The organism is Arthrobacter sp. P1_D12 (genome assembly GCF_056406175.1).
In genome coordinates this window covers 1-115,343 of record NZ_JBFUAR010000002.1, presented here as the reverse complement: position 1 = coordinate 115,343, position 115,343 = coordinate 1, and the positions used below count along the sequence as shown (strand labels likewise).

Annotated in this window: 91 protein-coding genes and 5 pseudogenes (1 of these 96 running past the window's edge); 50 read left to right on the top strand and 46 right to left on the bottom strand. The window is 63.9% G+C overall.

Annotation, left to right across the window (positions count from 1 at the left end; all coding sequences use genetic code 11):
- The 3 genes from AC1DZV_RS02870 to AC1DZV_RS02860 all read right to left on the bottom strand — a co-directional run.
- Positions 1-302: the 5' portion of an RNA-directed DNA polymerase gene (locus AC1DZV_RS02870; RefSeq protein ID WP_476952910.1), read on the bottom strand. 1,609 nt of this gene lie to the left of the window's left edge; 302 of the gene's 1,911 nt are visible here — the first part of the coding sequence; it begins with the start codon at positions 300-302; its stop codon lies beyond the left edge, outside the window.
- A gap of 157 nt (positions 303-459) precedes the next feature.
- The gene (locus tag AC1DZV_RS02865; RefSeq protein ID WP_476952909.1) at positions 460-1,758 is read right to left on the bottom strand and encodes a DUF3427 domain-containing protein; all 1,299 of its coding nucleotides are present in this window, start codon (positions 1,756-1,758) and stop codon (positions 460-462) included.
- Complete coding sequence (locus tag AC1DZV_RS02860; RefSeq protein ID WP_476952908.1) at positions 1,659-2,204, bottom strand: DEAD/DEAH box helicase; 546 nt, start codon at positions 2,202-2,204, stop codon at positions 1,659-1,661. Before AC1DZV_RS02860 ends, AC1DZV_RS02865 begins: the two co-directional genes overlap by 100 nt.
- 257 nt (positions 2,205-2,461) lie before the next feature.
- Between AC1DZV_RS02860 and AC1DZV_RS02855 the strand changes: the two genes are divergently transcribed.
- From AC1DZV_RS02855 to AC1DZV_RS02845, 3 genes are read left to right on the top strand one after another with little or no spacing between them, the layout of a single operon-like run.
- Positions 2,462-3,670 (top strand): DUF6361 family protein, encoded by a 1,209-nt coding sequence (locus AC1DZV_RS02855; RefSeq protein WP_476952907.1) that lies wholly within the window; start codon positions 2,462-2,464, stop codon positions 3,668-3,670.
- Positions 3,663-5,543 carry a phospholipase D family protein gene (locus tag AC1DZV_RS02850; RefSeq protein WP_476952906.1) on the top strand — a complete coding sequence of 627 codons (1,881 nt, stop codon included), beginning with the start codon at positions 3,663-3,665 and terminating at the stop codon, positions 5,541-5,543. Before AC1DZV_RS02855 ends, AC1DZV_RS02850 begins: the two co-directional genes overlap by 8 nt.
- Positions 5,533-8,685: a DEAD/DEAH box helicase gene (locus tag AC1DZV_RS02845; protein ID WP_476952905.1), complete on the top strand. Its 3,153-nt coding sequence runs from the start codon at positions 5,533-5,535 to the stop codon at positions 8,683-8,685. The genes AC1DZV_RS02850 and AC1DZV_RS02845 overlap by 11 nt, the downstream gene beginning before the upstream one ends.
- Positions 8,686-8,773: 88 nt before the next feature.
- On the opposite strand, the gene AC1DZV_RS02840 is transcribed toward AC1DZV_RS02845, so the two are convergent.
- Positions 8,774-9,151 (bottom strand): BRCT domain-containing protein, encoded by a 378-nt coding sequence (locus AC1DZV_RS02840; RefSeq protein WP_476952904.1) that lies wholly within the window; start codon positions 9,149-9,151, stop codon positions 8,774-8,776.
- Between the two features lie 24 nt (positions 9,152-9,175).
- Positions 9,176-9,772: an NYN domain-containing protein gene (locus tag AC1DZV_RS02835; protein WP_476952903.1), complete on the bottom strand. Its 597-nt coding sequence runs from the start codon at positions 9,770-9,772 to the stop codon at positions 9,176-9,178.
- A gap of 578 nt (positions 9,773-10,350) precedes the next feature.
- Between AC1DZV_RS02835 and AC1DZV_RS02830 the strand changes: the two genes are divergently transcribed.
- Positions 10,351-12,105, top strand: a complete 1,755-nt coding sequence (locus AC1DZV_RS02830; protein ID WP_476952902.1) for a hypothetical protein — start codon at positions 10,351-10,353, stop codon at positions 12,103-12,105.
- Between the two features lie 80 nt (positions 12,106-12,185).
- Here AC1DZV_RS02830 and AC1DZV_RS02825 read toward each other — a convergent pair whose 3' ends face one another.
- On the bottom strand, positions 12,186-14,027 hold the full coding sequence (locus tag AC1DZV_RS02825; RefSeq protein ID WP_476952901.1) for a DUF3427 domain-containing protein: 1,842 nt from the start codon (positions 14,025-14,027) through the stop codon (positions 12,186-12,188).
- 350 nt (positions 14,028-14,377) lie between these two features.
- On the opposite strand from AC1DZV_RS02825, the gene AC1DZV_RS02820 reads away from it, so the two are divergent.
- From AC1DZV_RS02820 to AC1DZV_RS02805, 4 genes are read left to right on the top strand one after another with little or no spacing between them, the layout of a single operon-like run.
- Positions 14,378-16,267: a hypothetical protein gene (locus AC1DZV_RS02820; protein WP_476952900.1), complete on the top strand. Its 1,890-nt coding sequence runs from the start codon at positions 14,378-14,380 to the stop codon at positions 16,265-16,267.
- Positions 16,264-17,133 carry a hypothetical protein gene (locus AC1DZV_RS02815; protein WP_476952899.1) on the top strand — a complete coding sequence of 290 codons (870 nt, stop codon included), beginning with the start codon at positions 16,264-16,266 and terminating at the stop codon, positions 17,131-17,133. Before AC1DZV_RS02820 ends, AC1DZV_RS02815 begins: the two co-directional genes overlap by 4 nt.
- Positions 17,130-17,894 (top strand): DUF6339 family protein, encoded by a 765-nt coding sequence (locus AC1DZV_RS02810; RefSeq protein WP_364747816.1) that lies wholly within the window; start codon positions 17,130-17,132, stop codon positions 17,892-17,894. The genes AC1DZV_RS02815 and AC1DZV_RS02810 overlap by 4 nt, the downstream gene beginning before the upstream one ends.
- A gap of 31 nt (positions 17,895-17,925) precedes the next feature.
- Positions 17,926-19,437 (top strand): DNA cytosine methyltransferase, encoded by a 1,512-nt coding sequence (locus tag AC1DZV_RS02805; RefSeq protein WP_476952898.1) that lies wholly within the window; start codon positions 17,926-17,928, stop codon positions 19,435-19,437.
- On the opposite strand, the gene AC1DZV_RS02800 is transcribed toward AC1DZV_RS02805, so the two are convergent.
- The 4 genes from AC1DZV_RS02800 to AC1DZV_RS02785 are packed head-to-tail and all read right to left on the bottom strand — an operon-like array spanning position 19,427 to position 26,772.
- Entirely contained in the window at positions 19,427-21,505 is a 2,079-nt protein-coding gene (locus AC1DZV_RS02800) for an AIPR family protein (RefSeq protein ID WP_364747813.1), read from the bottom strand. The two genes, AC1DZV_RS02805 and AC1DZV_RS02800, sit on opposite strands and share 11 nt — an antisense overlap.
- A 1-nt stretch (position 21,506) precedes the next feature.
- Entirely contained in the window at positions 21,507-22,490 is a 984-nt protein-coding gene (locus tag AC1DZV_RS02795; RefSeq protein WP_476952897.1) for a PD-(D/E)XK motif protein, read from the bottom strand.
- Positions 22,487-25,372 (bottom strand): Z1 domain-containing protein, encoded by a 2,886-nt coding sequence (locus tag AC1DZV_RS02790; RefSeq protein WP_364747809.1) that lies wholly within the window; start codon positions 25,370-25,372, stop codon positions 22,487-22,489. The genes AC1DZV_RS02795 and AC1DZV_RS02790 overlap by 4 nt, the downstream gene beginning before the upstream one ends.
- Positions 25,372-26,772 (bottom strand): ATP-binding protein, encoded by a 1,401-nt coding sequence (locus AC1DZV_RS02785; RefSeq protein ID WP_476952896.1) that lies wholly within the window; start codon positions 26,770-26,772, stop codon positions 25,372-25,374. The genes AC1DZV_RS02790 and AC1DZV_RS02785 overlap by 1 nt, the downstream gene beginning before the upstream one ends.
- 280 nt (positions 26,773-27,052) lie before the next feature.
- On the opposite strand from AC1DZV_RS02785, the gene AC1DZV_RS02780 reads away from it, so the two are divergent.
- Positions 27,053-28,627, top strand: a complete 1,575-nt coding sequence (locus AC1DZV_RS02780; RefSeq protein ID WP_364747805.1) for an SIR2 family protein — start codon at positions 27,053-27,055, stop codon at positions 28,625-28,627.
- A 234-nt stretch (positions 28,628-28,861) separates the two neighbouring features.
- Here the strand turns inward: AC1DZV_RS02780 and AC1DZV_RS02775 are convergent, their stop codons facing one another.
- From AC1DZV_RS02775 to AC1DZV_RS02760, 4 genes are all read right to left on the bottom strand, one after another.
- Positions 28,862-29,236, bottom strand: a complete 375-nt coding sequence (locus AC1DZV_RS02775; RefSeq protein WP_476952895.1) for a hypothetical protein — start codon at positions 29,234-29,236, stop codon at positions 28,862-28,864.
- A complete protein-coding gene (locus tag AC1DZV_RS02770) occupies positions 29,166-30,437 on the bottom strand; it encodes a PD-(D/E)XK nuclease family protein (protein WP_364747803.1) in 1,272 nt (423 codons plus the stop codon). The genes AC1DZV_RS02775 and AC1DZV_RS02770 overlap by 71 nt, the downstream gene beginning before the upstream one ends.
- A 107-nt stretch (positions 30,438-30,544) precedes the next feature.
- Positions 30,545-31,195, bottom strand: coding sequence for a TY-Chap2 family putative peptide chaperone (locus AC1DZV_RS02765; RefSeq protein WP_476952894.1), 651 nt, complete (start codon positions 31,193-31,195; stop codon positions 30,545-30,547).
- 94 nt (positions 31,196-31,289) lie between these two features.
- On the bottom strand, positions 31,290-31,961 hold the full coding sequence (locus AC1DZV_RS02760) for an NUDIX hydrolase (protein WP_364747800.1): 672 nt from the start codon (positions 31,959-31,961) through the stop codon (positions 31,290-31,292).
- Between the two features lie 93 nt (positions 31,962-32,054).
- On the opposite strand from AC1DZV_RS02760, the gene AC1DZV_RS02755 reads away from it, so the two are divergent.
- The 8 genes and pseudogenes from AC1DZV_RS02755 to AC1DZV_RS02720 all read left to right on the top strand — a co-directional run.
- Positions 32,055-33,014 carry an ARPP-1 family domain-containing protein gene (locus AC1DZV_RS02755; protein WP_476952893.1) on the top strand — a complete coding sequence of 320 codons (960 nt, stop codon included), beginning with the start codon at positions 32,055-32,057 and terminating at the stop codon, positions 33,012-33,014.
- Positions 33,011-34,543: an ADP-ribosylglycohydrolase family protein gene (locus AC1DZV_RS02750; protein WP_476952892.1), complete on the top strand. Its 1,533-nt coding sequence runs from the start codon at positions 33,011-33,013 to the stop codon at positions 34,541-34,543. Before AC1DZV_RS02755 ends, AC1DZV_RS02750 begins: the two co-directional genes overlap by 4 nt.
- Positions 34,544-34,572: 29 nt before the next feature.
- The gene (locus AC1DZV_RS02745; protein WP_476952891.1) at positions 34,573-35,574 is read left to right on the top strand and encodes a sigma factor-like helix-turn-helix DNA-binding protein; all 1,002 of its coding nucleotides are present in this window, start codon (positions 34,573-34,575) and stop codon (positions 35,572-35,574) included.
- A 25-nt stretch (positions 35,575-35,599) separates the two neighbouring features.
- Positions 35,600-37,141, top strand: coding sequence for a TY-Chap domain-containing protein (locus tag AC1DZV_RS02740; RefSeq protein WP_476952890.1), 1,542 nt, complete (start codon positions 35,600-35,602; stop codon positions 37,139-37,141).
- Between the two features lie 83 nt (positions 37,142-37,224).
- Positions 37,225-38,201, top strand: a pseudogene (locus tag AC1DZV_RS02735) (transposase).
- Between the two features lie 104 nt (positions 38,202-38,305).
- Positions 38,306-38,779: a DUF6416 domain-containing protein gene (locus AC1DZV_RS02730; RefSeq protein WP_476952889.1), complete on the top strand. Its 474-nt coding sequence runs from the start codon at positions 38,306-38,308 to the stop codon at positions 38,777-38,779.
- A gap of 154 nt (positions 38,780-38,933) precedes the next feature.
- Positions 38,934-39,116 (top strand): hypothetical protein, encoded by a 183-nt coding sequence (locus AC1DZV_RS02725; protein WP_476952888.1) that lies wholly within the window; start codon positions 38,934-38,936, stop codon positions 39,114-39,116.
- 194 nt (positions 39,117-39,310) lie between these two features.
- Positions 39,311-39,465 (top strand): annotated as a pseudogene (locus AC1DZV_RS02720) (transposase); the annotation flags it as partial.
- A 9-nt stretch (positions 39,466-39,474) separates the two neighbouring features.
- On the opposite strand, the gene AC1DZV_RS02715 reads toward AC1DZV_RS02720, so the two are convergent.
- On the bottom strand, positions 39,475-40,722 hold the full coding sequence (locus tag AC1DZV_RS02715) for a P-loop NTPase family protein (protein WP_476952887.1): 1,248 nt from the start codon (positions 40,720-40,722) through the stop codon (positions 39,475-39,477).
- Between the two features lie 435 nt (positions 40,723-41,157).
- Between AC1DZV_RS02715 and AC1DZV_RS02710 the strand changes: the two genes are divergently transcribed.
- The 3 genes from AC1DZV_RS02710 (at position 41,158) to AC1DZV_RS02700 (ending at position 49,081) form a co-directional block, all read left to right on the top strand.
- Positions 41,158-42,843: an NERD domain-containing protein gene (locus AC1DZV_RS02710; protein WP_476952886.1), complete on the top strand. Its 1,686-nt coding sequence runs from the start codon at positions 41,158-41,160 to the stop codon at positions 42,841-42,843.
- Between the two features lie 149 nt (positions 42,844-42,992).
- Positions 42,993-45,797 (top strand): PD-(D/E)XK nuclease family protein, encoded by a 2,805-nt coding sequence (locus AC1DZV_RS02705; RefSeq protein WP_476952885.1) that lies wholly within the window; start codon positions 42,993-42,995, stop codon positions 45,795-45,797.
- Positions 45,731-49,081, top strand: coding sequence for a UvrD-helicase domain-containing protein (locus AC1DZV_RS02700; RefSeq protein ID WP_476952884.1), 3,351 nt, complete (start codon positions 45,731-45,733; stop codon positions 49,079-49,081). The genes AC1DZV_RS02705 and AC1DZV_RS02700 overlap by 67 nt, the downstream gene beginning before the upstream one ends.
- Before the next feature lie 466 nt (positions 49,082-49,547).
- Here AC1DZV_RS02700 and AC1DZV_RS02695 read toward each other — a convergent pair whose 3' ends face one another.
- The 3 genes from AC1DZV_RS02695 to AC1DZV_RS02685 form a co-directional block, all read right to left on the bottom strand.
- Positions 49,548-51,347 carry an alpha/beta hydrolase family protein gene (locus AC1DZV_RS02695; protein WP_476952883.1) on the bottom strand — a complete coding sequence of 600 codons (1,800 nt, stop codon included), beginning with the start codon at positions 51,345-51,347 and terminating at the stop codon, positions 49,548-49,550.
- A 373-nt stretch (positions 51,348-51,720) separates the two neighbouring features.
- Positions 51,721-52,845 carry an SPFH domain-containing protein gene (locus tag AC1DZV_RS02690; RefSeq protein WP_476952882.1) on the bottom strand — a complete coding sequence of 375 codons (1,125 nt, stop codon included), beginning with the start codon at positions 52,843-52,845 and terminating at the stop codon, positions 51,721-51,723.
- An 18-nt stretch (positions 52,846-52,863) separates the two neighbouring features.
- Positions 52,864-53,442 (bottom strand): hypothetical protein, encoded by a 579-nt coding sequence (locus tag AC1DZV_RS02685; RefSeq protein WP_476952881.1) that lies wholly within the window; start codon positions 53,440-53,442, stop codon positions 52,864-52,866.
- Positions 53,443-54,168: 726 nt separating this feature from the next.
- Between AC1DZV_RS02685 and AC1DZV_RS02680 the strand changes: the two genes are divergently transcribed.
- From AC1DZV_RS02680 to AC1DZV_RS02670, 3 genes are all read left to right on the top strand, one after another.
- Complete coding sequence (locus AC1DZV_RS02680; RefSeq protein WP_476952880.1) at positions 54,169-54,882, top strand: DUF6994 family protein; 714 nt, start codon at positions 54,169-54,171, stop codon at positions 54,880-54,882.
- 118 nt (positions 54,883-55,000) lie between these two features.
- Positions 55,001-55,660 carry a carbohydrate ABC transporter permease gene (locus tag AC1DZV_RS02675; protein ID WP_476932116.1) on the top strand — a complete coding sequence of 220 codons (660 nt, stop codon included), beginning with the start codon at positions 55,001-55,003 and terminating at the stop codon, positions 55,658-55,660.
- Complete coding sequence (locus tag AC1DZV_RS02670; protein ID WP_476952879.1) at positions 55,657-57,348, top strand: alpha-amylase family glycosyl hydrolase; 1,692 nt, start codon at positions 55,657-55,659, stop codon at positions 57,346-57,348. The genes AC1DZV_RS02675 and AC1DZV_RS02670 overlap by 4 nt, the downstream gene beginning before the upstream one ends.
- Before the next feature lie 437 nt (positions 57,349-57,785).
- Here AC1DZV_RS02670 and AC1DZV_RS02665 read toward each other — a convergent pair whose 3' ends face one another.
- The gene (locus AC1DZV_RS02665; protein WP_476952878.1) at positions 57,786-58,883 is read right to left on the bottom strand and encodes an LPO_1073/Vpar_1526 family protein; all 1,098 of its coding nucleotides are present in this window, start codon (positions 58,881-58,883) and stop codon (positions 57,786-57,788) included.
- 313 nt (positions 58,884-59,196) lie between these two features.
- On the opposite strand from AC1DZV_RS02665, the pseudogene AC1DZV_RS02660 reads away from it, so the two are divergent.
- From AC1DZV_RS02660 to AC1DZV_RS02645, 4 genes and pseudogenes are all read left to right on the top strand, one after another.
- Positions 59,197-59,478, top strand: a pseudogene (locus tag AC1DZV_RS02660) (helix-turn-helix domain-containing protein); the annotation flags it as partial.
- Between the two features lie 281 nt (positions 59,479-59,759).
- Positions 59,760-60,260: a hypothetical protein gene (locus tag AC1DZV_RS02655; protein WP_476952877.1), complete on the top strand. Its 501-nt coding sequence runs from the start codon at positions 59,760-59,762 to the stop codon at positions 60,258-60,260.
- Entirely contained in the window at positions 60,214-60,897 is a 684-nt protein-coding gene (locus AC1DZV_RS02650) for a transposase (RefSeq protein ID WP_476952876.1), read from the top strand. The genes AC1DZV_RS02655 and AC1DZV_RS02650 overlap by 47 nt, the downstream gene beginning before the upstream one ends.
- Positions 60,898-60,944: 47 nt before the next feature.
- On the top strand, positions 60,945-62,609 hold the full coding sequence (locus AC1DZV_RS02645; RefSeq protein ID WP_476952875.1) for a hypothetical protein: 1,665 nt from the start codon (positions 60,945-60,947) through the stop codon (positions 62,607-62,609).
- A 450-nt stretch (positions 62,610-63,059) separates the two neighbouring features.
- On the opposite strand, the gene AC1DZV_RS02640 is transcribed toward AC1DZV_RS02645, so the two are convergent.
- From AC1DZV_RS02640 to hisC, 3 genes are all read right to left on the bottom strand, one after another.
- Positions 63,060-63,374, bottom strand: coding sequence for a nitrilase-related carbon-nitrogen hydrolase (locus tag AC1DZV_RS02640; protein WP_476952874.1), 315 nt, complete (start codon positions 63,372-63,374; stop codon positions 63,060-63,062).
- 193 nt (positions 63,375-63,567) lie between these two features.
- Positions 63,568-64,980, bottom strand: coding sequence for an amino acid permease (locus AC1DZV_RS02635; protein WP_476952873.1), 1,413 nt, complete (start codon positions 64,978-64,980; stop codon positions 63,568-63,570).
- 43 nt (positions 64,981-65,023) lie between these two features.
- Positions 65,024-66,133 carry a histidinol-phosphate transaminase gene (gene hisC / locus AC1DZV_RS02630; RefSeq protein ID WP_476952872.1) on the bottom strand — a complete coding sequence of 370 codons (1,110 nt, stop codon included), beginning with the start codon at positions 66,131-66,133 and terminating at the stop codon, positions 65,024-65,026.
- Positions 66,134-66,226: 93 nt separating this feature from the next.
- Here hisC and AC1DZV_RS02625 point away from each other — a divergent pair, with 93 nt between their 5' ends.
- The 4 genes from AC1DZV_RS02625 (at position 66,227) to AC1DZV_RS02610 (ending at position 71,033) form a co-directional block, all read left to right on the top strand.
- The gene (locus AC1DZV_RS02625; RefSeq protein WP_476952871.1) at positions 66,227-66,730 is read left to right on the top strand and encodes an Lrp/AsnC family transcriptional regulator; all 504 of its coding nucleotides are present in this window, start codon (positions 66,227-66,229) and stop codon (positions 66,728-66,730) included.
- Positions 66,731-66,850: 120 nt separating this feature from the next.
- Entirely contained in the window at positions 66,851-68,524 is a 1,674-nt protein-coding gene (locus AC1DZV_RS02620; RefSeq protein WP_476952870.1) for a thiamine pyrophosphate-binding protein, read from the top strand.
- Positions 68,525-68,660: 136 nt separating this feature from the next.
- Positions 68,661-69,416 (top strand): hypothetical protein, encoded by a 756-nt coding sequence (locus AC1DZV_RS02615; RefSeq protein WP_476952869.1) that lies wholly within the window; start codon positions 68,661-68,663, stop codon positions 69,414-69,416.
- Between the two features lie 54 nt (positions 69,417-69,470).
- Positions 69,471-71,033, top strand: a complete 1,563-nt coding sequence (locus AC1DZV_RS02610) for an HD domain-containing phosphohydrolase (RefSeq protein WP_476952868.1) — start codon at positions 69,471-69,473, stop codon at positions 71,031-71,033.
- 45 nt (positions 71,034-71,078) lie between these two features.
- On the opposite strand, the gene AC1DZV_RS02605 is transcribed toward AC1DZV_RS02610, so the two are convergent.
- Together AC1DZV_RS02605 and AC1DZV_RS02600 are read right to left on the bottom strand one after the other, a co-directional pair.
- Positions 71,079-72,155 carry a methyltransferase gene (locus AC1DZV_RS02605; protein ID WP_476952931.1) on the bottom strand — a complete coding sequence of 359 codons (1,077 nt, stop codon included), beginning with the start codon at positions 72,153-72,155 and terminating at the stop codon, positions 71,079-71,081.
- Positions 72,156-72,511: 356 nt separating this feature from the next.
- The gene (locus AC1DZV_RS02600; protein ID WP_476952867.1) at positions 72,512-73,114 is read right to left on the bottom strand and encodes a nitrilase-related carbon-nitrogen hydrolase; all 603 of its coding nucleotides are present in this window, start codon (positions 73,112-73,114) and stop codon (positions 72,512-72,514) included.
- Between AC1DZV_RS02600 and AC1DZV_RS02595 the strand changes: the two genes are divergently transcribed.
- From AC1DZV_RS02595 to AC1DZV_RS02585, 3 genes are all read left to right on the top strand, one after another.
- Positions 73,113-73,430: an FCD domain-containing protein gene (locus AC1DZV_RS02595; protein WP_476952866.1), complete on the top strand. Its 318-nt coding sequence runs from the start codon at positions 73,113-73,115 to the stop codon at positions 73,428-73,430. The two genes, AC1DZV_RS02600 and AC1DZV_RS02595, sit on opposite strands and share 2 nt — an antisense overlap.
- Before the next feature lie 197 nt (positions 73,431-73,627).
- On the top strand, positions 73,628-75,370 hold the full coding sequence (locus tag AC1DZV_RS02590; protein ID WP_476952865.1) for a helix-turn-helix transcriptional regulator: 1,743 nt from the start codon (positions 73,628-73,630) through the stop codon (positions 75,368-75,370).
- 193 nt (positions 75,371-75,563) lie between these two features.
- The gene (locus tag AC1DZV_RS02585; RefSeq protein WP_476952864.1) at positions 75,564-76,709 is read left to right on the top strand and encodes a flavin-containing monooxygenase; all 1,146 of its coding nucleotides are present in this window, start codon (positions 75,564-75,566) and stop codon (positions 76,707-76,709) included.
- Positions 76,710-76,764: 55 nt separating this feature from the next.
- Here AC1DZV_RS02585 and AC1DZV_RS02580 read toward each other — a convergent pair whose 3' ends face one another.
- Together AC1DZV_RS02580 and AC1DZV_RS02575 are read right to left on the bottom strand one after the other, a co-directional pair.
- Positions 76,765-77,283 (bottom strand): cupin domain-containing protein, encoded by a 519-nt coding sequence (locus tag AC1DZV_RS02580; protein WP_476951797.1) that lies wholly within the window; start codon positions 77,281-77,283, stop codon positions 76,765-76,767.
- A gap of 290 nt (positions 77,284-77,573) precedes the next feature.
- Positions 77,574-78,269, bottom strand: coding sequence for a hypothetical protein (locus AC1DZV_RS02575; protein WP_476952863.1), 696 nt, complete (start codon positions 78,267-78,269; stop codon positions 77,574-77,576).
- A gap of 237 nt (positions 78,270-78,506) precedes the next feature.
- Between AC1DZV_RS02575 and AC1DZV_RS02570 the strand changes: the two genes are divergently transcribed.
- Entirely contained in the window at positions 78,507-79,400 is an 894-nt protein-coding gene (locus AC1DZV_RS02570; protein ID WP_476871899.1) for a potassium channel family protein, read from the top strand.
- 174 nt (positions 79,401-79,574) lie between these two features.
- On the opposite strand, the gene AC1DZV_RS02565 is transcribed toward AC1DZV_RS02570, so the two are convergent.
- Entirely contained in the window at positions 79,575-79,955 is a 381-nt protein-coding gene (locus AC1DZV_RS02565) for a VOC family protein (protein ID WP_476944207.1), read from the bottom strand.
- A 303-nt stretch (positions 79,956-80,258) separates the two neighbouring features.
- Here AC1DZV_RS02565 and AC1DZV_RS02560 point away from each other — a divergent pair, with 303 nt between their 5' ends.
- Together AC1DZV_RS02560 and AC1DZV_RS02555 are read left to right on the top strand one after the other, a co-directional pair.
- Positions 80,259-80,741 carry an SRPBCC family protein gene (locus AC1DZV_RS02560; RefSeq protein ID WP_476952862.1) on the top strand — a complete coding sequence of 161 codons (483 nt, stop codon included), beginning with the start codon at positions 80,259-80,261 and terminating at the stop codon, positions 80,739-80,741.
- A gap of 209 nt (positions 80,742-80,950) precedes the next feature.
- Entirely contained in the window at positions 80,951-82,030 is a 1,080-nt protein-coding gene (locus AC1DZV_RS02555) for a glycerophosphodiester phosphodiesterase family protein (protein WP_476952861.1), read from the top strand.
- A gap of 134 nt (positions 82,031-82,164) precedes the next feature.
- Here the strand turns inward: AC1DZV_RS02555 and AC1DZV_RS02550 are convergent.
- The 9 genes and pseudogenes from AC1DZV_RS02550 to AC1DZV_RS02510 all read right to left on the bottom strand — a co-directional run.
- Positions 82,165-82,263, bottom strand: a pseudogene (locus tag AC1DZV_RS02550) (VOC family protein); the annotation flags it as partial.
- Between the two features lie 174 nt (positions 82,264-82,437).
- Positions 82,438-82,863 carry an ester cyclase gene (locus AC1DZV_RS02545; protein ID WP_476946764.1) on the bottom strand — a complete coding sequence of 142 codons (426 nt, stop codon included), beginning with the start codon at positions 82,861-82,863 and terminating at the stop codon, positions 82,438-82,440.
- A gap of 189 nt (positions 82,864-83,052) precedes the next feature.
- Positions 83,053-83,466 carry an ester cyclase gene (locus AC1DZV_RS02540; RefSeq protein WP_028277458.1) on the bottom strand — a complete coding sequence of 138 codons (414 nt, stop codon included), beginning with the start codon at positions 83,464-83,466 and terminating at the stop codon, positions 83,053-83,055.
- 91 nt (positions 83,467-83,557) lie between these two features.
- The gene (locus AC1DZV_RS02535) at positions 83,558-84,919 is read right to left on the bottom strand and encodes an MFS transporter (protein ID WP_476952860.1); all 1,362 of its coding nucleotides are present in this window, start codon (positions 84,917-84,919) and stop codon (positions 83,558-83,560) included.
- Between the two features lie 220 nt (positions 84,920-85,139).
- Positions 85,140-85,742, bottom strand: a complete 603-nt coding sequence (locus AC1DZV_RS02530; protein ID WP_476952859.1) for a class I SAM-dependent methyltransferase — start codon at positions 85,740-85,742, stop codon at positions 85,140-85,142.
- Between the two features lie 84 nt (positions 85,743-85,826).
- Positions 85,827-86,594 carry an amino acid ABC transporter ATP-binding protein gene (locus tag AC1DZV_RS02525; protein WP_279294495.1) on the bottom strand — a complete coding sequence of 256 codons (768 nt, stop codon included), beginning with the start codon at positions 86,592-86,594 and terminating at the stop codon, positions 85,827-85,829.
- Complete coding sequence (locus tag AC1DZV_RS02520) at positions 86,591-87,610, bottom strand: amino acid ABC transporter permease (RefSeq protein WP_476952858.1); 1,020 nt, start codon at positions 87,608-87,610, stop codon at positions 86,591-86,593. Before AC1DZV_RS02520 ends, AC1DZV_RS02525 begins: the two co-directional genes overlap by 4 nt.
- Before the next feature lie 6 nt (positions 87,611-87,616).
- Positions 87,617-88,519 carry an ABC transporter substrate-binding protein gene (locus AC1DZV_RS02515; RefSeq protein ID WP_476952857.1) on the bottom strand — a complete coding sequence of 301 codons (903 nt, stop codon included), beginning with the start codon at positions 88,517-88,519 and terminating at the stop codon, positions 87,617-87,619.
- A gap of 78 nt (positions 88,520-88,597) precedes the next feature.
- Positions 88,598-89,872, bottom strand: coding sequence for an alpha-hydroxy acid oxidase (locus tag AC1DZV_RS02510; RefSeq protein WP_476952856.1), 1,275 nt, complete (start codon positions 89,870-89,872; stop codon positions 88,598-88,600).
- A gap of 149 nt (positions 89,873-90,021) precedes the next feature.
- Between AC1DZV_RS02510 and AC1DZV_RS02505 the strand changes: the two genes are divergently transcribed.
- Positions 90,022-91,635 carry a PucR family transcriptional regulator gene (locus tag AC1DZV_RS02505; protein ID WP_476952855.1) on the top strand — a complete coding sequence of 538 codons (1,614 nt, stop codon included), beginning with the start codon at positions 90,022-90,024 and terminating at the stop codon, positions 91,633-91,635.
- 37 nt (positions 91,636-91,672) lie between these two features.
- On the opposite strand, the gene AC1DZV_RS02500 is transcribed toward AC1DZV_RS02505, so the two are convergent.
- From AC1DZV_RS02500 to AC1DZV_RS02490, 3 genes are all read right to left on the bottom strand, one after another.
- Complete coding sequence (locus AC1DZV_RS02500; RefSeq protein ID WP_476952854.1) at positions 91,673-93,049, bottom strand: diacylglycerol/lipid kinase family protein; 1,377 nt, start codon at positions 93,047-93,049, stop codon at positions 91,673-91,675.
- A gap of 69 nt (positions 93,050-93,118) precedes the next feature.
- The gene (locus tag AC1DZV_RS02495) at positions 93,119-93,454 is read right to left on the bottom strand and encodes a cupin domain-containing protein (RefSeq protein WP_079554128.1); all 336 of its coding nucleotides are present in this window, start codon (positions 93,452-93,454) and stop codon (positions 93,119-93,121) included.
- A gap of 87 nt (positions 93,455-93,541) precedes the next feature.
- Positions 93,542-93,859 (bottom strand): acylphosphatase, encoded by a 318-nt coding sequence (locus tag AC1DZV_RS02490; protein ID WP_476952853.1) that lies wholly within the window; start codon positions 93,857-93,859, stop codon positions 93,542-93,544.
- Positions 93,860-94,089: 230 nt separating this feature from the next.
- Here AC1DZV_RS02490 and AC1DZV_RS02485 point away from each other — a divergent pair, with 230 nt between their 5' ends.
- Positions 94,090-94,365 (top strand): YegP family protein, encoded by a 276-nt coding sequence (locus tag AC1DZV_RS02485; RefSeq protein ID WP_476952852.1) that lies wholly within the window; start codon positions 94,090-94,092, stop codon positions 94,363-94,365.
- Between the two features lie 20 nt (positions 94,366-94,385).
- Here the strand turns inward: AC1DZV_RS02485 and AC1DZV_RS02480 are convergent, their stop codons facing one another.
- The gene (locus tag AC1DZV_RS02480; RefSeq protein ID WP_476952851.1) at positions 94,386-95,294 is read right to left on the bottom strand and encodes a hypothetical protein; all 909 of its coding nucleotides are present in this window, start codon (positions 95,292-95,294) and stop codon (positions 94,386-94,388) included.
- A 15-nt stretch (positions 95,295-95,309) separates the two neighbouring features.
- The gene (locus AC1DZV_RS02475) at positions 95,310-96,101 is read right to left on the bottom strand and encodes a hypothetical protein (protein ID WP_476943829.1); all 792 of its coding nucleotides are present in this window, start codon (positions 96,099-96,101) and stop codon (positions 95,310-95,312) included.
- A gap of 228 nt (positions 96,102-96,329) precedes the next feature.
- Between AC1DZV_RS02475 and AC1DZV_RS02470 the strand changes: the two genes are divergently transcribed.
- On the top strand, positions 96,330-97,577 hold the full coding sequence (locus tag AC1DZV_RS02470) for a mechanosensitive ion channel family protein (RefSeq protein WP_476952850.1): 1,248 nt from the start codon (positions 96,330-96,332) through the stop codon (positions 97,575-97,577).
- 148 nt (positions 97,578-97,725) lie between these two features.
- Positions 97,726-99,597: an alpha-glucosidase gene (locus AC1DZV_RS02465; protein WP_476952849.1), complete on the top strand. Its 1,872-nt coding sequence runs from the start codon at positions 97,726-97,728 to the stop codon at positions 99,595-99,597.
- Between the two features lie 304 nt (positions 99,598-99,901).
- Here the strand turns inward: AC1DZV_RS02465 and AC1DZV_RS02460 are convergent, their stop codons facing one another.
- From AC1DZV_RS02460 to AC1DZV_RS02450, 3 genes are all read right to left on the bottom strand, one after another.
- Positions 99,902-100,699 (bottom strand): alpha/beta fold hydrolase, encoded by a 798-nt coding sequence (locus tag AC1DZV_RS02460; RefSeq protein WP_476952848.1) that lies wholly within the window; start codon positions 100,697-100,699, stop codon positions 99,902-99,904.
- A 170-nt stretch (positions 100,700-100,869) separates the two neighbouring features.
- Positions 100,870-101,763 (bottom strand): pullulanase X25 domain-containing protein, encoded by an 894-nt coding sequence (locus tag AC1DZV_RS02455; RefSeq protein WP_476952847.1) that lies wholly within the window; start codon positions 101,761-101,763, stop codon positions 100,870-100,872.
- A gap of 163 nt (positions 101,764-101,926) precedes the next feature.
- Entirely contained in the window at positions 101,927-103,657 is a 1,731-nt protein-coding gene (locus AC1DZV_RS02450) for a SulP family inorganic anion transporter (protein ID WP_476952846.1), read from the bottom strand.
- Positions 103,658-103,903: 246 nt separating this feature from the next.
- Here AC1DZV_RS02450 and AC1DZV_RS02445 point away from each other — a divergent pair, with 246 nt between their 5' ends.
- Complete coding sequence (locus AC1DZV_RS02445) at positions 103,904-104,878, top strand: aldo/keto reductase (RefSeq protein WP_476952845.1); 975 nt, start codon at positions 103,904-103,906, stop codon at positions 104,876-104,878.
- An 89-nt stretch (positions 104,879-104,967) separates the two neighbouring features.
- On the opposite strand, the gene AC1DZV_RS02440 is transcribed toward AC1DZV_RS02445, so the two are convergent.
- On the bottom strand, positions 104,968-106,029 hold the full coding sequence (locus AC1DZV_RS02440; protein ID WP_476952844.1) for an adenosine deaminase: 1,062 nt from the start codon (positions 106,027-106,029) through the stop codon (positions 104,968-104,970).
- A 48-nt stretch (positions 106,030-106,077) separates the two neighbouring features.
- Between AC1DZV_RS02440 and AC1DZV_RS02435 the strand changes: the two genes are divergently transcribed.
- Together AC1DZV_RS02435 and AC1DZV_RS02430 are read left to right on the top strand one after the other, a co-directional pair.
- Positions 106,078-108,693: an excinuclease ABC subunit UvrA gene (locus tag AC1DZV_RS02435; RefSeq protein WP_476952843.1), complete on the top strand. Its 2,616-nt coding sequence runs from the start codon at positions 106,078-106,080 to the stop codon at positions 108,691-108,693.
- A gap of 277 nt (positions 108,694-108,970) precedes the next feature.
- Positions 108,971-109,621: a transglycosylase family protein gene (locus AC1DZV_RS02430; RefSeq protein WP_476952842.1), complete on the top strand. Its 651-nt coding sequence runs from the start codon at positions 108,971-108,973 to the stop codon at positions 109,619-109,621.
- Positions 109,622-109,768: 147 nt separating this feature from the next.
- Here the strand turns inward: AC1DZV_RS02430 and AC1DZV_RS02425 are convergent, their stop codons facing one another.
- Positions 109,769-110,296: a hypothetical protein gene (locus AC1DZV_RS02425; RefSeq protein WP_084476203.1), complete on the bottom strand. Its 528-nt coding sequence runs from the start codon at positions 110,294-110,296 to the stop codon at positions 109,769-109,771.
- Between the two features lie 305 nt (positions 110,297-110,601).
- On the opposite strand from AC1DZV_RS02425, the gene AC1DZV_RS02420 reads away from it, so the two are divergent.
- From AC1DZV_RS02420 to AC1DZV_RS02395, 6 genes and pseudogenes are all read left to right on the top strand, one after another.
- Complete coding sequence (locus AC1DZV_RS02420) at positions 110,602-111,498, top strand: MSMEG_6728 family protein (protein ID WP_028277479.1); 897 nt, start codon at positions 110,602-110,604, stop codon at positions 111,496-111,498.
- Between the two features lie 127 nt (positions 111,499-111,625).
- On the top strand, positions 111,626-112,534 hold the full coding sequence (locus tag AC1DZV_RS02415; protein ID WP_476952841.1) for an SDR family oxidoreductase: 909 nt from the start codon (positions 111,626-111,628) through the stop codon (positions 112,532-112,534).
- A 38-nt stretch (positions 112,535-112,572) separates the two neighbouring features.
- A complete protein-coding gene (locus AC1DZV_RS02410) occupies positions 112,573-112,962 on the top strand; it encodes a DUF1622 domain-containing protein (RefSeq protein WP_028277481.1) in 390 nt (129 codons plus the stop codon).
- Between the two features lie 40 nt (positions 112,963-113,002).
- Positions 113,003-113,791, top strand: coding sequence for an isocitrate lyase/PEP mutase family protein (locus AC1DZV_RS02405; RefSeq protein WP_476952840.1), 789 nt, complete (start codon positions 113,003-113,005; stop codon positions 113,789-113,791).
- 203 nt (positions 113,792-113,994) lie between these two features.
- Positions 113,995-114,684 (top strand): YqjF family protein, encoded by a 690-nt coding sequence (locus AC1DZV_RS02400; RefSeq protein WP_476952839.1) that lies wholly within the window; start codon positions 113,995-113,997, stop codon positions 114,682-114,684.
- A 107-nt stretch (positions 114,685-114,791) separates the two neighbouring features.
- Positions 114,792-115,343 (top strand): annotated as a pseudogene (locus AC1DZV_RS02395) (hypothetical protein); the annotation flags it as partial.

The window sequence follows — 115,343 nt, the reverse complement described above, 5'->3', positions numbered from 1 at the left end:
CGTGTCAGCCCTGAACCTTTGGCAGCACGAATGACTTCCCCTCGCTCGGGAGTGAACTGATGAAGCTCTAGATCTCGTACGATTCCGTCAACAAACGCGTCAAGATTCCATTCATATGCGGCGTAGTGCAGGGGATCTATCGCATATCGGGAATTACTGAATTTGGCCTGCCGCAATAGTGGGCGAATGTCGGATTTCCACACAGATTTCAAATATTCAGCATCAGCCAGCTGCTCCAGCGAGAAACCGTCCAACTCAGCTGCTGCGGAGGATCCCTGATCTGTGTCCGTATCGCTTGTCATTATCGCCTTTCCGCGAATCTTGTTACCTCGCCTAAGTACAGAACAACGCTGCGAGGTTCAAGAAGTTTAGTCCCAACCTTGGTTTCCGGAGGCGGTGGCGGGGCCCACGATGTGCAGACAAAACCCGGGCTTGGGAAGCTCGTACTCGTGTTTCCAATCACTGCGCGACCGCAGCTGCCGTCGCAAACACGTCAGCCGACATCGGCCGCTGCAGTTTCCAGGTAATGGCAATCGGCTTTTCCCCCGAGTGCTGCACGTAGTCAACCTGCCCGAGGCATGTGTACGGAACGGTCAGCCCGGTTTCATCTTCGGCGGTATCGCGGGTGAAGATCAGGATCTTCGACCCGTGCGCAGCCCGGTCCAGATACCGCTTACCCGTCGAACTCCCGGGCGACGTTGCGTTCTGTGACTCCCAGTGGAACAGGTCCGGGCTGATCGCATAATCCTTATACATCGTCGTCGCCGAGTGCTTCTTGTCGTCCTTGTTGAGCGTGACGAAGAAAGCATCAGTGGACGTCGCTGGGCACCAGGCCACGCCCTCGCGGTGCTGCACATTCTTGCCAAGCTCCAGTGAACCGTACTGCAGGGCCGCCAGGATCTCTTCGCGACGGTAAGTCGCGTGCGACAAGAGCGGAATGTGCTGCAGCCCGGCGCCAAGGCCCTTGGCTGCATGCTTGGACGTGGCCACTCCCAGCTTCACGATCTGCCGGATCTCGCTGCAGACAAACTGGTATCCGCGCAGGTAGTCCAGCCCGGCATCATACGACGGGAAGCTGCCGCCGTCGTCCCAGAGCGTGTAGAAGAGCATGCGGGCGTACGTCTGATCCCGCATGCCGAGGTCCGCGTAGCGGGGTGCGTCGGCGCCGACGAGCATCGAGTACGCCTCTGCCCGTTCCGGATCGTCCACATGGATCAGCGCTGCCATGCGGCCTTGGAGCTTCCTCTCGTCGGCGTCCGACAAGTCCTGAATCCGCCCGCTTAGGGCAGCCTCCACCGGCGAGAACCCCTCTATCAATTCAGCCTGGCGGAGGTAACCGGTCCACGAATCCTTGGTCGAACGGTAAATCGACTTCACGTCGTTCCCGGACCGCTCCAGATACGCCTCCAGCCCGGTCTCCGCGAACGAGGCGATATCCCGGACCAACTGCGCCCGGTTGAACCGCAGCTGCGCCCTGATGTTGTCCAGCACCACCTGCTGCGCCACCCGGTCCAGCACGATCTGCGAGCCCGACGGCAGGTAGGGAAATTCGTCCTCGACAGCCTTTTCCAGCTCTTTGCGCCCGTAGCCCGTGAGTGCTCGGTACCGCAGATCGAAGCGGAACTCCCTCCGCTGCTGGCCGATGAAGTCCATGACGGTCAGCACCGCTTTGCCCTCGGCACGACGCAGTCCGCGTCCCAGCTGCTGGAGAAAGATCGTGGCGCTCTGCGTGGGCCTGAGCAGCAGGATGGTGTCCACCTGCGGCAGATCCAGGCCCTCGTTGAAGAGGCCGACGGCAAAATGCAGTTGATCTCCCGGGCGCGGAGCCGCTCCAGCGCCGCCGCGCGCTCGGCGTCGTCGTTGCTCCCGTCGACGGCAACAGAGGCGATGCCGGCCCGGTTGAGCACCTCAGCCATGTCGTGGGCGTGCTGGACCGAGACGCAGAATCCGATGGCCCGCATCTGCTCCGTGCTGGTGACCTTGTCGCGGAGTTCGCGGATCACTTTGGCGGCGCGGGCGTCGTTGCCGGTGTAGAGGTTGTTCAGCTGCGCGGTGTCGTAGTTGCCGCGCTTCCATTCCAGCTGGCTCAGGTCAACGTCGTCCGAGACGCCGAAGTAGTGGAACGGCACCAGCAGATCGGCGTCCAGGGCGTCCCAAAGGCGCAGTTCGCTGGCGGTCCGCCCGTCGAAGATGCCACGTTCCAACTGCTGAATACCAGTGGTTTGTGGCGACTAGGCCGAGGTTTGTGCGGGGCGAAACTGCTCGTTCACGACCGCAAGGTCTTCTACCCAACGGAGAGTCGGTCGTCGTGTGCGCGGGATGACAGATTGCTCAATAATGTCTGTGGTCCAAGGCAAGATCGTCACGATGCCTTATTGTGCACACTGGGGAGAACTCGCAGCCACGAAGACACCTCAAAGACGAGATCCTCCCGGCAAGCGAAACGAGTGCACACACCGATATGACCTCCCTCATCTCCTGGCTCGATGCGTCCACTGAAGAAAACTCGAAGATGCGCGAGCTCGTGAAGCTCTTTGGCACGCCGGAAACCACCGATGACCTCGGCATGGGCCAGCTCCGCGACGCCATCAGCAACAGCTTGTTCCCGGGCACATCCGTACTGCACCTGGGCGCGCGGTACATGCTCCTCGTCCCGTGGGTCTACCAAACCGCCCAGAAGGGCACCAGGAACCCGGATGACCTCCGGAAGCGGGCCGAGGAATCCGAGCGGCAGCTGATCGGGCGGTTCAAGGAGCTCGGCGAGGAAAGCTACATCGGCCGCGATGCCGGGCGGAACGTCCAGCAGCTGCCCTCGGCCGCCTACTGGACTGCGCTGCGCGCTTACGGCATCGTCAACCCGGACACCGACCGTTCCGCCGTTGCCCAGCTCATGTGTGCAGACGCCCCCGCTCCCGAGGACGGCGAAAGCAGCTACTTGGTTTGGAACCAGACCCTCCCCAAGCCGCCGGCGGGCTTTCCGCAGACCGAGGACCGTGGGCTGAACCTGTCCCACGCCGAAGCCCGCTGGCTCCTGGAACGCATCCTGACCACCTGCCCCGGCACCATGCTGGCCCACGTCGTCGCATCCGAGGTCAGCCCCACCCCGGGACTTTGGGCACCCTGGCTGGACCCGGCGTGCCGCAGCGCGGAGGGTGAGCCCGGGCAGTGGCTCAAGGACGCAGAGGCGTTCTCCTTTATCCACAACGGCGCCACCATCCTCTACCAGCACCTGCTCGCGGAACTTTCCGCAAAGGTCTTCTCCGCCGGAGAGGACACCCTGGAGCCCACACACGTGCTCCTCGCAGCGTGGGAGGACCAGAGGGACAGTAAACGCGAGCTCCTCACCAGCTGGGACGTCGACGACTACATTGACCGCGCCAAGGCACTGAACCGCGGCATCAACAGCAACACCGCGGACTTTGCACGGCAGATGGCCAACGCTGCCACGAGCCCCGGCAATCTGATCGACAACCAGGGCTTCCGTGCCGCCGTCGAAACCCGAGAGAAGCTCATGAAGAAGTCCAACTCGCGGTTCCGCAACGAACGCCGTCTCCGCGCCTGGCAGCCACCGGCCAGAGTGGGAGCCCTTACCTTCCGCTGGACGCAAGTACGCCGGAATGTCCTGGACATCCACGCGGGGCTCGCATTGGAAGGGCAGTCGAATGCTTGAGGCAGCAAACAGGCAGGCACTCACGCAGCAGCTGCGCCCGCCGGCAGGGTTCCGGCTCTCCCACGCCGTGGGCACCACCTTCACCCTGGACATGACCAGCGCCCTGTCGGTACCGCTGAGCTTCGTCGCGGGCTCCGGAGAGGAATTCACCAATCCGGTGGCGGTGCTCAGCGCCCTGCGCAAAGTCTCCGACCGTGTAGACATCTTCTGCCAGGCAGGCCACATCAAGGCGCCCTCGGACGCCTCGGACCTTCTCGCGCTGCTGGAGCCGATTGTCCATCAGGTCAGCATCAAGCGCGGACTGTTCCACCCCAAAATCTGGCTCCTCGCATTCGAGAACGACACGGAGCGCCGCTACCGTTTCCTGTGCAGCAGCCGCAACCTCACCACCGACGCCAGCTGGGACCTCCTTGTTCGTCTGGACGGCGAGCCCATGCAGGGCACCGAGGATGCTGGCCCGGACAGCGGGCCCCTGGCACGTTTCATCGCCGGGCTCCCCGACCTCTGCACAGTGACGCCCGACGCCGGGCGGCTGGCCAGGGTGCGCGGTCTCGCCGCACGCCTGACGGACGTCCGCTGGGAGTTGCCGGAGGACATCCACCGACTAGCGTTCCGGCCGATGGGCATGGGCGAAGACTTTGAACAGGGCTCCATCACTGCCCACCTCGGCGATCCGGGAAACTTTAAGGCCCTCAACGGCAAGACCGGGAATGGGGCCCATTTTGGCCGGGAGAAGCTGTTAATCTCGCCCTTCCTCGACGACACGATGCTCGGCCGGCTTCGGGACCCGTGGACGGACAACCTCTACGTCTACTCACGCGGGGACCAGCTGGATCTCCTCAACGAACAAACGGTGGATGATACCCACACCTCGTTCAAGGCTTTTGACGAACTCGGCATCCCCGAATCGTCGGAGTCAGGGCAAAGCGATGTCGACGAGTCCGGGATCCAGCACGTCGCCGACGATCTCACCGGACTGCACGCAAAGGCCTACTTCTGCGACTTCGACCACCACACCTACGTGCTTCTCGGGTCGGCCAACGCCACCGAAGCGGGCTTCACCAGGAACGTGGAGTTTCTGCTGGAAATGCGGGGGGCCAAAAAGCGGTTGGGTGTGCAGCGCATCCGGGAGAGCCTCAAGGACGTGCCCTTCGCCGATTACCTGGGCATCGGCGGCGCGGCCCGCTCCGAAGAAGACGTGGCAGCCTTCCGGCTGGAGAACGCCCTGCGCGACGCTGCCGCGCAACGGTTCCTCCTCGATGCCGCCCCCGACGGCGATACAAAAAACACGTTCACGGTGACCGTCTCGCATGGCTGGTCGCCGAAGCCTGAGTTGACCTCGAAGTTGCGCCTCCTTTCGCTCCCCCAGCCGAGCGCCGTCGTCGAGCCGTCCGGAGGTCAGCACGAACATGTCTTCCGCGCCATCCCGCTGGCTGATGTGACGCCGTACCTGGTGCTCACGCTGGAGGACCCGGCGGCAGGGCTGTCAAAGAGCACGGTGGTCCAGGGCAGTCTGCGCACCGATCCTGCGGGACGGCTGGATGAGATCATCGCCCGGCAGCTGGACGACCCCCGGAAGCTTCGCCAGTTCCTGCTGTTGTTCCTTACCCCGGAAGACGCCCTGCCTGGGTCGGGGACGGGCACAGGGTGGTTCGCCGGTTCCGGGTTCGGCGACGGCTCCGCCGCCGGGCTCTTCGAAGCGATGGTGGGCGCAATGGCGGGCCCGGACGCCGGTTCGGTCTTCCCGGATCTGAAAGTAGTCATGGACCGGCTGCTCGCCCTTCGCGGCGATGACCCGGAGATTCAGCAGCTGCACGCGCTCTGGACGGCAGCCACCGAAGCATTGGACATAGGGGAACTTCATGGGGTTTGATGCAACGCCCGCGCTGGACGGACTGAGGGGCTTTCAGCGCCGGACCGTGGAACATGTCTTCAAGCGTCTCTACCTGGATGACCAGCCGGCGGACCGCTTCCTCGTCGCGGACGAGACCGGGCTGGGCAAGAGCATGGTGGCCCGCGGCGTCATTGCCAAGGCCATTGAGCTGCTCGACCGTCCCGACTCCGGGGTGAACCGCATCGACGTCGTCTACGTCTGCTCCAACGCGGACCTGGCCAAGCAGAACCTCAGCCGGCTGAACGTCACCGGGCAAAAGGACATCATCGAGTCCGGCCGGCTCACACTGCTGCCCACCGAGCTGGCCAAGCTGAACGCTCCGGCAGCGCCGGGAACACGGAAGCGCGTCAACTTCATCTCGCTGACTCCGGGCACGTCGTTCAACGTCGGCGGGGCAACGGGCCAGGCCAAGGAACGCGCTGTGCTCTTCCGCATCATCACCCAGCTCGGCGTGATCGGCGAGGAACAGCACGACGACGCTGTCGAGCTCCTGCGCGCAGGCGCCTCCACCGAGCGCTTCGCGCGCCGTGTCCAGTACATGCACGAGCAGTTCCCGGACGGCTTCGCCGTCGCCGTGCGGAACCGTTTCCGCACGCTGGCGCACCAAAGCGGCAACCTGCCCGCCTTCCGCAAGGCGCTGCGCGAAGCAACGCGCGATGGGGCGGAGACGGTCCGGCCCCGCATGAGTGCCATCATCGGAGGGCTCCGGGGTGACCTTGCCCAGGCCGGGCTTGATTGCCTGGAGCCTGACCTGATCATCCTGGATGAGTTCCAGCGCTTCCGCGATCTGCTCTACTCCCCCGGCACCGCGCCCGACGACGAGGATTCCGCGGCAGAGCTGGCGCGGCAGTTCCTGAACTACAAGGGCGCCAAACTGATCCTGCTCTCGGCCACGCCGTACAAGGCGCACACCGGAGCGAACGAGGCCGACGGCGACGACCACGCCGCCGACTTCCGGCAATTGCTGCGTTTCCTGAGCAGCGAACGGCCGGGGTACATGGAAGGCCTTGAGGCAGACCTGGACGGCCGCCGGACTCAGCTGCTGAAGCAGGTCCCTGACGATGCTCTGACGCATCGCATCGAGGACGGCCTGAAGCTGTTCATGAGCCGTACGGAGCGGCCCCAGCTGGGCAAAGACGACATGCTGTCCGTGATCGAGATGGCACCGACGGATGTCCGCGCTGGGGACCTCACCAGCTACAAGTCCCTGTCCGCTTTGTTCCGGGCCACGCGCACCGGCAGTCCGATGGAGTACTGGAAATCCGTGCCGATGTTCGCCCACTTCCTCACCGACTACAAGGTCGGCAGGATGCTGGACGGCAGGATCCACTGTGACCGGGAGGCCATTGACCCGGTGCTGCCGGCCCTGGCCACGATCGACCCCGATGCGTACCGCAGCTACGGCGCTGTCGAGACTGACAACGCCAAATTCCGGGCCGTGCGCGAACATACCGTCGGGCAGGGCTGGTGGAAGCTGTTGTGGATGCCGCCGTCGCTCCCCTACGTGGCTCCTTCCGGCGCGTTCGCCGAGGTGGGACCCGACGTCACCAAGCAGCTGGTCTTCTCGGCGTGGAATGCCGCCCCGACGGCGATCACCACGATGCTCTCCTACGAGGCCGAGCGGCAGATCCTGGAAGGTTCGCCGCTACACGGTGAAAACTCGGCCGAAGCTCGCAAGCGTTTCCGTGGCCGGCTCAGGTTCCGCGTCCGCGACGGTGAGCCACAGGCCATGTCCACGCTGGCTCTGTTCATCCCCCATGCTGCTCTGGCACTGGCGGGTGATCCGCTGGAGAGTGCCTCATTGAGTGGTTCCATGGTTCCCGGCGATGTTGTTCGGGATGCCGCGGCGGCGGCCGGAACCGCGATGGTGGAAAGCGCCGTCGTCGACCCGGCCAGCCGGCTCGGTGCTTGGGCGTCCTACTTCGCGGTGCCGGGCGCCCTGCCGGCAGAGTGGAAGAACAATGCCAAACTGGCCACTCGGGAGCTGCGTCAGTTGGACGAGTACACCCAGCAGCAGGGCAAAGCCTCGGACGGCGGGGACACCGAGCAGGAAGGGGGCTCCGAGGCCGGGCTCTATCTCGCACACGTTGATCGAATGCTTCAGGCGTCTGCCGGCGAACCGGCGGGATGGGAGGACGGGCTTGAAGACCTGGCCGTTAACTCCCCCGCCAACTGCCTCTACCGTGCCCTGGGGCGTGTGGTGCCGGACGACTTCGACGGCACCGAGCTGTGGAAGGCCGCCGTGTTTGCGGCAAGCGGCCTGCGCACGCTCTTTAACCGGCTCGACGCCACCGAGCTGCTGGACAAGCTCTATCCGGAAGGCGACTACTGGCAGAAGGTCTTGCGCTACTGCGAAGCCGGTAACCTCCAGGCTGTGCTGGACGAGTACGTCTTCCAGCTCCGCAGCCAGCAGGCTCCCGGGGAGATCATCACCGAGCAGCTGTGGGCGCTGGCCGATGACATCCGGCGCTCCTTGTCCCTCAAACCAGCCCAGATGCTCGCCAAGTATCCCGACGGTTCGCACGAGGACCTCCGAATGGGCGTCCGCTTCGCCGTGCGGTACAGCAACGCCAAGACCGACGACGGCGACAGCAACCGTATGCCTGACGTCCGCCGGGCGTTCAACAGCCCCTTCTGGCCGTTTGTGCTTGCGTCCACGTCGGTGGGCCAGGAGGGCATCGACTTCCACTGGTGGGCGCACTCCGTCATCCACTGGAACGTGCCCGGCAATCCGGTCGACTTCGAACAGCGGGAAGGCCGCGTGCACCGGTACCTGGGACATGCGGTCCGCAAGAATGTGGCCGAAGCGCATGGTGCTGAAGTCCTCAAGCCCGGGGTCACGGATCCGTGGGAGACCCTGTTCTCCGTAGCTTCTGCCGACGTTGCGGCGCACCCGGAAGATTCCAGCACCGAGTTTGCTCCGCACTGGATCCACCCGGGAGAGCACAAGATCCAGCGAAGGCTCCTAGACCACCCACTAAGCCGTGACGTGCCTCGAACCAAGCACATGCTGGCCGGCCTGGCGAAGTACCGGCTGACGCTGGGCCAGGCTCGGCAAGACGATTTGTTGGGCCTGATCAAGGATGGGGCGGAGATAAAACCACTGGATTTGCGGCCTTAGTTCGGTATGCCGAGCCCGGCGGCAACGATGTCTCCACGCTTCGCAGCCCGCGAAGCGTGGAGACAAAGCAAGCACTGAGACTGCGAGCTCAAACCGCAGACGCACGGTCGGCGACAGCGTCATGGAGGCACTTGGTAGTTCCGCCGTTCAGCAACTCGGAGAACCCCGCCGAGGAGACGACGCACACGTGGTGTTTGCGGCGATCTTGGTTGATGACGTCGAGTAGTTTGTCGCTGAACTGAATTCGCATATCTGCAACAACCTGGCCGCTTAAGTCGCCATGAACGAGGAGAGATATCTGGCCAGTCAGATCATTCTTGAACCTCGCTCCCTTGGTTTCGATGATCTTTGCCAGGGTGTCTCGTTTGATGTGCTCTCCGCGCACAACAACCCTTCCTGTCATCGTCACTGTCTGTCCGCGAAGGGCGGTCACGAAGCCGCTGCACGGTCCTGAGTACTTGTACATTTCTGTCCTCCTGCCCGATTGGGTCTAGGCCGCGATGAAGTCTTGGTTGTCTTGGCAGTCCCAGAAGTCTTCCTCTGAAAGGCGATGCGTCCACAGGCGAAAGTGCTTTGCCGCCTGCTGGGCGATGCGATTTCCCGGGCATCCCCTGCCGTCGGACCACGCTGCCAGTTCCAGATGAGTCGTGGTCTTGACGACGTCCTGCACAGCCGGGAAACAATCGCTGTCCCCTGAGAAGAGGATGAGCGTGTCGAATCGATGGGACTCGGCCGTCTTCACAAGATCCAGGCTGAGACGAACATCGACACCTGATTCCTTGGGCTGAACGCGATACTTCGCGTAATGGAGGGGCAAGTACGTGGCATGGACCAAGGGGTCGGCGCCCCATCGGCGTTGCTCGTCCCGAAAAATCTTCGTGGCTTCCGGATCCGAGAATCGCTCTGGGCTGCCTCGAAAGAGGAAGACCCCTGCCAGTTCGCCTTCCTTCGTGCGTTTCGACATGATTGATTCAGCAACGCGGCGAGGCGAAACGTGTGTGGTCCACTTCTCGAAATCTCTGGCGAAGAGATCGTGACCCACAAGGTGGACGTTCGAATAATCGAGAAAAACTGCAATTCTGTCCATAGTATTTATCTCCTTTAACAGGTGAAGCCGCCACGGTTTACGTGACGGCATTTAGATCTATGATTTTTTGCTGCGACAAGATTCAAATCGTTCTTCGAACTACAGCATGCCTTTCGGTGCCATTCGGAGGATATCCCGAATAAGTAAATCGGCCAGATACAAAAGAAGCCCCACACCTTGAAGGTGCAGGGAGTTCCGTTGATATGAGTGTGGGTCAAAACGTGCGAATTGTCAAATTTTCGTCGGTGCACGCCTGAATTATCCCTGGACCGGCGACAGCGGACAGGGGCTTCCAACGCTTCCCCGTCTTAGCGACCGACGCACTAGCGAGCCTTTCCGCGCCACCGCTGCCGTAGTCGCGCACCCCGCCCCCGGACTCCAATGTGGTCCCGCTGCCTCGAAATGGCGATGGCTACTGCTCCAGTGCCGCACGTAGTCCATGCGCCCCTTACCCGCGGTTAAAACAATCAGCCGCCGGCCGTCGGCGCTTTCTTTTCGCTGGCGAGTCGCTGACTTCGGCAATTGTCTGGGGAGGCAGATATTCTTACGCCGTTACTGCAAAGATACTTGGGGGAATCATGGCCCGGCTCGACGACGAACAGCAAGCCGCACTGCGGAAGTTCAAACAAGATGCATTGGGTGTTCTGCCGCCCGAAGCGGGCCTCTCGCTACAAACAACACAGTCCCCCATGTTTGCAGACCGTGGACACCTCCCGGTTCCTGAAGTCGCCCGAGTCGTAGGATGTCAGGTCGCGGATGTCCTAAAGATCCGACGAGGGTTGGGACACACGAAGACGACGCCTGCTTCGCGCCTGACCGTAGCCGAAGCCGAGGCCGTACGTGAGCAATGGAACGCCCCGGATTCGGCTGTCTCACGGCCGACCGTGTCTCTGGCACTCTTGGCGACCGAACTCGACGTGGACGTGCAGCTGTTAGCCCTGGAAGCTAGGCGATCTGGAATTCCGGTTAGGGGTAATCGCGAAGCGTTCATGCTGTTCGAGTTCGAAGCTGATCGTCTCAGGCAACTCGCCGCCTCCCGGCCGGATAAGCTGGTGTGGAGGACGCGGCCACCGGTTGGTTCAATCCAAACTCCAGCTTTGGCTACAAAGGCAGCACATCAGGCCACGGCTCTCGCTGACCATACTCGGCAGCAGCCGGCCTATAAGATCGATTCCAAAGCCGGAAACCGCATTCCGTTGGCGCCTCAAAGAACCAGCTTTGCCGCGCCGCGACTCGCCCGTCTGGCGAGCACTACTATTCCCTCTGCTGGTGCTCTAACGCCGCCGAAGCCAGCCGCCGTCGTTGACATCCAGCGCGCTCTAGTCGCGCGTTCGAAGGCTGTGGAGCTGGACCCAGAGAGCAAACCGACCGTCGGGGGCGTGAAAGTATTGTTCGACGTACCGCCTATGACCTCGGCTATCGGCAAAGGATCCTCCGAAGTCGATGCGCTGCGGCAAACTCTCGGTGGATTCGCGCCAAAGGACCACGCCGTTCTATTCCGCGAACTGAGCGCAGTGCTTGATTTGGATGAGAAAATTGTCCGCTCTTTTCCGGCAATCACCTCAAGTAGCCGCCTTACCGACCGTGCCCTCCGAAGTTTGATGCGTCTCGTATGCCACGGAAAGTTCGGGCTATTCGCGTACCACGAGGTCAGTAATAACGTCCGAGCATCCGCGCGGAAGAACGGCCAAGCCTCCACGCCGGCCGTGATGGCGAACGCGCTTACAAATCTCCGTCCCATGCATACGGGGGTCCTGACGGACTTGGGCAAGAGTCGATTCATCTTCTGGCACGTGGAGCAAAACGGTACCACTCTGGCTATTATCACCTTCAGTGCCGTCACTGACTGGGTTTTCGGTATTGACCGTGGACAATATGTCCCTCTGCGTGGGCGCCTCATCGCGGTGGCTCGCGGGACCAGGCTGGGAGTAGAAGACCGTGAAGATGCGCAGTTCATGGTCGAGGCTGCTATCAAGCTCCGAAAAGGGGCGCACGTTCAAAGAAGCTCGCCGACTGCAGACCAACCACGGGCACGAAACTATCTCGACAGCCCAGGCTCACATACTCAGCGCAACCTCACGTACAAGCCGCACAGCGATTGGCTGATCCCCGTTGTCATCGAAGATGGGTTTGTCACTGGAGGCCTCCGCGAAGGTTTCTTCTCCAATTATGGCGGTAGAACAGCCCACGGCGTCCGAAGCTTTGTGCGCCGTGCACCGGGAAGCTCCGCAAACGATCCGAAGACAGTGCACGTAAGCGCCCACACGCGCGGGGGCTACGACGTCGGGGACATTAGCTTCATGCCGACGGTGACGATCCTGCGTGACAAATAGCGGCGAAGGCTGGGCGTGCGGCAGCATCCGGCATCGAACCCAACGGCATCCGAAAATGGTCCTCACGGAGCCGAGGCGCTTTATTGAGCCACCGCAGCAGCCGTGGCAAACACATCCGCTGGCATCGGCCGGTGCAGCTTCCAGGTGATCGCGATCGGCTTCTCCCCCGCATGCTGCACATAGTCCACCTGACCAAGGCACGTGTAGGGGACAGTCAGCCCGATCTCGTCCTCTGAGGTGTCTCTCGTAAAGATCAGGATCTTCGAACCGTGCGCTGCCCGGTCCAGGTACCGCCTGCCAGTCGGGCTCCGCGGCGATGTCGCGTTCTGCGATTCCCAGTGGAACAGCTCGGGGCTGATCGCATAGTCCTTGTACATCGTGGTTGCCGAGTGCTTCTTGTCGTCCTTGTTGAGCGTGACAAAGAAGGCGTCCGTGGACGTCGCCGGGCACCAGGCTACCCCCTCGCGGTGCTGCACGTTCTTACCAAGCTCCAGTGAACCGTACTGCAGGGCCGCAAGGATCTCCTCGCGCCGATAGGTGGCGTGCGAGAGCAGCGGGACGTGTTGCAGGCCCGCTCCGAGGCCCTTGGCGGCATGCTTGGAGGCCGCCACGCCGAGCTTCACGAGCTGGCGGATCTCGTTCCAGACAAACTGGTAGCCGCGCAGATAGTCGAGGCCGGCGTCGTACGACCGAAAATCGCCGCCGTCGTCCCAGAGCGTGTAGAAGAGCATGCGGGCGAACGTCTGCTCGCGCATGCCGAGCTCCGCGTAGCGGGGCGCGTCGGCATCAACGAGCATCGAGTACGCCGCGGCGCGTTCCGGATCATCCACGTGCATCAGCGCGGCCATCCGGCCGAGGAGCCTTTTCTCGTCAGCGTCAGAGAGTTCCTGGATCCTTCCGCTCAGGACCGACTCCAACGGCGAGAATCCCTCGATGAGCCCGGCGTGGCGCAGGTAGCCGGTCCACGAATCCTTGGTGGAACGGTAGATTGACTTCACGTCGCTCCCGGACCGCTCCAGGTAGGCCTCCAGCTCCGTCTCGGCATAGGAAGCGATGTCCCGGACCAGCTGCGCCCGATTGGACCGCAGCTGCGCCTTGATGTTGTCCAGCACCACCTTTTGCGCCACCCGGTCCAGCACAATCTGCGAGCCCGACGGCAGGAACGGGAATTCGTCCTCGACAGCCTTCTCCAGCTCCTTGCGCCCGTAGCCGGTCAGCGCCCTGTAGCGCAGATCGAAGCGGAACTCTCGCCGTTGCTGGCCGATGAAGTCCATGACCGTCAGCACCGCCTTGCCCTCGGCACGGCCGAGCCCGCGCCCCAACTGCTGGAGGAAGATCGTGGCGCTCTGCGTGGGCCGGAGCAGCAGGATGGTGTCCACCTGCGGCAGGTCCAGGCCTTCGTTGAAGAGGTCGACGGCGAAGATGCAGTTGATCTCCTGAGTGCGGAGCCGCTCCAGCGCGGCCGCGCGGGCGGCGTCGTCGGTGCTCCCGTCGACGGCAACGGAGGCGATGCCGGCGCGGTTGAACACCAGCGCCATGTAGTGGGCGTGCTGGACCGAGACGCAGAAGCCGATGGCCCGCATCTGGTCCGTGCTGGTGACCTTCTCGCGCAGTTCGCGGATCACCTTGGCGGAGCGGGCGTCGTTGCCGGTGTAGAGGTTGCTCAGCTGGGCGGTGTCGTAGTTGCCGCGCTTCCATTCCAGCTGGCTCAGGTCGACGTCGTCCGAGACGCCGAAATAGTGGAACGGCACGAGCAGATCGGCGTCCAGGGCATCCCAGAGACGCAGTTCGCTGGCGGTGCGGCCGTCGAAGAACTGCTTGGCGACGTCGACGCCGTCGCCGCGTTCCGGCGTCGCGGTGAGCCCGAGGAGTTGCTGCGGCCGCAGGTGGTCCAGCAATGCCGGACGGTCAGAAGCTGACATGGAAAATCTCCGCACGCCATGCTGTCGGTTCCACATGTCCTAACGTCCCGCCGGTGGAAGAAAATGCTTGACTTACTACATTTCGGATATATAGTCGATATATGTTCGACAAATTGCCAGGAAATGATGTCTAGCGAATCGCGCAACGAAAGGTTCAGGCGCCTCGGGGCGACACGGGGCGACAGACTGATTCGCGAAATTTCCTTGTTAGGGAACTTAGCGAACCGAAAGAACTACGAGTACACCCCCGAAGAGGTGGACGCACTTTTTCGCCCCATCGAGGCCGAACTCAAAGAGGTGAGGGCGCTCTTCGATCCGGCCAGTCCCTCCAGTAGAAAGGTGTCGTTTGAATGAATAATGCAAATTTTGGATTCTACTTTGAGAGGTCCGGAAGAAGCGCATCGCAGGGCGCAGTCTCCCCTGCCGAGCAGTTCTTCGAAGGTTCCCTCGCGGAGTCCTCGCTCGTGCGGGAGACAGCGCAGAACTCAATCGATGCCCGCGTCGGTCTAGGTCCCGTCACTATGGTGTTCGAGCTGGCGGAGATGGCGACTGAGCTCATTCCGGGGATAACCCGACTGCGTACGCACCTGGAGCAGGTTGAGCGTCAGACAAGGGGGACCCAGGGCCACGAGGCCATGGCCACGGCGCTCCGGACCTCACAGCAGGAGATGATTTCAGTATTAAGGATCAGCGACTACGGAACCAAGGGGTTGACGGGCTCCGAATCAATGCACGATCCGACTTCACCCCTGAGCGCCCTGACGAGGGGGGCGGGAATCTCCGCGGACGACGGCTCCCGTGGCGGGTCCTTCGGTATCGGATCCGCCGTCGGCCCAATGGCCTCGAACATGAGCACCGTCCTTTACACGTCGTTGCCGATAGACGAAAAAGAGACGGTTCTCGCCGGCTACAGCTGCCTTGCCAGCCACCGCGACGCGAACGATGTATGGCGTGGCGGAGATGGCTTTTACACCGACCTCACCGATGAGAAGGATTTCCGCTACCTGCGCAACCCGGAAGCCCTGGGACCTTTCCCCATGCGCACCGAGCCGGGCACGGACGTCTTCATCCTCGGATACCGGAAATCGGGAGCGGACCCCGATCTGCAGCACATCAAGGTCGCGTTCATGCGTAACTTTCTGATGGCGATTGACCGCGGAGGACTGATCGTCAAGGGCATCACGCCCACGCATACCTGGGAGCTGGATCAGGTCAGCTTGGAAAAGCACGTTGTCGAGGACGCGGAGGCTCAGGCCTTCTACCGCGCCATTAGGGACCCCGAACCGATCCGGCATACGAGCAAGCGGCTCGGCAAGTTGGCTCTCTACATCAACATCGACGACGACAGCCTTGAAAAGACCCTGCACACCATAACCGTGCGGAAACCGTTGATGAGAATCGACGTCTTTCGCCACACCTCCATTCCGGTCAAGTATGCGGCCGTCTTGGAGTGCTCGGATGACCACGGAAACAAGCTGCTGCGCACCTTGGAGCCTCCGCAGCATCACAAGTGGGATCCCGGCCGAGCTGCTTACGGCGAGTCGTTGCTGCGTGAACTCAAGAACTTCGTCCGAGACGGTCTCAAGAGCAGAGTCAAACAGCAAATCGGCGACCAGGTCGTCATCAAGGGTCTGGCGCGGTATTTGCCCACTGAGTTGTTCGAGGAAAAGTCCGGGACTCTGCGCAGCGCCGGAACACCGGAGGACGGTCCCGGCACTGACCAAGAGTCAAGCACCGTGCAGGGCTCGGACGGCGAACTGACACAGGTCGCGACGCGAGAGCGTCCGACAGTCCGCGTCGGTGTACGGACTTCGGCCGGCGCCGAAGGCACCTCCCCCACGGATAAGGGCAAGGATCAGGGCGGTGAAGGCACCCGGAATAAGAAAGGCGGCACTCTGCCTGGGGACGGCGAGCAGGGAAAAGGCGCCGGAAGGATCACGGCGGGAGAGGTGCGCTTCCGCAGCTGGTCAGATGCCACGACCGGCGACTTGTGCTTGGCTATAACCCCTCTGGAGGACGTCTCCGGCGATCTCGAACTTGTGCCCCTTGGGCCTGGAGGCAGCATGGAGGACGACTACATGCTGCCCATTTCCGAAGGCGTGCTGACCGTTGGAGGCGCCAGCGAGCCCTTGAAGCATCAGGGCAACGTCCTATCGCAGCTGCAGCTGAAGGCAGGCATTACTTCTCACGTCCGGCTCAAGCTCTCATCAAATCACCGTTACCGTCTGGGGGTTAAGTGAATACATTCACGAAGAGGGGTTCCTACCCGCATCCGGTGCTCGACGCATCGGACGACGTGGGTTCCTCCATTGAAGTTGTCAATGTCACCATCGCGCCGAGCGTGGATGACGTGGAGATCAAGTTTCAAGTTCGGATGAGCGATCCGGACATCCAGTCGCTCATGGATGACGGCACTGCCCGGTATAGTTTCCGCTGGACCTGCAGCTCCACCATCGCCAGCGGTGAGGTCAGCGCCTCGGTCCACCAGCAGCATGTCGACGGCAGCACATACATCGGATGGATTGATCAACAGGACATCCGCGGCACAGTCAAGGTTGAAATCAGGATCATTGCGACCAGCCCAGTCGATCCATACAGCCTCCAAAACCAACACAGTGACTATGCGGGCGCATCCTTCAGCATCCTCCCGGGAGATGTTCTCGCCGACGGTGGCTTTTTCGAATTCGAGCCGGAGAAGCGCTACGATCCGCTCTCGCCACCAGTAGGGTCATGCTTCCGATTTATCGCGGACCCGAAGCTCAAGAAGGGCCTGAAGGTTAAATTCTTTGACGACGAACATGTGCTCGTGGCCTTCCCCGAAAAGACGCTTCCCGGGTTTGGCCTGCTACAGGAGCGGCCGGACCTGCAGATCAGTCTCGTAGTCCTGCCTGCGCTCATGCAGACGATTTCCTTCATCAAGGAGAACTTAGCGGCTGAGAGCGAGGGGGAAGACCTCTCCGGCAAGAAATGGTACACGGCGGTGAACCGGCTTGTGCAAGAGGCAGGATCCTATGAGGACCATTCTTTTGAACTGGCACAAAAAATTCTGGGCCATCCGCTGGATGCCTCACTGATGAAACCATTCGACGGCTTGGGGGACGAATGATGGAAAACAATCACGCCCGCGCACTGACCAACCAGGCGGTGTTCGAGCTCAAGTCCGCTCTCGACGTCGCTCAGACGCCGGACGATTTTCTGGCTGATGCTGACATCATCATCGGCCGGCCAGAGAACCAGCTGGAACTTCACCTGAACCTGGGAGTTCCGGACTCTTTAGATGCCGGATCGAAAGGAAGCACCGGACGTGATGTTGAAAACGCCCCTGTAGTTTACGACTACCTTGGCGTCCTCGATCGGGCCAACGCATCCGACCGGCGGCTCTGGACGTATCTTGCGTTCGCCACATACCGAGACTATATGGAGAAACGATGGCCCCTTGCCGAGGTGAGGAACTGGAAGGGCCGCGTTCAAGACCGCTGGCTGATGCTGAATTCCTCTCGTGACCCGCTCGTCCGGCATGGCATTTCCCGTCTGTGGTGGGTGGCGGCCATGACATATGACCCAAAACTGCAATATCCCCTCTCCAAAGCCACCGGGGATCGCTTCGCCTACACGCGAGAGGCCTTTCGGAACGAGGATCGCATCAATTCCCTGTTCCACAGAGAAGCCGGGGCCTTTTCAGACGTGGTCAGATGCGTTCTCGAACATGCCTCTCAAGGCGGCGGTTACGCGACGGACAAACACGTCGCCGCGCTGATGATGGAGCTGACGCTGGTCTACGGGTACCGTGACCTTGGTTTCTTGGACCGCAGCGCCCTCAGCGCTCTCGTCATCGAATCAGCTCCCGCTGTGAAGGATGCAGGATGAAATAGCCGTCGTGCGCCTCCACTCCGAGCTGATGAGCAAATTGTCAGCCGGGCCTGGTATCCTGGAGTTCGGATATCAAGGGGTGCATGTGTTTCCAGTTATTGATCTCTTCGCCGGGCCCGGAGGCCTGAATGAAGGATTTTCAAGCGTCAGAGACGAGCAGGGCGGCTTCGTCTTCAATACGTTGGCATCTTTTGAGATGGATACCCTTGCGTGCCAAACGCTCAGGTTACGAGCGGCGTACAGGGAGCTCGTCCGATCCGGCGGAGATCTGCAACCGTACTTCGACTACATCCAGGGCAAGAAGTCGTGGCACTCCGTTCTCACAGGTGATTTTAGAGAGGCGTATCTAGCTGCGAAGGCTCACGTCTACCAGGTGGAGCTTGGAGAGGTCAACCGCCCCGAGGTGGACAGCTTCATAGAAAAGCAGCTCGGTCCGGAGAATGAGCGAGGACATTGGGCACTCATCGGCGGGCCCCCGTGCCAGGCGTATTCCCTCGCCGGGCGGTCCCGCAGGACTGGAGACGAGTCGTTCGCCTCAGACCACAAGCACTTTCTATACCGTGAGTATCTCCACATCCTGGGCAAGTTCAAGCCGACGATTTTTGTCATGGAGAATGTCAAGGGGCTTCTCTCGTCGAAAAATGGCGACAGCAGCATGTTCCAAACGATCTTGGGTGACCTTAAACGTCTCCCCAGCGGTGTGAGCTACGAAATCCGTTCACTAGTAGTGGACGCTGAACCACGCGACTTGAACCCGTCCGACTTCATCATCCGCTCAGAAGAATACGGCGTGCCACAGAAGAGGCACCGCGTGATTCTGCTCGGGGTTCGAAGTGATGTCGCCGCCAATATTCCTCGTCGGATTATCGAGAAGGCTGACGGGGCAGTCACGGTCCGAGCAGCTGTCCAGACGATGCCCAGCATCCGAGCCCAGACCTCCGGCAGGAAGCCGAAGATCGATCAAGACTGGGTCTCGGTCCAAGCTGAGGCACTAAGCCAGATACGCGCCATAGACGTAATGTCGAAGCCGGAACCGGTAAAGGCCGGCGTGCTGGCAGTAGATGCGTACGAATCCTGGGTGCTGGATGACAGGCTAACGATACCGGTACAGCACGAGCCCCGCGCACACATGGTTTCGGATCTTGCGCGGTATCGCGTGATGGCGGAGCTGGCAGAACGCCTGGGAAAGAGCCCGAAGTACACCGACCTGCCGGCGGCTCTCCATCCCGAACACAGGAACGTCGGCAAAGCGGGGACTCCTTTCACGGACCGCTTTAGAGTTCAGGTTTGGGACGCACCTGCCACGACGGTGGTTTCACACATTTCCAAAGACGGGCACTACTACATTCACCCGGATCCTGAGCAGACGCGCAGTTTCACGGTACGCGAAGCCGCACGCCTTCAGTCCTTCCCCGACAATTACTTCTTCGAAGGTGCCAGGACGCAGCAATTTCACCAAGTGGGGAACGCCGTTCCGCCACTGCTTTCTAAGCAGATCGGCGACGTTGTCGCCGACATGCTGGCAGCTCTCAGGGACTAAACGTTCGGAATCCCTTTGCATTTGCGGAGGAGACAAGGTTGAGCAGCCTGGCGGATTGCCGCTCGGTCGGCAGTCCTGACTTCCTGCCCGTCACCAGGTCGAGAATACTTAGGTCCGTGGGGCTGGCGACGCCGTTTCCCAACGAGAATTCGCGCAACTCCAGCCAGTGCTCCTTGGGTATTTCAAAGACACGAGTCTGTTGGTTGATTCCGTTGTCGATCTTCTGCGTTTCCTTCCCAGTCCGGCCCCTTTGCGCCACAGTGGCGGGGTCAGCAAGCCTAGCGAGGAAAGCCTCAGGAAGCCGGATCGGTACCGCGCGGACCAGGTCCCAGCAGGCTGCCTTTTTGGCCCATTCAGTAACGTTTTGTGTCGGCCGATGTTCACTCGTCAGTGCTGCCTGCACGGACTGAGCAATTTCAACCGCCACGTCCAAGACGTTTTGTGGAGCCGCTTGAGAACGCCAAATTAGGTCGAAGTCCATCAAACGGCCACGCCCTTGAGTCTCAACAAGGCTTGCCATTTTTGCCACCGTGTAGGTGACGATATTGGCAAGGTAGGCGCGGTCCCGCTGATACCACTCGGTATTCCTCACGGCCGAGTGGATACTCGAAAACAGGATTGCCTTGCCAATAGCGTCCTTGAAATAGATCTCGTTGATCGAGGATTCATCCTTATCCCATGCTCTTGCCACCATTTCCGCAAAGGCTACAAAGTTCTTCTGGGCACCTGCGCTGACGATGTGAGGACGCTGCTCCCACGACATTATGAATTTGGCCAAAGCCGGTTTGTCGAACTTCTGGTGCTTTGGATAGAGCTTGTCGAATCGTGAAGCCTCAGCTCTAGGCAGCTTATTCTTCTCATTCTCGTACTGGCCGCGTGTTCGCTCGTAGTACCACTTTGTGTTGTACGTGGCGCCCGCGACCGCCGGCGCGAGCACCCGTCGTGACAGCTCTTCGATGCGGACGTGATAAGGGCTGTTCGAAAAGAAGTCCGCTGCGCTTACGGCGTTTTGGCTGTTGGCGAACCTTGAGATGCTGGGCACGAGTTCGCTGGCCACGGCGGGCGCTACCACAACCAGTTTCATGGGGACGAAGACGTTCTGCAGTACGGCCTTATCTTTGGCCTCCTTGTCAACGAAGAACAACGACGCCGTCGTCTGGCCGCCGTTGACGATTTGGAGGTCCTCAATAGTCAGGATGGTTGACTTCTCACCATCCGTTTGCACCGAGGTGGCCGTCGCGGTGACTCCGTTGTTGAACGCCATAAAATTTTGGGGAGCAGAGTAGATAGTCTCGCGGATTCCCTTATTGACCTTGCCCCTGTTGGTCAAATAAGAGCGCACGTTGCTCTCCAGGAGCCGGCTGCCGTAGCGTCCGTAGAGTCCCGCTAGGACGTTTCCAGGCACGGACGCAAGGTAGGTCGCAAACTCCGGAGTTGACTCAACCTTTAGCGCAGGGAGGCCCTCTTCCTGCCACTCTCGTAGGTCAATTCGCAGCGCTTCCCGGCCGCTCTGCGATTCATGGAGTTGATGCAGGCGGTCAACGTCCCAGAGCTGGTAATCGACGGGAATTCCGTTCAATGCTTCGCTCGGAAGCTCACGCAGCCGGTTGCTCAGTTGCCCATCCGTCAGCAGGTAAAGACGGTACCGTGAGACGTTGCCCCCGCGGTTGCGGAGGTCGTAAGCAAGCTGGTAAGCCGGCGAGCTTTCCTCCCGGCCCTCCAAGAAGCTTCCATCGAGCGAATCGGCTAGAAAGTACTGAAGCGCTTTCAGAGCGGCTTTGGCGTCTGTGGAGGAAACGACTTGAATTTCAGGCGAGCCGACATAGATCGTCGCCACTAGCGCAACACTGTTGTCGGCGTTGTCGAGGTCGTAGCCGTTTACCTTCAGCCTGCGCCGCCGCGTCCCCGTCCCGTCAAAGTCAAGGGTGACGACATCGTCAAACTCTCCTGCTTCTGTAAGCAACTCCGCGCAATGTCGCGCGAACGCCGTAGCCGTAAACTCACCGTCGGCGTCGGCCAAGGACCCGACCGAAGCTAGCAAGTTCTCGTGGTAGCTCTGAACGTTCACTTTAGATGACCCCGTAATTCTTCATTCGGTTGAGTGCCATATCTGCATCGATTGCGAATTGATCGAGCGCTGTTAGCTCCAGGCGGTACTTCACCCCGGCCACTCCTGTCGCTAGGTCTCGAGGAGTGATGCGGGGGAAATCGTCGGAAACGATGTAGTAGTCATAACTGCGGCTGCTGAAGTACATCCGGCCGTATATCTCATCGTTTGGGTCAAACCCCAGCTCATCCAGTGCACTGTCAAACGCTTCAAGATCTCCGTCGTCAAGAGCGACGGAGTCCTTCGCGAGGACGACCTTGTCCGCGAGCGACGTGAACCCAGGAAGAGGCATCGCGCTATCGGCAACCTCAACCGTCACAAGAACAATATTGTCGCCGTCGAGCTGATATTCAGAAGCGATCCTCAACGCGTGAGTGCTGGCATGCCGACTCTTCACTTCATAGTGAACATCAACGAACTGGAAGTCTTGGTCGGATCCATAAGGTCCCTGCCAGCCTTCGACGACCACAGAGGAGCCAACACTTGGTCCAAGGACGTAGAATCCAAATTCCAACTCTGCATACAGGCCCCTGCACTCCTCCATACTCAGCACTCGTTTTTTCGAGGCTTGGAAGAGCTGACGCCACTCTGCAAAGCACTCCATGGCCGTGGAAAGCCCGGCGCTTTCAGTTACGGCCTCGGAAACCTTTTCGTGCACATGACCACACAGCTGCATGAAGACTTCGCTGAACTTGGGGTCCTCCAACGTGAGTAGAAGTATCCACGTCCCGTCGTGCTCCCGCTCCGCCCGAACGATAGATACCGCATCAGAAAGTTGGGGAAGGCCTGGCGGTTGGCGGGTGATCAGGCCGAAGCTCAATCGACCGACTTCGTCCGCGCCATAAACCATCCGCGTAGCCAGCATTGGGTCGAGCTCACGGAGAGTGACCAGCCCGCTGCGGACTTCGTCGTTCCAGCGTTCCGGAGTCCACGAGTCAGCAGTCATGACAGCTCCTCATAGTCAGCCATCCAGTACTTCTGCGCCACTTTGTTCAGAACGTACTTAACCCTGCCGTTCTTGCTGTTGTAATCGGAATCAGACGTCGGCAGAGCAATCTTAAGAGCGATAAAGGCAGCTTCGGGATGCTTTGCAGCCGCGGTAAGTTCGCCCTTGAGCGCGGCAGTCTCCGGTGAGGCGGTTGCGCCATCTTCGTGCTCGACACCTTCTTCATGGCTGGGCTCGACGGCATAAATCATCAACTGGGGGCGAGGCAGATGCCGATACAGTGCGCGTTCGGGAACGTGGCTACTAGAAGCGGAATCAGTTCCCTCGGCAGTCTCCGCCTTCTTGTCCTTTTGATATGCCGCAATGGCCTCTGCTTCAACGTGCGGATCCAGGACCCTACGCAAATCGTCACTTCCCGCGAGCCGCGTCTTTTTTCCACTCACCCAGAGCGATGATCCGGTGAGCGTGCCGTCCTTGGCAGTCAGGTGTCGGAGCATCAAAGCACGCGAAACCTTAAACACCGGGTTCTCAGGCACGAGGTTAGGCAGGCCTGTCAGCTCCGCGTCTTCCTTTTTCTTGGGGCCGTTCATGAAGGTCACGTCCCATGTTTGGAACTGCTCCCCAGGGCTAGCCCGAACCATCCTTTCGAGCCCGCTTCCAGTGAAGAAGATGTCGTCGTCAGCTGCCTTGTAGCTGTGCAGCAAGTCCGCGACGAGCCCCTTCGGGACGTCTCTGAACCGTGTATAGCCGCGGACGGTTTCGTCGGTTGAGCAGCCGGCAGCCAGTGCAGCTTTTGCCAGATCCTGAGCGGCCGCGAAGTTCACCGCTTGGACTGTCAGGTCTGCCGACAGTTTTCGAGTCTCCAAGTTCCGGCCGAGAAGGTTGACCTCCTTCTCGTACTGAACGGTGTGCTTCATTTTGTTCCTGGCCGTGATGAGCAGTGACTCCGGGTGTTGCTGAACTGCCAGGCCAAAATCGCGCGGTGTCATGTTGTTCCGGTGCATGTGTGCGAGGTCGTCCCGAAGTTCTTGGATCGCTCCACCCACGAACCGATAGTCCGCGGCAGACTTTTCGCTGATCCACAACCTACATACATCTTGGAAACCGTCACGGTAGCCAAACCATCGCGCCATCTGCATCATGGTGTCAGCAGCGCCCACGCTGCGGTGGAAGTAGCTGACGAGCAGGCCGTCCAGCGTAAGTCCTCGACTGAGCAAGTCACCGCCGACGGCGATCTGCCTCGTCGGAACCTCCTCGCGATAGTCCTCGTCCTCCGCCTTGTCCACACTTGAGTTGTAGACCTTCACTCGGACGTCGGCGACGGACTTGTGAAGCTCGGCAAGAATCGCGGTCCAAGCCGGACCCGTTGAAACGAACTGCTTCTCGAACGTGGATTTCAGCTCGTCGAGAGCAGCGTTACTTTTCCCGCCAGCGTAGGGGATCGCATGTAGTTCGATAGCTGATTTGTATCGGTACAGCTCCTCGGTCAATAGGTCTCCGACAACGTCCTGAACATTAGTAAAACGAGATACGTTGACTAGCATTGACCGCTTGGATGGTGCCTTAACTCGAAGATCCAAGATTGCGTTCGCAAGGAGGTAGCTCCTGATTGCTTCCTTCAGGCTCTCCGGGAGGGCACCAACCGGTTGGGTTTTTCGGTGTTTCACCGGGATCCATTGCTGAGCGTCAGTGAGGTACTGTACCGACTGCGGACGGTCCTCTTCGTCGGTACCAAATGTTGCCCGTATTCCGACGTAGTTGTTCGGGGCCTCTAGCGGATAGATGTAGTCCTCAGGGAAGAGATCGTCCACGGCTTCACCGTCGACTTCGACGCTTCCGGACGCTTCGTAATCAATGAAGATGTTGGCGAAAGGCGTCGCCGTAATTGCTACGTAGGATGACCGTGTAAAGCTGGACAAAATCTTTCGGATTGAACCGTTGATCGCGGTGGGGTCCTCCGCCTCGTTTGTGTTAACGGACGCGTAATCCGATTCATCATCAAGAAGCAGTACAGGAAGGTCTATGGTTCCATGGCTGTCGGCCCTGCCCCGAGCCCAGCCGTTGACCGCGTCCAAGACATACTTGTTCTTCTTTAGAACGAACACAAGTGGTCCTGACGACTGCGAGGGAAGAGGAACGTCAATCCCGTTCTTCGTGGCCTGCAAATAGTCCATGAGGACTGTGGTCAGGCTGGTGGCGTTGGCGACTTCTTGGTCAATCTTCCCAACACCGATGTGTACGTCCTTGAGGACAGCCCCTTTCGGCATACCGACCCGGCGCGTATCCCGGCCAATAAAGCCCTCGTCCACTCGCTCGTGTGTTTGACGCCTGAGGTACTCGGTGTTGCCTGAGAGAATGATAATAAGCCTGTACCCAGCATCCGCCGCCTTATTGATCAGTGCTAGGTAATTCTGCGTCTTGCCGGACTGCACGTCACCGATGATTAGTCCGCGGCGGTTCCAACGGCCTGGTTTTTGCGGGTTGCCTGCGAGGTCCAAAACGTCGTCGGTGAACTTGTCGAGGCGATCGAGGACGCGTCCGGAACGCCCCTGCTTGGACAGCATCTTCCGGTAGGCACGCCACCTACGCCAGTTGATCTCAGATTTGCTGTCTTTGAGCCACGGTTCGTGGTCGTCCTTCGTAACTGGTTTGCCTTCAATCTGAATATCCGCGCTCACTGCGGTCAAGATATATCGGAAGAGCTGGTCCAACTCGTCTTCGCTGGCATCCGTCCGCATGATCGGCGTGCATGCGTCAAATGCTGCTCTGACATCTAGTTCTTGAAGGCCGATTTTCGTTTCACCCGTAGTCTGGTCGGTGAGCAGCCCGAGGACCGCTCCCTCTAGCGCGGACAATGGGAACACCATAGTGGGAATTGTCATCAGTTCTTTACCGCATTCTCAAGAATTCCGCGCGCGCGGGGATGGTTATTGAAGGGCTCTGCGTTGAGCATTGAGTCGACGAACAGTTCTTGGCCGAGTGTCCCGTTTAGGGATTCCCAAAGGGAAACCGCCAGCATGTTCAGTTCGGCGTCCTCCACGGCCTGCGGCGAGTGAACTGCATCCTGGCCAAGTCTGTTGTAGACGTCTTCCACCGGAAATGATTGCTCTAACATTGTGATCAGAGCCCCCAACAGCGCGGAGTCATCTGATTTCAGGCTTCCAGCCAACGCAACGACCGCTGGGTGATTTCGATTTACTTCATAGCGGAACGACGTCCGGTCATCAACTACGTCCCACAAGTGGCTGACCGGTCCCCCGCCCGCTCGCCTTCCCCTGTATTCGTGAATACGACGACTAGGTCCGACAATGTTGTCTGCGACTTGGCGCAGCCTGTTTCTAATGGCAGGCGGAGGAACGGCTTGGGCCTTCTTGATGTCCAAAGCCCACAAGTGATCCAGAGTATTCGGGATGTCCACCCGTACGCGCGCGAGTTTTCCGAGCTCCTGTTTTGGAGCAATCCGGAACCACGTGCCCCAGATAACGAGCCGCTTTTCCCTGTAAATGTAAAACCCTTGGCTGTCCCTCAGGGACCCATCGACCTGGGCCTTCTGCCTGTCTGCGCTGCTAAGTTTGTTCAGATGCGGAAGGGTGAAGGGCCTAAGCTCGATGACTTCCCCCTCGACATATATCTTCTCGACCGGTCCAGGCTGAGTCGCCTTGTGGTTCTGCAGGAGTGGGTCGGCGCCTTCAATCTCGCGATAGTTGATCGCGATATCAAACTTGTTGCCGTGCTCGCCCGCCAAGTACCGGTGGAATACAAGCCCCAGGTGCTTACGAACGCGCACCATGCTCTCGTCGAGCCCACTCCCCAGGTTTCCGGTCGTGGCTTCCAGCTGGTCGAGCTTCCGCCACAGAACCAATGTCCCAGACGGATGCTTTTCCAGTTCCGAGAACTCTGGAAGCGTACGGCATTCGCCTTCTGAAAGCCGGAGCAGGCTCCATGTGCCGGTTTGTATCAAGTAGTCCAGATCCCACCGGTACCCGTGGAGCTCACCGTCTTTTTTTGAAACAACAGTCAAATCGCGGCACTGCGATATGGACGCCGTCTTCAGGCCCAGCCCAAACCGTCCCAGGTCGTTCGTTGCTCTGCCTGACAGCGAACTCTTTCCTGCCAGCCGCATTGCGTTCTGAGCCTCGGACGAAGTCATACCCGCGCCATCGTCAATGATGGCAACGTAGCTGTCCCCTTCGCCATAGAAGAGAAGATCAACGCGAGATGCGCCTGCCGTTATCGAGTTGTCAATCAAATCTGCGATGGCGGTTTCGAGGGTGTAGCCCACGGCCCGCATCGACTCCATGAGGTGCGGATCGGGCACCATGGTTATCGCTTCAGTCAATCTTTCCCCCACACATATCCCATCCACCGGCAAAGAACGCTCGATGGTGAGATAACAATAACCTCAGGGACTGACATTTCTCGGCGGCACAAGGCCAAGTGTCGCCCGGTGCCGTTGTCCGAGGGGCTGGCGCTTTCATCGGCATGCCGGCCCGCGTCCGCTATGCATGCCTCTCTCGGCTCGTGAACCCCACAGCTGGCGAGGCATCTGATAAACAGAGTTCATGACCAACCCGCACGTGTACGTGGCCATGGCCGACATTCTGAATCTCAGATGTGACGCATGGCTCTTGCCAACGGACGCAAGCGTCCGGATCGAGCACCATTGGCTCGTGGCCCATCCTGAGCTCCGGAAGCTCGCTGCCACTTCGGCCTCGGCAGACTTTCGTGATGGCGTTTCCCTCGCTGAAGCGATCCGGCCCTGGGACAATAATGTCCCCCTGCCCATAATGACCGCGGTCCCGGAAGACGCCAATTGGACGCCTGCTGCCGTTACCAAGAGGCTTGAAGCATTCGTACGAAGTGCCATGGCTGCAATTCCGGAGTCAGGCAAGCGTCCACAGCGGCTCCTTGCCTTACCATTTTTCGGCACGGCCGGAGGTGGGGCCGGTAACCACCTCGGCGCTGCGCTGCGGGCGATTCTCGACGCCTGCATTGACCTCGCGTCCCGCTACGGCATCGACCTAGTCCTGGTGCTGCGAGACAAAGCTGCCTTCTCACTTGCGCAGAAGCTACGCCGTGGGGCATCCGACCAATCGTCTTGGCCTTCCCTCGGTTCTCAACTGCATGAAACTGCAAGATCGCTGGGTGGCATAGCCCGAGCCGGACAACTAGTTCCCTTCTTGGGCGCCGGGGTCAGCGTTAGCGCTGGCGCTCCAAGCTGGAGTCAACTACTCGGCAAACTCAAAGAGGGCGTCCAGTTTGAGACAATCGACGACAAATCGTTCGATCGACTAAATCTGCTTGACCAAGCAGGCGTTCTCGAACAGCTGTACGCCGATCAGGGCAAATCACAGAACGCATTTGGCGAGGCCATTGCACAGGCAGTTGATCTGCCGAAATATGGGCTGGCGCCGGCACTCCTCGCAACTCTGCCATCCGCTGGCGCAATCACATTGAACTACGACAGGCTTTTCGAGAAGGCTTGTAGCGATGCTCAAATGCCACGAACTGTACTCCCCGAGAATGTTCCCGCCGTCGGCAACAACTGGCTGCTGAAGTTGCACGGCTCAGTCACTCAACCTGACAGCATTGTGCTCACACGGGATGATTATCTTGGCTACAACAGCAACAGGGACGCCCTCTCTGCCTTGGTCAAAGCGCATCTGCTGACGCACCATCTGCTATTCGTCGGCTTCGGTCTCGCCGACGACCATTTCCACGAAATTGTTCACGACGTCAGGCGTGCACTACCAGGCGACGCCTCCAAGAGTCACAAGATGGGCACAGTCCTGTCCCTCTTTCACGAGCCACTGCAAAATCTTGTCTGGGCGGGGCGACTAGATATCTTGCCCATGTCAGGCGTCGCCCCTGACCTGGACTTCGACAAAGTTGCGACACAGGCCGCTGTTGCGGCCGCGGGAAGGGAACTCGAGATCTTCCTGGACATGATGATGGCCTACGCAACTGACAACCACTCCTATCTGCTGGCTCCCGCATACAACCGCGGGCTCTCCAATCACGAAAGCCAACTCCGACAGCAGCTTCTGGCGCTCGCGGAACATGAGCGGTCAGCAGATACAGCGGAAGTCTGGGGCGTCATAGATACCGCACTACGCGAGCTGGGGTTGAAGACCTGACCTTGGCGTTCGTTGCATGCCAGCGTGTCCGCCATTGGCATTGCCTTCACCGCCGCCCGAGCAATCCAGCACACGCCGGTATGCCAAAATGCCGGCGTACGTTGTTCCAAGCCTCGTTTCGCTCATTTACATTCTTGCGCCAGAGAGCGTGCCTGCCAAGGTGATACGTCGCTACGACTTGGATACCTATGGACTTCAAGTGCCCCGGCTGGCAACACACTTATGATTTGCGCCTCAGTCCCGCCGCGGAGCGGTGCCCGGTGAGGTGGGTATCGGTTCCCCAACTGGCCTTCCCGAAACAAATCGCTGCCCATTCGGCGAACCACCCCAGTTGACCTCAATGACGTTGTGACCGATGGAATGGCGGTCGAGGTGGGTGGCATGTGCGACCGTCAGGTCTAGCAGCTGCTGCACCGACAACCCCGCAATTTTCTTGTACAGGTAGACAAAATCTGGATCAAAGTGGCCGAATGGTCCTTCCTGTTTGGAGCTGGAGGAAAGAGCTGTGCCCGTAGTGCCGAGGATGGCGTCGAGATGATCAAACGAGAAGAGTTCCGGATATCGCCGAGCAAACTCTGCCCGTTTCGACTTCGTCGATTCCTGTGCCATTGAGATGGTCGAGGACCACGGCAAGGCGCAGAACGCCCTCTTGATACTGCCATCCAGCGAAGATTTCCTCGTCACCTGCCATGGTCCGCGTGAACCATGAAACTTGGGGAAGCGAATGGCTCATGCCGCTTTCGACGCCAGATGGATCGAGTCCCGCTTCGGCCAATTTTTCGCTAAGCACGCCGGCAACGTGGGCGGCCCGCGCTTTCATCAACCCTGTCACGGCCTGCTTGGGTAGTGCCCGGGCCAAAGTCAAGGCGTCGAGGAAAGCCTCCTCCTCGGTGCTTGAAATCAGTGCATGCGCCATAAGCGCTGACAAAGCGCGGAGCACAGTGCAGTAGCGACGCACCGTCTCAACCTCGTACGAATCTGGAGTTCCGTCGAATGCCAACTCCAAGGATTCGGCTAACGTCTCGAAGCTAAGGTGATGCCAGACAATCGGGGTGCCGTCTTTGAATTCAAGCCCTGTAGAGTATCCACGTTCTAGGAAGGAGTGTCTGGTCGGGCTCAGCAGGAGGGCGCCGCCAACTGGCAACTTCCATTTCGACATCTTGCTGGCGTATCTATCAAGTTGATCGGGGTGTGGGACGGAAAAGACCTTATTCTCGATCACCAAGGATCCCCGGTCCGGCCAATGCATGACCAGATCGAGGTTCTCCCGCTCGCGCTCTACACGTCGGTCTCCCGAACCCGCAGCCCCGCCAGCGACCAACGATCCGAACACTTCATCGGCATGCGCGGGAAATGTCTCGAAGATCCATGCCAAGACGTTGCTATGAAAGAGCTCACTGTTGCCGAACATGATCCTGCCAAGAGCCTCGGTTTGCAGGAGACCCGAGATATCTTTGGCGTTTTCGTCAACCGGACCGGGCACGCCCTCCAAGAAAAGGCGGACCGGGTTTGCAGCCCCTTTCCCCGGCGCCAGGTTCCGAACGGACGAGCCCAGCCACGACCGCGTCTCGTCGGTCTCGCGCCCTTCGAAGTACCAACGGCTTGACGATCCCGCTGCCTCCCAAGGGGCCGTACCGTCGTCGGCCCTGCCCCACCTGTCAATCTCATAGGCGGCGCGAACCACACCATCTGCAATTCCAAGAGCAATTTCCGCCCGGTTCCGACTTCCCTCACTGATACGCCAGTTGCCGCGTGTCGCGTCATAGAGGCGCATTTGGGACTTATCTTCCCGGTAAGTCTTGCTGATCACGAACATTACCACTGGGCGTTGAATGGCAGGCACGGACCTTATTTCCATGCCGCCTTCGACCGTACTAATTATCAAAATACTTCCTATGGTTAGAAACGGAACGACTTCTACTTCGGCAAGATGTCGCCGAGAACTTCCAGAATCAGCGAATAGATCCGGCCGTTGAGTGCACGGTACCGAGCATGAAGATCAATCGTTTGGCCACGGGTTTCCAACCAGCCAAAGTTATCTAGCTGGGCAACAGCTTCGCTATCCCTGAACAGAGACCACCGAGTGTCCTCCCACTCTTGCAGCCGGTCGCCGGTCGTCAATGACTCCGGGTCCAGTGGCCCACCGCGGCTTTCTCCTGTTGACCACTGCACTCGGTCGCCCAATGTCAGCTCCAGCATCGACGCCATGACGCGGTAACCCAGGGCCCTGGGCGAGGTCGCAGGCGACTTCTCAGGACGATGGATGCCTCGGGATTCTTCCAACGCAATTGCAATCGCCCGTGGGCCCGTCATTCCAAAGGCCCTATCCCACGGAATCTGGAAGTCACCGCCTGCTCCCGCGGTGAAACCCAAGCCACAACGGCGCGCCTGATATGCCATGCCTCTGACGTCGGCCATCATCAACGCGTCGGCCATAGCGGAGGAGCCGTCACCACCTGTCAACCCTATGTAGACGCTAGGGTCTCGCCGACTTAGTTCGCTCGCTACGCGCCAGGACAAGGCGTTTATGTGCTGGTACCGAAGCGTCCCGTGTTCTGCGTAAATCATTGCGCTCCTTTGTAACCGGTCATGCGCTGACCTGTTCGTCATTGACATCATTCTTCATGCAGAGCACCGCCGCTCGAGCGCCTCGTCGGACGTTTCATGCCGTGCCCCGCACCCACAACCGCGAAGGCCTCCCCCGCGTCCCGTCCGACATCTGCCCGGTTCCCGTCAGCTTCGGCTCCATAAACCGCCGGAACGTGTCCCGCATCAACGGGGCACCAGCCACCGCCTCGTGCAGCTCCCGAAGGTCCTTCAGCGTGAACGGCTCATCCAGCAGCGCACCGGGATCCGGCGCCTCGACATAAGCGGCCCGCAGCCACTCCGCTGCCTTGGCCACAATGTCCGCGTGCCCATACGGCAGCCCGGCGATCAGCTCCGGTTCCCCGGTCACGGAAGCCAGCCTGACGCCGTCGGACTCTAGAGCTTCCCGCAGTGCCGCCAGAGGCACCACGTCAACGTGCGCCACCGACAACACCCAGCCGCGGTCGTCGCGCCCCGGCTCGTCAAACACCTGAAGCTGCTGCGGCACCCGTCCCGAGATCCCGGCCTTCTCCCGCAGGCAGCGCAGCACCGCATCAGCCAGGGTCTCGCGTTCGCGCAGGAACGTCCCCGGCAGGGCCCACTGTCCGTGCTGGTGGTCCTCCGCGCGGCGCACGAGCAGCACGCACACGCTTCCCTCCGCGACAGTCAGCACCGCCGTATCCACGGCCACCGACGGCCGCGGGTAGTCGAGCAGGGACGGGGCAGTGCTGTTCTTGGAATCCTTCACATCATTATTTATCGCAGTATTGCGCTAAAGACGCAAGCGGTGCATACTGAAGTCAATTAGCGCAGATATGCATTAAATCAACCGGAGGTCAGCATGAAAGTCCCACAGCTCCACGTCGGCGCCGGCAGCCGGCTCGGCCCCCTCGGCATCTTCCCCGTCTGGACCTCCGGCTCCGGCAGCCTCGGGATCAGCACCGGCACCCACGCCGACGTCGCCGTCACCGAACTCGCCAGCGGCGCCCAGGTGGCCCGCCTCACCGTCACCAACAACGGCCCGCACCCCGCCCTGCTGCTGGAAGGCGAGCTCCTCGAAGGCGGCCAGCAGGACCGGACCTGCGCCCGCGACGTCGTCCTCGGCCCGGGCGAAACCCGCGACATCGACACCTTCTGCGTCGAAGCCGGCCGCTGGGAAGCCGGCCAGAGCAGCCACCGCCGGCAGGCACGCCGCGCCCCGCTCAACGTCTGGTCCGAGCTGGCCACCGGCCTAGACGGCCGGCGCGGAGGCGACCGGCAGGGCCGGATCTGGGAGCGGGTGAGCCGCTTCGACGCCGTCCACGGCGCCTCGGTGACCAGCTCCCTGCTCGACCACATGGACCTGTTCAAGGACGACGTGCACAACCGGTTCGATGCCGCCGACGCCCCGGCCGCGCTGGAAGGCCAGCGTGGCGTCGTCATCGGCCTGTGCCAGCAGCCGCTGCTCCTGGAGGTCTTCGGCACCAACACGCTGTTCCGCCGCCACTACCGCCAGCTGATCGATTCCGCGCTGCTGGACCTGGAGCTCCTCTCACCCCACGCGCTGGCATCCGGTCCCATGCCGGGCCAGCGGGCCCGCGACTTCGCCGCCCACGTCCAGTCGATGGACTTCGGCGCGTTCGACGGCGGCGCTGCGGCGGTCGAAGTCCGGAGCCACGGCACGCTCCGGAGCCGCAACGTCTCCCACGCCGCCGGTCCGGTGTCCGCGGCGGGCATCGCCGTCGAACTTCCCACCCGACGCCCCCAGCTGGCCCACCTGACCGGCTGGAACACCAAGCACCCCCTGATGGAGATGGCATGAAACTGAACCCCTTACAGAATGACCGTGCGGCTGGAGTACTCGTCGCCCTGGCCGCCGGCGACGCCCTCGGAGCCGGCTACGAGTTCGGCGCGCCGCTGCCGGACGGCGCCGAGGTCACCATGAAGGGCGGCGGACCGTTCGGGTTCGCGCCGGCCGAGTGGACCGACGACACCTCCATGGCCATCCCGATCGCCCAGGCTCTGCTGGAGGCAGCGTCCGACGTCGGGTCCTCCTCCCCCGCTACGCTCACCACGGTGGTCCGGGCCTGGGCCGCGTGGGCTGCCGAGGCCAAAGACGTGGGCACCCAGACCAGCTCCGTCATCGCCGCCGCCGGCCGGCTTGCTGCCGACTCCGGGCGGAGCGAGGTGAACGCTGCCGACTTCAGCACCGCGGCCTCGGACTTGCACGCCCGCACCGGCCGCAGCGCCGGCAACGGCTCGCTAATGCGCACTGCACCGCTTGCGCTGGCCTACCTGGATCGGGATCCGGCGTCCCTAGTGACGGCAGCGGGGGTGCTCAGCGCACTGACCCACGCTGACCCGGATGCGCAGGAAGCCTGCGGACTCTGGTGCGTGGCCATCCGCAAGGCGGTCCTGACCGGGCTTCTCGATGTGCGGGTTGGTCTGCCGCTGCTGGTTCCTGAACGCGCTGCCCTGTGGCTGGAGCGGATCGAGGTTGCCGAGCGGTCCCGGCCGCGGGACTTCGCCCGCAACGGCTGGGTGGTCGAGGCGTTCCAGGGTGCGTGGAGCGCCATCCACTTTGCGGGCCTGTCGGCATCCGGCCCGGCGCACCTCCGGGCAGCGTTGGAGGCGGCCGTCCGCGGCGGCCGGGACACGGACACGGTCGCCGCCATTGCGGGCGGCCTGCTGGGCGCGGCCTACGGCTACACGGCGGTGCCGTTCGAGTGGCGGCGGCGCCTGCACGGCTGGCCCGGGCTGCGGGCCCGTGACCTGATGATGCTTGGCATGGAACTCGGCCGCGGCGAGGGCCGCCGGCCCGCATCCTGGCCCCGCGCCGAGCATCAGGACTACAGCATGTGGAGCCGCACCGATGCGCTGGTCCAGCACCCGCACGACGACGGCGTCTGGCTGGGCGGCGTCGGTTCGCTCGCACTGGTGGCTGAGCTGGGGATCGACGCCGTGGTGTCGCTGTGCCGGCTGGGGACTGCAGATGTGCCGTCCGTCGCGCCGGAAGACCACGCCACGTTCTGGATCATCGACTCCCCCGTTGAGGAAGACAATGCGTATGCCGCGTTTGTGCTGGGAGACGCGGCGGCCGCCGTCGAGCGCTTCCGTGCGGAGGGCAAGACGGTGCTGCTGCACTGCGTCCGGGCCGAGTCCCGGACGCCGACGGTGGCGGCGCTGTATGGGGCGAAAGTGGCTGGGATTTCGCCGCTGGAGGCGCTGAAGGACCTGCGGCGGGTGCTGCCGGGGGCAAACCCGAACCCGCTGTTCGTGAGATTGCTGACGGAGGCCGCATCGGCCTCGGCGCTTCATGTTGATGGGGCCACGGCCTCGAGCGCCCAATAATGTCCGCCGCTACTGATAGGAATGTGATCATGACTACAACTCCTGAACTCAGTCGGGAGCAGCGCGACGCCGCCATGGTGGAGCGCTACTCGGACGGCGAGACCCTCGATGCCATCGGCCAGAGCTTCGGCCTCACCCGCGAGCGGGTCCGGCAGATCATTGTTAAGGTCGGTGGCACGAACGCAGAGGAGTCTCGACTCAAGCGCGCTGCGGCCCGGGATGCCGCTACGAAAGCCGCACGTGAAGCATTTCTGCTGGCCTACGGAGCTTTGGCAAGAGAAATGGCGAAACGCGGAGTTACTCGGGTGGACGCGGTCCTGAAACTGCAGGCGCTGTACCCGGGTATCGACGTCGATCTGGCTGAAGATGCTTTGAAGTCATCCAAGACCGTCTTCGATAAATCCCATGCAGAAGACATCTTCTCCAAAGAGGCTCTGGCTGCAGGTGTTTGGTATCTGCTCGGCGCGGAGTTGGGGCTTGCTCCTGCTCCGGAGTGGGCAGCCGTAAACCTGGACTTGTCTCTGATGAGCGAACTGCGCGCGGCACTGGAGTCGGCGGAGGCCACGCCTAGCGACGTGGCCACGATTCTTGGCGTCATCGGTGCGGCCCAGAAACATCTCATTGAGCGTCCGGAGGCTAGCATCACCGGCAAGCGCTACGACGAGCTTCGCGACGAGCTAGTCGTGGCCCTTGGACTCGTTTCTCGCCAAGGCGCCTTCCCGTGGCCTCCCAGTCGACAGACAGTCATGAAGCGCTTCGGTGGTTGGAACGAGGCCCTCGAAGCAATGGGAGTTGGCACTACTACTCAGGGTCGCCCCAAGGGTCTGTTGAAGTTCACCCGCGAAGACTACGACGATGCCCTGCGCGATTTCTGCATCTTTTCTGCCGCAGGTGAGGCAAACGCAACGTATGCAGCGTATGACGTGTGGGTCAAACAGGAACTTGCGGCGGCCAGGGACAGGCCCTCCGGAGCATCCATCCGAAATATCTACGGGACTTGGCTGGACGCCATCCGCGCGGTTCAGGAGTAAGAGCTAGGACATGGGGGACAGTCTGGTGGAACAACATGTGGAAGCACCGGCGCACAATGTAGCGTCGGTTGACGTGCGCGAGCTCTATCGCCGGGGCGATCCTCTTCGCTTTATCGCTAAGGCGACGGAGTGCAGCACAGAAAAAGTGTCCCTACTGTGCTCGTCCCAAGCTGGCGCGAATGACGAGTTGGAGCGCTCGCGTGCGGTTAGGCGGCGCTGTCTCGCAACCAACCAGGCGTTGCTAGAAAATGAGGACATGGTCGAGCGGCTTCACGCCTCGGGAATTGACCGCGACGAGATACCTAAAGTCTTGAAAGCACTTGGTATCTCAATTGACGTCCAGACCGCCGCGGAGCTTCTGCACATTCCTGGGATTCCCGGTGGCCAACCAGTCGAAGAATCTACCACTCCGCGCATGGGTGACAAGCTGAGCCTGCTTTATGTAACGGGAATCCACCATAAAATCGAACCGGACTACCAATTAGCCTTGGGCAAGATGTCGCTCGCTGCGGTATCTGAGCTCCGGAACTTGCTGAATCCACGCTTGCCGTATCGGAAAATGGCCGAGATATTGGCCATTATCGAAACTACGGCTCGGGCAATCCAGGCCCGAACCATCAATACGATCTCTCATGGAGACTACAAAGACGCCGCGGAGGCAACGTCACTGTTGCTTGGTTCAATCACGAACGACTCTGCTGATCCGTGGCCCGTTCCGGCAGATAGGCTTCGGACACGCTACCGTTCCGGATCATGGGAGTGCGTGCTGAAGTCAGTGGGGATGCAGCTCGTCTCCAGTGACCATCGATTCAGCGAGGTTGATTACTTGGATGCCCTGGATCGCTTCACCGAAGATTGCATTAATCTTGGTCTTCCGATGAACATAGAGCTTTATGATCAGTGGATCATGGCCGAAGCATCCGTTAAAACGGAATGCCCATCCGCGGTAGAAGTGCTCCGCTATTACGGCAGCTGGGATGAAGCCATAGAAGCTGTCCTGCCACAGGAAGAGGAAGGCGACGAGGAACCGGACAGCCATGAATTCTACTGGGGCTTTCCCTTTGGGTTTGAGGATGAAAGCCTAGCCATTAACGAGGCGAAATCCCAACGAACAGCTGAAGAATGGCACCAAGCAGGCGAGCTCATTGGTCAACTCTTGGCAAAGATGCCTTGGAACAGCTTTCTGCGTGTCGAATACGACGGTAATGAGGAGATCACGACCCGGCCCTACGCTCAAGCAACACCCAGCGCCGACGGCGTGTGGTGCGAGATCGTCTCTGAGCAATACCTCCCCGCTGCTGAGTGGCCCATCAATAAACGATATCTAACGGACAATGGCTGGGCGGCCCCGGATGACGATGCGCCTAACTGGTTTAAGACGAGGGTGCCGTTGGCCGCAGCCGGACCCGAGATTATGCGTGGGCTGAGACATGGGCGCGGTTGCCGGGACGCAAACAGCCTGCGCTGGAGCACTGGTGACTTTCCTGCCGGGCCCGGCCCAGACGGTGGCGTCACTTTAGACGACGCGATTGCCGGCGCAGTCCAGACCTTGCGCAATGCGAGCTGACTACTAAGAAGACACCGACCGACTAGTGCTGGAGCTCTCGCCTACACCATTACCCTCTTCACAAAGGAGGGTGTGTTCGAGGTGTGAGTGCGGTCGGCGCGTTGGCGGGCCGGATAGGGGCCGAGGTCGCTGTCGGGCCGCGCCTCGAGCCCGACCGGACGGTGCTGGCTAGTCGGGTCGTCGAGCCGAACCGGTGGTGCCGCCGGTGTGGGTGTAGGGGCGCGGCGCGGGACACGCTCGTGCGGCGGTTGGCGCACGAGCCGCTGGGCTGGCGCCCCACGGGCCTGCTGGTCACGGTCCGCCGCTACCGGTGCACCGGCCGCGGGCACGTGTGGCACTAAAACACCACCAAGGCGGCCGAAATGCGGGCGAAGATCTCCCGACGAGGCCTGCGGTGGGCCCAGTCCTGGCTCGCCGACCGGCCCCAGGGCTGGGTGGACGGAGTCGAGGTGGTCGCGATGGACGGGTTGTCTTGGTTCAACACCGCCACCGCCGTGGAGCCTCCGACGCCGTGGCCGTCATGGACCCATTTCACGTCGTGCGCCTGGCCGGCGATGCCCTGGACTGCTGCCGGCGCCGGGTCCAGCAGGAGCTCCGCGGACACCCGGGCCGCACAAGCGATCCGCTTTATGCCGCGCAGCGGACCGGCGTGGACCTGCACACCGAGAAGTAGCAGGACCGGCTGGCGGGCCTGTTCGCGGCCGACGAGCACGCCGAGGCCGAGGCGACCTGGGCATCTACCAGCGCATGATCGCTGCCTACCGCAAGCCCGACTGCACGGAGGGCCTCGAGCTGATGGGCACGCTGATCGCCTCAGTCAGCCAGGGCGTCCCCGCTGCGCTGCACGAGGTCACCGTGCTGGGCCGGACCCTGAAGAATGCCGCCGCCGACACCTTGCCTACTTCGACCTCGCCGGGGCCTCCAACGGACCCACGGAGGCGATAAACGGCCGCCTTGAACACCTCCTCGGCTTCCGCAACACCAACTACATCGCCGGATCAATGTTGAAACCGGCGGATTTAGGCCTCGACTACACCCTCGTCTGCGAGCATGGGCATAGAGGAAGTAAGAAAGAAGTAAAAAAGGTTGACAGAGGCACTTGGAGGGTTGCAGACTTATGTCACATGGAGGTAGCAAACCTCCGATCGCAGAAGGAGAAATGCAATGTCCGACATCACTGTTCCGGTCCCCGACGACCGGGTTGCGGAGTTCTACCAGTTCTTCGGAGCGTGGCTCGGAGGGTCTCTGACTCTCTCTGATGGAGGTTCTCAAATTCTTTCCGAGGCCTCGGGAGACTCGGGCAAGCGCCGGAACTGGACTGGCTCGGATGAAGACCGGGAGGATGCCGAGAAGCTCTGGTCCAAGATGACCAGCCGAGCGAAGGGCCTCTACAGCCTCATGATCGACGCTCCGGGAACCGAGTTCACGGGGAATCAGATCGCGAAGGAGCTGAGCATCCCCAACGGTGCGAACGGCGTCGCCGGTGTGCTCGCCTGGCCGGGTCGGTACTGCTGGAACATGCACCGTCTTCTGCCCCAGCACTGGAAGGACGGCGAGGATGGTGCTCCGTCCGTGTACTGGATGGACGCTGACGTCGCGGCGCTATTCGCAGCGGTGCGCTCTGACCTCGACGGCTGAGGCTGACTGACCACGCTGTTGCCTTGCCGGTAGCACCCACGTCGGCAAGGCCACTACTCCTAATACACCTCCTTCCCCGTGTGCGCTGATGCGGAGGAAGGGCACGCTTTGCACACGCTCTGCACTAGACATCGCCACAGAAGGGATTCCAGCCATGACAGATCAGATTCGCAAGCACCAAATGCACTATGACCCAGAGGTGAATGGGGTCTGGAGCGGATTCGGCAGCGACCTGAACCCGGTGTGCGGCCAACGCGAGCAGATCGTGGTCACCAGCGTTACTGAGGCGGTGGACTGCCTGAAGTGCGTTCACATTTTGGAGCGGCCGTCGACCTGAGTCAGAATGCCGTTGGACATAGGTGCCAACATGGGGGCTGTAGCCATGAGGGCCTACGGAGGCATGCCTTTCCAATGCCAAGTGTTCGGTGAAGTCCACACAGCTCAATTGCCTGCCCTCGGCGATCGGCAGCAGCGAGCGTGTGGTCACCGTGGAGGAGTCCTTCGAACGGAAGATCCCCCATGCGGGAGGGTACGGTGCTGGGCCGGGCCCTGAAGAGGCTCGCTGCCGAAATTCTGGCCTACTTCGACCGCCTCGGCACCTCCAATGGACCCACCGAGGCGATCAACGACAGGCGGCCGAACACCTCCGCTGCTCGTCCGCCGACTTCCGCAACCTCACGAACTAGATCGCCAGATCACTGCTTGACACCGGCGGATTCCCGGCGACACGCCGGATTGTGGAGATCTTCACTACCGAGCTCCACGGGAACAGCAGGAAGCCCCGGCGCAGCGCAGTACAGCGGTGCCTCATCTGAGCTGACATCAGTACCTGACGGGGCCAGCTGTAGCCGCGCGGCGCTGCTCCACAGCGACTCAATGCCAGCCGACATGGATGACCCCCCAATCTCGCCACCAACAATCATGCTGACATTAGTTTGATTGGCGGTCCTGGCAAGAAATCCGATCAGGGTTTCCACAGCCTCGGCTGCCGCAACATTTGTGGGTGTGCCTGTGCTCTCTTGTGTCAGGGCATCAAGATCGTCAATAAAGATTGCGATAGGTCGGGCCAAGTCGGCAGAAATCCGCAAGTCTCTGACGTCTGTGGCGCCTAGGCTTCGGCAGGCATCGATGCGCGGAAAAACCCGATCGCAAATGAGCCGCAGGAGTTCTCGCGCCTGCACGACTCCCGTGGACATAGTCCCCCGGTGGTGACGCCAATTGGCGCTGGACGCGGAATCTGGGGCTGAGGTGGCGACCCAAGTCAGCGCTCCAGATTCCCGGGCAGCCATTGCCATCTCTGCGACAACCCGCGACCGGGCTGAAGCTGAACCACCGTTGACCACCAGGTTGGGTGCCCACGCGGTCGAGAAGTTGGCCCCTTCGGTTCCTATCGGTAGCTCCAAGAACCCATTCCCGACGGTCCGGCAATCCGGGCCTTCCAGAGGGCAGAAAAACGCCGACGGGGACCCGAGGGGCCCTTCATAAATGGCAGTCCCCGCAGGAATAACAGCAGCCCGCAGGTCACCACTCAGATACTGCGCATCGTTCACCCGTCCACCGTTGCCGAGCTGGATGCGATAGGCGCCGTTCAAACCACCCACCAGAAGCTTGGAGACATCCAAGTCGGGACCGGCCAGCACCAAGGACACACCTCCTGGTGGCGGGGAAGCGATCAGCTGATTGAGCTTCTCGGCGAGCAGGGATGAGTATTGATGAGCCCCAGCCTGGAGTAATTCAGCGCCGTTGACGATGACAGTTGTACCGCGCGGATCCTCATGCATTCCTCCAAAGATCTCGCCGACCTTCATGCAGGCTTCCCCCATGGATCTGGAGAGTGTCCTCATGCCTTCCAACATCCAGCCGTAGTCGCCTTCCACGAGGTCGACGACGTGTGTCGCACTCGTACGACAAAACTGACTGATGATCTCGTCGAGGTACGTCATCCCTCTTGTTGCCGGCCCATGGCCGCGGATCAGCAGAATGCCTCCGCCTACTGGCCAATGTCCGGCCGCATCACCGAGGTGGAGGCGATGGCCGTCAGGCAACGTCCCGAGCATTACCGGGCGGTCGTTCATGGGCTAGTTTTCCGATCTCAATTGTTGCGATGGAGGAAAGTGTATGGCCATAAGCCGACACCGCCTCACAATAACTGTCACTCCCCTAATTCATTTCCGCCCCAAGGCCTCGCAACGATGCCGTGGAACTGTCCAGAGTGCTCGCCGAGATTCCTAAAGAAAAGCGGCGCCGCCCTCTGTCAGGAGGCTGATCTCATCCCGCCTTACAAGCCCGCGTTCGTGTCGCCACACTGAACCGGTCACGCCCAGCTAACGTTGGAACAGCGCAAAACCGGACAGCCGGTTCTTAAGTTGGGGGCGGCAATGAGGTGCATACCGGAGGATCCGGAATTCGGCGAGGGACAGCTCGCGGAAAAGACCGTCTGGACGGCTCTGAAGAACAGCCTGCCGGATGAGTGCGTGCTGGCCCACTCGGTGCACGTCCGCGACGGCCGGAACGAATACGAGATCGACCTGCTGATCCTCTGGCCCGGCGTTGGCATGGCAGCGATCGAGGTCAAGGGTGGCCAGGTCAGCATCGCCGACGGGCAGTGGTACCAGTCGGACCGAAATCAGAGGCGCAAGATCCAAAGCCCCGTAGCCCAATCACAAAGCTCACTTCATGCACTCAAGAACTGGCTTGAAAACCAGCTCGGTTCGCGTCTAAGCAGCCGGTGCGTCTACATGGTCAGCCTGCCGTACACCGATGTACCGGGCGAATGGACCACGGCCGGCTGCCCTAGGTCGCTCGTCCTTGACCAGAGCCAAAGCAAGTCCCCCGCCGAGCTCGTGCGCCAGGCCATCGAAAACGAAGGTGGCGGCGCCTCCCCCCTGGCCCCGGCTTTCCTGGAACGCATTGTCCGCAAGCTCAGTGGAAACCTGGACACCGCCGTCGTACCCTCCACCACAGCACAGGAGGATGAGGACGCCCAGGACCATCTCACCGAGCGGCAGTCCTTGCTGCTTCAGGCAACCAGGTCGCTCCCCCGGATCCGTTTCACCGGCGGTGCCGGCAGCGGAAAGACCTGGCTCGCGGTCGAAAAGGCCAAACTGCTCAGCAAGCAGGGCAAGCGAGTCGGGCTCTTCTGCTACAACAAAGGCCTGGGACAGTATCTTCAGGACCAGGTTGCAACGTGGCGCCAAGCCAAGCCCGTGTTCACCGGCGAGTTCCATGAGTACGTGCGCGGGCTCGGGGTCCCGGACGGTTCGGGGCAGGACTACTTCGACGTCGAGATGCCCCGCCTCTTGGGGGAGCTGGCTGCGGGGATGGAGCCCCACAAACGCTTGGACGCCGTCATCGTCGACGAAGCGCAGGACTTCGCGCCACTGTGGTGGGAGGCGCTTCTCGCCTGCACTACTGATCCCGCCGCGGGCGAGGTGTACGCCTTCATGGATGACCGCCAGGACGTCTACCAACGTTGGGGAGGTGCGACGGCGGATCTCACCAACGGTCCGATGGCCACCTTCGTGCCCATCCACATCGACGACAACCTGCGCAACACGCGCAAGATCGCCGAGGCATTCAGATCCTTCGCCGGCGAGCATTTCACTCCGCGGGGCAGCACAGGCCTGCCGGTACGTTTCGTGGATTGTGCCACGGAGGAGGCGCTCGCCGTCGCCGGAGACTGTGTAGAGGCGCTGATCGAGGAGGGATGGGCCAACAATCAGATCGCACTCCTCACCACCAAAAACCGCCATCCAATCCATCTGGACTATTTCGAGCGCGAAGCTACGGATGAGTACTGGCGGGACTTCCACGCAAACGACGCTGAGTTCTACGGCCATGTGCTCGGTTTCAAAGGCTTGGAACGGTCCGTCGTTGTTCTTTGCGTCAACGGCTTCAAGGACATGAGTCGGGCGCCCGAGCAGCTGTATGTCGGGTTGTCCCGCGCGCGGAGCCTACTGGTAGTGGTCGGTGATTCCGGGTTGCTGGAGGAAGCGGGTGGGCGGGAACTGAAGGCAGCTTTGTCTCGGACCCAGGCGTGGACGCCGGCGCTGGAAGACGACTAGTGGCGCTGCTCACCGATATTGTCAGTGCCTTGCCATAGTCTTCGTAGGGCAGCGGCGTCGGATCTGTATCTGTTTTGACAGTGCCTGTTGCTACTTTGCGTGAATGTCAGAATGAGGGGGACAGAGTGGCCTGCAGTACTTTTCCGTCGGTGCGCGATGCACTGGCCGAGCTTGCAGTAATGATCGGCCAGGCCCAAGCAGCGGATCCGCTCGCTCCTGTCACCGTTCTGGTCCCGTCCCATGCTTCCGGGCGGGATGTGACTCGTTTCCTCGGCAGGATGCTTAACGCGGGGGCAGGAAGTGCGGGCGTCAAGGCGCTCACGCTGAATGATCTGGCGACGGAACTAATCGCCGACGATCCCCGTGTGGATGGAAGACGTCCGCTCTTGCCGGTCCTGAGGCTGGGAGCGGTCAGCAAGGTCCTTGGCGACAATCCGGGTATCTTCGCAGCTGTTGCCGACGAGCCTGCGACAGCCCGCGCCATAGCCAAGACGGCGGAACTGCTGGACGGGCTCCCTAACCAAACTGAGTCAGCACTCCCCCAGCTCGTGCACGAAGTACTGCGGATCCACCGTAAAGCCAAGGAAGCCTTGGGCTCGCACTGGTACACAGAGCATGAAGCCTTCACGCTTGCGGGCGACAAACTCGGGACCGCTGCGACGAAACGGCGGCTGGGCACAATCATCGGCTTCATGCTGGGCACCGAAATCCGTCCCGCCGAAGCGTCTTTCCGACGGAACCTCGAAGAGGCCGGAATGCTAGGCATTACTGCGTCAAGCACCGGGGATGACCGCACCACCTTGATAACTGCCTCTGACGCCGACGATGAAGTTCGCGCCGTCGTTCGCCTTGTCGTCGAGAGGCTATGCGCCGGGACGGCCGGCCACCGAATCGGGATCTTTTACTCAGCCGCAGAGCCGTACGCCGCATTGCTGACCCAGCGCCTTGGCGAGGCGGGCATAACCTTCGTCGGCCCCGCAGCCCACCGTCTCACGGACTCGCCGCTCGCACGCGGACTCCTTCAATTGCTCAAACTCGACCCGCAGGATCTGGACCTGCGTGCCATCCTGAACATCCACGCCGAAGGCACGTTTGTGTGGCACGGAGGTAAGCTGCCCAGCAGCGCAGTCTGCGAAAGGCTTCACGCCAGTCCCCCGGCCGAAGACGACACCCGTGAAACCGGGTCCACCAATCGGACCGTACAACGGGAGCATCTCCGCACATGGCAAGCCTTTGTAGCCGATCTAACGGCCCGGCTTGGAGAGATTCAGACTGCTCCGACGTGGAACGAAGCGTCAGCCGGGCTGACCCTGCTCCTTGAAAGATTTATGGGTTCTAGGACGACTACCGAACGACCGGAAAAGGCTGCAGTCCGCGATGCTCTAGCCGAGACCGCCCACGACCTCCGTCACCTCGACCTTGTCGGCCCGCCGCCCCACCGCTCGCTCATCCGGACTGTGATGGAGGACGGGATAACTGCGAAGGGCGGATGGACCGGAAAGAGCGGCACAGGCGTCGCCATCGGAGGTTATCCTGACGCCGGCGCCAGGGACCTAGATGTCGTTTTCCTTATCGGCGCGGCGGAAGGTCGGGCGCCGGCCAGGATTCGGGAAGACCCGCTCCTTCCGGACAGCGTCCGGAAGATGATGGGCGATGCTCTCCCTTCTGTGGAACAGCGTGCGGAAGCAACCAGGGAACAGTTCTTTGCTGCCCTCGCGGCCGGAACCGACCGGACCATCACATGCCCGCGCGGCGACCTGCGCGGGTCCGGCAGTTACCAAATTTCCCGGTGGATCACCGCCAAACCAGACGACGAACTGCAATCCTTCGCCCATGGCATCGAAAACGGCGCTCCTGCTCTGGCCGCGCTCCCCCCTACTACCCAAGAGTGGAGGCTCCGACACATCCTCGCCGCCGAGGAGCGCACAGCGGCGCTTCGGGAAGATGCTGTGCTACAGCGGGCACTGGCTGCCACCCGGGACCGGCGCGACGGCGTCTTCTCCAGGTTCAACGGCAACCTCGGCGCCCACGCCGGTACCATCGTTGATTCCGACAAGGCTCTGTCCCCGACCCGACTCGAGGACTGGGTGACAAGTCCTTTCAGCTACTTCCTGAAGCACGTTCTCAAAGTGAACGTACTGGAAAACGTTGAACTGGAGGTGCAGATTTCGCCACAGCAGCGTGGCATCCTCGTTCACCAGGTGCTAGAGGAATACGTCCGCACCATCACCAAAGATAAGCTTCCGCCGTCTCCCGACCGCCTCACGGAGCTGGCCGATGCCGCTTTTGCGGAATACGCCAACCCAGCGTGGCTCAGTCACGTCTGGGAGCGGAACCAGGCCATGATCCGCCAAGACCTAAAGAGGGTTTTTGCTGAGGATGATGCGGGGGCCGCTGAGGGCTGGACGTACCTTGCGGAGGAGGCAAGCTTCGGGCCGGAGGACACCGACAGCCATCCGCCGGTCGAGCTGATCCTTAGCGATGGCAGTGTGGCGCGGTTCCGAGGAAAGGTGGACCGGATCGACAGGCATGCCGACAGCACCGTCAAGGTCATCGATTACAAAACCGGTAAGGCCGACAAATTCAAGCCGCTAAGAAACCACCCCACGGCAGAGGGCACCCGATACCAGCTTCCGGTTTACGGCCTGTTTGCGCGGACGCTTGCGGAGCCCCAGTCGACTGTCGCTGCCGAGTACTGGTTCATTTCCAAGGCCGGTGACTTCGCGAAAATCGGCTACACCGTGACTGATGACGTCGTGGAGCAGCTTCGCACGGACGCGGGCGTCATCATGTCTGCACTGCGGAACGGGATCTTCCCCCCGCGGCCGGAATCTGACCGGTACGTCAACTTCACGACCATGATGGGGGCCCAGGAGCTTGGCCAGCAGTGGCTGAAGCTTCAAGACGCCCACGAACTTCATCCCTATGCCCAGCTCCTGAAGGCGGAGAAATGAAAACCGAAGTCCCGGAACTCCTTGACCAGACCGACCGGACCCTGATCGAGCAGGAGCTCGAAACGAACATCTTCGTCGAGGCCGGTGCAGGCAGCGGCAAAACGCATGAACTTGTGGAACGCATCTGCGGTTTGGTCGACGCCGGCGTGGAACTGAGAAGCGTTGCCGCCATCACTTTTACGGAGAAAGCGGCAGGTGAGCTGCGCGAGCGTGTCCGCCGTCAGCTGACCGGCGCACCCCCTTCCGAACTGCGACTGCGCGCGCTGAACCAGCTAGACACGGCGCCCATCGGCACCATCCACTCCTTCGCGGCGAGAATTATTGGCGAGCATCCCATTGAGGCCGGCGTTCCGCCCTTGATCACAGTAGTGGACGAGCTGCGGTCGCAGATTGCGTTTACCAGACGATGGGAAGCGGCCCGGCAAAAACTCTTCACCGACCCGTCCATCGACGACGCCCTTCGCATCCTCCTCGCCGTCGGCGTTTCCTTGGACCACTTGCAGAACGTGGCGGCCGACTTGGACGCGAACTGGGACCGCCTGGAAAGCCACCCTCCCCAGAAGCGCCATATCCCGGCGGTGAACCTAGGCCCGCTCCTGCGCCAGACTTCTGAAGTCCTCGCACACGCTGACCACTGCACGGATCCCGCCGACAAGTTACTCACCGCTTTCGAACACATCAAGATCTGGCACGGGCGCCTAACCGAGGCTGAAACGGGCGAGCTGGGCCTGGTCCTGGAGCTCCTGCATTCTGTTCCGCAGAAGGGCTTTAGCCTTGGGAAGCAGGCCAACTGGCCAAACAACCTGTCGAGCGTCCAGGAATCGTGCAAAGACCTCGCCCGGCAGGCGATCGCACTGCGAAACAGCTTCGTCCAACCCGCCGTTGAAACCGTCACCGCCGCCATGGCGGAAGTACTCGTCCAGGCTGCCCGCGAACGTCAGCACAGCGGCGAGCTCGAGTATCACGACCTCCTCATCCACGCCCGGGATCTCCTTGTCGGCGAAGACAAACGGGCTGTCCACGAGGCCCTCCACAATCGCTACCGCTGCATCATGCTGGATGAATTCCAAGACACCGACCCCATCCAGGCCGAACTGGCCACTCGGATTACAGCCGACGACCTGTGCGGACCCGAGGGTTGGGAGCAGCTGAGCATCCCTCCGGGACGGCTGTTCACCGTCGGCGACCCCAAGCAGTCCATCTACCGTTTCCGCAGGGCCGACATAGCTACGTACTTGGCGGCCCAGCAGCGCTTCTCCGACGACCACAATTCGAACATCGCGTCGCTGCAGACCAACTTCCGGTCAACCGGGAGCGTGCTCGAGTGGATCAACGCCACCTTCGGGCAACTCATTACGCCCAGCGGGACCCTTCAGCCTGAGTACCGATCGCTGATGCCCGATCCCGAGCGCCCCGAGTGGAGCAACGAACACGGCCCGGCTGTATCAGTCATTGGACGTGCAGGCGCCCGGCCTGATGAGTCGGGAAAGGTTTCCGCCGACGGCATGCGCCGGCAGGAGGCAGCCGATGTTGCTGCCGCGATTAGAGTCGCTACTGGCACCGCAGGCGTGGCCGCCTGGCAAAAGCAGAGCAAGCGGTCCGGCGGGTTCAATCAATCCCCGGTTCAGTTGAAGGACATCTGTGTCCTGATTCCCACCCGTACATCCCTTGCCGCCCTGGAGGACGCGTTCGACGAGGCTGGCATTGAGTACAGGGCTGAGGCATCGTCCCTGGTCTACTCGACACAGGAAGTCACCGACCTGCTGCTTGCATTGAGGGCAATCTCAAATACGGCGGACGAAGCAGCACTTGTCCTGACGCTGCGGTCGGCGGTGTTTGGATGTGGCGATGATGAACTGTTCGAGTGGAAGCAGGCCGGAGGACGGTGGAATCTTTTCTCCCCCGCGCCGGAGTTGCTCAAAGACTCCACCGTAGCGGGCGCCCTGCAGTACCTCGCCGTATTGTGCCGCGACATCGAAGTGTTGACGCCGGCTGAAATCATGGAGCGGCTGGTTACTGACCGTCGTTTGCTGGAGGCGGCCATCGATGCTCCTCGTTACCGAGACGTCTGGCGCAGGCTCCGCTTCATCATCGACCAGGCCAGGGCTTGGACGGAGGCCACGCACGGCGGCCTCCGAGACTACCTCGTGTGGGCGGGCGTGCAGCAAGAGGAGAACTCGCGGGTCAAGGAAGCTGTGATCCCTGAAACTGATGTCCAGGCCGTACGCATCATGACCATCCATGCTTCCAAAGGCTTGGAATTTCCCATGGTGATTCTGGCCGGCACTGGGTCCGGCCCGAACAATCAGAAGGCCGCAGCTCTCTGGGATCAAAGCGCGCAGCTCCAAGTACATTTCATCGGCGACATCCGGTCGGCTGGGTACGCCGGCGCAGAGGCAGTGGAGAAGCTGTTCGACGACGCCGAGCGTCGCCGCCTTCTCTACGTTGCGTGCACGCGCGCGGAGAGCCACCTCGTGGTCTCCCACTACGTGAACGCCAAGAACAGTCTGGGCCAGTTCCTCAAGGATGCAGTCGAGGGAAGTTCGGCAACGGATCTGGAAATTCCGGAGGACATGCCGGTTCAGGCAAAAGTGCGCCACGATGTCCGGCCTGTAGAAACTTTCGCCGCCTGGCAGCAGAAGCGCGAGGACTGGCAAAAGACCTCCGCGATTGCATCCTCCACTTCCGTCACCGAGACTGCAAAGGGCGCGGGGAACGGACTTGCGGGCCTCGTAGAAGATGAGGCGGCGCGCTATGTGAGCCTCGAAGGGGCCGGAACGGTACCGTCATTCGCAGAGCCAGGCGGGGAGCACGGCACGGACTTCGGGACTGCCCTGCACCGGCTGCTCGAACTGAGCGACCTGCAGGAGACCGAAAATCTCGACGCCATGGCGCAGAGGATCGCGAGCGCATCCGGTCTCGAAGATCCTGCCGGCCTCGCAATACGGGCGCGCTCTGCGTTGAGGTGCACGCCAGTTCAGCGTGCCGCGGAGAGGGAGCACTGGCTTGAGCTGCCCGTTGTTACGTCCGTCGACGGCATGACACTGGAGGGCATCATCGACCTGATGTACCGCGAGGACAACGGGACGCTGGTTATCGCCGATTTCAAGACGGACATCAGCGTCACGCCAGACAGGTTGAGCTCGTACTGGCGCCAGCTGTCCACATACGCCCGCATGGTGGAGCGCGTCACCGGACAGACTGTCAGTGAGCTGGCCTTGATTTTCTGCAGGACCGGGGATGCTGAGGTCTTGCGCCAGCAGCGCTCAGTCTTAGCTCGCTAGAGCCGTCTACGCCTGCCCTCACCACCAGCGGTGGCGGCACTCCGGGTTCTGGCATGCCCACTTAGCCGTGCCCCTCTCGACTTTGCCCGTGGCGGGGTATATCCGTTCTTCTTCTACGACCATGCAGCCAGCGAACTCAGTTTTGGGCATTGTTTCTCGCGCGGACGGCATGATCATCCCGTACGCAATCCGCCACGCCTCGTGGCCGCACACCGGGCACCGCCGCGTGGCAGCGCGTTTCGCCGTTGGTTCGGGGGTCGTTTCATCGGGAATCATGACAGCACTGTAGGCCGCCGCTCTGACAGAAAATGAAGTTACAAAAACTCCTAGGGCTAAGCACGTTCTGTAACCGAGCCAGCGGGACGACAGGTGGGGGCTATCTCACTAGCCCCTCCGTCTCCGGCGCTCTCTCGTCCGGGCGGACAAAGATGAACTGATGACAGCCATATGACCGCTGCTGGCAGCTTCACTCCATCTCGCCGGAAGTACTAGGGACGGCTGGCTCGAGGCCATTTTCTCTCAGATACTGCAGCGCCCGCTCGATGGCTTCGATTTTCCGCTTCAATTCCTTGAGCGACTGTGCCGATTCATCGGAGAACTCATCGAGCCGCTCATGTTCGCGACGCACCTCGATCTCGGTCTCAACCAGGACTCTCCAAAGGGTGGGATCCTGATCGAGGTTTTGCCGTTCCCGTAGAATTGCCGCAGCCAGTTGGCGCTCAAAAACCGCTGCGACGGTATCCGCAGTGGTTCCTGGACTGGCCAGGCTGAATGCGATGCCGCCACCACCCGCAGTGACTAGGGTGCCCGCCGTTATCAGGCCCCCGATCATACCGCCGGGTCCAAAGGCCGCCAGCGCGCTGGTGATCACCGCGGCTCCGGCAAGACCGGCTCCGGCAGCAAGCGCCAGGCCACCTGTCGCCACGACAATCGCCGCGGCGCCGGCACCCAGTGCGCCCCACTTCATCCAGTTCAATCCGGGACCACCGCTCAGTGCCTCCTGCGCACGTTTAGCGGCCGTGAATACATCGGCGCCATACTGGCCTCCCAATCCCATTTCGGCGGTGAGATCTTTAATGGCCTCCTGCCATTTGTCCTTTGAAATCGAGATCTCGAAGGGTCGAATAACGTTTTCTGCTGCGAGGACCGTTAGCGGGACGACGGCGTCGTCCTTCGCCATATGGCTGCTGGGAAATGGTTCGGGCACAGTTCCCTGTGGATCGGAGAGGTCAAATGCGAGGCGGGCAACCTCTGACGGCATCGCTCTGCCCTCGCTGGCATTTCGTCTCCTGATGTCGTCGACGACGGCCGCTTGAACTTGTCGGAGCGCGCCGGCGAAACGATCCAGTTGGTCGCCTTCCAGTCTCGTCTTCATGAGATACGCATATCTCAGCGCCAGAAGGGCGAGTCGTTCCACGGAATCCAATCGGACGTCGACACCCTTGTCGATGCGAGCGAGTTCCCTGGATCTTGACCCGAACAGTGCGAAGCCGATGGCCGCGGCGACGCTCTCATCGTTGAGGTACTCCACCGCGTCGTGGACGCGGGGGCTCAATTTCGTCTGAATACGGAAATCGATAACCCAAGGAAAGACAGAGGAGACACCACGGTGGGCCGCCACCGGGTCATGAACGTTCCAGAAATTTACCCACCATGCGAGGTTTGTCGGCGGTTCCTTCAGGGTCTCCCGCAGTTTGTCGACATCGAAGTTGCCGTTCGCCAGGGGACTCCCGATGGTCACCATGCCGACGACATCGAGGCCGACCGGCAGTCGACGAACGAGGTCAGCGGCGATCACGGACCCGAGGCTGTGGCCGACGATCACGAGCCGCCCAGACTCGGGGAGCTCCTTCAGTATGCGGTTCAGGACCTGCGCGCGAATCTGAGGTTTGTTCATGTAGTTGCCTACCTGGCCGAACGGCGGCAGCCCGACGGCAAGATTGACGACGGCCTCACCACCCAGCCAACCATCACCCCGATCATGACGTCCCAGTCTGAACTCGACGGCTCCGACGCGGCGCTCGAAGTCCCGGCGGTTCTTCTTGGCAGCCTCGCCAGAAGGTTGTTTGATCGTCAAGCCCGGCAGAGGATCCTTTACGTCCCAACCCCTGAGTGCGTGCGCGTATTTGGGCGCGATCGCCCGCGCCGTGTTCAGAGCGGGGTAGCCAAGGCGGACCACGGCCTCTGAGAGCCGAGCCTTCCAGTAGTCATCTTTGTCGCCATCTCCAACGCCATGCAAGAAAAGCAAGATCGGTTCGTTCGACAAGAAAACTCCATTCATCGCCGCCCATTGGGCGTCCAAGGCTGAATGCCCCAGGCTTCTCGGTAAGGATAGCGATGCAACTCGGAATTACTTGTCTTGGACATCCGGGACGCCGGCGAGTCGACGCAGAACCGGCCCAAAACCAAGCGCACATGGCGCTCCTACAGCGTTGACCCCGGCCCGGCCCTGGTCTTCGCCTGCAGTCGTGCGCCGTTGCACTGGATGCTAGTCTCCAGCTTCTGCGCACTTCTCTGACACCCTTGATCCTCAGCGTCATCATGGCGACCTCGATGTTCCCCGGCATCTCCGTCGTTGTGTCGCTGCTGCGCCTGTTAACGGACATCGGCTGGATCAGCAGTGCTCGGACGAGTTTGAACTACAGCCCCATGATCTCCCGCTTCTTGGCTGCGAACTCTTCCTCCGAGAGAAGCCCGTCGTCCATTAGTTCCTTCATCTTCTTCACGGTCTCGATCTGCTCATCGAAGGACAGCATGGTTGTTTGACTTGCCTGCGCGCCCGTCTGAGTGTTCATTCCTTGTGCGAGGTTTATCCCAAAGAGGGTTCCGCCGCCGTCGCCAAGGCCGTGGGCCTGCACACCCTGAGCGATCTTCTGCTGGGCGGAAATGTTCGAGGACTGCTGGGAGACACCCTCGTAGGCCTTGAGGTTCATCAGGTTCGTAGAGTACTGCTTGACCAACTCCCGCGCTTCGGGAGTGAACTCGATGTTCTCAATGCCCACATTGACTACTTCGATCCCGAAGCGCTTCGCCCAACTCCCCGCGCCGAGACCGCCAGCCGAGATCTGGGCAGCGATCGCATGAGCCTGCGAGGGTAGCTGCGAAACGCGAAAGGTCGATGAGAGCGAGTTCAGCGCCACAGTGAAGGACTGGATGAACTCGGAGACGAGCTGCTGACGGGCCTCCGGGGTGCTGAAGCTGTAGTGGAAAACGTTGGCGGGCACGAAGTTCCGGATGAACGTTTCCACGTTGACGATCCGCAGTGAGAAAGTGCCGAATGCCGTGATTTCCAAGTCTGTGCCATAGAAGAGATCGTTGTAGACGAGCGGCCCCCGAGTGCCGAACTTGATTCCTCGGATCTCGCGAAGGTTGACGAAAGCAATCTGCTTCCGGTCAGAGGTTTGTCCGCCGAAGCCAACGCGGGCGGCTACCTGGCCAACAATCGACTCCATGACACTGTCGCCGTTGAAGATGCTGCTCTGGCCATTCTGGTACTCGTAGCCGCCAGCCTGCGTAAGGATGGCCTCGATGCCGGCCTGGCTGAAGATGAAGGCGGCAGTATTCTCCGGCACGAAGATCTTGGAGCCGTTGGAGATGACTCCCATTGACCCGTTGTCGTTCGTACCTCGCCCGTTGTTTGTCTGCTTGAGGACGCCCGGAGCGACCGCCGTACGCTCGTCGAAGAGGCCAGCGGTGATGATGTCCCTCCACTGGTCAGCGAAGGTGCCATCTAGGGCTCCGGTGAATGCCTGGATGATGCTCATTGGAGTGTCGCCTTCGGATTAGAGGTTGATGGCAGTGTCGCAGTAGCTGCAGACGATAGCTTGCCCCCGGATGCCGGAGACTGGAGCACCACAGGAGCCGCAATCACCCGCGACAGGCACAGCTGCGGCAGAAGCGGCGACCTCCGCCTTGGATTTGAAGCCAAAGGCCCCTTTGAAGGCGTCCACAGTGTCTTTCATGGCCCCTGCGACTTTCGCAGCTCCCGACGAGTTGAGGGAATTCATCTCAGCAGAGGTGCCTGCAATAACCTGGTTAATCTTTTGCGACCAGAGGGTGGCTTCTTTCTTGTTTTGGAAGCCGAAGTGTTCCTCGCTGTTGCGGAAATACACGTCGAGGGCCGGCCAGCCATTCCGATGCTTACCGAGAAGGGCCTGAGCTTCGCCCTGAAAGATCTTGATCTCGCGGAGCGGGAAGACCTGCATGCCTTTTTTGTTGCCGAATGCGCCTTTCTTGATGAGCACAAGGTTCTGACTAGTGAGGATCAGCTCGTCAGTGTAACTCGCCAATAATCCACCGTGGAGCACCCCCTCGTACCTATGCACAAACGACTCGTTGGGCTGTAGGTTGTATCCCGCCACTGATCTCTCCTCTATGGACCGTTCTCAATAACGTTTTTGGCCCACCGTGGCCAACTTACAGTCCTCCGCATAAGCATAGAGCCGCCCGAGGAGCAGTTCGCTCACTAACTGTCTCCGTTCCAGCGCGCTGTCAGCCGCCGAGAGGCCGTCGCGGAGCTCTCAAGATCCTGCTGGCAACCTCTGACAGGTGAGCCGCTGGGAGGCCCGGAGCAGCCTGTGCCGCGGCCATCCCTCGATGAGTTGGCGTGCGACACCACCTCGGCGATTCCTCGTCATCAACGCCAACGCCACCGCTGCCCCGTCACAGCTGCAGGCGGTCGACTCCAACCTCCTGCGGCTCCTAACGGCCAAGCACCGGTGTTCGCATTGCTGCACGAGGACTGGCTGCAGCGCTAAAGCTGGGCGGTCCGTCATCCTCCGCCGGTTTCCCGACGTCGGCGTCTCGCCCGGTGCCGGTTCTTACGCTGGCTATCCTGTGGCCGGTCCCGCGCACAGTGTGGCTGATCGTCGGACTACGGCGGCACGCTGCCCGCCGGCTTGATCATCAGTGGAAGGGCATCGGCTTAAAGGCTGTCCCATGAAGTCCACCAAGGCTTCCGGGTCCGGTGACCGCGGTCGCAGCACTCGTTTCCTACGCGGCGGCGGAGGATGGCTGCATCGAGGACACGGAACGTGGCGTGTCGCGGGCAGAGAGCCGAGGTCGGTCGCTTCTGCTAGTTTCTGTTCATGGGCGAGCTTAGAGAGATTGACGTCGACTACAACTTCTTCGATGACACTCCAGAGGGTAAGGACCCCGACAGTCACAGCCGCACACTCCGGCGATACCACCAGCTCCTATGGAGCAAGCCGCTTCCTGACGGGCGCCCGTTCGAGCTTCACGCTGGGCGGGCGCTCTCACCGTATCTTGTGTATGAAGCAGACGGCACGAGAATTGTTCTCGGAAGCGACACGATTGCGACGCGGCATCGAAGGAAACTGAACCACCTTTACGCTCAGGTTCCAGACGAGGTCAATGACGCGTTCCTGCAACGCTCCTACACGATCTGCGGCTTCATGATCTTCCCGGTCTCGCAGGGCAGTCTCAACCAAAATCGAGGCACTCATCCGCGGATCCAGGACCGATGGGATTTGACCCTCGAAGCGATCCGGCGCTTCTACGAGGGTGGCACGAGTCCCTTGGCCACAACCATGGATCGCTATGCAGGCTTCTTCGAGCTATTCGGCTCCTTCGCCGGATACATCGAACATTTCCATCTCGGCGACTTCGTTGACGCGAGTGGCGCCGTGCGCTTCCTGCTCCCCTTCGACAACTTCGAGTCGCCGGCGCTGCCCTCCGACCTGCCAACCTACGCGCGCTACCGCCTGGACAGCCTGGAATTATTTGAGGCACGCCGCCTGAGCATTTTGAAGGCGATCAGCAGCCGCTGCGCGCTCGGCTGAAGCTACCTCAAGGTGAGAGAGCAGACGTACCCCCGCCGGGCCAGTCGCCAGTCCCCCCGCCGACATCTTCGACAACACCCTGCTGCCGGCCCCGTTCTCGCTGGAGAACTACGCCAAGGTGTTCGACGGCTCCACCATGTTCGGCCAGGCCCTGCTGAACTCCCTGATCGTGGCCGGCACCACCACGGTGTTCGCCCTGCTGCTCGGCGTCTTCGCGGCCTACGCGATCTCCCGGCTGAACTTCCGCTTCAAATCGGTGATCCTGGGCGTGATCATCGCGACGTCGATGTTCCCCGGCATCTCCGTGGTGGTGCCGCTGCTGCGCCTGTTCACGGACCTCGGCTGGATCAACACCTACCAGGCGATGATCGTCCCCAGCCTGTCCTTCGCGATCCCGCTGGCGGTCTGGAACCTCACCACGTTCATGAAGGCCCTGCCGTTCGACCTCGAGGAAGCCGCGATGATCGACGGCTGCACCAAGTGGCAGGCGTTCCGCCGGGTCCTGCTGCCGCTCGCCGCGCCGGGCGTCTTCACCACCGCGATCCTGACCTTCATCCACAGCTGGAATGAGTTCATCATCGCGCTGTCCATGATCAACGACCCCAAGATCCAGACCGCCACGGTGGCGATCTCCAAGTTCACCGGCGCCACCGAATTTCAGGCGCCCTTCGGCGAGCAGATGGCCGCCGGCGTGATCGTCACCGTACCGTTGGTCATTATGGTGCTGATCTTCCAGCGACGGATCGTCGAAGGCCTCACCGCGGGCGCGAGCAAATGAGCCCTGTTTCGCCGGCGGGCCCCGTCGAGGAAACCACGCTCGCCCCGGCCCCCGAGTGGTGGCAGTCGGCCGTCATCTACGAGGTCTACCCGCGCTCGTTCGCCGACGGCGACGGCGACGGCGTGGGCGACCTCGCCGGGCTGATCGCCCGGCTGCCGTACATCGCCTCGCTCGGCGTCGACGGCATCTGGATGACCCCGTTCCAGCCCTCCCCGCAGGTGGACCAGGGCTACGACGTCACCGACTACTGCGGCGTGGACCCGCTCTTCGGCACCATGGAACAGTTCGAGTCGTTCCTCGCGAAGGCGCACGCGCTGGGCCTGCGGGTCCTGCTCGACGTCGTCCCCAACCACTGTTCCTCGGAGCACCCCCTGTTCCAGGCGGCCCTCGCGGCCGGCCCGGGCTCCCCGGAGCGGGACATGTTCCACTTTGTGCCGGGTCGGGCGGGCATGTCCGACGACGGCGGCGCCGGCTCCGCGTCTGACGCCGCAGACGGCTCGGGCGGCTCAGCCGACGTCCCGCCCAACAACTGGCAGAGCGTCTTCGGCGGCCGGGCCTGGAGCCGCGCCAATCCCGGTTCTGAGTCGGACACGGACTGGTACCTGCACCTCTTCTCGGCGGGGCACCCGGACTGGAACTGGCGCAATCCCGCCGTCGGCGATTACTTCGACGGCGTGCTCCGCTTTTGGTTCGACAAGGGGGTGGACGGGCTGCGGATCGACGTCGCGCATGCGCTGTTCAAGGCCGACGGGCTGCCGGACTCGCCCTCCACGGGCGGGGTGGTGGACGGGCTGCGGTCCAACCCGCAGGTCTCGGACCAGGAGGACGTCCACGAGGTCTACCGCCGCTGGCGCACCCTCGCCGAGAAGTATGAGCCGCACCGGCTGCTGGTGGGCGAGGTTAACCTGGAGCCGGCCCGCGCCGCCCGCTACACCCGCGCCGACGAGATGCAGCAGGCCTTCGCCTTCGCGTTCGTGAAGCTCGGCTGGGACGCGCAGCCCTGGGCCGCCGTCGGCAACGAACTCGAGGCCGCCCGGCAGCTACACGGCGCCGCCCCCACGTGGGCGCTGGAAAACCACGACATCGTCCGCTCCGTCACCCGGTTCGGCGGCGGCGAGCTCGGCAGTGTCCGTGCCCGGGCGGCCCTCGTGGCTTTACTGGGCCTGCCCGGCGCCGCGTACCTCTACCAGGGCCAGGAGCTCGGGCTGCCCGAGGTTGACGTCCCCGTCGAGGCCCGGGTGGATCCGATGTGGGCCCGCGGCGGCGTCTGCCGCGACGGCGCCCGCGTCCCGCTGCCGTGGACCGAGGATGCGGCGCTGAACCATGGCTTCTCGCTGGCTGAACTGGCCGCGGAACCGTGGCTGCCGCAGCCCGAGGGTTGGGGCACGCACGCGGTCGAACTCCAGCAGCAGGACCCGAACTCCGTCCTGAACCTGGCCAAGGCGGCCCTGGAGCTGCGCCGGCAGTTGTGGAAAAACGAGGTCTTCACCGCGGACGACGGCGGCAGCTGGCGGGTCGAGCCCGGAGACCTGCTGGTCTGCGAGCGGAACCCGCACTTTTTGGTCGCGGTCGCGATGGGCACCGAACCGGTCAAACTCCCGACCGGCACGGTGCTGCTCAGCGCCGGCCCGCTGGCCGAGGACGGCTGGCTGCAGCCGAACAACGCCACGTGGATGCTGCGGGGCTGAGAGTAATGCACGACTGAGCCGATCTGCCTCACGAGTAGATTGTCCACCCTTCCGGGGGAAACACCCGTTGCGCCATCACTTGGAGCTGCTCTCAGCGCTCCGAACGACCGTAGGTGATAGGGCATCGGGGGCGTGCGGTGCCAGACTCCGGCCTACGCACGCTGGGAGATGTTGATGATGTTGCCTCGCTGTCCAGGAACCAGGCTGCCTTGTTCCACTCGGCAGTGGCAATGAGGTCCTCGCATGTCTGCACACGATTCCCGACGAGGAATGGGAGCACCACCGCTTCGGGGTCCGTGACCTGGCGGCGATCGAGGCGGATCGCCACTTACCGCCTGACGCAACCGTGCGAGGTCGATGCAGGTCGCAACCGTCGGAACCACGAAGGCATTGGCTTTCGGTCACAAAGCACTACGTAACCTTCGCCTTGGCGAAGCTCATTTTGGAAGAAGTTCCTCCAGCTTGTCGGTACTCAGAGGCGTCTTGTGCTTCTGAGCGATGACAAAGGCGACGGCAATACCTGCGCCTGTAAATTGGAGAGCATGAGGAATCTGGTCATACCAATCCCGCACGAGGGCTAAACCGGGTCGCTTTGCTATTTCCGCATCTATGGCGGCCGCGGCAGATGCATCGACTTGCCCCAATTGTCCATTTGACTGAGCCAATTGAACGATAGAGTCATGATCCTGTTTGTCGAACTTCACGGCTACTTCCGTGGCCAGAGTTGACACCCCGGAAAATGGCAACCTGAAGAGACCCGGTTTCAGCTCATGAGGAACCACTATGAAGTTAAGGTCGGGTCGAATCTCCCTTGCGGCCGCATTTAGAGCATCAACTTCCTCTTGGGTGAGCCCAGAGGAAAAATATCCAGGAACTTGACTTTGCAGAAGTTCATTCATCTTTTTTAAAGTGGTGATACTGCTGTACCTGATCAGGTTGAGCATGTCGAGGTGGTCGAGCCACGCGCCACCCTGCGGCAGATTGTCATGGGGCACCGAAGCCCACATTCTTTCGAGAAAGTCCAGGCCCTCCCCCATTTGACCTGATGAGGGAGCGAACCCCCCGACGACCCAGGCCAACGTGAGGCCTTGCAGGGCAGACTCGTCGAGCTTGTCAATGATCTCAATGGCCCGATCGATGCTGGCCCGGATGGGTCGTACGTTCCGCTTTGCGCGCTCCCCTAGGAGTCGCGCTAGAGTCTCGTAGTCGCCCTCCTCCTCGGTCGCTGCAGCAGACATCTGGGCCTTACGAAGTGAAATCTGAAAGCCGGGATCGCTGAGAGCGCCGAGCACCTTTTCGTCGGAAAGCACTTCCAGGAGTTGAGTGCTGAAATCTTCGATCCTTTGACCTGCCACGGGGGCCGCGTCAAGAGAATAGGTGGCGATAACTTCCTGGGCCTGTTGCCGAGCTATTTCGGCGGCACGCTCCTCTGTTACACCGTCGTAGTAGTCGCCGTAAACCTGAATCTGTTTGCTGCCGGAACCGGCTTTCTGGCTTTGGTTCACCGGGCTACTTCGATCCAGTGCTATTTCCACCGACCTGGCTCTGACGAGAGTCGTTGCCCGCCTTCTGCGACTGCCGAACAAACTTGTTTTTGGCCATGGACCACCCACCAGCCGTTCCCGCTCCTCCACCCACAAGCAGCCCTATGAGCAAGGTCCCGAGTCCGTCAAAAAACCAATCCACGCTATCAACCTTCCGAGGCAAAAGAATTACACACGTGAATCCTCTCACGGAGCCACCAGCCCGTATCCCGACGGCGTGGCCAGCGATCGCGGCCGCTGCGCAGACGGCGGGCACGGAGTCAACAAAACCGGGGGCAATCCCCATCCTTGTCCAGCGTGTTTGGACGGCCGTCCCGTGGCGCATGTGGCGAAGGAAATGGGTGTTTCCCGCGTCTGCGCCCACCGGTGGCTCAAGCGCTATGGCGAACACGGCTGGGCCGGCCGGGCAACCGACCACCGTTACGAAGGCGACACCGCCGGAGAGCTGCTGCATATCGACGTCAAGAAACTCGGCGGCATAGCGAACGGCGGCGGCTGGCGGATCCACGGCCGCAGCGAAGCCGTCACAGCCCGCGGCATCGGGTACGACTATGTCCACGCAACCACAGCGCCCTCGGAGGACCACCACCCATCAGCAGATGTAACCAACCTGCTGGCTGAGTACATCTAGCTCTCGTAATCCTGTGGCCGGTCCCGCGAACAGTGTGGCTGCTCGTCACGATCCGGCCCGGCCGTCAGCACTCTGAGGGGACCGAAATTCCTAGGCCGCGCCACAGGCAACGGCGGCACCCAACCAGAGTGCCGCCGTCTTACTTCATGGCTGGCGCTACTCCTTGGCGGCTACGACTACGCTCTTATCGCTACCGGACGTGGACACGCGACGGCGTCTGCCGCGACGGCGCCCGCGTGCCGCTGCCCTGGAACACCAAAGCCGCGCCGAACCACGGTTTCTCCCATACAAAGCCTGCCGCCGAGCCATGGCTGCCGGAGGATGCCGGCTGGGGCAACAACACGGTTAAGATGCAGCATAACGACCCGGAATCCACGCTGGCGTTGGGGACCAAGGCGCTGGAGATGCGCCGGCTGCTGTGGAAGAACGGGGTCTGCGAACGGAGCGCCGCCTTCTTCGTCGCCGTCGCGATGGGGATGGAGCCGGTGCAGCTCCCGGCCGGAACGGTGCTGCTCAGCGCCGAACCGCTGGATCAAGACGGCTTGCTGCATCCGCACGACGCAGTGTGGGTGCTGCGGCTGAGGCCAGTCCGTTTCGGGCCGTCCGCGTTCCAGACCCACCCCGGTTTCACTATCACTTGTAGCTGCTCTCAGCGGGCAAAGTCATACGGTCGCAGCAACGCTCTGATCGATGGAGCGTTTGATGGTCAATGTGTTTTCCCTGGATGCGCGCACTGAGTTCTTTGATCTGGTGTGCTCCGGGATGTCGATTCTTGCTGCGGCCCGGCGTGTCGGAGCCACCCATGGGACCGGGAATAACTGGTGGGCCCAGTCTGGCCAGATGATGACTGTGAGCATGGGCGCCGTTGGGGGTCTTTCGGATCCGGCTCCCTGCCCGGAGGGGCCGGGCGGGCGGGCGTTGAGCATGGCTGAGCGGGGGATGATCCAGATGGGCCGGCGCAGCGGGCTCAGCTACGCCAAGATTGGCGAGGCGATCGGCCGGGACAGGTCCGTGGTCTGGCGGGAGGTGAATCGGAACACCGGCGCGGACGGGGAGTACTACGCCTCGGTCGCCCATACGAAGGCGCACCAGGCACGGCGTCGGCCGAAACCGTTGAAGCTCGTCGAGGACGAGGGGCTCTGCCGGCTGATCGGGGTGTGGATGGATGACGGGTGGAGCCCGAAACTGATCTCGGCGATGTTGGCCTTTTACTTCGCCGATGATCAGACTATGCAGGTGAGCCACGAGACGATCTACCAGGCGTTGTACGTTCAATCCCGCGGAAGTCTGCGGGCAGATCTGGCGGAGAAGCTCAGCCTCGCGCCCGGCCCTTGGCGATCCTGGTGGTCGCTGCCTTTCTGTTCGGGACGCTAGGACTCCTATCCGCGGCTCCGGCACGAGCATCCGACATGGCAGGACCCGTGCTTGTAAGTCAGTCCGTTACAACGGCGAACCTCAATCTCTACAACGGGCCGGCCACGATCTATATCACTATTCATCTGCGCGACGACACGGGAGTGCAAACGCCGACCATGATCGCCAGCTGGGTCAACCCCGATCCCTGGGCTTGGGGCGGTGGCCAGACCCAAGGCTTTGGCAGCATGAGGCTGGCTTCCGGAACCATGAAGGACGGCGTCTGGAAACACACCATAACCATTCCGCAGGGGGCTGCGACCGGGCAGTGGGCAGTGAAGCTCTACCCTCTGGATGACACTTGGGGAAACAATTCCACGTTTTTCCAGACCCTAAAAACTGTCACAGTTACCGATGAAGTTCCTCCGACCGAAGTGACCCCGGCCGCGGTGACCTTCACTGACAAGGACGGCACGACGGGCGATACCTACACGATCCCCACGAAGACCGGAATCCAGTACCTCGTCGACGGCAAGGTTGTATCCGCCGGTACGTACACGGGAGCAGGCAAAGTAACGGTAACCGCAAAGGCGCGGACGGGCTATGTGCTGGCCCCGAATGCCCTCTCCTCCTGGACATTGACATTCAAGGGCCTTCTGGCGGGGTCGACGCCGACTATCTCCGGTATTGGGCAGGTCGGCTCCGCCCTCACGGCCAACACCGGCAGCTGGGGCCCTTCCCCAGTCACCCTCGGATACCAGTGGTACCGCTCGGGGGTTGCCATCGCCACCGCCAATGCAGGCACGTACACCCTGGCCGGAGCAGATGCCGGAAGCACCATCACCGTAAGCGTCACCGGCTCCAAGCCTGGCTATTCGACGGTGACCAAAAAGTCGGCACCCACTGCAGAAATTGCCAAGGGCTCGTTTGCCGCCCCGGCACCCACAATCGTCGGCACGCTCCAGGTCGCACAGCCGCTCACGGCGACTCCGGGCAATTGGGCACCGTCGCCGGCATCGTTCCGATACCAGTGGTACCGTGCCGGCGTAACCATCGTGGGCGCAACCGCCGCCACGTACACCCCCACCGCTTCCGACGTCGCGGCGACCTTGAGTGTCAAGGTGACGGGGTCCAAGTCCGGTTACAGCACCATCTCCAAAACGTCCGCCCCGACAACGGCTGTAGCCAAGGGTTCACTCACCCGGTCCACTCCTACGGTCACTGGGACCCCAATGGTCGGGAGCGCTCTCACGGCCGCCCCCGGAACCTGGGGACCGGGCGCAGTCACGCTCCGATACCAGTGGTACCGCTCCGGTGCCATCATCATCGGCGCCAATGCCGCCACCTACACTCCCGCGGCGGAGGACCTGGGCGCGATTCTCACGGTAAAAGTCACTGGATCCAAGACCGGCTTCACCACCTTCTCCCGAACCTCAGCCCCAACAGCAGCGGTGGTCAGGGGTTCGCTGATCAGGGCCACGCCCACCATCACCGGAACCGCCAAGGTCGGGTCTACCCTCACCGCCAACCCCGGAACTTGGGGGCCCTCGCCAGTCACACTCCGGTACCAGTGGTACCGCTCCGGCGTTGCGATCACCGGGGGCAACGCGGCAACCTTTAAACCCACCGCATCCGACGCCGCGAAGACTCTCACCGTCAAGGTCACCGGGTCCAAGTCCGGTTTCACGGCAGTGTCCCGAACCTCTGCCCCAACAGCAGCCGTTGCTAAATAGACGGCCGGCCTGAGAGACGGATCGCACTCGCGACCGTCTGAATGACGACGGAAACCCCGCCAGCGACTGCTGACGGGGTTTCCTTGTTTAGATCGAAGCGGCCAGGTGCCGGTCACCCGCCATAGACGTCACGCAAGCAACCTGAGCGGAGTCAAGGAAGTTCTGTTCGCCCGCGAAACGAATTAGCACGCACCTTCAGGTCGTCCTGAAGGTCCCTGGCACGGGCACCGACTCAGCCCTACAACAGCCGCCGCTGCCGGAACATCGGGAACGCCTCCCGAACCCGAGCCACCGTCTCAAGGGAGATGTCCGCTGCCCGGACACCGGCCTCGAGGCCAGATCGGCCTCAACAACTCCCATCGGATCCACCAGAATGCTCCGGCCCACCGAGACCCGCGGCGCCTGGCACACCCCAGCCACGTACACGCTGTTCTCGATGGCGCGCCGCGTTCAGCGCCAGCCACTGCTCGGTCTTGTGGTGCCCGACACCCACGACGAGCAGACCAGCAGGACCTGGGCGCCGGCGTCGGCCAGTGACCTGGCCAGTCCCGGGAACCGCAAGTCGTAGCAGGTCATGAGGCCGTAGCTGACTCCGCCGGACTCAAACACCACCGGACTAGTGGACGGACCCGGCTTGATGAATGTCGATTCGCCGAAGCCCTGGGCTTCGAAGAGGTGGCTGTTCCGGTAGAAGAGCCGGGCGCCGTCGGGCCCGAAGGCCATCAGGGTGTTGTAGGCCTTGCCCGGCTCTTCCGAGGTTTCCACTCCAAGTCGGGGTCGACGTAACCGAACACTTTTTGAACAGCTAATTGAAACTCGCTGGTCGGGTATGCCGTCCGGTCCAGGAGCATTCAGCACTTGTATCGTCCGGCACCTCTAACGCCAAGGGCGCGCCCGGCCAGACCGGATGCGCCCTCCGCGTGCACCGAACCCGCGATGTGGGTTCAAAGCACCTGATTCAGTCGATGAGCACCGGGGCCTTGGCGCGCTCCGAGGCTTCGACACCGGGCAAAACCTTCCCGCTCCGGTGGTGAAGCCAGTTGGCCACCGCCAGAAGCGCTACGAGTGCGAAAGTGCTCAGGAGTTGGGGACGGGAATCCTCGCCGATGAAGCCCACCGTGAAGATCGCCGCGAGGATGAGCAGGCCAAAGCCCGTGAGCCACGGGAAGCCGGGCATCCGCAGGGGAAGCTCCGTTCCCTCGCGGTCGGCACGGAGGCGCAGCGCGAGCTGGGCGAGGAGCGCGGACGTCCACACCAGCAGGCACGTCGAACCCACGATGTTGAGCAGGACGGGAAGCACCTTCTCGGGGAAGGCCAGCTCCAGCACAACCGTGACAACACCGAAGGCAACGCTGGCCAGGACTGCGACAACCGGAACTCGGGCCTTGGACACCGAGGCAAGCAGGCGTGGTGCTTCACCCCGCTCCGCGAGGGAGTACGCCATCCGTGACGCACCATAGAGGTTGGCGTTGAGGGCAGACAGCAGCGCTGCGACGGCCACCAGGGTGATGGCAGTGGCCGCACCGGGCATGCCGGCGGCATCCAACACCGCGGCGAACGGGCTCTTCAGCCCCGCCGAACCCACCGGGACCACAGCCGCGATCACGAAGATCGCACCGATGTAGAAGACCAGGATGCGCCACAGCACCGTGCGGACTGCCTTCTTCACACTGCGGGCCGGCTCCGCGGTTTCAGCTGCCGCCACGGAGACGATCTCGGTGCCGCCGAACGCGAATGCCACCACAAACAGGGCTGTGGCAATCCCGGCAAAACCGCTGGGTGCGAAGCCGGCACCCGTGAAATTGGACAGGCCCGGTGACTGGACGCCCGGCAGCCAGCCGAAGAGCAGGGCAGCGCCCACCAGGAGGAACCCGACGATTGCCGCCACCTTGAGCAGAGCGAACCAGAACTCGAACTCGCCGAAGTTCTTCACGCTGGTGAGGTTCACAGCGGTGAGCACCACGATGAACACGAAGGCCATCAGCCACACCGGCAGGGCCGGGAAAATGGTGGCCAGCAGGCCTGCCGCACCGAGTGCTTCGGCTGCGATGACCACCACCAGCTGCAGCCACCAGAGCCAGCCCACGGTGGCACCGGCCACCGGCCCGTAGGCCTTGGCGGTATAGACGGAGAAGGCGCCGCTGTCCGGGTTGGCGGCGGCCATCTCGCCGAGGGCCCACATCACCAGGATGATGAGGGTGCCGGCCACGAGGTAGGAGATCAGCACCGCCGGGCCGGCGGCCTGGATGCCGGCGCCGGAGCCGATGAACAGGCCCGCGCCGATGGCGCTTCCGAGCCCCATCATGGTGAGCTGTCGGGGTTTGAGCGCGGCGCCAAGTGGGCGGGCAGACGTCTTTGTCTGTTGTTCCATGGGGAGTCCTCTGGTTGTAGGCGGAACGGATTGGTGCGAAAGGTTAGTCGATGGCCGAGGCCGCGTGCGCTTCCAAAACCCGGAGCACGCGATCGTTGGAGGCGGGGCCGGCAACGGTGATCCGCACGCCGTCCCCCTGGTAAGCCCGGACCAGGATGCCCGCGCGGTCAAACGCGGCCACCAGCCTCGCCTGGAGCAGCTCATCCGCACGGATCCACAGAAAGTTGCCCTGGCTCGCCTGCAGTTTCCAGCCCTGCGCTTCCAGCTGCGCGGCCATCCGGGCGCGCTCCTGCTTGACGGCGGTCACCCGCGCTTCCATCTCCTCCCCGGCGTCCAGCGACGCGATGGCGGCCTTCTGGGCCAGCGCGCTCACCGAAAAGGGAAGGGCGGTCCGGCGCAGTCCCTCAGCAATATCGGGCGCCGCCACGGCGTATCCCACGCGCAGGCCGGCGAGTCCGTACGCCTTCGAGAAGGTGCGCAGGATGCAGACGTTCGGGTACTGGCGGTAGAGCGCCAGGGAATCGGGGCCGCTGCCCGCTTCGGCGTATTCCACGTAGGCCTCGTCGATCACCACAAGGATGTCGGAGCGGACGGACCGCAGGAAGGCCTCGACGCGCTCGTGGCTGATCGGTACGCCGGTGGGATTGTTGGGGGTGCAGAGCAGGATCACCTTCGTGCGGGCAGTGACGGCCGCGGCCATGGCGTCAAGGTCGTGCCCCTCAGCGCCGTCCAGGGGGATGCGGACCGGCTGGGCGCCTGCCAGCTCAACCAGGATGGGGTAGGCCTCGAAGGAGCGCCAGGCGAAGATCACTTCATCCCCGGCGTCGCACAGTCCGGTGATGATCTGCTGGAGGACGCCGACGCTGCCGGGTCCCACCGCCACCTCTCCGGCTGTGACGCCGAGGTGGCGGGCAATCCGTTCACGGAGTTCGACGGCGGCACTGTCAGGGTAGCGATTCATGGTGCCGGCCGCTGCGGCCACCGCTGCGGCAGCAGCGGGCAGTGGCTCGTAGTGGCTTTCGTTGCTGGCGAGGGCTGCGATGTCCGTGCCGGCGCTGCGCCGCCCCGGGACGTAGGGCGGGAGGCCGGCCACCGCGCCACGAAGGGTGGGGAGCGCGGTGTCCGGTGCGGTTAGGAGCTGATCACGGGTCATGAAGACCGATCATGATTGTGACCCCGCCCACAATGCAAGATACCCTCGACGCATTGGGACTTCTGCTCAACTTTAACAGTCTGTGGTGAAAATATGACCATCCCGAACCCCCGCGCCCTGGATTCCCTCGACGGCAGGATCATCCTGGCCCTCGACAAGGACCCGGAAGCCAGTGCCTTGGCACTCTCGCGGACACTCGGCGTCGCACGGAACACGGTCCACGCCCGGCTGGGACGGCTCGAGCGCAGCGGCACCCTCCGCTCCTTCAGCCGGAGGCTGGATCCGGCCGCACTTGGCTATGACCTGATGGCTTTCCTCTCACTGTCCATCAGCCAGACGCGGACAGGCGCGGTGGAAGACGGACTCGCCGCGATCCCGGAGGTCATCGAGGTGCACGCCACCACCGGGGACGCGGACCTCATGGCCAAGGTGGTGGCCCGCAGTACGGCCGATCTCTACCGCATCACCAACGAGATCCTGGAAATCGAGGGGATCCAACGGACCAGCACGGCCATTTCTGTGCTGGAACTCATGCCACCCCGCTACGACGGCCTTCTGAGCCGGCTCTCCGAGCAGGAATCCCGCCCTTCGAAGTAAATCCAGGTGACGCACGCCACAAGTAGGCATATTTTCAGTTGCGACCGCCCACTCCTGCCAAATATCCCAGTCAAAATCGCCTCTCTTGCCTATCTGTGAACCAGGCCACAAGATTCCTGCATGACTTCACTTACCGTCTCAGGCCGCGTGGCGCAGGTTCTCAGCAGCTATCTCAGCGATGTCTTCGGCGTGATGGGCAACGGAAACGTCTACTTCCTGGACGCCGCGGAAAAGCTGGGCCTCCGCTTCTCCCCCGTCCGCCATGAGGGCGCCGCCATCGCCGCGGCCGACGCCTACTACCGGACGTCAGGACGCCTCGCAGCGGGCACCACCACGTATGGCCCCGGCTACACCAATGCACTCACCGCCCTCGCAGAGGCGGTCCAGGCGCAAATCCCCGTGGTACTGGTCACCGGGGACGCTCCGAGCACCGGCGCCCGGCCCCAGGACGTGGACCAGGCAGCCATCGCCGCGGGCCTCGGCGCCGCGACCTTCACCGTCACCCGCGACGCCGCCGGCTCCATCACGCAGCAGGCGGTGGAATACGCGCTCACCAAGCGCACCGCCGTCGTCATTGCCATTCCCTACGACCTCGTGGCACTCGAGGCGGCCGACGAGGAACTTCCGGCGCCGCTGGCACCGGCGGTGAGTGACGACGTCGACGGCAGCCTGGGGCAGGTAGCCCGCCTGCTCGCCGGGGCGAAGCGGCCGCTGATCATCGCCGGCCGCGGCGCACATCTCGCCGGCGCCGGCGCGGAGCTCCGGGAGCTCGCCGACCGCCTCGGCGCGCTCACCGCCGGAACCGCCCTGGCTCTCAACCTCCTCCAGGGCGACGGGTATCTCGGCGTGGCGGGCGGCTTCGGCACGGACACCGCGGCCGGGCTCATGGGTGAGGCCGATGTGGTCCTCGTGGCCGGGGCAAGCCTGAGCCCCTTCACCATGCGGTTCGGGCACCTGCTCGGCCCGGACAGCACGGTCATCCAGATCGACGCCGCCCTGCAGCCGACGCACCCCCGGGTGGACACGTTCGTCAGTGCGGACGTGAAGTCTGCCGCGGGACGCGTCCTGACGATGCTGGATGGCCCGGCCTCGCCGGACGCCAGCCCCGCAGAAGCCTGGCGCGCGGAAGCCCGCAGGCGCCTGACCGAGGGACCGGCCCACCATCCAGGCTCAGCGGAGACGCCGGACGGCCGGCTGGACCCGCGCTCCCTTGCCACGGCACTGGATGCGGTGCTGCCGGAGCCCCGCACGGTGGTCCAGGACGGAGGGCACTTCGTCGGCTGGGCACCCATGTACTGGAACATTCCGAGGCCCCAGGACCTGGTCATGGTGGGCACGGCCTTCCAGACCATCGGTCTGGGCCTTGCCAGCGCCGTCGGGGCAGCCCGCGCGGTGGAGGACGGCCGCACCCTGGTGCTGGCCTCCGGCGACGGGGGTTTCCTGATGGGCCTGTCCGACCTCGAATCGCTGATTGGGGCGGCCAGCAGCGCCGTCGTGGTGATCTACAACGATGCCGCCTACGGAGCCGAAATCCACCAGTACGGCTCCCAGGGCCTGACCGAAAAGCCCATGCTGATCCCCGAGGTGGACTTCAGCGGCATCGCCCGCGCGCTCGGTGCCGAGTCAGCGATCATCCGCTCGCTGGCGGACCTTTCCGCGCTCCAGGACTGGATCGACGCCGGCGCCAGGGGAACCTTCGTGGCCGACTGCCGGATCACGTCGAGCGTCCGGGCCCCGTGGCTGAGCGAGTGGATGAAGGCCAAGCAGGAGGCGAAGACGGCGGTGGCGGGCTAACCCTGGCGGCGGCGGGACCTCGCAGACTACGCCGTTGGTTCACTGTTCCGGGCGGCTGACACAAAATGGGGCAGTTGCCCCATGCCCTTGCTGCGGCCCGGTCATAGGCTCGGGTCATAGAGAAAAGGAGGCGGCAATGACCATCTACCAGCCGCAGTCATCAGCAGAGGCAACGCCGAAACTTGCCGAACTTCCGGAAGACGCTGCCGAGCATTTCGCCGGCTACGCCGTCCTGGGGCTACCTTTTACCAGCGGTCACTACCTGGCCTTCCGGGATTTTCCCGTGAGCTCCGTTGGCCCCGGCTACCGCTCCGTCTGGCACCGCACGCCCGGCGGCCGGTGGACCATCTACGCCAACGCCGCGCCCGAGCTCAGCTGCGCCCGGTACTTCGGGACGGCCGTCCACCATACGGTGGAGACCGACGTCGACATCCAGTGGAGCGGGCCGTTCACCGCCGTGATCACGGTTCCAGGCGTTGTTGACTGGCGCCTGCAGTTGGGCACATCCGCGGCCACCACGATGCTGACCGCCATGGCCGTACAGATGCCGGAAAGCCTGTGGCGAAACGAGCTGGTGCTCCGGGCCATGGGAGCATTCGCCGGTCCGCTGCTCGGCGCGGGCAGAATGAAAGTCTCGGGTGTGGTGCCCAACGGCCAGACGTTCCAGGCCCAGCCGCGGCAGTTGTGGCTTGTGACGGATTCCCAGGCCACCATCCGGGGTGAGGACGCGGGAGTTCCGGGCGCACTGCCTGTACAGGACCACCTGGCGGACTTCTGGCTTCCGCAACGTGGACTGTTCGGAGCCCAGGTGGGCGTTAGGTTCCCGTCCACGGCCCATCCCGCCGGACCAGGTCTTGCCCAGGCCCGGACCGGGAAGAACCAGGCGGCATAACGGCCGCCGCGTGATCCCTACTGCCTTGGCTGACGGCTTCCTAGAATGGCAGGTGTGAAGCAGTCATCGGCTGACCCCCGCCGCAGCGAAGTCCTGGCCGCACTGTCGCTCGCCATTGACCTGGGGCTGGGGCAACCGATGGAGCACATGCTGCGGGCGTCCCTGCTGGCGTTACGGATCGCGGGGGCGGCCGGCGTTGACGCCGCCGGCCAGGGCAGGATCTACTACGCCAACCAGCTGGCTTGGATCGGCTGCCACGCGGATTCCTTTGAACTCGCCGCACTGTTCACGGACGATATCGCCTTCCGCGCCGACTACTACAACCGCGACCAGCATGGCCTGCCCATGTATGCCGGCATGTTCAGCCACGCCGGCGCCGGCCTCCCGCCGCTCGCCCGCGTTGCCTACTGGACGCGTTTCGCTGCGACGGGCAGCGGGGCGGTGCGGACCATGATTGCCTCGCACTGCGTCTCCGCCGGGGTGTTGGCCAGCAGTGTAGGGCTCGACGACGGCGTGGCAGGACTGCTCACCCACACCTTCGAGCGGTGGGACGGCAAGGGCCTGCCGGAGGGTGTGGCGGGGCCGGAAATTCCGCTGGAGATGCGGATCATGCATCTCGCGGATACGGCCGAGGTCTTCCTGCGGAGGGAGGGCGTGGCCGGTGCGGTGGCCATGGTGCGGGCGCGCCGCGGCAGCCAGTTCGATCCAGCATTGGCCGGGCTGTTCATCGATCAGGCCGAGGCACTCACCGAAGGGCTCCTCGACGTCGACTGCTGGCAGGCCGCCCTGGACCTGGCTCCCAATGACGCTCCCCTGTCCGACCACGAGCTGGATGCGGTGCTGCGAGCGATCGGCGACTTCGCGGACCTCAAGTCTCCCTACACGGCAGGTCACTCCCGTGCAGTAGCGGCCCTCGCCGCCGCCGCGGGCGAGGAGCATGGGCTACCGGCCGACGACGTCACGGAGCTCCGCCGTGCAGGATGGGTACACGACCTGGGCCGGCTGGGGGTGTCCAACCAGGTGTGGGATAAGAAGGAGCCCCTCTCCGGGCTGGACCTGGAACGTATCCGAATGCATCCGTATCTGGGAGAGCGGATCCTCAGCCGCGTTCCCGGGCTGAAGGGCGAGGCGGCCCTCACCGGCTCACACCACGAGCGGCTCGACGGGTCCGGCTATCCGCGAGGGATTGGCGGAACGGAGCTGGGGATAAAGCAGCGGATCTTGGCGGCTGCGGACTCCTACCAAGCCTCCCTGGAGCCACGCCCGCACCGGCCCGTGCTCGCGCCGGCTGATGCGGCTGCCAGGCTCCGGCAGGAGGTTTCAGCCGGCAGGCTCGCCGCGGAAGCTGTGGAGGCAGTGCTCGTGGCGGCCGGCCAGCGGCCCCGCCGTCCGCATGCCCCAGCGGGTGGACTCACACCGCGGGAAGTGGAGATCCTCAGCATGCTGTGCCGCGGTATGACACCGGCCGAGATCGCCGGCGCTCTGTTTCTCGCCCGGAAGACCGTCCGCAACCATGTGGAGCACATCTACACCAAGATCGGTGCAACCAACCGGGTGGGTGCCACTTTGTTCGCGATCAGGAACGGCCTGACCGAGTACGGGAGCGGGGCCAGGTAGCGGTTCCGTCCCTGACCGCGCAGCCGCGTCGTCAGGAAATTGGGACTATCGGGGAACGAGCCGCCACAGCGACGTGACCTCGGCCGTGCGCGCCTCGAACAGGGGATCGTCGCGGTCCGATGCCTTCGGATGCGTTGGCTTGGTGTCCAGCCGTTCCACCACCTTCAGCCCTGCCGCCGTGATGGCGGCCAGCAGATCCTCACGCGTCCGCAGGCCAAGGTGTTCGGCCAGGTCGGAGAGGACAAGCCAGCCCTCACCGCCCGGTTCCAGATGGTCGGAGAGTCCGTTCAGGAAGCGGAACAGCATCCTGCTCCCGGGGTCGTAGACGGCGTTGTCCAGGGTGGAATGCGGCGTGGCCGGAATCCATGGAGGGTTGCACACGACAAGCGGTGCCCGCCCGGGCGGGAACATGTCGGTCAGGACGGCCTCGGCACGGTCCTGGACGCCGAGGTTCCGGAAATTCTCAGCGGCGCAGGCGATTGCGCGCGGTTCATTGTCCGTCGCCACCACTCGGTGGACGCCACGGCGCGCGAGGACGGCAGCGAGCACCCCAGTGCCGGTTCCGACGTCGAACGCCAGCGTGTCAGAGGGAAGCGCAGCGGCGGCCACGAGATCCACATACTCGCTCCGGGTGGGGAAGAACGTGCCATAGTGCGGGTGGATGCGGCCCTGCAGGGCATCGACGTAGACACCATTACGTCGCCACTCGTGGGCGCCAATGGCCCCGACAAGCTCATACAGGGACACAACGGAAGGTTCGCCGATATCACCGTACGCTTCAGCGGCGGCCTGCCGGATGTCCGGTGCGCGGCGCAGCGGCACCACCAGGCCCGGATCAAGAGGTATCAGCAGCAGGCCGAGAACGCGTGCGCGATGCGAGCGGGACTGGCGGTGCCGATAGAACTTATCGGCCGGAATTGCTGCGGTTTCCTTCTTTCCGGCGCCTATCCGCCGGTCCAGGGCGTTGAGGATCTGCCGTGCGTTGTGGAAGTCACCGTGCCAGAGCATCGCGATCCCCTGTGACGCCATCCGGTTCGCATCATCGGCCGTAAGAGAGTCGGAGACCACTTCGATGCGCGTCGGCGCCGGTCTGCCGTTCGCCGAACGCCATCGCGCCGTCATGCTGTCACCAGCCTCGGCCCAGGTCACGACGGCGGGATCATCCACCGCAACTCCGCGTGAGGGCTTGAGGACCGACGTCGGGATTCCCACGGGAGCTGGCGTGTCCGTAGTGATAAAGATCCATTCCAAGCGTCAGAGGAGCCGATCGGCGACTGACGATTGCGGCGGTGATTCCACGACGTGGATGGCTGCGGCCCAGGATTCCGGACCGTCATCCGGCCGCGAACCGAGCGTGGTTGATGGCCGCTGTAGCCATTCAACCTGCCTTGTCAGGATACAGGTGTGCCGTGGCCGCCGTCCCGCCGCCCGCCTACTATTTGGCTTTTCCGGGCAGATTTGCACGCTCGTTACAGGACTCAGTCTGACTGCAGCCGACGCTGCCGGAACATCGGGAACAACTCCCGTACCCGGTCCACCGTCTCAAGCGAGACATCCACGGCCCCCACGCCAGGCTCCAGCCCGAGGTCCGCCTCAACCACTCCCATAGGATCCACCAGAATGCTGCGGCCCACGGAGACCGGCGGGGCCTGGCACACTCCAGCGACGTACACGCTGTTCTCGATGGCACGCGCCGCGTTCAATGCCAGCCACTGCTCGGTCTTGTGGGTGCCCGGCACCCAGGACGAGCAGACCAGCAGGACCTGGGCGCCGGCGTCGGCAAGCGACCTGGCCAGCTCCGGAAACCGCAGGTCGTAACAGGTCATGAGCCCGAAGTTCGCTCCCCCGCACTCGAACACCACCGGATCAGTGGACGGGCCCGCATTGACGAACGTCGATTCCCCGAAGCCCTGGGCGTCGAAGAGGTGGATTTTCCGGTAGAAGGCGAGCCGGGCGCCGTCGGGTCCGAAAGCCACCAGGGTGTTGTATGCCTTGCCCGGTTCGTCCGCGGTTTCCACCACGCCCGCCACCAGCGCGATGCGGTGGCGGCGGGCGGTGTTGGCGAGCTCCTGGCACAGCATGGCCGAGTCCGCGGACTGGTCCGGCTACCACCAAGCTGACGAGCAGTTCCACCAACTCGTGGGCACCGCGTCGGGGCTGGGTACCGCCGTCGAGGCGTATCACGAGACGCTGGCGGAGCTCTATGCCTACTTCATCCCCTACCCCATCGAGCTGCTGCACAAATCCAACTGCGACCACGTCGCACTGGTGGCAGCCCTGCGTGCCGGAAATGTCCAGGAAGCCGTGGAAGTCTCACGCAAGCACGTGGACATCCTGCACCGGACGATGTTCATGGGCCTTACGGACGACGGGGCCGGCTCCGCTTCTGAGAGATGAACGCCGGCGGGCGCATAGACGAAGCAGTCACCCTGACCGATCCCATCGACGAGGTCTGGGTCGCGCCAGCCCCGCACCTTGCCGCCCCTTAACCCCGGCGGTAGCCTGAAAAACAGATGACGGGCAGGCCTCCCACCACCGGTTCCGAGAGTGCCGGCCCCCAGGCTCAGACCCGCCACCGGGAACGGGGAGATGCGATGTCTACACTCGCACACAGCCGGGAAGCCTACGCCGAACGGCGCTGGACGGACGCCGTCGGGCAGTACACCTCTGCCGACCACGACGCCGAACTTCCGGCCAGCGACCTGGAACAGCTGGCCACCTCCGTCATCCTCACCGGCCGCGGCTCCGAGGGAGTGGACATCCTGGCCCGGGCGCACCTGAAGTACCTCGCCGACGGCGACTACCCCTCCGCCGTCCGCTGCGCTGCCTGGACCGGGATGAACCTCATCCTGCTGGGCGAACCGGCCCGCAGCGCCGGCTGGCTCGCCCGCGCCCACCGGATCGTCGACGACCTGCCCGAGCCCTGCCCCTGCGAGGGCCTGCTGTCGATCCCTGCCGGGCTGGACGCTCTCTACCAAGGCAACGGCGCCACCGCCGCGGAAGCCTTCACCCGGGCCGCCCACCTCGGACGGGCACGCGGCGACGCTGACTCGGCAGCCCTCGGTACGCTGGGCCTCGGGCAGGCAAAGATCTTGCTGGGCGAGTTCGACGGCGGTTTGGCCCTGCTTGACGAAGCCATGGTCGCCGTCACCGTCGGGGAAATCTCCCCCATCCCCGCCGGGATCATCTACTGCGCAATGATCGAAACCTGCCATCTGGCCTTTGACCTGCGCCGCGCCCACGAGTGGACGCGGGCGCTGGACAGGTGGTGTGACTCGCAACAGAACGTGGTGGCCTTCAGCGGCCAGTGCCAGATGCACCGGGCCGAGCTGTACCGGCTGCACGGTGCCTGGACCGAGGCGATCGACGCTGCCAAAACCGCGCAGGACCTCGCCTTCCACGGCGACCATATGGCCACCTACGGCGGCTTCTACGAACAGGGCGAAATCCACCGGCTCCGGGGGGACTTCGACGCCGCCGAGGCCTCCTACCTGCACGCCCAGGAGACGGGTTTCCCGCCGCAGCCCGGGCTGGCGCTCCTACGCCTGGCCCAAGGCAGGCCTGACCAGGCCCAATCCCTGCTCCGGCAGGCCATGGACGGTGCCGCCCCCGACTACCGGCGCGGGATGCTCGCCGCCCGGGTGGAGATCGAAGTGGCAGCAGGCGACACTCTGGCAGCACGCACCGCCATGGAGGAGCTGGCCTCGCTGTGCGCCTCGATCGACAAGCCCATGCTGCACGCCCTCGCCGAGCAGTCGGAGGCCTCTGTCCTGTTCCACGAGGGCGACCCCGCGGCTGCCTTGGTCCTGGTCCGCCGCGCGTGGTCGCGCTGGCTCAGCCTCGATGCACCGTTCGAAGCGGCCCGCTGCCGCGCCCTCATGGCCGGGCTGTACACCGCGCTCGGCGATGAGGAGTCCGCCCAGCTGGAGCGTGAGGCAGCCCGGGCAGTATTCTCCGAGCTGGGCGCCGCGCCGGCGCTATCGGAGCTTGAGCAGTCGGCGCCCGCTGCGCCGGATGCGCGGATCGCCCCGGCGCCACCCACCGGGAACGACGCTCATCACGCCGCCGACGCCGGGCCGCTCACCGCCCGTGAAACCGAGGTGGTCCAGCTCGTCTCCGCCGGACTGAGCAACCGGAACATCGCTGCCGAACTGTTCATCAGCGAAAAAACGGTGGCCCGGCACCTGAGCAATATCTTCACCAAGTTGGGCCTGACCTCCCGGGCCGCGGTCACGGCCTACGCCTACCAGCACGGACTCGCCCGACCTCCCTCCCTGCATAAAATTACCCATTTCCCGCACGCCGGATTTCTCCCACGGCAGACGGGAAATGGGTGATTCGCCCGATTCGCCGCGACGCGACGAAAAATAGCGTTAATGGCATGAACGTTTCAGTGCTCGCAGGAATGGATTCCATCGGTATCTTCGCGGTGGGCTATCTGCCCATGCTGCTCAAGGCCCTGCTGGTACCTGCGCTTCCAGAGCGTTCATAAGCACCCAACTGCAGATGCAGCACCAAGGAGGCACCACCATGAACACCACCCCAGCAACTGACACCCACGGCGCCGTCGGTACTGCCGCCGTCGACACCGTCATCATCGGTGCCGGACAGTCCGGCCTGGCGCTGGGCTACTACTTGGCGCAGCAGCACCGGAACTTTGTCATTCTCGACGCCGGCACACGGGTTGGCGACGCGTGGCGGAGCCGCTGGGACTCGCTGCGCCTGTTCACCCCCGCAAAGTACAACGGTCTGCCCGGCCGGCCCTTCCCCGGCGACCGCCTCGCCTTCCCCACCAAGGACGAGCAGGCGGACTATCTGGAGGACTATGCCTCCCGGTTCCACCTGCCGGTCCGGCCCAACACGGCCGTCACCCGGCTGAGCCACGACGGGCAGCGGTTCCATGTCACGGCCGGGACGCAGCACTGGACGGCGGCGAACGTTGTCTTCGCCACCGGCGCCTGTCAGCTGCCCAAGACGCCGGGCTTTGCGGCGGAACTGTCGTCCGACGTCGTGCAGCTCCACTCCCACAGCTACAAGAACCTTGCACAGCTCAAGCCCGGTCCCGTCCTGGTGGTGGGGGTGGGGAACTCCGGGGCGGAGATTGCCCTGGAGACCAGCCGCACGCATGAAACCTGGCTGGCCGGCAGGCCGAGTGCCGAGATTCCGTTCCGGCACGGCCGGACCGCGGCCCGCTTCTTTCTCCCGGTGGTCCACTTCGCCGGGATGCACGTGCTGAACACCAACACGCCGGTCGGACGCAAGGTGCTGCCCAAGATGGCGGGCAAGGCGTCGCCGTTGATCCGCACCAAGCTCGCGGAGCTGGGCGCCGCCGGCGTCCACCTGGTGCCACGGGTCACCGGAGTCCAGGACGGCGAAGTAATACTCGACGGCGGGCAGCGCATTCCTGTGGCAAACGTCATCTGGTGCACAGGCTTCACCGAGGCCTACCCGTGGCTGGACATCCCGGCACTGCCCGCGGACTGGCGGGAGCAGCAGCACCGCGGGATCGTGGATGCCCTGCCGGGCCTGTACCTGCTGGGGAAGGATCTCATCTTCTCAGCGGCATCGGAAACCCTCCCGGGCGTGTGCCGGGACGCCAAATACCTGGCGAAGCGGCTGGCCGCCACCCGGGCTCCGCAGCATGCAGCGGAGGTCCAGAGCGGGCTGGCGGCATAAGCCAGTTGTCGGGATGTCGTTGTCGAAATCAAGGCCGGGGACAATCTCGCCATTGTCAGGTAGTGAGTGGCGGCCCGACGATCTCGATGTTGTGGCGTGCAGCGATCGCGGTTAGTGCCGCGCCGTCGATGGGTTTGGGGTCCGGCAGTTCCCTGCGCGCTGCCGGCTCTCCTACCTCGGCGGCGAAGGTTTCAAAGCCCGCCGGGACCGTGATCACGAGGGAGCGAAAGGACTCTTCGGGCCCGGCAAGAAATGTGTGGGTGGAACCTTGGGGAAGAAAGACGAAATCGCCCTTTTGCACGGTGAAGCGCTGTCCGTCGCTCTCGAACAGAGCCGTGCCCGAAATAATGTAGAAGGATTCATCCTCAACCAGATGCCGGTGCATCGGTGGCGCGTAGCCAGCCGGATGCAGAATCTCCGTAATGGTCAGCCGCTGCTTCGTCTCCGGGCCACCTGCCTTAACCAAGACCAATGCATTCGTGAACCACAGGGCGGTCCCCTCGTCGGCTGCAAGTTTGTACGCCCTGCCCTGCACGAGGGTGGCCGGCGCGGTCGTTTCATCGATCCTGTCCATGACGCTCCTCAGCTTGGAAGTGCCTGCAATGCTACTCAGGATCCCGATCCGATCAATGCCGTGCAGCTTACTGGCGTCCACACCCACCACAGGCTGGAACCGACATAACACCGGCGGGACCAAACCTCCGATGAATCCCGGTCTCCCAGATGGGCTGCCAGCCAGGCACCAGGTCAGCCACCACCCCTGCGAGAGTCAACGCGGCACGTTGCCGCCTCCTAACCCCCGCGCCAGCGGGTGGACCGCTCCCGCATAGAAATGACACTGCCACGCCGAGCTGACCCCGGCCACTACCCGTGGGTGACAGCAGCGCCCACCAGACCGAACAGCGTCCCGGCCGCCAATGCAAGGAGGGCACGCTTCCTGGTGGGATACAGCCAGCGCACTGCGAACACGGCCACTGCCATGATGACCCCGTTGACGACGCTCAGGATCACCGCGACCCATTCGGTGCCGGTGGCCACGCCGAAACCTCCCCCACTGCAGCCGCTGATCCCGCACCAGGCAAAACTCGCCACCATCCACTGCGGAAGACTCAGCAAAACTGCCAGCGGCACGGTCCACCAGAGCTTTCTTGCGTCCGGGGTTACCCCGCGAAGTTTCACGTCCGGGTAATGAGGCGAGGCGCCGGGCATGCCGGCGGCCGGCACCGTTGCGCGCTTCCGGGTGCTGAGGACAATCCTTCGGAAGACACCCGCGTTGACCACCGCCAGGAGGACGTATCCCGAATAGTAGAGGACAGTAATCAGGCTCAATTCACCCCCGGACCCGAAAGTGCCGATGATGAAATAGCCAACCGAAACGGGCAGTGTCAGAACCACCATGACGAGCAGCAGGCCCTCCTTGAACCTGGCATCCAGGGCCAGTTCGAAGCCTGCGGTAAGCAGCGCGGCGACAACAACGGCAACCACCACCGACAAATAGGCGACGACGGCGGTTCTGACCCAGCGCGGCAGCGAACTTTCATTCGGCCGAGATCCCCTCATCACAACGCTCCCCCTTGACGTCGTTCCGGCCCACTCTGCGCGCGCGAACCGATACAGCCGGCACACCCACGGGCTGCGGCACTTTGATGGTCGCACGCTAGGCACCCAAAGTGCTCGCCATCTGCCTCGGGGAGGTCTGCGAGCAGCTGGGTAACCCGCCTGCCGGGGGCAATCCTGCGGGCCCGTTGCCCCGACCGTATGGCTGCTCCTCAAATAATGCCGCCTCTAAGATGAGGCATGGACTTCGAGGACACGCTCTGGACGGTTTTGGGGGCCGGGCTGGTTCTGCTGATGCTCGTTGACGTCTTTCGTACGCTGCTTTATCCGCACGGCTCCGGTCCCCTGGGCCGGGCGATCATGCGGGGATTCTGGCTTGTATCGAGAAAACTGCGGGGCCGGGGCTCCTTCATCGCAGCACCCTTGGCGATGGCCGCTGTCATTGGTGCCTGGGCAGGCTTGGCGGCCATCGGCTGGGCGCTGCTATACCTGCCCCATCTGACGGACGGCTTTGTTTACGGAGCCGGAGTTCCCCTGCGGGCCGACTTCGCCGAAGCCCTCTACATCTCGCTGGTCACTCTTTCCACCGTGGGGTTTGGCGATATCGTGGCAACGCAACCACTGCTCCGGCTGGTTGTCGCCCTTGAGGCCGTCACCGGATTCGGCCTGCTGACAGCAACGGTGACTTGGATCCTGCAGACTTTCCCTGCCCTGAACCGACGCCGGGCCCTTGCCCACCAGCTGAACCTGTTCAGGGAGGCTGCAGGTCCGGCAGGTGTATCGGCCATGGATCCCAGTCACGCTGCCGGCCTTTTGGAGGCAATTGCCGGAAACGTGGCTACGGTGAGCATAGACCTGCTTGCGTTCCACGAAACCTACTACTTCCGTGAAATTGAGCAGCGCGGCTCCCTCCCCGCCACGGTGGCCTACGCCCAGGAGCTGGCATCCCAGGCCCAGCGCAGCGAGAACCCTGAACTGCAGTTCGCCGGACGGATGCTCCATGCCGCGCTGGACGGACTCGCGGAGGTCCTCCGAGGCAAATTCGGCCATTCCGGAGCCACCTCTTCCGATGTGTTCGACAGCTACGAGCTGCACCACCGGCACCGGCGTCCGGGGGATCCGCACACGAACTAGCGTGCGGGTAGCCGCTACTGCGTACCCTGCCGTTCTGACCGCGCTCTTTGCCTTATCCAGCGCTGGTAGGCACGCTGAAACCGGCTCCCGCTTTGGKGGCGGGAGCCGGTTGTCTCCGGCTTAGTGGCCGGCGGCAACGATGCTTTGCGTCGTTGACCGGGGCCAGTCTACGGCCTACGCGCGCTGGGAGATGTTGAAGATGTTCCCCTCGCTGTCCAGGAACCAGGCTGCCTTCCCCCAGGATGCGGTGGCGACGCCGTTCTCCGTCTTCAGGCCGGGAAAATCGTAGTCTTCAAAGACGACGCCGCGGCCCCGCAGTTCTTCCATCTCGCGTTCGAGATTGTCCGTTTCCCAGCCTATCTGGGTGTTCTTCGCGGTCCCGGCATTCTCTGTCTGGTAAACGAGGAAGCGGGTTCCTTGGCCGCAGTTGTACATGACGCTGCCCTCTTCCATGGATTCGGAGGGTTCGATTCCCAGCTTGTCCCGGTAGTACTCCTTCGCCCTGTTAATGTCCCTCGCGGGGAGGACAGCGATGATGTTTGAATCCTTGAGCATGATGATTCCCTTCAGTGCATTGATGACCGCAGCGCTGGCGATGCTCCCCCCGGTTTCAGACCCCGGAATACCTGTCCGGAGCCCGTGACCGCCCCTGCGCCGAGCCGGGGCAGCCACCTGGGACTCTTCAACGCCGCGCCACCCATCACCAGCGTGAGGGGTCCCCGAAGTTATGTGGCCATTATGGACCGATTCGGTCTTGCGGAAACAGGGGTGACTGGCATTGGGCTGAAGGGACGCTCTTCGAACAGGGAGCTGCAAAGCGCACTTCCGCCGGTGGCCGCACAATGCCAGAGTGGAAGGATGAATGCGGAGTCCGTTAATGAGGCAACTGGGAACGAGCAAACTGGCGGCCTGGTCCTGAACCTGGAGTGCACGCTCGCCGCTCCCCCGGAAGAAATCTTCAGGATGCTGACGGAACCGGCCGAACTGGTGAAGTGGTGGGGTCCGCACGGCTTCATCATCCCTTCAGCCGAACTCAACCTCGCCGAAGGCGGCCGCTACCGATTCAGGATGACGCCACCGGACGGCGAACCGTTCCACCTCTCAGGCGAGTTCCTGGAGATCGATCCCCCTTGGCGACTGGTGTACACCTTCCGCTGGGAGGAACCGGCGCCGGACGACCGGGAGACCGTCGTCGACCTTTCACTCGGGAGTACCGGCACAGGCACGCGCCTGGTGCTCTCGCAGGGACCGTTCCTGACGGACGAACGCCTCGAACTGCACCGCAACGGATGGACCGAGTCGTTCGAGAAATTGCAGGCGGTCCTGGGTGGCGGCACCTAAGGAAGCCTGAGCCGCTGCGGAGTTCCTGCAGGGTGATGATCCGTCCGGCACACGAACGGTATTTCGCGTCTCCAGGCCCGTCACCCGGCTCGGTTTCCTCGTGTTCACCCCCGGTCCAGCTCCCCGCACACAACAGTCCATCTCACCTCCCTACGGTGGTCGGGTCGCCGGCACGACGCCGGTAACGTCACCCGGGAGGAACCATCACCATGCGCACACCCCTGACTGCCGTGGCCGCCGCCGCGCTCATCGCCTCGCTGGCGAGCCCCGCCGTCGCCGCTTCAAACCCCGAAGCCGGCTCGCCGTCGTCGAAGGCCGCCACAACAACGGCCGCAGAGGCAACAACGGCAATCAAGACCAACGAGGGCAACGGCTCCTTTGACCTGCAGGCGCACCGCGGCGGCCGCGGCGAGTGGACCGAGGAATCGCTGGCCGCGTTCGCCAACTCGCTGAAGCTCGGCGTGTCCACGCTGGAGCTGGACACCCACCTGACCACCGACGGCAAGGTGATCGTCTGGCATGACGACACCATCCAGGCGGACAAGTGCCGCGACACCGCGCCCGCGACTCCCGGCGACGCGCAGTACCCCTATGTCGGTGACCGGGTCGCCGAACTGTCGCTCGCGCAGATCAAGACCCTGGACTGCGGATTCACCCAGCTCAAGGGGTACCCGGAGCAGGACGTGATCGAGGGCAACCGGATCGCCGAGCTCAAGGACGTCTTCCAGCTGGTGCGCGACGCCGACGCCAAGAAGGTCCGCTTCAACATCGAAACCAAGGTGGAGGACGGGAAGTCCGGCGGCGAGGGCATGGTGGCCCTGACCAAGGCCGTGGTCACGGAGATCTACACCGCCGGCATGGCCGGGCGCAGCACCGTGCAGTCATTCGACTGGTCCTCGCTGAACCTGACCAAGAAGATCGCACCGCAACTGCCGCTGGTCGCCTTGTCCAGCGGCGACGCCTGGCTCGAGGTCGGCAAGCCCGGCGCCAGCCCCAACCTCGGCGGCATCGACATCGACACTTACGGCGGCTCGCTTGCCAAAGCCGCGGCAGCCCAGGGCTACGACGTCATCTCGCCCACCTTCAGCTCCGTCACGCCGGGCATGATCAAGGAAGCCCACGAGCTCGGCCTGCCGGTCATCCCCTGGACCGTCAACACCACGGCGGACATGACTCGCTTGATGGACCTCGGCGTGGACGGCATTATCAGTGACTACCCCACCCGTCTGCGCACCGTCATGGAAGAGCGCGGGCTGAAGCTGCCCAAGGCCGACCCGGCCAAGGTCTGATTCACTGATTTGCAGGCGCCCGCGTTCTGCTAACCACGCGAAAGCCGGCCCCCGCTTTGAAAACGGGGGCCGGTCCCTTCGGCTTCGTTGCCCCCGGCGATGCTTTGCGCCGTTGATCGGTGCCAGACTCCGGCCTACGCGCGCTGCGAGATGTTGATGATGTTGCCCTCGCTGTCCAGGAACCAGGCCGCCTTCCCCCAATCAGCGGTGGCAACGCCGTTCTCCGTCTTCAGGCGTGCCTGCAGGGGAATACCGCGATCAGTTCGCTTCCGCCGGAAAACGGAGGAGAACTCGCCCCGCCATAGGCCACGCGAAGCTCCCATGACCGTATGAGCTACGATCATCGCGCTGGCCGATGACAGGACGCGGGCGGTGCCGGCAGCCATGAACAGTACGTGGATGCCGGGTCAGTCCCCGGGTAACTGGATCACGCCGAGCTGCCGCATCAGCCCGAGGTCGTCCCGGTCTGACCAATGCTCGGCGATCTTTCCATTTTCGACTCGGTGGATGGCCACTCCGGTTTCCCGCAGGTCGGCACCGGTGGGAGGCAGGGGTCCGGGGAGCTCACCCTCGTGTCGACCGTAGGCCGTTAACCTCGTCACCACCTTGTCCGCTTCGGCGATCTGGTCTTCGATCTCGTGCCGCCCTGGCGTCGCCTTCCAGAATATGCGGAAGGCCTGTTTCAGGCCTTCCCGTCCGGCCGGAAGTCCGGGAAATGGCGGGTTGTGGTCAAGATAGTCCTCAGCGACCAGATCGTCCATCGCATCGATGTTCCCGGCGTCGATCTCTGCGTAGAAGCGCCGCACGAGCGCTTTGTTGTCCTCAGACTCCACAGTCGTCCTTCCGTTTGTACACGGAGGCCCCTACCCGGACCGACCGAACCGACCAGTACGAGCAGTTCAAGGGTCCCATGGGTGGCCAGTCTAAACCCACTGGCCTGGCTGTGGTAGGGAAGGTGGCCCGCTTCAACATAGATCTCCCTTCCGCGCGGAGTGGCCCCAGCCGCGAAAAATTGCTGCGCGTTACTTCGATACGGCTCCGATCTGCTGCATGAGGGTCATAGTGTCCGTGGCCCCCCAGTGCTCGACGACTTTGCCGCCGTCGACGCGGATGATGTCGACGCCGCTGAATTCGACGCTCCGACCGGTGGGCGCGACGCCCATCAGTTCTCCCTGATGCGTTCCGGTCAGGACCACGTATTGCGCTTCGAGATTTCCATCTACCAGCGCCGGTTCGGTGGTCTTGGCCTTGAGATCCGGGAATGCCGCCCGCATCGTGTTGACGAAGTACCCGACGCCGTCCTTGGCGGGCGATTGTCCGGGTAGGGGGTCGTGATCGACGAAGTCATCACTGACCAGTTCATCAATGAGGGCGAGATTTCCGTCCCCAATCACCTCTGTGTAGAACCGCTTGATCAATCCAGTCCCGTCAGCCATTTCCAACTCCTTAAAGTGGATGAGACCGCAGCCCAAGTCTTCCACTCCGGCCATGGCACATCAACGGCTCGCGCTCCCGCAGCGCCGGACCTCAGGCCCGCCGCTCCCGCCACCGCAGCGACACCACAAGCACCACCGCGCCCAGCCCCAGCATCACGAACACCATCAGTCCCCAGTTCGCCTGCGTCACGCCGGTCCCATAGAAGATGCCGATCAGCACGGTCGCCGTGATCGCGCCGAGGTAGCGGCAGGTCTGGAAGATCCCGGCGGCCACCCCGCGCTCTTCCGGCCGGGTGGATACGTACATGCCCTGGCTTGAGGAAATGGCGACCACGCAGTACGGCACACCCAGCAGGGCGGTCAGCGCGAGCACCAGCGGGACGGCGAGGGACACCGTCAGCAGCCACATCGCCGCAGACGCGCCGAGGAGCAGCACGACGCCGGTGATCAGCACCCGCCGCACGCCGAAACGGTCGATCGCGCGGACCGCGAACGGCGTCCCGACCACCGAGATCGCGGCGAGCGGCAGCATCAGCAGGCCCACGACGCCGGGGTTGTAGCCACCGGCGGTCTGCAGCAGCTGCGGCAGCCCGAAGAACGCGAAGTAGTAGACGCCGTTGAACAGTGCGAAGCCCAGATACACCAGCAGCAGCGGCCGGTTTCGGCCCAGCAGCCGCAGGTCAAGGAAGGGCGGGCTGAACCGCAGCTCCCGCCACGCGAACAGCGCAGCAAGGAGCAGGCCGCCGCCCAGCAGCCACCACCGGTAGTCGGGCAGCACATTCAGCATCGCCATCATCACCAGCACCAGGGCACCGATGAAGGCCCCAATCCCGGGCAGGTCCGAGTCGCGCACCAGTTCCGACACCCGGCCGCGTTCCCGGACACCGTCGGCCGGGGCAAAGCGCCGGACTACGAGGATCGCCAGCAGCGAGAGCGGGACGTTGATCAGGAACAGCGCCTGCCAGCCCACCAGGCTCACCAGCAGGCCACCCACCACTGGCCCGACGGCGGCCGCCGAGGTGTTCGCCATCTGGATCCGGCCCAGCGGCCGGGTGGACTTCACGTTCGCCTCCCGCGCCAGCGCGGCGACCATGACGACGGCGCTCGGGTACGCCGTCGCGGTGCCGAGGGCCATGAAGGCGCGCGCTACGCAGAGCAGCGCAAAGTTCGGCGCAAAGGGAGCCAGTGCGCAGGTCACTGCCACCAGGGCCATGCCCAGCAGGAACAGCCGCCGCGGGCCGAAGCGGTCCGCGAGCCGGCCCATCAGCGGCTGGCCGGCCGCGGAGGTGAGGTAGAACGCCGTGATCACCCAGGTGACCGTGGCGACATCGAGCCCGAAGTCCTCGCGCAGCACCACCAAGGCGACGGCGATCATCGACGAATTCAACGGGTTCAGCGACGTGCCGAGGCTGAGGCCGGCGACGGCCAGGCCTGCACGGGGAGAGTTGCTCACGGCAACAGTCTGGCCTACGACGCCAGTCGAAATCGAACCAGACGACACGTGCCGCCGTGGCGGACCGGTTGGTGCGTCACGCCGGGCACACTTTGGCCCCTACGCCATCGGGAATCCTATGGAAAACCGCGGATGAGTAAGCGACCCGGGCTGGAAAGCATGCCTGCGTGACGACTCGGGCCAGGATCTGAGCGGGCCAAGATCTGAGCGGGCTCCGTCGTCAGTTCTTCCGGGCGACGACGTCGAAAATGTGCCAGTGCTTGGGACCGCGGAAGGATTGGCCGTCGGCGTCGTAGATCTCGAACGTAAGGATATCCAGTCCCTCGAACAAGGCTCTGGCCTCGGCTTCGGTGTGGAAGTTCCATTCGGGAATGGCGGCCCAGGAGTCCCGTTCGCCGAACAGATTCACGGCAATGACGCCGGAAGGGCCCAGCGCCCCCAGCAGCATCCGCCAAAGGCGGGTGAAGTTTTCGGGGTGGACGAAGGGCAGCGAATAGCTGGCCAGGATGAGCCCCGCCTCCGGGAGCGGCGGAAGGTCCTCGAACGGGCTTAGCTCGACGTCCAGCTGTTCGGCGAGGGCCGCGGGCACAGTTGCGAGTAGCTGGTCCCGGGTGTCCGGCTGTGAATCGACGGCGAGGACCCGCCAGCCGCCGTCGAGCAGCGCCAGTGTTTCCTTGCCCGCGCCGCAGCCGAGATCTATGGCGCGGCGGCCGTTCCCCGCGCCTGCGAAGGCCATGGCGTCGAGGCACAGCGTGCGCACCCCGCGGGTTGCCTGGGCGGCGTTGTAGTCCGCCCAGATCTTGCTGTCCGCGGGGCTGTCCACGGATTCAGTGTTGCACTGGCGCGGCGGCGAAGCCACTGCCCCCGGAGAGGCCAGGGCCCACCGCCGCGCCGTCAACCTTGAATGTCACAGCACCTTTGAGAGGAACGCCTTGGTCCGGTCGTGTTGCGGATCGCTCAGGATCTGGCGGGGAGCCCCGGCCTCCACCACCACCCCGTCGTCCATGAAGACCAGGGTGTCCGCCACCTCGCGGGCGAACCCCATCTCGTGGGTCACCACAATCATGGTCATGCCGCTCTTGGCCAGTCCCTTCATGACATCGAGCACCTCGCCCACCAGCTCCGGGTCCAAAGCACTGGTCGGTTCGTCGAAGAGCATCAGTTTGGGGTCCATGGCCAAGGCCCGGGCAATGGCCACCCGCTGCTGCTGGCCGCCCGAAAGGTGCGCCGGGTAGGCGTCGCCCTTGTCCCCCAGCCCCACGCGCTCCAGCAGTTCTATGGCCCGTGCCGTGGCAGCGGCCTTGGAAATCTTCTTCACCCGCATGGGAGCCAGGATGATGTTCTCCACTGCGGTCAGGTGCGGGAACAGGTTGAACCGCTGGAAGACCATTCCGATTTCCTGGCGCTGGAAAGCAGCTTCCTTGAGCTTGAGTTCGTAGAGCTTCTCGCCTTTTTGGCGGTAGCCGACCAGCTGTCCGTCGACCGAAAGCCGGCCGCCGTCAACCACCTCCAAGTGGTTGATACAGCGCAGGAACGTCGACTTGCCCGAACCGCTGGGCCCCACGATGCAGAGAACCTCCCCGGGGTCGACCTCCAGGCTGATCCCACGCAGGACCCTGTTGGATCCGAAATTCTTGGAAACCTTCTCCGCAAGAACCATTGGCACGCCGGTCATCCCTTACCTCCAAAATCTGTCCCGAGCGGTACACCCGGGGCACCGGGTCCGGCCGTCGGCGCCGGTTCGGGCTCGTTGGGCGCCTTGCCTGTCTTGATCCGTCCGGTTCCGCGGGAGAACCGCTTTTCGATGAAGTGCTGCCCGACCATCAGGACGGAGGTGAAGAGCAGGTACCAGAGCGAAGCCACAATCAGCAATGGGACGGGCGTGAACGTCACGGCTGAAATGCCCCGGGACACCCCGTAGAGGTCAATGCTCAAGGGGATCGCGGCCACCAGGGAGGTGGTCTTGAGCATTGAAATCACTTCGTTGCCGGTAGGCGGAATGATGATTTTCATGGCCTGCGGAACCACGACATACCGCATGGTCTGGCCCCAGGACATGGCCAGGGCCGTGGAAGCCTCCGCCTGTCCCTCGTCCACGGACAGCAGGCCGGCACGCACGATTTCGGACATGTAGGCGGCCTCGTTCAAGGCCAGCCCGATCACAGCGGTAATGAACAGGTTTGTGAAGATCTCGTTCGGGACGGTGACCCACGGCGTTGTGAACGGAATCCCCAGCGTGAACACCGGGTAGATCAGGGCCACGATGCCCCAGAAGACCAACTGCACGTAGACAGGGGTTCCGCGGAAGATCCAGATGTACAGCCAGGCGATGCTCTTGAGCACCGGATTTGGTGAGAGCCGCATGATGGCCAGCAGCAGGCCCAGGACAATCGCGCCGATCATCGAGTAGATGGTCAGCCACAACGTCACCCACGCGGCCTGGCTGATCCGGCGGTCAAAAATGTACTTGCCCACATCCGGCCAGCCATAGTCCGCGCGCTGGGCGGCGTCCAGGACAAAGACCGCCAACCCGAGCAAAAGAACCACGGCAATCACGATCCGCCACGGGTGCCGCAGCGGGATCGCCACGATCGCCTCCGCCGGCGAGTTGTCCGCGTCCGCTCCGCTCCGGTCCGGATGCTTCCTGTCAGGTTCCGACTCAATCATCCTGTCGGATTCCGGCTCGCTCATTTGCTATCACCCTTTGGCTGCCACGTTGAGAGTTGCTGTCTTGACGCCACCGGATTCGACGCCCCACTTGGACAGGATCTTGTTGTACGTGCCGTCGTCGATCAGAGCCTGCAGCGCCTTCTGCAGGACCGGGGTAAATTCGCTGCCCTTGGCCACGGGCATCCCGTACGGCGCCACTTCAAAGGCGTCGCCGGCGGTCTGCAGCTTGTCCTTGGTCTTGGAGATCGCGTACAGAGTCACGGGCGAATCGGCGCTCATCGCATCGACCTGTCCCACCACGAGGGCGTTGGTTGCCTGGTCCTGCGCGTCGTACTTGAAAATGGTGATCGCCGGCTTGCCAGCATCCGTGCAGGCCTTCGACTTGGCCGGCACCTCATGCGTGTCCTCATAGGTGGTGGCCTGGACGGCGACCTTGAGCCCACAGGCGTTGTTCGGGTCCACGTTCTTGCCCTTGGGCGACGCCCACTGGATGCCGGCCGAGTAGTAGTTCACGAAATCGACCTGCTTTTCGCGTTCCAGCGTGTCGGAGAAGGACGACATTCCCATGTCATCCTTCCCTGCCTTCACTGCCGGCAGGATGTTATCGAAGGTGCCGATGTCGAAGTTGACCTTCAACCCCATAACCTTGCCCAGGGCATTGGTGAGGTCCACGGACCAGCCTGCCGGGTCGCCGTTATCGTCCTTGAACTCGTTGGGCGGGTAGTTGTTGGCCATGCCGACGTTGAGCACGCCGGAGCTCTTCATTTTTTCCGGGAGCGAGGCGGCAATGGAGTCATTCTTTTGCACGTCGATGGCGTCAGCGGTACCGGATGCCGAGCCGGTGGCGGCGGGTTCGCTGTTGTTGACACAGCCCGAGAGCGAGAGCGCCGTGGCTATGGTGAGAACGGGAAGAAGGTATCGGGTGCGCATGGCTTCCTTAGCTGTTCAGGGATTCTCTAGGCTCCCGCAACGCTGCGGGAGGGCACTGCATGACTGCTTATTCAAAACTCATGAATTCGTGTTTTCCGACGCTCTTGTCTCAAGAAGTTCTCCGGAATGACGAATGTCCCGAAGTATTTCCCCGCCCCGGGCCTTCAACTCGGAAATACTGGAGACGCCCACTAACGTCATCGTACGCCGCAGTTCATCCCCGAAGATGTCGATGACGCGTCCGACGCCCGGCGAGCCGGCCGCCACCAATCCGTACAGGTAGGCCCGGCCGATCGAACAGGCATCGGCCCCCAGCGCCAGCGCCTTGAGGACGTCGCTCCCCCGGCGGATGCCCGAGTCCACGTAGATCTCGATCGAATCACCCACCCGTTGCCGCGATTCCTGCAGGACGTCCATGGGGCTCAGCATGTGATCGAGCTGGCGGCCGCCATGATTACTCAACTGGACGGCGTCCAGGCCAATCCGGGAGGCCTTCGCGACGTCGGCCGGGTTGACGCAGCCCTTGAGCACGATTTTGCCGTGCCAGGCCTGCCGCAGGGCCTCAAGTTCCTTCCAGCCGCTGCTGGCATCCGAGTGGCCCAGGATGTGCTGCCACATGGTCGGGGTCACCACGGAGGAGGCGGCGGGGCTCTGCGGATCCAGGTTCGGGAAGCTGATGCCGTCCGACTTCAAAAAGTTGATCCACCACGAAGGGCGCCGGGCGATGTCCGCGATGGTTGACAGCGTGAGCGCGGGAGGGGCGGTGAATCCGTTGTGAAGGTCCCTTTCCCTGGAGCCCAGTGCCCGCGTGTCGACGCCGACAATCAGGGTGTTGAATCCGGCTGACTTGCAGCGGGCCAGTTTGTTCTTCATCGCTTGGGCGTCGGAGGTGAGGCCAAAGTTGAACCAGCGGTCAAGGGACGGGTGCTGCTCTGCGATGGTTTCCATGGGCACGGTGCTCAGGCCGGCCAACCCATAGGGGATGCGGGCCCGGTCGGCGGCGGCCGCGACGGCCAGCTCGCCCTCGGGATGGAACAGCCGGGTCGCCCCGGTGGGGGTCAAGGTCAGCGGCAGCGCGCTTTCTTTTCCGAGCAGGGTCGTCGTCGTTTCGGGTCCGGACACCGGGCCCCAGCTGGGCATGAGGGCCCAGGCATCGAAGACGGCCCGGTTGCGGCGCAGCGTCACTTCGTCTTCGGATCCGCCGTCGAGATAGTCGAAAATCCCGGCCGGCAAGACCTTGCGCGCCGATTTCCGGAATTCCTCGACGTTGTAGGCGCCCGCCAGCACACGCCGTTGGCGGGACAAGACGGGAGCTTTCACCTGGACGAGTTGCCTGGCTTCGCTGATTTTCAATGACGGCCTTCCGTTGAACTGTGCTGCGTTATGGTTCAGCGTAGGAAATGAAGCTCCGCATCACCATGGAGTTATCGACAAATTGAGGGGCCAATCATTAGTAGCGAATACCAAACAGCTTCTTGGGTGTCCCGGTGAAGGCACCGGAGGTGGATACGCATGCGCTGCCTACGCTGGCCGACGTCGCCCGCTCGGCGGGCTCGGAAATCCTCAGCCTCGTGGAAATGCCGTCAGATGACCGGCAGATTGTCGCCGGCTCGGTTCTCTACGACTCGACGGCGCGGCCCGCCAAGTTCCCGGGTGCCGTTGCCCTGGCCATTGGTTTGTCCCTTTCCGGGAAGCGCCTGGGCGCGAAAGTGCGGGAACTCAGCGACGCCGGGTACGTGGCGGTCGTCTACAAATCCAACGGCACTTCGGACGAAGTCCTGCGGGCAGCCGCCCGGGACAATGGGATGGCGCTTTTCCGGGCCTCCGACTCGGTGCCCTGGAACCAGCTCGCGGAGATCATGGACGCGGCAGTGGTCCCGCACCGGCAATCGGGACGGACCCTGGTGGACATCCGGCCCGGAGACCTGTTCGACCTCGCCAACACGGTGGCGGCCCAGGCCGGCGGTGCCATCGCGATCGCCGATCCCGAGCAAACAATCCTGGCGTACTCCACCCTCCCGGACCAGCCCATTGACGAGACGCGCCGGAGCTCCATCCTGAGCCTGCAGGTGCCGCATTCGGTGGAAACGGACAATGATTACCGCCGTGTCCATGCCGCCGCCGATGCGCTGGACGTGGCCACGCAGGATCCCTCGCTCCGGCGCACCGCCATCGCGATCCGGGCCGGCGACTCCGTTCTGGGCTCGCTCTGGCTCCTTGAACTGGCGGACCACCACAACGAGGACGCCAACCGGATCCTGCGCGAAGCGGCCAACGTGGCCGCGCTCCACATCCTGCACAAACGGACCACTTACGTCTCGAACCTGACCCGCCAGATCGATCTGGTCCAGCCGCTGCTGTTCGATCCGAAACGCGCCGAACTGGCCGCCATCAGGCTCGGGATCTCGGCGCCGTCGATCCGGGTCGCGGCCCTGGGCGTCTGGCCGTCCGAGGCCATCGCGGCCGAAACGCTGCAGTCCCGCCTCCGGCTCTTCGACACCATCCGGACTGCCTGCGCCATCCGGCTGCCCTCGGCCGTCTGCGGGCTCTCGGACAACATCGTTTACATCGTCCTGCCCCAGACCACCGAAACCTCACGCCACTTCCAGCGCACCGCGCTTCTGAAAATTGTGAAGAATGCGCGCCGGCTGCTCGCACGCCCGGTCCTGGCCGCGCTCGGCGCCGCGGCGACGATTGACCGACTCGAGGACTCCAGGGTCAACGCGGAACTGGTCCTGTCCGAACTTGTGCGCAACGTCGCGGAAGGGCGCATCGCCGCCGATTCCGATGACATCGTGGCCGACGACGACTCCCTGGGCTCGCGTCTGCTTCTGCGCCAGTTCGTCTCGGCGCTGACGGCCGCTGGCCAGCTGCCCGGATCGCACGCGCTGAATATCGCGGCGTACGACGAACAGCACAAGAAGTCCTTCGAGGAGACCATCTACGCCTACCTCAGCTGCGGCGGAAACGCGATCGACGCCGCCAAGGCGCTGGACGTGCACGTCAACACGGTCCGGTACCGCCTGTCCCGGGTGGAGCCGCTCTTCAGCATCGACCTCGACGACGCCGAAACGCGCCTCCTCGTGTGGCTGCAGTTGTGGGCACGGCACAACTAGTCGCCGTCATTCACGGGTCAGGCCAGATTTGCCGGGGCTACGATCCCCCGCCGGCGGGCGGAGGAACGGCGGACGCCGGCGCAGACGGCGCAGACACGTGCCGGCCCCACGCCAGCTCGCGGAGCCGGACCAGATCCAGCGCCGGTTGGGCCGGCGGGATGCCTGGACGGTTCCGCGGAACCAGGACCCGCAGTGCGCGGGGTTCGATGGTGCACCGTACCGGCGTGCTCATCAGCAGAGCCTCACCGTCCACTCCGACGGGGATCTCGGGCACGTCGGCCTCGACCACCACCTCCGCCGCCGCGCGTTGGATCAGGCCGCGCTTCGTGGCACGGCGCAGCAGGCCGACCGCTTCCCGGGTGCTGGCGGCGGAAATCGCCACCGCGCCGAGCACGCCGCGGTCCAGCCGGGTTCGCCGGCCCAGGCCGGCGAGGTCGTTACTGCCGTACGGACCGTTGCTCACCAGCACCGCCTGCGGGCCGTCCACTGTCTCCGCGTCCGCCTGCGCCCGCAGCCGCGCACCCTTATCGCCCCTAATCAGGTCCGGAAGCATCTCCAGCACGGTACCGGCCTTGTCGTCCCGGTACGCAGGGCTTTGCACCACCTCGGCGTACACCCCGAAGGATGCGTTGTTGACGAAGGTGCGGCCGTTGATCTTGCCGAGGTCGACGTGAAGCTCCACCCCGTCCCGGAGGGCATCCAGGCAGCCCGTCGGGTCCTCGCGGTCCAGCCCGAGATCCAGGGCGAAATGGTTGCGCGTGCCGGCGCTGATCACCAGGAACGGAAGGTTGTGCTCGGCCGCAATGCCGGCCACCAGCGCCTGGGTTCCGTCCCCACCGGCGACGCCGAGCAGATCGGCCCCGCGCTCCACGGCCTGCCGTGCCAACGCGTCGACGTCCACCGGTCCCGGTCCCTCAAGAAGCGCCACCTCGGCGCCGAGTTCTTCCGCCTTCCGCTGGAGGTCGAACTTCACCACCTTGCCCCCGCCGGAACGCGGATTCATCACCAGGAAAGCATGCTGCCAAGCAGGGGCGGGGTGCTCGGGCATGGCTTTGCCCTCACCCCTTTCCCGGAGCGCGGCACGGGCACAGACCAAGGCCACGAACGCCAGCGCAATCGAGAGCACCATCTCCAATAGCAGGCCCGCCTGGATGTGCAGGACCACCAGCACCAGCGGGGCCAATACCGCGAGCGCCAGCGCACACCAGCGCAGGACACCGCGGCTGATGAGGAACCAGTAGATCGCAGCCACAGTCACTAACACGGCGCCGGCATCGATCATGACCAACGCGATGGTGCCTGCCAATCCCGCAGACACCAAAGGGACAGCCACCGCCAAGAGAATCGCGGCGTAGGCTCCCCTGGCCCACCACCGCCGGGTCTGTGGGACCTCGTCGAAAGGGATGACAGTCATGTCCTGCTCCTTGCGGTAATCCGGCCCCTGAAGTGGCTTCGACCGGTCTCGCCGCCTGCGGCTGGGCCGTCAGGTCTTGATTTTCGCCACGGTCATGAGGATCGCCGAGTCTTCCTCGGCCTCCAGGCTGTGCAGCCCCTCGGGCACGATCAGCAGATCGCCTGCCTTGCCCTGCCACGATTCGTTGCCGGCCCGCAGGCGCACGCAGCCGCGGAGCACAAACACGGTCGCCTCGCCGGGGTTCTGGTGCTCGCTCAGCTGCGTCCCCGCCCTGAACGCCATGACGGTTTGCCGCAGGACTTTCTCATGCCCGCCAAACGCAGTGTCCGCGGCCCGTCCGCTGGGTGCCGCAACCGCTGCAGCCAGTTGCTGCCGGGCAAGGGCATCGAGCGATATCTTCTGCATGGGGCCACCCTACTCAGAAACCGGGCCCCTGCCGAGGGTCCTTCGCCCCGGACCGGCCACGATACCGGGCACCGGAAAGCTGCAGCCCTAGTAGGCCACGTCGAATCCGCCGAACTCCCCCGTCGCGGCCGAGACCGATTCTTCGACGTCCTCCACCCGGCCGGGCGCCTGCGGCGAGCGCAGCCAGCGCCGTAGCTCCAGCACCACGGACTGCGGCCCCTCGGCCACGATGCCCACGGAGCCGTCGGTGTTGTTCCGGACCGTGCCGCTGAGCCCCAGTTCCTCGGCCTTCCGGACCGTCCAGTAGCGGAAGCCGACCGCCTGGACCACACCGGACACCCGCGCGTTCAGCCGCACGGGCTCGCCGGAATCCGCCGGAAACTGAACAGGATGTTTGCCAGCCATGTTCCCAATGTAGCGCCCATCCGGGCGCCCGGTTTCGTCACGCAGGGTTGGGTTATGCCGGCCGAGTCTCATCCGCCAGACACCAAGGGACCTTTGCCTCTTTCCCGGGGACGCCGTCCACGACAGGGTGGCTACCGGCACTGCAGCGATTTGTCGAAGACCCGGCAACAGCACAAAGAAGTGCTCTTACCCTCCACCGGCGGTCACCACCGCCAGACAAGGACAAGACAATGGCTGGACAGTTCGAAATCTTCACCGACGCGGAATCCAATGTACGGTTCCGGCTCCTCGCCGCCGACGGGACCGTGTTGGCGATTTCCACAGCATTCGACGACAAGCGCCAGGCGGCGGACGGCATCATGGCCGTGCGCGAGTGCGCCGGCACCGGGCTGATCCGGGAGGTCAACAGCAACCCGTGGACCGGGCAGCGCGGCAGCAGGAACGCCTCGCCGACACCTGCGGTCCGCGAACACCGTCACCGCCACCGGCACCTGCCCGCTGTCTAACGCAGCGTCGTCTAACCCAGCTACTTCGCCGGTTCCGTCACGCTGCCCGTGGCCGCGCCGTTGCCCGCCGGACGCAGCGACGTGATCATCCTCCGGACGTCCTGGTACTCCGCAGTGCTGGCGTAGAGCTTCGCCTTCTCCAGGTACGGCAGCCCTGGGTCCCCCGGCGTGGTGTTTTTCCCGGGGTCGTACGCCTGCCCGAACAGTGCGCCGCTGGGCGGCCAGAGGAAGAGCTGGAACATCGGACACGACGTAGGCCCGGTCTCCTCTGGCATCATGGTGATGCCATACGACGCGTAGGTGGGCGGCGAAGCCTCCGCTGCACTGAAGTCACCCCGGGCCTCGAAGACGTAGCGCGGCGGGCTCTGGTCCGCCGCACCCGGTTCCGCGAGCGCCTGCATCGGCTGAGAGTCGATGAGCAGGTAGGGCTGTTGATCGCCGCATTCGGCGCCCGTGACGATGTTCGTGCGCAGCGCGGCCATCTGCTTCCCGGCGGCGTTCACAACGTCCACGAACTCACCGCCCAGCGGCGCCTCCCCCGCAGGGTCCCGGATCTCCCACGCGGCCGGGTAGTCGAAACTCAGCGTCCCGTCCGACGTCGTGAACGTCTTCCAGCCGGACGACGACGGCGGGAGGTCCGACGTCGTCGGGGTTGCCGCCGCGGTGCTCCCCGGAGCCGTTCCCGATGCTGTGTCCGTGGCTGACTCCGACGGCGTGGTTCCCTGTGTCCCCCGCGAAGGATCTCCCGACTGGGTGCCTCCCGGCTGGGTAGCGCCGGCAGGCGGACCTGCGGACGTTGCCTCACCCGCAGCGCCGGATGTCGCAGGCGGCGCCGCCGGTGACCCGCAGCCGGCCAGCAGCAGGGCCGCGAGCACCAGCGCCGAAACAAATGGTGCCGGATCCGTAGCCGGTGTGAGCCGCCTCGCCATGAGCCCGGGCCGGCCCTACTGCCCCGCCGGACGCAGCGAGGTGATCATCTTCCTGATGTCCTGGTATTCGGAGGTCTCCAGGTAGGCCTCCGGGGTGTCGACAAAGGGCTCGTTGCCCGGGGTGGTGTCGAAGGGGTTATAGACGCCCCCGAACGACGCTCCGCTGGGCGGCCAGGTGAAGAACTGGAAGATCGGGCAGGCATCGGGGCCGGACGGCTTGGGCGCTGAGCTGATGCCGTAAGCCATGACGTTGGCTTTCGTGGGGTCCTTCTCGGCCGGATACAGCCGTAACTCAAAGATGAAGTGCGGCGTGACGCCCTGCTGGGCCAGGGCCGGAACCTGCACCAGATCGAGCACCTGGTAGGGGATCCGCTGCGTGCATTCCGCACCCGGGGCCACGTTGGTCTTTAAGGTGGCCAGCGACTTGCCGCCAGCGTTCAGGACCTCCAGGAACACGCCGCCGGGCGCGGCCTCGGCGCCGCGGTCCTTGACGGTCCACTCGGCGGGGTGATCGAACTCGAGCTTCCCGTCCGGGGTCTTGACGCTCTGCCAATCCGCCGCCGTCGGCGCCGGAGTGCCCGGCGCCGAGGGCGGCTCGGTGGGCGGGGTATCGACGGCGCCGCTGCTGGCCGGCGCGGACGTCAGCGGGGGCACGGTGGGCATCGACGGCGACGTTGGACCCGGGCCCGCGGGCGCACCGCAGGAGCCGAGCAGCGCCGCAACCAAGAAGCCGGCCGACGCTGCCGTGCCGAACGCCGCGAGTCGACGCATGTCACCCTCCCCCTGGGATTCAAGTGGTTCGACCATTCTGGAGCGTCCGTCGGCAAAATCAAGAGGCAAAAGTCCCGGAGTGGGAGGCCGAACTCTGTCCGGGCCCGCGGCCGGACTGCGCCGGACTGCGATGGTCCGCGCCGGACTGCGATCGACGGCGCCGAAGACCTGCCGTGCCCGCCGGCTCCTGCCGCGGCGTGAGGAGAGCCACGTTGACATCCCGGCGATTTCAGTTGCCCGTGGAAGCTTGCTAGAGATTAAGTGATGCAAGAGTTCCTCACCCAAGCAATGCCGTTCCTGGCCATGGCCCTCGCCGTGGTTGCCGGACTCGTCCTGTCCTGGCTGGTGCGCAAGATAGTGCTCCGGCTCAACCGCAGCAAGCCCGAACTGCGCGAGACCTCCCGCGTGGCCCGGCTGCCGTTGCGCTTGTCGCTGTGCCTGATCGCCGTCCGGATCGCGCTCGCCACCAGCGGCGGGGATCTCGAATGGCGCCACGGCCTGGACCATTTGCTGCTGATTGCGCTCATCGGTTCGCTGGCCTGGCTGGCCATCGCCATGCTGCTCATCATCGAGGCAATGGTGCTGACCCGGTACCGGGTGGATGTTGCGGACAACCGCCGCGCCCGGCGGCTGCGCACCCAGGTGATCCTGGCCCGGCGGATCGGCGTCGCACTGATCGCGGTGGTGGCCCTGGGCAGCATGATGTTGACGTTCCCCGCGATCCAGGCGCTCGGCGCCGGGCTCCTGGCTTCCGCAGGCGTGATCTCGATTGTCGCGGGCCTCGCAGCGCAGACCTCGCTGGTCAACGTCTTCGCCGGCATCCAGCTCGCCTTCACGGACGCGATCCGGGTGGACGACGTGGTGGTGGTCCAGAAGGAATGGGGCCGGATCGAGGAGATCACCCTGACCTACGTGGTGGTCCACATCTGGGACGACCGCCGGCTGATCCTGCCCTCGACGTACTTCACCACCACCCCCTTCGAGAACTGGACCCGGCGGCAGTCCGAGGTCATGGGCACCGTGGAGTTCGACCTCGACTGGCGCGCTCCCGTCGAGGCAATGCGCGGCGAGCTGAAGAAGGTCCTGGCCGATACGCCGCTGTGGGACAAGCGCGTGGGGATCCTGCAGATCACGGACGCCACCGCCGGCTTTGTCCGCGTGCGCATCCTGGTCAGCGCCGCAGACAGCGCCTCCCTATTCGACCTCCGCTGCCTGATCCGCGAGGAACTGGTGCTGTTCCTGCAGCAGGACCACCCGACGGCGCTCCCCCACGTCCGCCTCGAATCGCTGCCGTCGGCGCTGGCGGCGTCCACTTCCGGCAACGCGTCCGGCGCCGTCACGGGGTCCAAGCGTCCCGGCATGGCTACGGCCGAGCACCACCGGCACCCAGATCCCCACGACTCCCAGCTGTTCACCGGATCCATCGAGGCGATCCAGCGCTCCAAGGCCTTCTCCGGACCGGGTGAGGACGTCTTCGAGGACCGCGACAACGCCATCGCCTCGCAGAACTAGCCGGGGACGGGCGGCCGCGCCGGGACAGCACGACAGCACAGCCGGACCGGGCAGGTCTTCCCAGCCCCCGCCAACTGGTCAATAATCAGACGTTGGCGGGTCAGCAACGCGCTGCCCCCTTGTCTGCCGGACCAGCTGAGGAGTCTCCATGACGGTCGAAGAAGCCCCCACGGAAACACCCAAGGCGACTGCCGGCGACTGGTTCCAACGCGCCGTCGTCTATCAGATCTATCCGCGCAGCTTTGCCGACTCCAACGGCGACGGCATCGGCGACCTCCGCGGCATCATCGGCAGGCTGGACTACCTCCAGCGGCTGGGGGTCGACGTCGTCTGGCTTTCCCCGATCTACACCTCGCCGCAGGACGACAACGGCTACGACATCAGCGACTACCGGAACGTGGACCCGCTGTTCGGCACCCTCGACGAGCTCCGGGAACTGACCGACGGGCTGCACGCGCGCGGCATGAAGCTGGTGATGGACCTGGTGGTCAACCACACCTCGGACGAGCACCCGTGGTTCGTGGAATCCCGGTCCTCGAAGGAGAACCCGAAGCGCGACTGGTACTGGTGGCGGCCGCCGCGGGACGTCGACGCGGGGGCCGCCCCGCGGCGCACGGCGGCGCAGCCGACCAACTGGGGCTCGGCGTTCTCCGGGCCCGCGTGGGAGTTCGACCAGGTGTCCGGGGAGTACTACCTGCACATCTTTTCGAAAAAGCAGCCGGACCTGAACTGGGAGAATCCCGAGGTCCGCGCCGCCGTCTACGAGATGATGAACTGGTGGCTGGACCGGGGCGTGGACGGGTTCCGGATGGACGTCATCAACTTCATCTCCAAGGACACCTCGCTCCCGGACGGCCCGGTGGCCGACGGCAAGCTCTTTGGTGACGGCTCCCCGTTCTACATCGACGGCCCCCGCATGCACGAATTCCTGCAGGAGATGCACCGGGAAGTCTTCTCGAACCGAACCGGCGAACTGCTCACCGTCGGCGAAATGCCCGGCGTGACCGTGGACGACGCCATCCTGTACACCGACCCCGCCCGGGCCGAGGTGGACATGGTGTTCCAGTTCGAGCACGTGGCGCTGGACCAGGAGGAAGGCGACAAGTGGCGGCCCAAAAAGCTCCTGCTCACCGAGCTGAAGCAGACCCTGGGCCGCTGGCAGGACGGGCTGGCCGAGACCGGCTGGAACAGCCTGTACTGGGGCAACCACGACCAGGCCCGCGCCGTGTCCCGCTTCGGCGACGACAGCCCCCGATACCGCGAGCTCTCCGCCAAAATGCTGGCCGGCATCCTCCACCTGCACCGCGGCACGCCCTACGTCTACCAGGGTGAAGAACTGGGCATGACCAACATGACGTTCGGCGCGATCAGCGATTACCGCGACATCGAGGTCCTCAACCACCACCGCGAAGCCACCACGCACCTGGGCCACACCGACGCCGAGGTCCTCGCCGCCCTCGCGCCGCTGAACCGGGACAACGCGCGGACCCCGGTCCAGTGGGACGCCTCCCGGCATGCCGGCTTCACCACCGGGGCACCCTGGATCGCGGTGAACCCGAATGCCAACCACATCAACGCCGCCGCCCAGGTGGATGATCCGGATTCGGTCTACAGCTTCTACCGTCAGGTGATAGCGCTGCGGCATGCGGAGCCGGTGGTCGCGTACGGGAACTTCACCATGCTGCTGCCGGATGACCCGCACGTCTATGCGTTCACCCGGGCCCTGACCGGGCACGTTTCTTCCGGCAGTCCCTCGGACAGTCCCACAGAAGGCGCCGGGATTCCGGAGCTGCTGGTGCTGGGCAACTTCTCCGGCGAGGAGCGCGACGCGGAACTCGGGGACGAGGCCTGGGGTGACGCGGAGCTGGTCCTGGGCAACTATCCGTCCGACGCCAACGCCTCCAACGGTGGCTCTGCCCCGGGTTCAGCGCCGGGTGCAGTGCGGAACAGCCTTTCCGCAGGTGCGGTGCGACTGCGGCCCTGGGAACTGCAGGTATTGCGCCGGCGCCGCGGCGCCTGATCGACGATCCTTAACGCCAGCCCACGAAAGGAAGCCACGCATGACTATTCCACCAACCCCCGGCCCCGATCCGTTTCCGCCAGAACCCGGCCCCACGACGCCACCGCCCGAGCCCGGAGACCCGTTCCCGCCGGAACCCGGTCCGGTCACGCCGCCGCCGGTTCCGGGGCCCGAGCCGGTACCCGGCCCCGCGCCCACGCCGTCACCGGAACCGGGGCCGTTCCCGACGCCGCCCGGCCCCCTCCCGATTCCGGATCCCGGCCCGGTGCCGCCGCGGCCGGACCCGACCCGGTTCTAGCGGGCGTCACCGCGCGGAGAGTCCGTGCAGGAACCGGCGTACCTCCGCGTTGAAGGCAGCCGGCGCTTCGACGGCCGCCATGTGCCCGACGTCGGGAATCATCACCAGCGTCGAGCCAGGGATCCGCCGGTTCATCTCGCGGGCCACGCTCTGCGGCGAGCGGACGTCGTCCGTGCCGTACAGCAGCAGGGTGGGCACCGCGATGGTGGGCAGCACGTCGCGGTAATCGGCGTGGGCGTTCGCGTTCAGGAGTGCCCGCATGCCGCCCGGGTGGAAGTCGGCCATGATGGCGCTGGTTTCTTGCACCGCTGCCGGATCAGCGTGTGCCGTGAACAAGGTGGGCAGCCATACGGGGATGAATTGTTCCGCCGGCTGCTCGAGTTCGGCGAGCACCTGCGCATAGCGGCGCTCGACTTCCTCGGCCGGCAAAGATCCGGCCCAACCGGCGTACGCCGAGACCAGCAGCAGCGACGCGGGCACTGATGGGTGTGCCCGGTAGAGCTCCAGTGCAATGCCGGAGCCCATGGACAGCCCGAGGACGTTCGGCCGGCCGGGAATCGCTTCCCGCAGAAAACCCGCCAGGGCGTCGCCCAGGTCCTGTCCGGTGAAGTCCGGCGGCGGATCGTCAGAGCCGCCGCACCCGGGTGCATCCCAGGCGAAAACCGTGAAGTCAGCCGACAAATCCTCGAGCTGCCGCCGCCAGATGCGGCTGTCTTCGTAGGCGCCGTGCAGCAGGACCAGCGGCGGCCCCTGGCCCGCACGCCGGTACCGGATCCGCAGGCCCGCAACATCGACGGTCTCCATGAGGCAATGCTAGGGCGGCCCGCCGTCCCTCGGCAGGGTCAGGCGGGGCAGACCCTGGCTTGGCGGGCCCAGGATGGGCAAACCCGCCCGCGACGCGCAAATGACTCTGACACCCGTTTTCGGGTGTTGCAGGGTCATTTGCGCGTCGGCAGGACGGTTGCGCGTCGGGGCTACGGCTGGACGATGTCCCGGGTGCGGTGATCGTACTGGATGACCAGGAGGCCGCCGCCGTGGTGGACTTCGTGGTTGGGTCCGTCGAAGACGCCAAACGCACCGTAGTTTTCGTCCCAGGACCGGTTCAGGGCGATCTTGAACGAGTAGAAGCCGGCAGGAATGTCCGCGGCAATCTTCCAGAGCTGATCCACCTGGTCCAGTTCCATCTGGACTTCGTCGTACTGCGGCGCCCAGTTGGCGGGCGCGCCCAGCAGAATGCTGAAGTCGCCAGCAACCGCGACGGCGTCCGGCTGTTCGATGGTGTCGACGCTGACAGCCGAGCCCGCCGCCGCCAGGGCTTCTGAGGGCTGTGCAGCCTTCGCCGCGGGCTTGCGCTTGCGCACCGCCTTGGCCACCGGGGCCACAGCCTCCTCGATGAGCTTGGCGGCCTTGCCGGCAACCTTGGATGTTGTCGACGGCGTCTCCTCGGCCGCGGCGGCCGGCATGGCTGCTGTCTTTGCTGCCTTCTCCGGCTTTGCCACCGGAGCAGTCGGCAGCGGCGTGCCCGCCGGAACGGGAGTGCCGGCGTCGAGCGCTGCAGCGAAGGCGGCAGGATCGGCGAAGGCCACCGTGGCGCGCTGGCCGTCGTCGGTGATGGACCAGCCGGAGCGGCCCTTAACCAGCCAGCCGGCCTTGACCAGCTTGGCCGTGGCGGTGGTCAGCGTCTTGTGGCCGCGGGGAATGCCGCCACTGAGCAGTTCGCGTTCGTGGTCGTTGAGGGGCACCCGTGCGATTGCCTCGCCCAACACGGCTCCGGCGTTCAGCTTCTCGCCCGTCCATACCTCCTCTGCCAGAACATCCAGCACGGCCTTGAGCCGAAGGTTGGTGTTTTCCGCGGTGTTCGCGCCCATGGGTCTCCTTTAGAAGCAATTGATCCACCTGCATTTTGCCAAGGAAATGTTAGTTTTTGCGAGCGGATCCGGTTAACTCTGTGTGTCGTGACCCACTATGACAGGCCAGAGCGGGGGGCGCGAAGGACCAACTCGGCCCTACCCGCGAGTAGAAAACCAGAGGTCAGTCCTCTGCGCTCCATTGGGCGCCGGTCTGGGCCATGTAGGCGGCTACCGCTGCTTCGGTGGTGGGATAGAAATGCTCCGGCTCGATTTCTCGGGTCAATCCGTACTTTTCGATCTTCTCCCGGGTCCTGTGCTTGACCTCGGCGAACACCAGGGAGATACCCTGCGCGTTCAGTTCGACGTCCAGATCGAGCAAGACGTCCGCGGCGGTGGTGTCAACGTCCGTGATCGGCTCGGCCGCGATGACGATCCACCGCGGTTTGGGTTCCGTTCGTGCCAGGTGCCGGACGTTGTCGCGGAACGGCCGGACGTTGGCGAAGAACAACGGGGCGTCCCACCGGTAGATCACCAGGCCGGGCAGGTGCTTCGCGTCCGGGTGGACGCGGATGTCGTGAAACCCCTCATAGCCGGGCACCCGCCCGATCACGGTCTCGTACGGCCACCACGCCCGGCGGAAGATGTTCAGGATGGACAGCCCCACCGCAATGCCGATGCCGGGCAGGACGCCCAGGAACGCCACCCCAAGGAAAGCGGCCATGCACAGGTAGAACTCGGTGCGCCTCTGGTGCCAGAGCCGAACCGTTCCGGGAATGTCGGCGAGGGAGATCGACGCCGTCATCACCACGGCCGCCAGTGCCGGCTGTGGCAGGTTCCGGAACAGCCCCGGCAAAAACACCAGCATGAGGAGAATCAGCACGGCGCCCGTCACGCCCGTGAGCTGCGACTTCGAGCCGGAACGTTCAGCGACGGCGGTCCGGGATCCGCTGGTGCTGACCGGGAAGCCCTGGAAGAGGCCCGCGGCCAGGTTCGCGGCACCGATCCCGATCATCTCCTGGTTGCCGCGGATTTCCTGCCCGGTGCGTGCGGCGAACGCCGTCGACGTCGAGATCGTGTCCGTCAAGGACACCAGCGCAATGCCGAGGGCCCCGGCGAACATCAGCCCGAGGTCCGCGAAGTCCACCTGGGGAATGGTGAACGGCGGGAAGCCCCTCGGGAGTTCCCCGACCAGCGAGACGCCCTTGGCGGCCAGATCGAAGACCGCCGTGGCCGCGATCGCGGCGACCACCATGACGAGTACCGCAGGGACCCTGGGCAGCCACCGCTGCAGAACCAGTATCAGCACAATCCCGCCGATGCCGACCGCCGCCGCGGCGACCACCGTCTCGCCGTTGGCCACGCCTTCGACGAATCCGACCAAGTCACCAATGAAGTTTTCGCTTTCGATCTTGAACCCGAAGAGCTTCGGGAGCTGGCCCACCAGGATGGTGATCGCGAGACCATTCATGTAGCCGATCATCGTCGGCTTGGAGATGAGGTCGGCGATGAAGCCGAGCTTGGCCACGGACGCCAAGACCATGATGGCGCCGACCATGAGGGCAAGCATCGACGCGAGCGCGATCGCCTTCTGCGGATCGCCGTCGGACGCGACAAGGGGCAGGACCGTCGCGGCGATCATGGGCCCGAGTGCAGAGTCGGGCCCCAGGACCAGGATGCGGGACGGGCCAAAGACCGCGTAGGCGAGCAGGCAGAGGATGCTGGTGTACAGCCCGGTGATCGGGGGCAGCCCGGCCAGCTCGGCATAGGCCATGCCCTGCGGAACGAGCAACGTCGTCAGGACGACCCCGGCGACGATGTCCTTGCCGAACCAGTCCTTTTGGTACGTCGCGGCGGCATTGAGTCCGGGCGCCGCCCGGCGCAGCCAGCCATTGCGCTCGCGGGTCTTCGTCATATCTGCACTCTGCCGCCCGCCCCCGCCCGGCGCATCCCCCGGCAAGGGTGAACCGCGTCGACCGGCGCAGTGGACTTGGCGGAAACGGCAACGCCCTCCCGTTGTGTCCCCTGCGCTCCGTTGTGTCCCCCGCGAGATGGGCCTAGAGTTGCGGTCTGCCCACTGCGCGCCGTCCCGCCGCCCGAACATGCGCCGGGTCAGGTGCCGGATCGGGTGCCCCACCATTTGTCTTTGAGGAGATTATCCATGGAAACCCGTACGCTTGGTTCGCTCACCGTCTCGGCCCTGGGTTTGGGCTGCATGGGCATGAGCGAGTTCTACGGCCACGGCGAGGAAAACGAGTCCATCGCCACCATCAAGGCTTTTCTCGACGCCGGCGGAAGCCTGCTCGACACCGCCGATATGTACGGCCCGTTCACGAACGAAGAGCTTGTGGGCCGTGCCATCGGCGGCCGGCGCGACGACGTCGTCCTGGCCACCAAATTCGGCAACGAACGCCGGCCTGACGGATCCTGGGTGGGCATCAACGGCTCCCCCGACTACGTGCGCGCCGCCTGCGACGCAAGCCTGCAGCGGCTGGGCGTGGACCACATCGACCTGTACTACCAGCACCGGGTGGACAAGACCGTCCCGATCGAGGAAACCGTCGGGGCCATGGCGGAGCTGGTCCAGGCCGGCAAAGTCCGGCACCTTGGCCTGTCCGAGGCCAGCGCCGACACCGTGCGCCGGGCCCACGCGGTGCACCCCATCACCGCCCTGCAGACCGAATACTCGCTGTGGGAGCGCGAACCGGAGACCAAGGTCTTCCCGGTCCTCGCCGAGCTGGGCATTGGCTTTGTGCCCTACAGCCCGCTGGGCCGCGGATTCCTGACCGGCCAGTTCCGCAGCCCCGAGGACTTTGCCGCGGACGATTTCCGCCGGCACTCCCCGCGTTTCCAGGGCGAGAACTTTGACCGCAACCTGCAGCTCGTGGACCGGGTCAAGGAGTTGGCGGACTCGAAGGGCTGCACCCCGGGGCAGCTGGCACTGGCCTGGCTGCTGGCCCAGGGCGAGCACATCGTTCCCATCCCCGGCACCAAGAAGGTCAACCGGCTGCGGGAAAACATCGGCGCTGCCGACGTCGAACTCTCCGCCGAGGACATGACCCGCCTGGACGAACTGGCTCCCGCCGGGGTGGCGGCCGGAGCGCGGTACCCGCACATGGACTCGATCGACGTCTAAGCCGGCCGTTCGACAGCCAACGCGGGGTCACTTACGGCCCGTCCGGGGCCTCCGGATGGGCGCGTAGCGACCCCGCGTTGCTTGGGTGGTTAGTGTCCGGACGCGGCGAGCTCGGCCAGCAGCTCGGCCTTGCGTTCCTCGCTCGCGAAGGAGGACCGGATCGAGTTCGCAGCCATCCGGACGCAGTCGAACTCGGACAGGCCGATCACCGATTTCAGCTGCGCGAAGTTGTCGTCTACGTACCCGCCGAAATACGCTGGGTCGTCCGAGTTCACGCAGACGTTCAGACCCGCCGCGAGCATCGACGGCAACGGGTGCTCGGCCAGGGTGTCCACCGCGCGGAGCCTGACGTTGGACAGCGGGCAAACGGTCAGTGGCATGAGCTCGTCCACGAGCCGTTCCACGAGCTCCGGGTCCTCCATGCAGCGGATGCCGTGATCGATCCGCTCCACGTCGAGGAGGTCCAGCGCGTCGATGATGTACGACGGCGGGCCCTCCTCGCCGGCATGCGCGATCCGGTGCAGGCCGGCGTCCTTGGCCCGAGCGAAGAGCCGCTCGAACTTGGCCGGCGAGTTGCCCACCTCGGCGGAATCGAGCCCGATGCCGGCGATCGGGGCGTCCATGGCGAGCAGCTGCTCCAGCACCTCGAGGGCGGAGTCCTCGGTGAGGTCGCGCAGGAAGGCCGCGATCAGGAGGGTGGAGATGTCGAACTCTTCGCGGGATCCCGCCAGCACCGAGGCCACGCCGTTGACGCACGTCTGAAGCGGTATCCCGCGGGACAGGTGGGCCTGCGGGTCCAGCATGATCTCGGCGTGCCTGACCCCGGCGAGCGCCGCCCGGGCCAGGTAGGCGCGGGTCATGTCGGCGAAGTCCTGCTCCGTCTGCAGCACGGCCATGTTGGCGTAGTACAGGTCCAAAAAGGACTGCAGGTCAGTGAACTCGTAGCGCGAGCGCAACTCGTCCAGGTCCGCATAGGGCAGTGCGATCCCGTTGCGTTCCGCCAGCGCGAAGATCAGCTCCGGTTCCAGCGTCCCCTCGATGTGCAGGTGGAGCTCGGCGACCGGGAGCGGGAGGGGTTCGCCGGCCTCCGGCTCTTCCGGTTCTTCCGGCTCTTCCGCGGTCAACTGGGCATCGCCGTCGTGTGTTTCCATCCGGTAAGGATATGCCCGGCGCTCCCCGGAGCGGATAGAGTCGAACCAATGCAAAGTAAACAGCATGCTTCCCATTTGCCGCGCCCGGCCGGCCGGGACCTAATTCCCGATCTCGGTCCCGGCAATCCGTCGGACGGTTTTGTCCGGGTGCGCGGCGCCCGCGAGAACAACCTGCGCAACGTGGACGTAGACGTGCCCCGCGATGCAATTGTCGCCTTCACTGGCGTCTCCGGCTCCGGCAAGTCCTCCCTCGCGTTCGGCACCATCTATGCCGAGGCGCAGCGCCGCTACTTTGAATCCGTGGCACCTTACGCCCGCCGGCTCATCCAGCAGGGGCACAACCCCAAGGTGGAAATGATCACCGGGCTGCCGCCCGCCGTCGCGCTCCAGCAGCGCCGCGGCACGCCGAGTTCGCGCTCCACGGTGGGCACCCTCACCACGCTGTCCAACTCGCTGCGCATGCTCTTCTCCCGCGCCGGCAGCTATCCGGACGGCGCCGGCCCGCTGGACTCGGACGCTTTTTCGCCGAACACGGCCGCCGGCGCGTGCCCCGAATGCCACGGACTCGGGATCGCGCACACCGTCACCGAGTCCTCCCTGGTCCCGGACACCGCGCTGAGCATCCGCGACGGCGCCATCGCCGCCTGGCCCGGGGCCTGGCAGGGCAAGAACCTGCGCGACATCCTGACCCACCTGGGCCACGACGTCGACACCCCCTGGCGGAAGCTGCCCAAAAAGGACCGCGACTGGATCCTGTTCACCGAGGAACAGCCCGTGGTGGAGGTGACGCCCCAGCGCGACCGCGTGGCCAAGCCGTACAAGGGCCGGTTCTGGAGCGCCAAGAGCTATGTGCTGCATACGCTCGCCGATTCCAAGAGCACCACCATGCGCGAGAAGGTGCTGCGCTTCATGGAAACCGGCCCGTGCCCGGTCTGCAGCGGCAGCGGCCTGACCCCGGCCGCGCTCGCCGTCACCTTCGCCGGGCACACCATCGCCGAACTCAACGCCGTCCCCATGACCGAACTGGCGGACATCATCCGCCCCACCACGGAACTCACGGAGGCAGGGACCGCGTCCCGGAAGCAGTCCTCCGGCGAGGGCAACGAGGTGGCCGTCGCCATCACCCGCGACCTCCTGCAGCGCGTCACGGTGCTGCTGGACCTCGGCCTGGGCTACCTGGCGCTGGGCCGGTCCACGCCCACGCTCTCCCCCGGCGAAATGCAACGGCTCCGGATCGCCACCCAGCTCCGCTCCGGGCTGTTCGGCGTGATCTACGTGCTGGACGAGCCCTCCGCCGGACTGCACCCCGCCGACGCCGAGCCCCTCCTCGCAGTCCTGGACCAGCTCAAGTCCTCCGGCAACTCGGTGTTCGTGGTGGAGCACAACATGGACATCGTCCGCCGCGCCGACTGGCTGGTGGATGTCGGTCCCCGCGCCGGTGAAGGCGGCGGCGAGGTGCTCTACAGCGGCCCCGTGGCCGGCCTCGCCGAGGTGGACGCGTCCGTGACCCGGCCGTTCCTGTTCCCGGACGGTTCGGCTGGTTCGGACGACGGCGGCGCCCGCCACAGCGCGGACGACGGCGGCGGGTCCGCCCCCAGCGGTACCCGGCGGGAAGCTGCCGGCTGGCTGGAACTGCGCGACATCAGCCGCCACAACCTGCGCGAACTCGACGCCGACTTCCCGCTCGGCGTGCTGACCGCGGTCACGGGCGTCTCCGGCTCCGGCAAATCCACCCTGGTCAGCCAGGTCCTGGCCGAGGTGGTCGGCGCCAGGCTGCACCCGGAGCCGGACGCTGCCAAGGCCCCCGAGGACCTGGAGGCCGACGCCGGTGAGTCCACCGGGCCGCTCAGTGTCGGACCGGTCTCAGGCCTCGACCAGCTGGACCGGCTCGTCAAGGTGGACCAGAAACCGATCGGCCGCACGCCGCGTTCGAACCTAGCCACATATACCGGCCTCTTCGATGCGGTCCGCAAGGAGTTCGCGGCCACGGACGAGGCCAGGGCGAGGGGCTTTGGTGCCGGCCGCTTCTCCTTCAACGTTGCCGGCGGCCGCTGCGAGACCTGCCAGGGCGAGGGCTTCGTCGCCGTCGAACTGCTGTTCCTGCCCGGCAGCTACGGCCCTTGCCCCGAGTGCCATGGCTCGCGCTACAACCCGGAAACCCTTGAAGTGACGTACAAGGGCAAGAACGTGGCGGAGGTGCTGGGCCTGACGGTCAATGCCGCCGCGGAATTCCTCGAAGGGGTGCCGGCGGCGGCGCGCAGCCTGCAAACACTGCGCGAGGTGGGCCTAGGCTATCTCCGCCTCGGCCAGCCGGCCACCGAGCTCTCCGGCGGCGAGGCCCAGCGCATCAAACTCGCCACCGAACTGCAGCGTGCCCAGCGCGGCCACTCCCTCTACCTGCTGGACGAGCCCACCACCGGCCTGCACCCGGCCGATGTCCAGCTCCTCATGGCTCAACTGCACCGGCTCGTGGACGCCGGCAACACCGTCATCGTGGTGGAACACGACATGGATGTGGTGGCCGCAGCGGACTGGGTGATCGATCTCGGCCCGGCCGGTGGCGACGCGGGCGGCGAGATCGTGGCGATCGGTACCCCGGCCGCCGTCGCAGGCTCCACAGCGAGCCGGACGGCTCCGTACCTGGCCGCAATGCTCGGAAGCTGATTCACGCGAGTAGCTGGCCGCGGGCGTCGGCGGCGGAGTCACTGCGAGCCGGATGATAACGGCAGAAGCAGGGAAAGTAACGTCTTGATAACGGCACGGGGCTGACTTAGCCTAGTGTCCATGCCCGGCAACCGGGTATTGCATGCCCGGTGCTACCACCACCAGATACTGCCCGACCGGTAGACACCGCTATGACCTCTATTGTCAGGGGCGGGCAGTGGCGCGACAACGTCCGGGGACGGACCGAGCGCTGGTGGACCTCAGGAGCATCTGAACCATGAAGAAATCAACCTATGGCACTGCCGCGCGCCGCGGCGTCACTTTTGCGGCCGTCTCAATTGCAGGCGTCGCCTTGTCCGCCTCGGCCGCGAACGCGGCCGTACCGACCACAGCCCCTGCCTCCACGTGGGACTCGCTGGCCCAATGCGAAAGTGGCGGGAATTGGGCCACCAACACAGGAAACGGATACGCGGGCGGGCTGCAATTCAGCGCCAGCACGTGGGCGGCCCATGGCGGCACGGGGTCTCCGGCCAATGCCAGCCGTGCGCAACAGATCGCCGTCGCCGAGAAAGTGCAGGCCAGCCAGGGCTGGGGCGCGTGGCCAGCCTGCGCGGCCAAGCTGGGACTGCGCGGCGGCGCCGCGGCTCCGCAGAGTGCGGCCACAGCACAGCGGCCCGCCGCGACTCCCGTCGCAGCCAAGGCTCCCGCCAGGTACGCCCCCCAGGCAGCCGTGCCGGCACCCCGCCACGTTGCACCGGTAGCCGTAAGTGGCCAGACCTACACCATCCGGAGCGGCGAAACCCTGAGCACGATCGCCGGGAAGCTCAACATCGCCGGAGGCTGGCACGCGCTGGCCGACGCCAACACGGCGACGATCAGCAACCCCCATCTGGTGTTCCCGGGCCAAGTGCTGCAGCTGCCCGCGTAGGGCGGTTACAGCACTTGGCGTACAGCACGACACACAGCACGACGCCGGAGCGATCCCGCAAGGGGACGCTCCGGCGTCGTGGTGGTGTTTCAGTGAGCCGAGCGGGGTGGTGGTGTTTCAGTGAGCCGTGCAGCTCAGGCGTGCAGCTCAGGCGGCCTGTGGGATTTCGCGGATAATCCGCACTTTCCAGGCGGCGTCGTCGCTCGTGTCCAGCAGGGCCACCGTGCCCATGGCCAGATGCAGCGCTACCCGTTTCGCGGCGAGGAGCTCAAGGTAAAGGCTTTCGTTCATCCGGGCCGGGGCGTCAATGACGTACTTAACGGCGTCGCGGACTTTGCGGTAGTTGGCGCTCCGCTCCCGGTGAAGGTGCAATTCCAGCATCCGTCGCTGCTTGATCCTGGGCTCGTGGCGGTTCAGCCAGGACACCGCGGCGTGGACGGCTACCACCAGGGTCAGTGAGATGACGTAGATCTCCCAGCCACTCGAGAGCAGGAACAGGGGCAGGTTGGCGATCGCCACCGCGGCGATGAAGAGGCGTAGGGCCACCAGGCGCCGCATGGTGAGGGCCACTCCAGCCATAGCCGCGCGGAACCCGCGCTGCTCGTCGCGGGCGGCAACCGGATCCAGCGTGAATTCCTCCAGCACCACTATCCCGTGGGCGTCGGGGCTGAGCATTTGTCCGTACTTAGGCACGAACGGCTCCGGTGCCACACTTACGGTTGGTGGCTCTGCTGTAAAGGGCAAGGCAGTAAAGGGCTCCGCTGACTTAGGCTCTGCTAGAGATGGTTCTGCTTGATAGGGCTCTGCTGAATAAGGCTCTGCTGAATAAGGCATGGGCGTGTCTTCCGTGGCGGCGGGAGTGGTTCATGTTATTTTAGCGGCTCTCCAGCACGCCTGTCTGCCCCGTTCCGTCATGTGAGCACCCTCACCGGCACGCGCCAGCAATTGGCGCATTTGGTCCGTGGCCTCAAACTGGAGAGATGCAGACTTTCCTCCCCTTCCCCGATTTCCAGCAGAGCGCCGCGGTTTTGGACCGTGTGCGGCTCGGCAAGCAGCGCGTCGAAGCGCTGCAGATCCTGCGTGCGCTGGTGATCCCGGAGTACGGCTGGCAGTCGCACCCGGCGATCCGGATGTGGATGGGGTACGTTCCTGCGCTGACCATGTACGGCCTGGCCATGGTGGATGAATGGACGGCCCGCGGCGGCGAGGACACCACGCGCGAGAAGATCATGGAGTTCGCCCCGCAGGCGGCCCACCCCGACTACGCCGCCAAGATCCCGATGCCGCCATGGCTTGGCAACGCGGATTTCCACCTCAGCCACCGGTCCCGGCTGATCGCCAAGGATCCGCGGTTCTACACAGAGGTTTTCCCCGGCACGGACCCGGATCTGGAGTACATCTGGCCCGAACCGAAGCACGAGCTGGTGCCCGAGGATCCAGCCGGGGACCGTATGTGGGTTCTGCGCCTGCCCCTAGGCGACACCGAGCCCGCGCAGCTGAAGACTGTCAGCCTGCCGCCGGTTGGCCGCAGCAAGGCCCCCGCGGACGACGACTACCAGTTCGTCTATGCCGACTCGGGCTCCCGCCGTCCCGGCAAGGTGCGCAAGCTGCCCCCGAAGCAGCTCGTCAAGAAGCCCACCCGCAAGCGCCAGCAGCAGGAAGAGGCGTTCACCACCCTGCCCGGCAACTCCGTGGTTGCCATCCCGGTCAACGACGGCGCCGCGTTCGCCGTCGGCAAGGTCCTGGGCCGCCCGATCACGGTTGATGGCCAGTTCGCACGCAACTTCCAGGTCGACGAGATCGTGGACCGCTCCGCCTTCGATTACCCTGCCCTGATGCAGGACCCGCGGGCCTTCTTCCCGATCCCGGCGAGGTAGCAAAGGGCCGCACTGAACGACGCCGGGCGCGCCCGGGAGTCGGGTCGGATACTTCAGCGGCACTTGGAGCTCCAAGATTTTCTCAAACCTGTCCGTGGCGCTTCCCGAAGGCTGGCAGACTGGCTTCATGACTGTTCTGCTGGCCGGTTGCGGCGATCTTGGCACCGAGGCCGGGCTACGTTTCGCGGCGGCTGGCCACCGCGTGGTGGGATGGCGCCGCTCACCGGAGAAACTCCCGGCCGCCATCGAAGGAGTCGCCGCTGACCTGGGCTCCGCTGAGCTGCCGCCCATCCCGGCGGACACCACCGCCGTCGTCGTCGCGATTGCCGCGGATTCCCCGACCAAGGAGGCGTACCGTGCCGCCTACGTGGACGGGTTGTCGAACGTTCTGGACGCGGTCCTCGCCTCCGGGGCAAACGTCCGCCGGGTCCTGTTTGTATCCTCGACCGCCGTCTACGGAGATGCCGGCGGCGGCTGGATTGATGAACGCACGACGCCGGAACCCGGCGGGTTCTCGGGCCGCATCATCCGCGAAGCAGAGGAACTCCTCCACGGCCGCCTGCGCGGCACCGGCATCACCCCAGTAGTGCTGCGGCTCGGCGGAATCTATGGCCCCGGCCGGACGCGATTGATCGATCAGGTGCGCGGCGGATCGGCGGTCATTCCTGCCGCGTCGCGTTTCACCAACCGGATCCACCGCGACGACGCCGCCGCCGCGATCGTCCATCTGTGCACCATGGGCACGGTTCCGGCAGCTGTCTATCTGGGCGTGGACAATGAACCGGCCGAACTCGGCGATGTGCTGGAATTCCTGGCCGCGGAACTGGGACTCCCTGCGCCGGCGGCAGAGTCCACTGGTGCCGCGGGTGCGGCGGCAACGGGCGGCGCTTCGGCGTCGGGCGGCGAACCCTCGCGCGGCGGAAATAAGCGGGCCAGCAACGGGCTGCTCCGTAGCACCGGATTCGAGTTCCAATACCCCAGTTTCCGAGAAGGCTACCGAGCCGTTCTCGCCGGTATCGGCGTCCGCCACCCTTAGAGTTTGAATCTCACCGCCCACTTTCTCCGAGGGGAACAATGGATCTTCAGCACATTATCGAGACGGCCGGCCGATTCATGGACTTCGCCGGAGTGGCCGTCATGGTAATCGGCGCCCTCGTGTCCATCCCCATGGCGCTGCGCGGATTCCAGCCGGAACGCCTGCCGGCGGGCTCCGCGCCGCTCTCCGTCTACCGCTCCTACCGGCAACTGCTGGGCCGGTCCATCCTCCTCGGGCTCGAACTGCTCGTCGCGGCCGACATCATCCGATCCGTCGCCGTCACGCCGACCTTCGAGGGCGTCGGCGTGCTGGCCATTATTGTGCTCATCCGGACCTTCCTTAGCTTCTCGCTCGAGCTGGAAATCACCGGACGCTGGCCCTGGCAGACTCGGCGCCAGGGTTCCTCTGATTCCTCCGCGGCTGGCTGAAACCCTTCCGGGTGGCGCGGAGCCCGGCTAGGCTCGCGGCATGACAGACACCGCGCGTTCTCTTGCCCCCAAAGCCACCGAACTGCTCCGTCTCCACCACGCACCGGAAATTCTCCAGCTCGTCAACGTCTGGGACGCGATCACGGCGAGGGTGGTTGCCGGCGTTCCCGGGACTAAGGCATTGGCCACGGCCAGCCACTCCATCGCTGCGTCGCGCGGGTACGAAGACGGCGAGAAAATCCCGGTGGACGAAATGATCGCCGCCGTCGGGGTGATTGCCGCCGCCACGCCGCTGCCCGTCAGCGCTGATCTCGAAGCGGGCTACGGCAACCCCGGCGAAACTGTACGCAAGGCGATTGGCGTCGGCGCTGTCGGCGCCAACATCGAGGACCAGATGCGCCCGCTCGCCGACGCCGTTGAACAGATGAGCGCTGTAATCCGCGCCGCCGAGGCCGAGGGCATCGACTTTGTCCTTAACGCCCGCACCGACGCGTTCCTGAAGGGCAAGGACCCGGACCCTTCTGCGGTGCTTGCGGACGCCATTGAGCGCGGCCGGGCCTTCCTCGACGTCGGTGCGACCACGGTGTTCGTGCCGGGCCTGCTGGACGAGCCGACTGTCACCGCGTTGGTGGAAGGCATTGGGTGGAACAAGGTCTCGGTCATCAATGTGCCCGGATCCCTGGCACCGGCCACATTGCAGGAACTTGGCGTGGCGCGCATTTCCTACGGCCCGTGGACCCAGCGCGTGGCGCTGACAGCGTTGGCCGATGCGACGGCGGCAGTATTGGCCGGCGGAGCCCTTCCGGAGGGCACCCGGGCATTGAACTGACCCTGCTTCCGCGGACCTTGGCCGATGCCAAGTGACGCCGCCGGCCGACCGATCCTCATGGTGCCGACCGGCTCGTACACTGCTGACCGAAGACCCTGCCGACGGAAGTCCCGCCGGCCGAACACCCTGCCGAGCGAAGGGAGCTGATCCGATTGGGCGTTGATCCTTGGCCGGCTGCACCCGAGCTTCCGGCGCCAATCATCATGGACCAGCGGTGGCTGGATGCCGTCTTCCTGCACTGGCGCATTCCTGAGGCAGTGGCGGCGCGGTTCATGCCACCGGGCGTCGCGCCGGATGTGTTCGACGGGTCCGCGTGGGTGGGGTTAATCGGCTTTCGTATGCAGGGTGCCGGAGTTGGTCGCGGTCCCGGCATCCCCTATTTCGGAAGCTTCAACGAGATCAACGTGCGCCTCTATTCCCGCGAGCCGGACGGCACCCGTGGTGTCGTTTTCCGCAGCCTGGATGCCTCACGCTTGGCGGTGGTGCTGGCCGCGCGGGCGGCCGGGATACCGTATGTGTGGTCGCGGGCGAGTTACGTGGGCGCCGATGACTTTGCCGGATCGACGTCGGCTGGATATTCCGTGCGGCGCTTTCGAGGCGGCACCCGGAGCGATTTCTCGGTCGTTCCAGAGCCCGACGTCGCAGCCACCGACGCGCTGTCGATCCACCTCACGGCCCGGTTCGGTCTGCATTCACGGTTCAGGGGCAGGACCATCTATGTACCGAACACGCACAGTGCATGGCCGCTGTACCGTGCGCAGCTGATCGGCCTTGAGGACCAACTCGTGCGCGCCGCGGGAATCGAAGTGGCCGGGCAGCCCGAATCCGTACTCTTCTCGCCCGGAGTTCACACGCAGTTTGGCTGGCCACGGGTCCTGCACAGCACGATGTGAGACCTGCCTGATCGCCCGTCGGTCCGCGGGCACGTGGCACGCGGGGACAGAGTGATCACGCATGGTGCTCTCCTAATATTGTCGGAGCCCTCAAATAGACTCGAGCCATGGAAGCCGTCAGGGATTTCATCAGGGATTTCACCGCCTGCGGGGACGAGACCCAGGGCACGGACCGGGGTGCAGCCCCGGTCGGGCAACCCGGTCTGGACGCCGCCCTGGCCGCGCTTCGGGCGGTGGGTTCGACGGCGGTGGAGGATGCGGGGTCATGGAGCTTCCGGGCCGCGTCGGACTTCGCCGGACAGGTGGAGGAGTTCTCCCGCACGGTGGAGTATCTGCAGCTCGTCGCGGCGGCCGCCGTGGACCGGACCCGGAAGCAATCCGCCGCCGCGGGCACGGGGGCTGTAACGGGGGCGGTCACCGCGTGGACCACCGGCTGGCGTGAGAGCGGCGGCGGGTGGCAGACCGGCGCACCCGCGGCGGCGCCCGCCGGAATCCCTGGAACGGGTGAGCCGGCGGTGCCGGAATCGGTGCTGGATGACGGGTACCGGAACACGGTGGAGTTCCTGCGGGCGCGGCTGCGGATCGGCGCCGCGGAGGCCAGGCGCCGGCTCGGCCTGGCCGACACGCTGCTGCCCCGGCAGGGACTCGCCGGCCGGTCC

Coding starts and splice junctions, on each gene's coding strand:
- AC1DZV_RS02570 (WP_476871899.1), top strand. CDS start 78,507: ATGGACTTCGAGGACACGCTCTGGACGGTTTTGGGGGCCGGGCTGGTT.
- AC1DZV_RS02460 (WP_476952848.1), bottom strand. CDS start 100,699: ATGGAGACCGTCGATGTTGCGGGCCTGCGGATCCGGTACCGGCGTGCG.
- AC1DZV_RS02425 (WP_084476203.1), bottom strand. CDS start 110,296: ATGCTCAGCCCCGACGCCCACGGGATAGTGGTGCTGGAGGAATTCACG.
- AC1DZV_RS02400 (WP_476952839.1), top strand. CDS start 113,995: ATGGACCAGCGGTGGCTGGATGCCGTCTTCCTGCACTGGCGCATTCCT.
- AC1DZV_RS02560 (WP_476952862.1), top strand. CDS start 80,259: ATGAATGCGGAGTCCGTTAATGAGGCAACTGGGAACGAGCAAACTGGC.
- AC1DZV_RS02795 (WP_476952897.1), bottom strand. CDS start 22,490: ATGACTGCTGACTCGTGGACTCCGGAACGCTGGAACGACGAAGTCCGC.
- AC1DZV_RS02555 (WP_476952861.1), top strand. CDS start 80,951: ATGCGCACACCCCTGACTGCCGTGGCCGCCGCCGCGCTCATCGCCTCG.
- AC1DZV_RS02590 (WP_476952865.1), top strand. CDS start 73,628: ATGTCTACACTCGCACACAGCCGGGAAGCCTACGCCGAACGGCGCTGG.
- AC1DZV_RS02780 (WP_364747805.1), top strand. CDS start 27,053: ATGACCAACCCGCACGTGTACGTGGCCATGGCCGACATTCTGAATCTC.
- AC1DZV_RS02415 (WP_476952841.1), top strand. CDS start 111,626: ATGACTGTTCTGCTGGCCGGTTGCGGCGATCTTGGCACCGAGGCCGGG.
- AC1DZV_RS02620 (WP_476952870.1), top strand. CDS start 66,851: ATGACTTCACTTACCGTCTCAGGCCGCGTGGCGCAGGTTCTCAGCAGC.
- AC1DZV_RS02500 (WP_476952854.1), bottom strand. CDS start 93,049: ATGACTGTCATCCCTTTCGACGAGGTCCCACAGACCCGGCGGTGGTGG.
- AC1DZV_RS02625 (WP_476952871.1), top strand. CDS start 66,227: ATGACCATCCCGAACCCCCGCGCCCTGGATTCCCTCGACGGCAGGATC.
- AC1DZV_RS02775 (WP_476952895.1), bottom strand. CDS start 29,236: ATGGCACAGGAATCGACGAAGTCGAAACGGGCAGAGTTTGCTCGGCGA.
- AC1DZV_RS02485 (WP_476952852.1), top strand. CDS start 94,090: ATGGCTGGACAGTTCGAAATCTTCACCGACGCGGAATCCAATGTACGG.
- hisC (WP_476952872.1), bottom strand. CDS start 66,133: ATGACCCGTGATCAGCTCCTAACCGCACCGGACACCGCGCTCCCCACC.
- AC1DZV_RS02830 (WP_476952902.1), top strand. CDS start 10,351: ATGGCCCGGCTCGACGACGAACAGCAAGCCGCACTGCGGAAGTTCAAA.
- AC1DZV_RS02580 (WP_476951797.1), bottom strand. CDS start 77,283: ATGGACAGGATCGATGAAACGACCGCGCCGGCCACCCTCGTGCAGGGC.
- AC1DZV_RS02670 (WP_476952879.1), top strand. CDS start 55,657: ATGAGCCCTGTTTCGCCGGCGGGCCCCGTCGAGGAAACCACGCTCGCC.
- AC1DZV_RS02600 (WP_476952867.1), bottom strand. CDS start 73,114: ATGCTGTGCCAGGAGCTCGCCAACACCGCCCGCCGCCACCGCATCGCG.
- AC1DZV_RS02745 (WP_476952891.1), top strand. CDS start 34,573: ATGACTACAACTCCTGAACTCAGTCGGGAGCAGCGCGACGCCGCCATG.
- AC1DZV_RS02755 (WP_476952893.1), top strand. CDS start 32,055: ATGAAAGTCCCACAGCTCCACGTCGGCGCCGGCAGCCGGCTCGGCCCC.
- AC1DZV_RS02690 (WP_476952882.1), bottom strand. CDS start 52,845: ATGAGCATCATCCAGGCATTCACCGGAGCCCTAGATGGCACCTTCGCT.
- AC1DZV_RS02635 (WP_476952873.1), bottom strand. CDS start 64,980: ATGGAACAACAGACAAAGACGTCTGCCCGCCCACTTGGCGCCGCGCTC.
- AC1DZV_RS02450 (WP_476952846.1), bottom strand. CDS start 103,657: ATGACGAAGACCCGCGAGCGCAATGGCTGGCTGCGCCGGGCGGCGCCC.
- AC1DZV_RS02455 (WP_476952847.1), bottom strand. CDS start 101,763: ATGGGCGCGAACACCGCGGAAAACACCAACCTTCGGCTCAAGGCCGTG.
- AC1DZV_RS02820 (WP_476952900.1), top strand. CDS start 14,378: ATGAATAATGCAAATTTTGGATTCTACTTTGAGAGGTCCGGAAGAAGC.
- AC1DZV_RS02430 (WP_476952842.1), top strand. CDS start 108,971: ATGAAGAAATCAACCTATGGCACTGCCGCGCGCCGCGGCGTCACTTTT.
- AC1DZV_RS02680 (WP_476952880.1), top strand. CDS start 54,169: ATGGGCGAGCTTAGAGAGATTGACGTCGACTACAACTTCTTCGATGAC.
- AC1DZV_RS02790 (WP_364747809.1), bottom strand. CDS start 25,372: ATGACAATTCCCACTATGGTGTTCCCATTGTCCGCGCTAGAGGGAGCG.
- AC1DZV_RS02470 (WP_476952850.1), top strand. CDS start 96,330: ATGCAAGAGTTCCTCACCCAAGCAATGCCGTTCCTGGCCATGGCCCTC.
- AC1DZV_RS02805 (WP_476952898.1), top strand. CDS start 17,926: ATGAGCAAATTGTCAGCCGGGCCTGGTATCCTGGAGTTCGGATATCAA.
- AC1DZV_RS02475 (WP_476943829.1), bottom strand. CDS start 96,101: ATGGTCGAACCACTTGAATCCCAGGGGGAGGGTGACATGCGTCGACTC.
- AC1DZV_RS02495 (WP_079554128.1), bottom strand. CDS start 93,454: ATGCAGAAGATATCGCTCGATGCCCTTGCCCGGCAGCAACTGGCTGCA.
- AC1DZV_RS02615 (WP_476952869.1), top strand. CDS start 68,661: ATGACCATCTACCAGCCGCAGTCATCAGCAGAGGCAACGCCGAAACTT.
- AC1DZV_RS02435 (WP_476952843.1), top strand. CDS start 106,078: ATGCAAAGTAAACAGCATGCTTCCCATTTGCCGCGCCCGGCCGGCCGG.
- AC1DZV_RS02540 (WP_028277458.1), bottom strand. CDS start 83,466: ATGGCTGACGGGACTGGATTGATCAAGCGGTTCTACACAGAGGTGATT.
- AC1DZV_RS02565 (WP_476944207.1), bottom strand. CDS start 79,955: ATGCTCAAGGATTCAAACATCATCGCTGTCCTCCCCGCGAGGGACATT.
- AC1DZV_RS02575 (WP_476952863.1), bottom strand. CDS start 78,269: ATGAGGGGATCTCGGCCGAATGAAAGTTCGCTGCCGCGCTGGGTCAGA.
- AC1DZV_RS02595 (WP_476952866.1), top strand. CDS start 73,113: ATGGCCGAGTCCGCGGACTGGTCCGGCTACCACCAAGCTGACGAGCAG.
- AC1DZV_RS02840 (WP_476952904.1), bottom strand. CDS start 9,151: ATGTACAAGTACTCAGGACCGTGCAGCGGCTTCGTGACCGCCCTTCGC.
- AC1DZV_RS02445 (WP_476952845.1), top strand. CDS start 103,904: ATGGAAACCCGTACGCTTGGTTCGCTCACCGTCTCGGCCCTGGGTTTG.
- AC1DZV_RS02405 (WP_476952840.1), top strand. CDS start 113,003: ATGACAGACACCGCGCGTTCTCTTGCCCCCAAAGCCACCGAACTGCTC.
- AC1DZV_RS02810 (WP_364747816.1), top strand. CDS start 17,130: ATGATGGAAAACAATCACGCCCGCGCACTGACCAACCAGGCGGTGTTC.
- AC1DZV_RS02440 (WP_476952844.1), bottom strand. CDS start 106,029: ATGGAAACACACGACGGCGATGCCCAGTTGACCGCGGAAGAGCCGGAA.
- AC1DZV_RS02750 (WP_476952892.1), top strand. CDS start 33,011: ATGAAACTGAACCCCTTACAGAATGACCGTGCGGCTGGAGTACTCGTC.
- AC1DZV_RS02515 (WP_476952857.1), bottom strand. CDS start 88,519: ATGCGCACCCGATACCTTCTTCCCGTTCTCACCATAGCCACGGCGCTC.
- AC1DZV_RS02835 (WP_476952903.1), bottom strand. CDS start 9,772: ATGGACAGAATTGCAGTTTTTCTCGATTATTCGAACGTCCACCTTGTG.
- AC1DZV_RS02725 (WP_476952888.1), top strand. CDS start 38,934: ATGACAGATCAGATTCGCAAGCACCAAATGCACTATGACCCAGAGGTG.
- AC1DZV_RS02490 (WP_476952853.1), bottom strand. CDS start 93,859: ATGGCTGGCAAACATCCTGTTCAGTTTCCGGCGGATTCCGGCGAGCCC.
- AC1DZV_RS02765 (WP_476952894.1), bottom strand. CDS start 31,195: ATGATTTACGCAGAACACGGGACGCTTCGGTACCAGCACATAAACGCC.
- AC1DZV_RS02585 (WP_476952864.1), top strand. CDS start 75,564: ATGAACACCACCCCAGCAACTGACACCCACGGCGCCGTCGGTACTGCC.
- AC1DZV_RS02850 (WP_476952906.1), top strand. CDS start 3,663: ATGCTTGAGGCAGCAAACAGGCAGGCACTCACGCAGCAGCTGCGCCCG.
- AC1DZV_RS02525 (WP_279294495.1), bottom strand. CDS start 86,594: ATGACCGGCGTGCCAATGGTTCTTGCGGAGAAGGTTTCCAAGAATTTC.
- AC1DZV_RS02845 (WP_476952905.1), top strand. CDS start 5,533: ATGGGGTTTGATGCAACGCCCGCGCTGGACGGACTGAGGGGCTTTCAG.
- AC1DZV_RS02520 (WP_476952858.1), bottom strand. CDS start 87,610: ATGAGCGAGCCGGAATCCGACAGGATGATTGAGTCGGAACCTGACAGG.
- AC1DZV_RS02465 (WP_476952849.1), top strand. CDS start 97,726: ATGACGGTCGAAGAAGCCCCCACGGAAACACCCAAGGCGACTGCCGGC.
- AC1DZV_RS02710 (WP_476952886.1), top strand. CDS start 41,158: ATGAGGTGCATACCGGAGGATCCGGAATTCGGCGAGGGACAGCTCGCG.
- AC1DZV_RS02855 (WP_476952907.1), top strand. CDS start 2,462: ATGACCTCCCTCATCTCCTGGCTCGATGCGTCCACTGAAGAAAACTCG.
- AC1DZV_RS02650 (WP_476952876.1), top strand. CDS start 60,214: ATGGAGCGTTTGATGGTCAATGTGTTTTCCCTGGATGCGCGCACTGAG.
- AC1DZV_RS02605 (WP_476952931.1), bottom strand. CDS start 72,155: ATGACGGCGCGATGGCGTTCGGCGAACGGCAGACCGGCGCCGACGCGC.
- AC1DZV_RS02730 (WP_476952889.1), top strand. CDS start 38,306: ATGTCCGACATCACTGTTCCGGTCCCCGACGACCGGGTTGCGGAGTTC.
- AC1DZV_RS02420 (WP_028277479.1), top strand. CDS start 110,602: ATGCAGACTTTCCTCCCCTTCCCCGATTTCCAGCAGAGCGCCGCGGTT.
- AC1DZV_RS02410 (WP_028277481.1), top strand. CDS start 112,573: ATGGATCTTCAGCACATTATCGAGACGGCCGGCCGATTCATGGACTTC.
- AC1DZV_RS02480 (WP_476952851.1), bottom strand. CDS start 95,294: ATGGCGAGGCGGCTCACACCGGCTACGGATCCGGCACCATTTGTTTCG.
- AC1DZV_RS02715 (WP_476952887.1), bottom strand. CDS start 40,722: ATGACGTACCTCGACGAGATCATCAGTCAGTTTTGTCGTACGAGTGCG.
- AC1DZV_RS02825 (WP_476952901.1), bottom strand. CDS start 14,027: ATGTCAGCTTCTGACCGTCCGGCATTGCTGGACCACCTGCGGCCGCAG.